At 68.5% G+C, this 107,922-nt stretch carries 116 protein-coding genes and 1 pseudogene (2 of these 117 only partly in view); 61 read left to right on the forward strand and 56 right to left on the reverse strand.

The genetic code is table 11. The features are described 5' to 3' along the window. Window positions 1-173: the 5' portion of a DUF7111 family protein gene (locus LPA44_RS00295; RefSeq protein ID WP_230887606.1), read on the reverse strand. Its footprint begins 103 nt before the window's first position; the window shows 173 of its 276 coding nt (coding positions 1-173); it begins with the start codon at window positions 171-173; its stop codon lies off the left edge, out of view. Between the two features lie 148 nt (window positions 174-321). Here LPA44_RS00295 and LPA44_RS00300 point away from each other — a divergent pair, with 148 nt between their 5' ends. The 3 genes from LPA44_RS00300 to LPA44_RS00310 all read left to right on the forward strand — a co-directional run bounded on the left by LPA44_RS00300 (window position 322) and on the right by LPA44_RS00310 (window position 2,679). Next, window positions 322-1,056 carry an AzlC family ABC transporter permease gene (locus LPA44_RS00300; RefSeq protein WP_230887607.1) on the forward strand — a complete coding sequence of 245 codons (735 nt, stop codon included), beginning with the start codon at window positions 322-324 and terminating at the stop codon, window positions 1,054-1,056. Further along, entirely contained in the window at window positions 1,049-1,363 is a 315-nt protein-coding gene (locus tag LPA44_RS00305) for an AzlD family protein (protein ID WP_230887608.1), read from the forward strand. Before LPA44_RS00300 ends, LPA44_RS00305 begins: the two co-directional genes overlap by 8 nt. A gap of 113 nt (window positions 1,364-1,476) precedes the next feature. Further along, a complete protein-coding gene (locus LPA44_RS00310; RefSeq protein ID WP_230887609.1) occupies window positions 1,477-2,679 on the forward strand; it encodes a DUF418 domain-containing protein in 1,203 nt (400 codons plus the stop codon). Here the strand turns inward: LPA44_RS00310 and LPA44_RS00315 are convergent, their stop codons facing one another. Then, window positions 2,680-3,834, reverse strand: a complete 1,155-nt coding sequence (locus LPA44_RS00315) for an acyl-CoA dehydrogenase (RefSeq protein ID WP_230887610.1) — start codon at window positions 3,832-3,834, stop codon at window positions 2,680-2,682. It abuts the gene before it with no gap. Between the two features lie 215 nt (window positions 3,835-4,049). On the opposite strand from LPA44_RS00315, the gene LPA44_RS00320 reads away from it, so the two are divergent. From LPA44_RS00320 to LPA44_RS00345, 6 genes are all read left to right on the forward strand, one after another. Continuing rightward, window positions 4,050-5,099 carry a squalene/phytoene synthase family protein gene (locus LPA44_RS00320; protein ID WP_230887611.1) on the forward strand — a complete coding sequence of 350 codons (1,050 nt, stop codon included), beginning with the start codon at window positions 4,050-4,052 and terminating at the stop codon, window positions 5,097-5,099. Window positions 5,100-5,139: 40 nt separating this feature from the next. After that, complete coding sequence (locus LPA44_RS00325) at window positions 5,140-5,823, forward strand: hypothetical protein (RefSeq protein ID WP_230887612.1); 684 nt, start codon at window positions 5,140-5,142, stop codon at window positions 5,821-5,823. Between the two features lie 67 nt (window positions 5,824-5,890). Beyond that, window positions 5,891-6,055 (forward strand): hypothetical protein, encoded by a 165-nt coding sequence (locus LPA44_RS00330; RefSeq protein ID WP_230887613.1) that lies wholly within the window; start codon window positions 5,891-5,893, stop codon window positions 6,053-6,055. Further along, entirely contained in the window at window positions 6,055-6,621 is a 567-nt protein-coding gene (locus LPA44_RS00335; RefSeq protein ID WP_230887614.1) for a GNAT family N-acetyltransferase, read from the forward strand. Before LPA44_RS00330 ends, LPA44_RS00335 begins: the two co-directional genes overlap by 1 nt. Then, window positions 6,621-7,187: a GNAT family N-acetyltransferase gene (locus LPA44_RS00340; protein WP_230887615.1), complete on the forward strand. Its 567-nt coding sequence runs from the start codon at window positions 6,621-6,623 to the stop codon at window positions 7,185-7,187. The genes LPA44_RS00335 and LPA44_RS00340 overlap by 1 nt, the downstream gene beginning before the upstream one ends. Before the next feature lie 33 nt (window positions 7,188-7,220). Beyond that, window positions 7,221-7,601 carry a hypothetical protein gene (locus LPA44_RS00345; protein ID WP_230887616.1) on the forward strand — a complete coding sequence of 127 codons (381 nt, stop codon included), beginning with the start codon at window positions 7,221-7,223 and terminating at the stop codon, window positions 7,599-7,601. Here LPA44_RS00345 and LPA44_RS00350 read toward each other — a convergent pair whose 3' ends face one another. After that, window positions 7,602-9,566, reverse strand: a complete 1,965-nt coding sequence (locus LPA44_RS00350; protein ID WP_230887617.1) for an AMP-binding protein — start codon at window positions 9,564-9,566, stop codon at window positions 7,602-7,604. 136 nt (window positions 9,567-9,702) lie between these two features. On the opposite strand from LPA44_RS00350, the gene LPA44_RS00355 reads away from it, so the two are divergent. From LPA44_RS00355 to mce, 6 genes are all read left to right on the forward strand, one after another. Next, a complete protein-coding gene (locus LPA44_RS00355; protein ID WP_230887618.1) occupies window positions 9,703-10,896 on the forward strand; it encodes a LolA family protein in 1,194 nt (397 codons plus the stop codon). A gap of 32 nt (window positions 10,897-10,928) precedes the next feature. Continuing rightward, the gene (locus LPA44_RS00360) at window positions 10,929-11,591 is read left to right on the forward strand and encodes a PGF-CTERM sorting domain-containing protein (RefSeq protein WP_230887619.1); all 663 of its coding nucleotides are present in this window, start codon (window positions 10,929-10,931) and stop codon (window positions 11,589-11,591) included. A 265-nt stretch (window positions 11,592-11,856) separates the two neighbouring features. Continuing rightward, window positions 11,857-12,432 carry a GNAT family N-acetyltransferase gene (locus tag LPA44_RS00365; RefSeq protein WP_230887620.1) on the forward strand — a complete coding sequence of 192 codons (576 nt, stop codon included), beginning with the start codon at window positions 11,857-11,859 and terminating at the stop codon, window positions 12,430-12,432. Between the two features lie 54 nt (window positions 12,433-12,486). Then, window positions 12,487-14,172 (forward strand): acyl-CoA mutase large subunit family protein, encoded by a 1,686-nt coding sequence (locus LPA44_RS00370; protein ID WP_230887621.1) that lies wholly within the window; start codon window positions 12,487-12,489, stop codon window positions 14,170-14,172. A gap of 59 nt (window positions 14,173-14,231) precedes the next feature. Continuing rightward, window positions 14,232-15,188: an oxidoreductase gene (locus tag LPA44_RS00375; protein WP_230887622.1), complete on the forward strand. Its 957-nt coding sequence runs from the start codon at window positions 14,232-14,234 to the stop codon at window positions 15,186-15,188. 54 nt (window positions 15,189-15,242) lie between these two features. Further along, complete coding sequence (gene mce / locus LPA44_RS00380; RefSeq protein ID WP_230887623.1) at window positions 15,243-15,632, forward strand: methylmalonyl-CoA epimerase; 390 nt, start codon at window positions 15,243-15,245, stop codon at window positions 15,630-15,632. Here mce and LPA44_RS00385 read toward each other — a convergent pair. Both LPA44_RS00385 and LPA44_RS00390 read right to left on the reverse strand, forming a co-directional pair. Beyond that, on the reverse strand, window positions 15,629-16,147 hold the full coding sequence (locus tag LPA44_RS00385) for an NUDIX hydrolase (protein WP_230887624.1): 519 nt from the start codon (window positions 16,145-16,147) through the stop codon (window positions 15,629-15,631). The genes mce and LPA44_RS00385 overlap by 4 nt on opposite strands. Before the next feature lie 86 nt (window positions 16,148-16,233). Further along, the gene (locus LPA44_RS00390) at window positions 16,234-16,875 is read right to left on the reverse strand and encodes an FAD-dependent oxidoreductase (RefSeq protein WP_230887625.1); all 642 of its coding nucleotides are present in this window, start codon (window positions 16,873-16,875) and stop codon (window positions 16,234-16,236) included. 274 nt (window positions 16,876-17,149) lie between these two features. On the opposite strand from LPA44_RS00390, the gene LPA44_RS00395 reads away from it, so the two are divergent. From LPA44_RS00395 to LPA44_RS00415, 5 genes are all read left to right on the forward strand, one after another. Next, window positions 17,150-18,892 (forward strand): 2-oxoacid:acceptor oxidoreductase subunit alpha, encoded by a 1,743-nt coding sequence (locus tag LPA44_RS00395; protein ID WP_230887626.1) that lies wholly within the window; start codon window positions 17,150-17,152, stop codon window positions 18,890-18,892. A gap of 3 nt (window positions 18,893-18,895) precedes the next feature. Continuing rightward, entirely contained in the window at window positions 18,896-19,765 is an 870-nt protein-coding gene (locus tag LPA44_RS00400) for a 2-oxoacid:ferredoxin oxidoreductase subunit beta (protein ID WP_230887627.1), read from the forward strand. Window positions 19,766-19,979: 214 nt separating this feature from the next. Next, the gene (locus LPA44_RS00405) at window positions 19,980-21,053 is read left to right on the forward strand and encodes a succinylglutamate desuccinylase/aspartoacylase family protein (RefSeq protein WP_230887628.1); all 1,074 of its coding nucleotides are present in this window, start codon (window positions 19,980-19,982) and stop codon (window positions 21,051-21,053) included. Window positions 21,054-21,258: 205 nt separating this feature from the next. Continuing rightward, a complete protein-coding gene (locus LPA44_RS00410) occupies window positions 21,259-22,497 on the forward strand; it encodes a digeranylgeranylglycerophospholipid reductase (RefSeq protein ID WP_230887629.1) in 1,239 nt (412 codons plus the stop codon). Window positions 22,498-22,554: 57 nt separating this feature from the next. Next, window positions 22,555-23,382 (forward strand): aldo/keto reductase, encoded by an 828-nt coding sequence (locus LPA44_RS00415; RefSeq protein WP_230887630.1) that lies wholly within the window; start codon window positions 22,555-22,557, stop codon window positions 23,380-23,382. A 195-nt stretch (window positions 23,383-23,577) separates the two neighbouring features. On the opposite strand, the gene LPA44_RS00420 is transcribed toward LPA44_RS00415, so the two are convergent. Together LPA44_RS00420 and LPA44_RS00425 are read right to left on the reverse strand one after the other, a co-directional pair. After that, window positions 23,578-24,549 carry a phosphoadenosine phosphosulfate reductase family protein gene (locus tag LPA44_RS00420; RefSeq protein WP_230887631.1) on the reverse strand — a complete coding sequence of 324 codons (972 nt, stop codon included), beginning with the start codon at window positions 24,547-24,549 and terminating at the stop codon, window positions 23,578-23,580. A 79-nt stretch (window positions 24,550-24,628) separates the two neighbouring features. Beyond that, window positions 24,629-25,633: a phosphate signaling complex PhoU family protein gene (locus LPA44_RS00425; RefSeq protein ID WP_230887632.1), complete on the reverse strand. Its 1,005-nt coding sequence runs from the start codon at window positions 25,631-25,633 to the stop codon at window positions 24,629-24,631. A gap of 225 nt (window positions 25,634-25,858) precedes the next feature. Between LPA44_RS00425 and LPA44_RS00430 the strand changes: the two genes are divergently transcribed. Genes LPA44_RS00430 through LPA44_RS00455 form a run of 6 tightly spaced genes read left to right on the forward strand, consistent with a single transcriptional unit; the run spans window position 25,859 to window position 31,823 of the window. Further along, on the forward strand, window positions 25,859-26,854 hold the full coding sequence (locus LPA44_RS00430; protein ID WP_230887633.1) for a PstS family phosphate ABC transporter substrate-binding protein: 996 nt from the start codon (window positions 25,859-25,861) through the stop codon (window positions 26,852-26,854). Between the two features lie 55 nt (window positions 26,855-26,909). Next, window positions 26,910-27,869 carry a phosphate ABC transporter permease subunit PstC gene (gene pstC, locus LPA44_RS00435; protein WP_230887634.1) on the forward strand — a complete coding sequence of 320 codons (960 nt, stop codon included), beginning with the start codon at window positions 26,910-26,912 and terminating at the stop codon, window positions 27,867-27,869. 1 nt (window position 27,870) lies between these two features. After that, entirely contained in the window at window positions 27,871-29,517 is a 1,647-nt protein-coding gene (gene pstA / locus LPA44_RS00440) for a phosphate ABC transporter permease PstA (RefSeq protein ID WP_230887635.1), read from the forward strand. Between the two features lie 6 nt (window positions 29,518-29,523). After that, a complete protein-coding gene (gene pstB / locus LPA44_RS00445; protein WP_230887636.1) occupies window positions 29,524-30,405 on the forward strand; it encodes a phosphate ABC transporter ATP-binding protein PstB in 882 nt (293 codons plus the stop codon). Window positions 30,406-30,410: 5 nt separating this feature from the next. Next, the gene (phoU, locus tag LPA44_RS00450; RefSeq protein ID WP_230887637.1) at window positions 30,411-31,091 is read left to right on the forward strand and encodes a phosphate signaling complex protein PhoU; all 681 of its coding nucleotides are present in this window, start codon (window positions 30,411-30,413) and stop codon (window positions 31,089-31,091) included. 42 nt (window positions 31,092-31,133) lie between these two features. Further along, window positions 31,134-31,823, forward strand: coding sequence for a TOBE domain-containing protein (locus tag LPA44_RS00455; protein ID WP_230887638.1), 690 nt, complete (start codon window positions 31,134-31,136; stop codon window positions 31,821-31,823). Window positions 31,824-31,874: 51 nt separating this feature from the next. Here LPA44_RS00455 and LPA44_RS00460 read toward each other — a convergent pair whose 3' ends face one another. From LPA44_RS00460 to LPA44_RS00470, 3 genes are all read right to left on the reverse strand, one after another. Next, window positions 31,875-32,285 (reverse strand): glutaredoxin family protein, encoded by a 411-nt coding sequence (locus tag LPA44_RS00460; protein WP_230887639.1) that lies wholly within the window; start codon window positions 32,283-32,285, stop codon window positions 31,875-31,877. 194 nt (window positions 32,286-32,479) lie between these two features. Beyond that, on the reverse strand, window positions 32,480-33,115 hold the full coding sequence (gene gfcR, locus LPA44_RS00465) for a transcriptional regulator GfcR (RefSeq protein WP_230887640.1): 636 nt from the start codon (window positions 33,113-33,115) through the stop codon (window positions 32,480-32,482). Beyond that, the gene (locus LPA44_RS00470; RefSeq protein ID WP_230887641.1) at window positions 33,112-34,179 is read right to left on the reverse strand and encodes a glucose 1-dehydrogenase; all 1,068 of its coding nucleotides are present in this window, start codon (window positions 34,177-34,179) and stop codon (window positions 33,112-33,114) included. The genes gfcR and LPA44_RS00470 overlap by 4 nt, the downstream gene beginning before the upstream one ends. 123 nt (window positions 34,180-34,302) lie before the next feature. Here LPA44_RS00470 and LPA44_RS00475 point away from each other — a divergent pair, with 123 nt between their 5' ends. After that, window positions 34,303-35,517 (forward strand): HAD family hydrolase, encoded by a 1,215-nt coding sequence (locus LPA44_RS00475; RefSeq protein ID WP_230887642.1) that lies wholly within the window; start codon window positions 34,303-34,305, stop codon window positions 35,515-35,517. A gap of 1 nt (window position 35,518) precedes the next feature. On the opposite strand, the gene LPA44_RS00480 is transcribed toward LPA44_RS00475, so the two are convergent. After that, entirely contained in the window at window positions 35,519-35,788 is a 270-nt protein-coding gene (locus LPA44_RS00480) for a MoaD/ThiS family protein (protein ID WP_230887643.1), read from the reverse strand. Window positions 35,789-35,889: 101 nt separating this feature from the next. Between LPA44_RS00480 and LPA44_RS00485 the strand changes: the two genes are divergently transcribed. Beyond that, on the forward strand, window positions 35,890-36,831 hold the full coding sequence (locus LPA44_RS00485; RefSeq protein ID WP_230887644.1) for a dihydrodipicolinate synthase family protein: 942 nt from the start codon (window positions 35,890-35,892) through the stop codon (window positions 36,829-36,831). Window positions 36,832-36,841: 10 nt separating this feature from the next. Continuing rightward, complete coding sequence (locus LPA44_RS00490; protein WP_230887645.1) at window positions 36,842-38,080, forward strand: mandelate racemase/muconate lactonizing enzyme family protein; 1,239 nt, start codon at window positions 36,842-36,844, stop codon at window positions 38,078-38,080. Window positions 38,081-38,234: 154 nt separating this feature from the next. Here LPA44_RS00490 and LPA44_RS00495 read toward each other — a convergent pair whose 3' ends face one another. From LPA44_RS00495 to LPA44_RS00520, 6 genes are all read right to left on the reverse strand, one after another. After that, window positions 38,235-39,011, reverse strand: coding sequence for a universal stress protein (locus tag LPA44_RS00495; protein ID WP_230887646.1), 777 nt, complete (start codon window positions 39,009-39,011; stop codon window positions 38,235-38,237). Continuing rightward, entirely contained in the window at window positions 39,011-40,438 is a 1,428-nt protein-coding gene (locus LPA44_RS00500) for an APC family permease (RefSeq protein ID WP_230887647.1), read from the reverse strand. Before LPA44_RS00500 ends, LPA44_RS00495 begins: the two co-directional genes overlap by 1 nt. Window positions 40,439-40,486: 48 nt before the next feature. After that, window positions 40,487-41,209 (reverse strand): diphthine--ammonia ligase, encoded by a 723-nt coding sequence (locus LPA44_RS00505; RefSeq protein ID WP_230887648.1) that lies wholly within the window; start codon window positions 41,207-41,209, stop codon window positions 40,487-40,489. A 36-nt stretch (window positions 41,210-41,245) separates the two neighbouring features. Further along, complete coding sequence (locus LPA44_RS00510; protein ID WP_230887649.1) at window positions 41,246-42,403, reverse strand: DUF373 family protein; 1,158 nt, start codon at window positions 42,401-42,403, stop codon at window positions 41,246-41,248. Between the two features lie 48 nt (window positions 42,404-42,451). Continuing rightward, complete coding sequence (gene sppA / locus LPA44_RS00515) at window positions 42,452-43,450, reverse strand: signal peptide peptidase SppA (protein ID WP_230887650.1); 999 nt, start codon at window positions 43,448-43,450, stop codon at window positions 42,452-42,454. 116 nt (window positions 43,451-43,566) lie between these two features. Next, entirely contained in the window at window positions 43,567-44,469 is a 903-nt protein-coding gene (locus LPA44_RS00520) for a coiled-coil protein (protein WP_230887651.1), read from the reverse strand. A 302-nt stretch (window positions 44,470-44,771) separates the two neighbouring features. Between LPA44_RS00520 and LPA44_RS00525 the strand changes: the two genes are divergently transcribed. Further along, window positions 44,772-45,185, forward strand: a complete 414-nt coding sequence (locus LPA44_RS00525; RefSeq protein WP_230887939.1) for a DUF371 domain-containing protein — start codon at window positions 44,772-44,774, stop codon at window positions 45,183-45,185. Window positions 45,186-45,241: 56 nt separating this feature from the next. Further along, entirely contained in the window at window positions 45,242-46,045 is an 804-nt protein-coding gene (locus LPA44_RS00530) for an endonuclease III domain-containing protein (RefSeq protein WP_230887652.1), read from the forward strand. Here the strand turns inward: LPA44_RS00530 and LPA44_RS00535 are convergent. The 3 genes from LPA44_RS00535 to LPA44_RS00545 form a co-directional block, all read right to left on the reverse strand. Further along, complete coding sequence (locus LPA44_RS00535; RefSeq protein ID WP_230887653.1) at window positions 46,042-46,401, reverse strand: hypothetical protein; 360 nt, start codon at window positions 46,399-46,401, stop codon at window positions 46,042-46,044. The two genes, LPA44_RS00530 and LPA44_RS00535, sit on opposite strands and share 4 nt — an antisense overlap. 44 nt (window positions 46,402-46,445) lie before the next feature. Continuing rightward, a complete protein-coding gene (locus LPA44_RS00540; RefSeq protein WP_230887654.1) occupies window positions 46,446-46,904 on the reverse strand; it encodes a DUF7332 family protein in 459 nt (152 codons plus the stop codon). 85 nt (window positions 46,905-46,989) lie between these two features. Then, a complete protein-coding gene (locus LPA44_RS00545; RefSeq protein ID WP_230887655.1) occupies window positions 46,990-48,915 on the reverse strand; it encodes a beta-CASP ribonuclease aCPSF1 in 1,926 nt (641 codons plus the stop codon). Between the two features lie 253 nt (window positions 48,916-49,168). Between LPA44_RS00545 and LPA44_RS00550 the strand changes: the two genes are divergently transcribed. After that, window positions 49,169-49,657 carry a hypothetical protein gene (locus tag LPA44_RS00550; protein ID WP_230887656.1) on the forward strand — a complete coding sequence of 163 codons (489 nt, stop codon included), beginning with the start codon at window positions 49,169-49,171 and terminating at the stop codon, window positions 49,655-49,657. A gap of 50 nt (window positions 49,658-49,707) precedes the next feature. Here LPA44_RS00550 and LPA44_RS00555 read toward each other — a convergent pair whose 3' ends face one another. Next, complete coding sequence (locus LPA44_RS00555) at window positions 49,708-49,848, reverse strand: hypothetical protein (RefSeq protein WP_197407710.1); 141 nt, start codon at window positions 49,846-49,848, stop codon at window positions 49,708-49,710. A gap of 78 nt (window positions 49,849-49,926) precedes the next feature. After that, entirely contained in the window at window positions 49,927-50,649 is a 723-nt protein-coding gene (locus tag LPA44_RS00560; RefSeq protein ID WP_230887657.1) for a helix-turn-helix domain-containing protein, read from the reverse strand. Between the two features lie 208 nt (window positions 50,650-50,857). Here LPA44_RS00560 and proS point away from each other — a divergent pair, with 208 nt between their 5' ends. From proS to LPA44_RS00585, 5 genes are all read left to right on the forward strand, one after another. Continuing rightward, window positions 50,858-52,360 carry a proline--tRNA ligase gene (gene proS / locus LPA44_RS00565; protein ID WP_230887658.1) on the forward strand — a complete coding sequence of 501 codons (1,503 nt, stop codon included), beginning with the start codon at window positions 50,858-50,860 and terminating at the stop codon, window positions 52,358-52,360. A 228-nt stretch (window positions 52,361-52,588) separates the two neighbouring features. After that, on the forward strand, window positions 52,589-57,043 hold the full coding sequence (gene gltB / locus LPA44_RS00570; protein ID WP_230887659.1) for a glutamate synthase large subunit: 4,455 nt from the start codon (window positions 52,589-52,591) through the stop codon (window positions 57,041-57,043). 87 nt (window positions 57,044-57,130) lie between these two features. After that, a complete protein-coding gene (locus tag LPA44_RS00575; RefSeq protein WP_230887660.1) occupies window positions 57,131-58,120 on the forward strand; it encodes an SDR family oxidoreductase in 990 nt (329 codons plus the stop codon). 158 nt (window positions 58,121-58,278) lie between these two features. Continuing rightward, window positions 58,279-58,749: a GNAT family N-acetyltransferase gene (locus tag LPA44_RS00580; RefSeq protein WP_230887661.1), complete on the forward strand. Its 471-nt coding sequence runs from the start codon at window positions 58,279-58,281 to the stop codon at window positions 58,747-58,749. Between the two features lie 31 nt (window positions 58,750-58,780). Next, window positions 58,781-59,839, forward strand: coding sequence for an NAD(P)-dependent glycerol-1-phosphate dehydrogenase (locus LPA44_RS00585; RefSeq protein WP_230887662.1), 1,059 nt, complete (start codon window positions 58,781-58,783; stop codon window positions 59,837-59,839). Here LPA44_RS00585 and LPA44_RS00590 read toward each other — a convergent pair. From LPA44_RS00590 to LPA44_RS00605, 4 genes are all read right to left on the reverse strand, one after another. Continuing rightward, complete coding sequence (locus LPA44_RS00590; protein ID WP_230887663.1) at window positions 59,836-60,870, reverse strand: lysylphosphatidylglycerol synthase domain-containing protein; 1,035 nt, start codon at window positions 60,868-60,870, stop codon at window positions 59,836-59,838. The genes LPA44_RS00585 and LPA44_RS00590 overlap by 4 nt on opposite strands. A 37-nt stretch (window positions 60,871-60,907) precedes the next feature. Continuing rightward, window positions 60,908-61,960, reverse strand: coding sequence for a M48 family metallopeptidase (locus LPA44_RS00595; protein WP_230887664.1), 1,053 nt, complete (start codon window positions 61,958-61,960; stop codon window positions 60,908-60,910). A gap of 160 nt (window positions 61,961-62,120) precedes the next feature. Continuing rightward, entirely contained in the window at window positions 62,121-62,300 is a 180-nt protein-coding gene (locus tag LPA44_RS00600) for a hypothetical protein (protein ID WP_230887665.1), read from the reverse strand. A gap of 30 nt (window positions 62,301-62,330) precedes the next feature. Further along, on the reverse strand, window positions 62,331-64,124 hold the full coding sequence (locus tag LPA44_RS00605) for a S9 family peptidase (RefSeq protein ID WP_230887666.1): 1,794 nt from the start codon (window positions 64,122-64,124) through the stop codon (window positions 62,331-62,333). Window positions 64,125-64,223: 99 nt separating this feature from the next. Here LPA44_RS00605 and LPA44_RS00610 point away from each other — a divergent pair, with 99 nt between their 5' ends. Next, on the forward strand, window positions 64,224-65,291 hold the full coding sequence (locus LPA44_RS00610; protein WP_230887667.1) for a glycosyltransferase family 4 protein: 1,068 nt from the start codon (window positions 64,224-64,226) through the stop codon (window positions 65,289-65,291). Here LPA44_RS00610 and folP read toward each other — a convergent pair whose 3' ends face one another. Continuing rightward, complete coding sequence (folP, locus tag LPA44_RS00615) at window positions 65,292-67,721, reverse strand: dihydropteroate synthase (RefSeq protein WP_230887668.1); 2,430 nt, start codon at window positions 67,719-67,721, stop codon at window positions 65,292-65,294. 208 nt (window positions 67,722-67,929) lie between these two features. Further along, window positions 67,930-69,540 carry a formyltransferase family protein gene (locus LPA44_RS00620; RefSeq protein ID WP_230887669.1) on the reverse strand — a complete coding sequence of 537 codons (1,611 nt, stop codon included), beginning with the start codon at window positions 69,538-69,540 and terminating at the stop codon, window positions 67,930-67,932. A 168-nt stretch (window positions 69,541-69,708) separates the two neighbouring features. Here LPA44_RS00620 and purB point away from each other — a divergent pair, with 168 nt between their 5' ends. Further along, complete coding sequence (purB, locus tag LPA44_RS00625) at window positions 69,709-71,085, forward strand: adenylosuccinate lyase (RefSeq protein ID WP_230887670.1); 1,377 nt, start codon at window positions 69,709-69,711, stop codon at window positions 71,083-71,085. Here the strand turns inward: purB and LPA44_RS00630 are convergent, their stop codons facing one another. Continuing rightward, entirely contained in the window at window positions 71,086-71,298 is a 213-nt protein-coding gene (locus LPA44_RS00630; protein WP_230887671.1) for a hypothetical protein, read from the reverse strand. A 79-nt stretch (window positions 71,299-71,377) separates the two neighbouring features. Here LPA44_RS00630 and LPA44_RS00635 point away from each other — a divergent pair, with 79 nt between their 5' ends. Beyond that, on the forward strand, window positions 71,378-71,590 hold the full coding sequence (locus LPA44_RS00635) for a zinc ribbon domain-containing protein (RefSeq protein WP_230887672.1): 213 nt from the start codon (window positions 71,378-71,380) through the stop codon (window positions 71,588-71,590). Here the strand turns inward: LPA44_RS00635 and LPA44_RS00640 are convergent. Genes LPA44_RS00640 through dapA form a run of 6 tightly spaced genes read right to left on the reverse strand, consistent with a single transcriptional unit; the run spans window position 71,587 to window position 77,207 of the window. Beyond that, on the reverse strand, window positions 71,587-72,657 hold the full coding sequence (locus LPA44_RS00640) for a M20/M25/M40 family metallo-hydrolase (RefSeq protein ID WP_230887673.1): 1,071 nt from the start codon (window positions 72,655-72,657) through the stop codon (window positions 71,587-71,589). The genes LPA44_RS00635 and LPA44_RS00640 overlap by 4 nt on opposite strands. Continuing rightward, window positions 72,650-73,468, reverse strand: a complete 819-nt coding sequence (gene dapF, locus LPA44_RS00645) for a diaminopimelate epimerase (protein ID WP_230887674.1) — start codon at window positions 73,466-73,468, stop codon at window positions 72,650-72,652. Before dapF ends, LPA44_RS00640 begins: the two co-directional genes overlap by 8 nt. Before the next feature lie 34 nt (window positions 73,469-73,502). Then, complete coding sequence (gene lysA / locus LPA44_RS00650) at window positions 73,503-74,735, reverse strand: diaminopimelate decarboxylase (RefSeq protein WP_230887675.1); 1,233 nt, start codon at window positions 74,733-74,735, stop codon at window positions 73,503-73,505. Then, the gene (locus LPA44_RS00655) at window positions 74,732-75,565 is read right to left on the reverse strand and encodes a 2,3,4,5-tetrahydropyridine-2,6-dicarboxylate N-succinyltransferase (protein ID WP_230887676.1); all 834 of its coding nucleotides are present in this window, start codon (window positions 75,563-75,565) and stop codon (window positions 74,732-74,734) included. Before LPA44_RS00655 ends, lysA begins: the two co-directional genes overlap by 4 nt. Then, window positions 75,562-76,305: a 4-hydroxy-tetrahydrodipicolinate reductase gene (dapB, locus tag LPA44_RS00660; protein WP_230887677.1), complete on the reverse strand. Its 744-nt coding sequence runs from the start codon at window positions 76,303-76,305 to the stop codon at window positions 75,562-75,564. The genes LPA44_RS00655 and dapB overlap by 4 nt, the downstream gene beginning before the upstream one ends. Next, window positions 76,302-77,207, reverse strand: coding sequence for a 4-hydroxy-tetrahydrodipicolinate synthase (gene dapA / locus LPA44_RS00665; protein ID WP_230887678.1), 906 nt, complete (start codon window positions 77,205-77,207; stop codon window positions 76,302-76,304). Before dapA ends, dapB begins: the two co-directional genes overlap by 4 nt. Window positions 77,208-77,497: 290 nt before the next feature. Between dapA and LPA44_RS00670 the strand changes: the two genes are divergently transcribed. Then, complete coding sequence (locus LPA44_RS00670; RefSeq protein WP_230887679.1) at window positions 77,498-78,139, forward strand: metallophosphoesterase family protein; 642 nt, start codon at window positions 77,498-77,500, stop codon at window positions 78,137-78,139. 48 nt (window positions 78,140-78,187) lie between these two features. After that, a complete protein-coding gene (locus LPA44_RS00675) occupies window positions 78,188-78,685 on the forward strand; it encodes a LabA-like NYN domain-containing protein (protein WP_230887680.1) in 498 nt (165 codons plus the stop codon). Here LPA44_RS00675 and LPA44_RS00680 read toward each other — a convergent pair. Beyond that, a complete protein-coding gene (locus LPA44_RS00680) occupies window positions 78,682-78,870 on the reverse strand; it encodes a hypothetical protein (protein ID WP_230887681.1) in 189 nt (62 codons plus the stop codon). The two genes, LPA44_RS00675 and LPA44_RS00680, sit on opposite strands and share 4 nt — an antisense overlap. A gap of 101 nt (window positions 78,871-78,971) precedes the next feature. Between LPA44_RS00680 and LPA44_RS00685 the strand changes: the two genes are divergently transcribed. The 3 genes from LPA44_RS00685 (at window position 78,972) to LPA44_RS00695 (ending at window position 80,621) form a co-directional block, all read left to right on the forward strand. Next, entirely contained in the window at window positions 78,972-79,442 is a 471-nt protein-coding gene (locus LPA44_RS00685) for a PUA domain-containing protein (protein WP_230887682.1), read from the forward strand. A gap of 79 nt (window positions 79,443-79,521) precedes the next feature. Next, window positions 79,522-79,905, forward strand: a complete 384-nt coding sequence (locus LPA44_RS00690) for a nascent polypeptide-associated complex protein (protein WP_230887683.1) — start codon at window positions 79,522-79,524, stop codon at window positions 79,903-79,905. After that, window positions 79,902-80,621: a methyltransferase domain-containing protein gene (locus LPA44_RS00695; RefSeq protein WP_442903353.1), complete on the forward strand. Its 720-nt coding sequence runs from the start codon at window positions 79,902-79,904 to the stop codon at window positions 80,619-80,621. Before LPA44_RS00690 ends, LPA44_RS00695 begins: the two co-directional genes overlap by 4 nt. Before the next feature lie 327 nt (window positions 80,622-80,948). On the opposite strand, the gene LPA44_RS00700 is transcribed toward LPA44_RS00695, so the two are convergent. Genes LPA44_RS00700 through LPA44_RS00710 form a run of 3 tightly spaced genes read right to left on the reverse strand, consistent with a single transcriptional unit; the run spans window position 80,949 to window position 82,379 of the window. Then, on the reverse strand, window positions 80,949-81,263 hold the full coding sequence (locus LPA44_RS00700; RefSeq protein WP_230887684.1) for a transcription factor S: 315 nt from the start codon (window positions 81,261-81,263) through the stop codon (window positions 80,949-80,951). Between the two features lie 38 nt (window positions 81,264-81,301). Continuing rightward, window positions 81,302-81,559: a DUF5789 family protein gene (locus tag LPA44_RS00705; RefSeq protein ID WP_230887685.1), complete on the reverse strand. Its 258-nt coding sequence runs from the start codon at window positions 81,557-81,559 to the stop codon at window positions 81,302-81,304. A gap of 49 nt (window positions 81,560-81,608) precedes the next feature. Continuing rightward, entirely contained in the window at window positions 81,609-82,379 is a 771-nt protein-coding gene (locus tag LPA44_RS00710) for an enoyl-CoA hydratase/isomerase family protein (protein WP_230887686.1), read from the reverse strand. A gap of 79 nt (window positions 82,380-82,458) precedes the next feature. Here LPA44_RS00710 and LPA44_RS00715 point away from each other — a divergent pair, with 79 nt between their 5' ends. Further along, a complete protein-coding gene (locus LPA44_RS00715) occupies window positions 82,459-82,971 on the forward strand; it encodes a DUF5797 family protein (protein WP_230887687.1) in 513 nt (170 codons plus the stop codon). A gap of 97 nt (window positions 82,972-83,068) precedes the next feature. After that, the gene (locus tag LPA44_RS00720) at window positions 83,069-83,206 is read left to right on the forward strand and encodes a hypothetical protein (RefSeq protein ID WP_230887688.1); all 138 of its coding nucleotides are present in this window, start codon (window positions 83,069-83,071) and stop codon (window positions 83,204-83,206) included. Window positions 83,207-83,239: 33 nt separating this feature from the next. On the opposite strand, the gene LPA44_RS00725 is transcribed toward LPA44_RS00720, so the two are convergent. Then, complete coding sequence (locus tag LPA44_RS00725; protein WP_230887689.1) at window positions 83,240-84,256, reverse strand: DUF5787 family protein; 1,017 nt, start codon at window positions 84,254-84,256, stop codon at window positions 83,240-83,242. 109 nt (window positions 84,257-84,365) lie between these two features. Here LPA44_RS00725 and LPA44_RS18310 point away from each other — a divergent pair. Continuing rightward, window positions 84,366-85,381 (forward strand): annotated as a pseudogene (locus LPA44_RS18310) (zinc-dependent alcohol dehydrogenase family protein). A 54-nt stretch (window positions 85,382-85,435) separates the two neighbouring features. Here the strand turns inward: LPA44_RS18310 and LPA44_RS00740 are convergent. Further along, on the reverse strand, window positions 85,436-85,867 hold the full coding sequence (locus tag LPA44_RS00740; protein ID WP_230887691.1) for a bis(5'-nucleosyl)-tetraphosphatase: 432 nt from the start codon (window positions 85,865-85,867) through the stop codon (window positions 85,436-85,438). A 125-nt stretch (window positions 85,868-85,992) separates the two neighbouring features. On the opposite strand from LPA44_RS00740, the gene LPA44_RS00745 reads away from it, so the two are divergent. Continuing rightward, the gene (locus LPA44_RS00745) at window positions 85,993-86,325 is read left to right on the forward strand and encodes an uS10/mL48 family ribosomal protein (protein WP_230887692.1); all 333 of its coding nucleotides are present in this window, start codon (window positions 85,993-85,995) and stop codon (window positions 86,323-86,325) included. Window positions 86,326-86,380: 55 nt separating this feature from the next. Here LPA44_RS00745 and LPA44_RS00750 read toward each other — a convergent pair whose 3' ends face one another. Together LPA44_RS00750 and LPA44_RS00755 are read right to left on the reverse strand one after the other, a co-directional pair. Continuing rightward, window positions 86,381-86,644 (reverse strand): DUF7513 family protein, encoded by a 264-nt coding sequence (locus tag LPA44_RS00750; protein WP_230887693.1) that lies wholly within the window; start codon window positions 86,642-86,644, stop codon window positions 86,381-86,383. Then, window positions 86,641-88,197 (reverse strand): Na+/H+ antiporter NhaC family protein, encoded by a 1,557-nt coding sequence (locus tag LPA44_RS00755; RefSeq protein WP_230887694.1) that lies wholly within the window; start codon window positions 88,195-88,197, stop codon window positions 86,641-86,643. The genes LPA44_RS00750 and LPA44_RS00755 overlap by 4 nt, the downstream gene beginning before the upstream one ends. Before the next feature lie 87 nt (window positions 88,198-88,284). Between LPA44_RS00755 and LPA44_RS00760 the strand changes: the two genes are divergently transcribed. Next, a complete protein-coding gene (locus tag LPA44_RS00760; RefSeq protein ID WP_230887695.1) occupies window positions 88,285-89,565 on the forward strand; it encodes an amidohydrolase in 1,281 nt (426 codons plus the stop codon). Here the strand turns inward: LPA44_RS00760 and LPA44_RS00765 are convergent, their stop codons facing one another. Next, a complete protein-coding gene (locus LPA44_RS00765; protein ID WP_230887696.1) occupies window positions 89,566-90,936 on the reverse strand; it encodes a geranylgeranyl reductase family protein in 1,371 nt (456 codons plus the stop codon). Between the two features lie 108 nt (window positions 90,937-91,044). Between LPA44_RS00765 and LPA44_RS00770 the strand changes: the two genes are divergently transcribed. Continuing rightward, window positions 91,045-91,371: a 2Fe-2S iron-sulfur cluster-binding protein gene (locus tag LPA44_RS00770; protein WP_058981537.1), complete on the forward strand. Its 327-nt coding sequence runs from the start codon at window positions 91,045-91,047 to the stop codon at window positions 91,369-91,371. A gap of 1 nt (window position 91,372) precedes the next feature. Here the strand turns inward: LPA44_RS00770 and LPA44_RS00775 are convergent, their stop codons facing one another. Next, the gene (locus LPA44_RS00775; RefSeq protein ID WP_230887697.1) at window positions 91,373-92,494 is read right to left on the reverse strand and encodes an MBL fold metallo-hydrolase; all 1,122 of its coding nucleotides are present in this window, start codon (window positions 92,492-92,494) and stop codon (window positions 91,373-91,375) included. Window positions 92,495-92,554: 60 nt separating this feature from the next. Here LPA44_RS00775 and LPA44_RS00780 point away from each other — a divergent pair, with 60 nt between their 5' ends. After that, window positions 92,555-93,178 (forward strand): rubrerythrin family protein, encoded by a 624-nt coding sequence (locus LPA44_RS00780; RefSeq protein WP_230887698.1) that lies wholly within the window; start codon window positions 92,555-92,557, stop codon window positions 93,176-93,178. Here the strand turns inward: LPA44_RS00780 and LPA44_RS00785 are convergent, their stop codons facing one another. After that, window positions 93,179-94,147: a sugar phosphate nucleotidyltransferase gene (locus tag LPA44_RS00785; RefSeq protein WP_230887699.1), complete on the reverse strand. Its 969-nt coding sequence runs from the start codon at window positions 94,145-94,147 to the stop codon at window positions 93,179-93,181. It lies immediately after the preceding gene. Between the two features lie 58 nt (window positions 94,148-94,205). Between LPA44_RS00785 and LPA44_RS00790 the strand changes: the two genes are divergently transcribed. Next, window positions 94,206-94,496 (forward strand): transcriptional regulator, encoded by a 291-nt coding sequence (locus tag LPA44_RS00790; protein ID WP_230887700.1) that lies wholly within the window; start codon window positions 94,206-94,208, stop codon window positions 94,494-94,496. On the opposite strand, the gene LPA44_RS00795 is transcribed toward LPA44_RS00790, so the two are convergent. From LPA44_RS00795 to LPA44_RS00810, 4 genes are read right to left on the reverse strand one after another with little or no spacing between them, the layout of a single operon-like run. Further along, window positions 94,493-94,912, reverse strand: a complete 420-nt coding sequence (locus LPA44_RS00795) for a Rieske (2Fe-2S) protein (protein ID WP_230887701.1) — start codon at window positions 94,910-94,912, stop codon at window positions 94,493-94,495. The genes LPA44_RS00790 and LPA44_RS00795 overlap by 4 nt on opposite strands. Before the next feature lie 46 nt (window positions 94,913-94,958). Next, entirely contained in the window at window positions 94,959-95,813 is an 855-nt protein-coding gene (locus tag LPA44_RS00800) for an aminotransferase class IV (RefSeq protein WP_230887702.1), read from the reverse strand. A gap of 31 nt (window positions 95,814-95,844) precedes the next feature. Continuing rightward, window positions 95,845-96,348 (reverse strand): helix-hairpin-helix domain-containing protein, encoded by a 504-nt coding sequence (locus tag LPA44_RS00805; RefSeq protein WP_230887703.1) that lies wholly within the window; start codon window positions 96,346-96,348, stop codon window positions 95,845-95,847. A 45-nt stretch (window positions 96,349-96,393) separates the two neighbouring features. Further along, the gene (locus tag LPA44_RS00810) at window positions 96,394-97,197 is read right to left on the reverse strand and encodes a shikimate dehydrogenase (RefSeq protein ID WP_230887704.1); all 804 of its coding nucleotides are present in this window, start codon (window positions 97,195-97,197) and stop codon (window positions 96,394-96,396) included. A 78-nt stretch (window positions 97,198-97,275) separates the two neighbouring features. Here LPA44_RS00810 and LPA44_RS00815 point away from each other — a divergent pair, with 78 nt between their 5' ends. The 4 genes from LPA44_RS00815 (at window position 97,276) to ftsZ (ending at window position 102,217) form a co-directional block, all read left to right on the forward strand. Beyond that, on the forward strand, window positions 97,276-98,232 hold the full coding sequence (locus LPA44_RS00815; protein WP_230887705.1) for a calcium/sodium antiporter: 957 nt from the start codon (window positions 97,276-97,278) through the stop codon (window positions 98,230-98,232). 57 nt (window positions 98,233-98,289) lie between these two features. Beyond that, window positions 98,290-99,609, forward strand: coding sequence for a sodium:calcium antiporter (locus LPA44_RS00820; protein WP_230887706.1), 1,320 nt, complete (start codon window positions 98,290-98,292; stop codon window positions 99,607-99,609). A gap of 68 nt (window positions 99,610-99,677) precedes the next feature. Further along, a complete protein-coding gene (locus LPA44_RS00825) occupies window positions 99,678-101,033 on the forward strand; it encodes a D-aminoacyl-tRNA deacylase (protein ID WP_230887707.1) in 1,356 nt (451 codons plus the stop codon). Between the two features lie 26 nt (window positions 101,034-101,059). Beyond that, window positions 101,060-102,217 (forward strand): cell division protein FtsZ, encoded by a 1,158-nt coding sequence (gene ftsZ / locus LPA44_RS00830; RefSeq protein WP_230887708.1) that lies wholly within the window; start codon window positions 101,060-101,062, stop codon window positions 102,215-102,217. Window positions 102,218-102,391: 174 nt separating this feature from the next. Here the strand turns inward: ftsZ and LPA44_RS00835 are convergent, their stop codons facing one another. Further along, complete coding sequence (locus LPA44_RS00835) at window positions 102,392-102,676, reverse strand: amphi-Trp domain-containing protein (protein ID WP_230887709.1); 285 nt, start codon at window positions 102,674-102,676, stop codon at window positions 102,392-102,394. Window positions 102,677-102,774: 98 nt separating this feature from the next. On the opposite strand from LPA44_RS00835, the gene LPA44_RS00840 reads away from it, so the two are divergent. The 3 genes from LPA44_RS00840 (at window position 102,775) to LPA44_RS00850 (ending at window position 103,819) form a co-directional block, all read left to right on the forward strand. Continuing rightward, window positions 102,775-102,948, forward strand: coding sequence for a protein translocase SEC61 complex subunit gamma (locus tag LPA44_RS00840; protein WP_230887710.1), 174 nt, complete (start codon window positions 102,775-102,777; stop codon window positions 102,946-102,948). A gap of 1 nt (window position 102,949) precedes the next feature. Beyond that, entirely contained in the window at window positions 102,950-103,387 is a 438-nt protein-coding gene (locus LPA44_RS00845) for a transcription elongation factor Spt5 (RefSeq protein WP_058981570.1), read from the forward strand. A 255-nt stretch (window positions 103,388-103,642) separates the two neighbouring features. After that, the gene (locus LPA44_RS00850) at window positions 103,643-103,819 is read left to right on the forward strand and encodes a hypothetical protein (RefSeq protein ID WP_230887711.1); all 177 of its coding nucleotides are present in this window, start codon (window positions 103,643-103,645) and stop codon (window positions 103,817-103,819) included. Window positions 103,820-103,849: 30 nt separating this feature from the next. On the opposite strand, the gene LPA44_RS00855 is transcribed toward LPA44_RS00850, so the two are convergent. The 3 genes from LPA44_RS00855 to LPA44_RS00865 all read right to left on the reverse strand — a co-directional run bounded on the left by LPA44_RS00855 (window position 103,850) and on the right by LPA44_RS00865 (window position 106,386). After that, the gene (locus tag LPA44_RS00855) at window positions 103,850-104,578 is read right to left on the reverse strand and encodes a fumarylacetoacetate hydrolase family protein (RefSeq protein WP_230887712.1); all 729 of its coding nucleotides are present in this window, start codon (window positions 104,576-104,578) and stop codon (window positions 103,850-103,852) included. Window positions 104,579-104,630: 52 nt separating this feature from the next. Then, window positions 104,631-104,972 (reverse strand): DUF7565 family protein, encoded by a 342-nt coding sequence (locus LPA44_RS00860; protein ID WP_230887713.1) that lies wholly within the window; start codon window positions 104,970-104,972, stop codon window positions 104,631-104,633. A 253-nt stretch (window positions 104,973-105,225) separates the two neighbouring features. Continuing rightward, the gene (locus LPA44_RS00865) at window positions 105,226-106,386 is read right to left on the reverse strand and encodes an acyl-CoA dehydrogenase family protein (RefSeq protein WP_442903354.1); all 1,161 of its coding nucleotides are present in this window, start codon (window positions 106,384-106,386) and stop codon (window positions 105,226-105,228) included. A 112-nt stretch (window positions 106,387-106,498) separates the two neighbouring features. Between LPA44_RS00865 and LPA44_RS00870 the strand changes: the two genes are divergently transcribed. Next, the gene (locus LPA44_RS00870; protein WP_230887714.1) at window positions 106,499-107,254 is read left to right on the forward strand and encodes a PHP-associated domain-containing protein; all 756 of its coding nucleotides are present in this window, start codon (window positions 106,499-106,501) and stop codon (window positions 107,252-107,254) included. Here the strand turns inward: LPA44_RS00870 and LPA44_RS00875 are convergent. Beyond that, window positions 107,251-107,733, reverse strand: a complete 483-nt coding sequence (locus tag LPA44_RS00875; RefSeq protein ID WP_230887942.1) for a metal-dependent hydrolase — start codon at window positions 107,731-107,733, stop codon at window positions 107,251-107,253. The genes LPA44_RS00870 and LPA44_RS00875 overlap by 4 nt on opposite strands. Before the next feature lie 49 nt (window positions 107,734-107,782). Next, window positions 107,783-107,922, reverse strand: partial view of a CinA family protein gene (locus LPA44_RS00880; RefSeq protein ID WP_230887715.1) — the final stretch only. The gene runs 379 nt beyond the window's last position; 140 of the gene's 519 nt are visible here — the last part of the coding sequence; its start codon lies beyond the right edge, outside the window — the gene reads right to left on this strand; it ends in the stop codon at window positions 107,783-107,785.

Genomic DNA, 107,922 nt, shown 5'->3' on the forward strand with positions numbered 1-107,922 from the left:
CGCTCTAGTTCGTCGCCGTCCGCGGTCGGGCGCACCTTCAACATCGCGTACCCCTCGACGTTCTGCGCGACGGCGGCGGTCCGGCCGTCGCGCTCGAACGCCAGCACGCGCTCGGTGTCGGTCTCGTAGTAGCGGGCGGTGACGTCGCCGGCTTCGGCGGTCTCCTCGATCATCGTCGGCGATTCGGCCGGCCGGGGGAAAAACACGACGGGTCCGCGCTCGCCGCGGGCGAGCCGGGCGACGGCACCGCCGTCCCCGAATCGTTTTCAGCGCGGCGGGCCTGCGTCGAACTGATGCGAGTCGCCACGCGGAGGGGTAGCGTTGGCTGAAGGCGAACCGACGACCGAGCACAGCGACAGCGACAGCGTGCAGTCCGTGGACTTCACCGCGGCGGGCGTCCGCGAGGGGTTCGTCGCGGGGTTCCCGGTGGCGGTCGGCGTCGCGGGCTACGGCGTCGTCTTCGGCGTGGTCGCGCGCCGCGCGGGATTGAGCGTCGCCGAAGCCGGACTGATGAGCGCGACCGTGCTCGCGGGCGCCGCGCAGTTGGTCGCCGTCGAACTGTGGGCGGACCCGATTCCCGTGGTCGCGGTGGTCGCGACGACCGCGCTCGTGAACCTCCGGTACGTGCTGATGGGCGCGGCGCTGCGGCCGTGGCTCCAGCAGCTCACGGTCCCCAGAGCCTACACGAGCGTGTTCTTCTTCGCGGACGAGAACTGGGCGCTGTCCATCGGGACGCTGCGCTCCGGGAGCCACAACGGCGCGTTCCTGTTCGGGAGCGGCGTCGTGCTCTGGCTGCTGTGGATTGTCTCCACCGTCGTCGGCGCGACCGCCGGCGACCTCGTCGGCGACCCCGCAACGTACGGTCTGGACTTCGTCGCGACGGCGCTGTTCCTCACGCTCGCCGCCGGCTTCTGGGAGGGCAAGGAGTCGCTGCGACCGTGGGTCGTCGCAGCGACCGCCGCGCTCGCCGTGCACGCCGTCGTCCCCGGCGAGTGGTACATCCTCGCGGGCGCGCTCGCCGGCGCCGCGACCGAGGTGGTGACCTACGATGATTGATGCGCTCAGCCTCGACCCGACCGTCGTCGCCGTGATTCTCGCGATGGCCGCCGTGACGTACGCCACGAAGGCGGGCGGGTTCTGGCTGCTCGGGCGCGTCGACCTCACCGAGCGCGCGGAAGCCGGCATCGACGTGCTCCCGGGCGCGGTCGTCGTCGCGTTCGTCGCGCCCGCGCTCGCCGAGGGCGGGGTTCCCGAGTGGGTCGCCGCCGTCGCGACCGTCGCCGTCGCGCGCAAGACCGGGAACCTGCTGGTGTCGCTGGCGGTCGGCGTCGCCGTGGTGCTCGCGGTCCGGAACGTGCTGTAGCCGCGGGCCGGCGCCTGCACCACACCTTTTGTGTCGGCTCCCTAACGAACCAGTCGAGTGATGGGCGACCACCCGGCGGACCGGCACGGGAGACGCGAGTTGGAGCACGACCGATGAGCGGCGATGGCGGGCCAACGCCGCCGTCGGAACGCGTCGTCGGCCTCGACGCGCTCCGCGGGTTCGCGCTGCTGGGGATTCTGGTCGTCAACGTCCGACTGTTCTCGATGCCCGAAGTCGTGCTGTTGAATCCGACGGCGTACGGCGACTTCGCGGGCGCGAACTACTGGGCGTGGTTCGCCGGCCACGTGCTCGTCGAGCAGAAGTTCATCACGCTGTTCACGCTGCTGTTCGGCGCCGGCATCGCGCTGTTCACCCGCAACCGCGAGCGCCGCGGCGACCCGGTGCTCGGCCTCCACCTCCGGCGGTCAGTGTTGCTCGTCGCGTTCGGCCTCCTGCACGCCTACCTGCTGTGGTACGGCGACGTGCTCGTCGCGTACGGCGTCACCGCACTCTGGGTCGTCTCCGCGCGCCACGAGACGGTGCGCCGGCAGGCAGTGCTCGGGCTCGGGCTGCTCCTCGTGCCGTCCGCGACAGAAGTGCTGTCCGCGCTGTTCTCGGACCTCTCGGCGTTCGCGCAGACGTGGCGGCCGGCCGAGACAGAGCTCCGCGCGGAAGTCGAAACGTACCGGAGCGGCTGGCTCGCACAGATGGCCCACCGCGTGCCGACCTCGTTCGAGCGCCAGACGGCGGGTTACCTCGCGTCGACGGGCTGGCGCGTGAGCGGGTCGATGCTGCTCGGAATGGCGCTGTTCGAGTGGGGCGTCCTGACGAACGACCGCTCGCAGCGGTTCTACCGGCGGCTCGCCGCTGTCGGCGGCGCCACCGGGCTCGCAATCGCGCTCGCCGGCGTCTGGTACGTCGAAGCCAGCAACTGGACCCCGGCCGCGGGCCTGCTCTGGCGGCAGTTCAACTACTGGGGGAGCCTCCCGCTCGCCGGTGCGTACGTCGCACTCGTCATGCTGTACGCGCGCCGGCGACCCGACGGCGTCCTGACACGCACGCTGGCGGGCATCGGCCGCACCGCCTTCAGCAACTACCTCCTCCAGAGCCTGCTCGCGACGTGGATTTTCTACGGGCACGGCCTCGGGCTGTTCGGCCGCGTGACGCGATTCGAAGCGCTCGGCGTCGTCGCCGCAATCTGGGTCGTGCAGGCCGCCCTCTCGATGCTCTGGCTGCGACGGTTCCGCTTCGGGCCGATGGAGTGGCTCTGGCGCACGCTCACGTACAGCGAGCGCCAGCCGCTCAGAAGTGACTGACTACTTCAACAGCCGCTGCGCGATGGTGTTTCGGAGCACTTCGCTGGTGCCCTCGTAGATTTCGTTGAGTTTCGCGTCCCGGTAGTAGCGCTCCACGGCGAAGTCCTTCGTGTAGCCGTAGCCGCCGTGGATCTGGATGCCCTCGTTGGTGACCTCCCGAGAGATTTCGGAGGCGTACAGTTTGGCCTGCGCGGCGTCCTTGATGAAGTCCTCGCCGCGCATCTTCTTGTCCGCGGCGCGGTGCATCAGCAGTTTCGCGGACTGAATCTTCGTGTCCATGTCCGCGAGTTTGTGCTGAATCGCCTGGAAGTCGCTGATGGGCTGGTCGAACTGTTCGCGAGCCTGCGCGTACGTCAGGCTGTCGTCGAGGGCTGCGCGAGCCAGCCCGATGGAGCGCGCGGCGATAGTGATGCGGCCGCCGTTGAGCGTTTCGAGCGCCTGCTGGAAGCCCTCGCCCTCTTCGCCGAGAAGGCGGTCTGCAGGGATTCGCATGTCGTCGAAGCGCAGTTCCGCGGTCGGACAGCCCTTGTCGCCGAGTTTGTCCTCCGTGCCTTCGACGTGGAAGCCGTCGTCCTCGTCCGGGCGCACGACGAACGACGAGATGCCGCGGTGGCCGGCGTCGGGATCGGTCTTCGCGAACAGCACAATCGTGTCGGCGACGCTCCCGTTCGAAATCCAGAGCTTCTCGCCGTCGATGACGTACTCGTCGCCTGCGTGCCCGCTGGCACGTTCGGCGGTGGTCTCCATCGAGGGGACGTCCGAGCCCGCGCCCGCCTCCGAGAGCGCGAACGCGCCGATGTCGTCGCCGCGGTTCATCGCCGCGAGGTACTCGGACTTCTGGTCGTCGTCGCCGTACTGGTAGAGCATGTTCCCCGCGAGGCTCGTGTGCGCCGCGACGACCGTGCCGAGTCCGCCACTGCCCCGGGAGAGTTCTTCGAGCGCGATGGCGTACGAGTGGTAGTCCAGGCCCGCGCCGTCGTACTCCTCGAGGAACGGCATCCCCATCAGGCCGAGGTCGCTCATCTCGTCGATGAGGTCCCGCGGGAACTCGTCGTCGTGGTCGATGTCGTCCGCACGCGGAATCACTTCCTCGTCGACGAAGTCAGAGACCATCTCCTTGATTTGGCGCTGTTCGTCGCTGAGGCTGAAGTCCATGCGTGGAACGTCCGAGTGGTGGGTCTTTACTTTTCTCCCCGGCGTGCCCGAGCAACGCGAGGGCACGGAACGTCGAGCGGTGAACATCGTGAGTCGCGAGCGGCGTGGCCGAGAGTCCCTGACCATTCCACGAGCATCGCGGCTGGGAATCCGTCGGTTCGCCGAACCGTCCCCCGTCCCTTTTTGCGCGTGGTCCCCGTAACGGGGGTATAGCGATGGTCGGAGGCCACCCACAGTCCCCCCAGCCCGCGGCCGACGAGCGCGCGTGGTGCCACGACGCCGTGCAGAACGTCTCCCGCACGTTCGCGTTGACTATCGACGCGCTCGAGGAGCCGATGGCGACGCGCATCTGCGTCGGCTACTTGTTGTGCCGCGTGGCGGACACCGTCGAGGACGCCACGTCGATACCGCCCGCCGAGCAGGCCGCGCTCCTGCGGACGTACGACCGCGTGCTCGACCCCGGCGACGAGACGGACGTCGCGGCGTTCCTGGCGGACGTGGAGCCACACCTGCCGGCCGAACTGGACGCCGACTGGACGGTCGTCGCGGAGGCGGACCGAGTCCTGCGGGCGTTCGAGAGCCTCGACGCCGACGCGCAGACGGCGATTCGGCCGACCGTCCGCGAGATGACGACCGGGATGGCGTCGTTCGTGGAGCGGTACGCCGAGGACGGCGGTCTCCGCATCCAGTCCGTGGAGGAACTCGAAGAGTACTGCTGGTACGTGGCGGGGACGGTGGGGGAACTCGTCACGGAACTACTGGCCGCGGACGCGGCTCGCGAGGAGGCGGCGACAATGCGCGAACACGCGCGCTCGTTCGCGCTGCTCCTCCAGCTCGTGAACGTCGCGAAGGACGTCCGGCCGGACTACCACGAGGAGAACAACGTCTACCTGCCGGCGTCGTGGCTGGACGAGGCGGGCGTCGACCCGGACGCGGTGGCGGACCCGTCGAACGCGGACGGCGTTGGGAGCGTCGTCGAGCGCGTCGTCGACCGCGCACGGGGGTACGCGGACGGCGCACAGCGGTGGCTGGAGGCGATGCCGACGACCAGCGGGAACACGCTGGCGGCGTGGACGGTACCGTACCTGCTGGCGGTCGGGACGATGCGGGAGCTCCGCGACCGACCCGGAGACGTCGTCGTGGACGGCGACGTGAAGGTCTCGCGCGCGGAGGTGCACGCGGTGCTGACGCGCGTTACGGACGACTTCGACCGGGCGGCGCTGGACCGCCTGCGCGAGCGCATCGCGAGCCAGTCGCTGGCCTGAACCCGGAACGCGTTAGTCGCTGCCGACGCCACTGCTTCTCATGGAGACAGTCGCCGACGTCGTCGCGAGCCTCGACGACCCGGACCGACCAGTCGTGCGCGCCGACCGCGTCCACGACGCCCGCGAGTTCCGGTCGCAGACGTACAAGACCGGGAACGCGCTGCGGCACTGCGGCGTCCGCGAGGAAGCCGGCGTCGCGATTCTGGACGTGCCCGCGCCCGCCGCGCTGCAGACGTTCCTCGGCGCGGCGCTGCTGGGCGCGACCGTTGAGTTCGGCCCGGACCGCGTCGTCGAGGCGCGCGTGCTCGCGGGGCCGACTGCGGAACTCGGCGAGTACGACCTGCCGCCGGGCGGCCAGCGCGTCGGCTGGGGGGAGCCGCCCGCCGACCCGTCGTGGATGTACTTCGAGCGCGACGTGTGGAGCGAGAACCCGACGTTCCCGGAGCCGTCGGTCACGCCGGAGACCGAACTGCTCGCCGGCGTCACGCACGGCGAAGCGGTCGACGCGGCGCAGCGGGTCGCCGAGCAGTACGACGCGGACGACCGGGTCGCAGTGCGCGCGCCGTTCGCGGAGCCGGGGACGATTGTCGCGGGCGTGCTCGCGCCGTTGCTCGCGGGTGCGTCGATAGTGCTGCCGCCCGCCGGGGGCGCGGGGACGGTCGCGGTCGCGACGGGTGACGCGCCCGAGGACCGCGTGGTCGCGCCGGGCGACGCCGCGCCGTAGGCGACCGTCCGTGAATGAGTACCAATCTCGCGGAACCGCTATTACCCGGGGGTGAAATGGGGGACACATGCCAGATGCAGTAATCAGCTGGGGTGGCCGAGCCTCCACGGGCGCGGCCGAGTCCGAGCGCGCCGACGGCGCCCCCGAGGGCGACGGAGGCACCCAGTGCGGCACGCATCGAACAGCGGGAGCGAGCGGCAGCGAATCGAGCGGCGACGTGATGAGCGAGTGATGCCCGGGCCGATACTCGAAGTCGGCGACGACCTCGTCCTGCGGACCGTCGAGCGCGAGGACGCGGCGTTCCTCCAGCGGCTGTTCACGGACCCGTACGCGCGCCTCGGCCTCCACGCGGGCGGCCACAAGAGCGAGGCGGAGGTCGAGGAGTTCGTCGAGGAGGAAGTCGAGGACGACTCCAACGCGGCCTACCTCGCGTGCGTGGACGAGGACGACGCGCCCTACGACCACCCGGACGACGAGGAAACGACGCCGGTAGCGTTCGTGTTCGCGAGCCACGTCGACCGCGACCGTCCGGGCCTCGTGCTTTGGGTGCCCGAGGAGCACCGTGGCGAGGGCTACGGCGCTGCCGCAGTCGACCTCGCGCTGAAGGGGCTGTTCCGGACGTACGACGCCCACACGGTCGGCGCGGAAGTGCTCGAGGGTGACGACTACACGCGGGCCGCGTTCGAGACTGTCGGCTTCGCCGACGAGGGCCGCGGCCGCGAGGTGTGGTTTGCGGAGGGCGAGTACCAGGACGCCATCGAGTACGGCTTGCTCCGCGAGGAGTGGGAGGACCGATAATGCCCGGGCCAGTCGTTACCGAGGGCGAGCGCGTCACGTTCCGCACCGTCGAACGCGACGACGCGGCGTTCATCCAGCGCTCCTGCACGGACCCCCGCATTCGCTACTCGCTGGGCTCGATTCACCACCGCTCGCGCGCCCAGCAGGAGGAGGGCATGGAGGAGTGGATAGAGAGCGAGGGCACTGTGACGTTCGTCGCGTGCGACGATGAGGAAGACGCGCCTCGCGGCCACCCCGACGAGGAGGAGACCACGCCCATCGGGAGTTTCAACGCGCGCCACGTGGACGGCGACCGCGTGTGGCTGTCCTACTGGCTGCTCCCCGAGTACCACGGCGAGGGCTACGGCCGCGACGTGGCCGAGACGGGTATCGACTACGTCTTCGAGAACTACGACGTCCACGGCATCACCGCGGGCGCCTACGAGTTCAACGACGCCTCCCGCGGGCTGCTGGAGGCGATGGGGTTCACGCAGGTCGCGCGCCGCCGCGAGTCCCGGTACATCGACGGCGACTACTACGACGAGGTGCGCTACGACCTGCTGCGCCGCGAGTGGGCTGAACAGTAATTCTTTTTTGCGCGTGCTCGGTCGGTGCCGGCAGTGACCGAGACGACCGCGCGTTGTCTGATTCGGGAGCTCGACGAACTGTTCGTCGAGGAGGTCGTCGACCCCGACGAGGGTCGGGTCTACCGGCCGTTCGGCCGTGAGGTCGAACCAGACGAGTCCTCCGAGGAGGCCGTCCGTGTGGCGTTCCGGGAGACGCTCGGCGTGGACCTCTCGTGGGTGACCGAATTGGGCGAGTACGACGGCGTGCGCGTCTTCGAGGCGAGCGCCGACCAGAACTGGCTGTACGACGAGACCGGAATTACGGTCTACGACCCCGAGACCGGGGAGACGATGCGGCTGGCGTGGCTCCACCGCGAGGACTTCGAGAAGTACGGGGAGACGCTGCGCCCCGCGGGGCTGCTGGCCGACCTCTGACTACTGGGCGTTCTCGATTGCGTCGATGGCGTCGGGGTTCTCGATGCTGGAGCGGTCGCCGATGTCCTCGTCGGTGTACGCGCCCTCAATGGCGCGGCGGACGATTTTCCCGGACTGGGTCTTCGGGAACTCGTCGACGAACAGCACCTCGCGCGGGCGGAACGGCTTGCCCAATTCGGCGCCGACCTGCTCGCGGAGTTCCGCACGGAGGTCGTCGCTGGGTTCGACGTCGTCCTCCAGAATCACGTACGCGACGACGGCCTCGCCCGTGGTGTCGTCGGGGACGCCGACCGCGGCGGCCTGGTTGACGGCGTCGTGGTCGATGAGCGCGCCCTCCACTTCGGCGGGGCCGACCTTCCGGCCGGCGACGTTGATGGCGTCGTCCGCGCGGCCGTGCAGGAACCAGAAGCCGTCCTCGTCGACCTGCGCCCAGTCGCCGTGGTTCCAGACGTCCTCGAAGCGCGACCAGTACTCCTCAAGGTAGCGCTCGTCGCCGCTCCACAGGGACTTGGTCATCGCGGGGTTCGAGGAGCGCGCGACGAGGTAGCCACGCTCGTGGGCGTCCTTGATGGAGTTGCCGTCCTCGTCGACGACGTCGATGTCCATCCCGAGCCCGGGGCCGCCGAGCGTGCAGGGCTTGAGGGGTTGGATGGGCATCGGCATGAGGAAGCAGCCGAACACCTCGGTACCGCCGGAGATGTTGATGATGGGTGCTTCGCCGTTGCCGACGTGCTCGTAGAACCACTCCCAGCTCTCGGGGTCCCACGGCTCGCCCGTCGACCCCAGCAGGCGCAAACTCGAGAGGTCGTGGTCCTCCAGCCACTCGTCGCCGTATTTCCGGAGCGCGCGAATCGCGGTCGGCGAGATGCCGAATTGGGTGACGCCATGGCGGTCTATCATCTCCCAGAAGCGGTCGGGCTCGGGGTGGTCGGGCGCGCCCTCGTACATCACGATGGTGCCGCCGAACGCGTGGTTGCCGACGAGCGTCCAGGGGCCCATCATCCAGCCGATGTCGCTGACCCAGAAGAAGCGGTCGCCGGGCTGCTGGTCGAAGCCGAAGTGAATCTCCTTGGCGGGCTGGACGAGCGTGCCCGCGTGCGTGTGGACGATACCCTTCGGCTTCCCCGTCGTCCCCGACGAGTACAGGAGCATGCAGGGGTCGCTGGCGTTCATCTCGCGCGTCTCGAAGTCGTCGAGCTGCGTCTCGACGGCCTCGCTCCACCACTCGTCGCGGTCGTCGTCCCACGGAATGTCCGCGCCTAGTCTATCGTAGACGATGGTGTGTTCGACGTGGCCGGCTTGTTTGATGGCCTCGTCGGCGGTCTCCTTGAGCGTGATTTCGTCGCCGCGGCGGTAGAAGCCGTCCCCGGTGAACAGCACCGAGCACTCCGCGTCCGAAATCCGGGTGGCGGTGGCGTCGACGCCGAACCCGGAGAAGATGGGAACGGCGATAGCGCCGACCTTGAAGATGCCGTAGAGGATGCTCTGGACCTCCGGCACCATCGGCATGTAGAGGCCGACCGTGTCGCCCTCGCCGACGCCGCGCTCGGTCAGCGCGTTCGCGACCTGATTGGCCTGCCGGTGGAGGTCGTGGTAGGTCTGCTGGCGGACCTCGCCGTCCTCGCCCTCCCAGATGCAGGCGACGTGGTTGCGGGTGCCCGAGTCGACGGCGGCGTGGCGGTCGACGGTGTTGTGCGCGACGTTGAGTTTCGCGCCCGGATACCATTCCGTGAATTGCGGGCCCTCGGAGTCGTCCCGGACCTCGTCGAAGCCCTCGTAGAACTCCAATCCGAGGTAGCCCGGGAGCTCCCCCCAGAACCAGTCGAGGTCCGAGGTGGTGCGCTCGACGAGTTCGTCGTAGTCCGCAATGGCGTACGTCTGCATGAACTGCCAGACGTTCGTGGACTCGACGAACTCGTCGTCGGGTCGGTGGACGATCTCGTCCACTTCGTCGAGGGTGTCCATACGTGGCAACTCTTGCGTTCCCGTCAAAGGTGTTTCGCAGTCCCCGGCGCGCGGGCTGACGCCGAGAGCGTCGGATGTGTGGCCGTAGACGCATCAAAAACGTTATTAAAATATCCACCGTTCGTTCGGTTAATAAATGATGCCGAGCGGTCCCTCCACCGACCGCGGGGGCGTCACCACGGTAGTGGTGGTCGCCGCCGTCGCCGCCGTGGTCGTCGCCGGCGCGCTGTGGTTGGTCGCCGCGCCCGAAGCCACCAGCCAGCCAATCGGCACGGACGCCAGCGAGCAGTACGCCAGCATCGACGGCGTCACCGCGACGGAGACGACGGTCGTCGAGCGCGGGAGCCGCACGAGCCGAACGATCGCCGAGGTGGCGCTCCGGCCCGGAACGGACCAACGCCGCGAGGTGGTCGTGAACGAGAGCAAGCGCTACGAGGTGACGGTGTCAAACGGGTCGACGATGTGGTTCTACGACGGCGACGCGAATCGTGCGAAGCGCGTGCCCTTCTCGCCGACGCCGAACGACGCAACCAGTCGCGCCGACCGCATCGAGCGGCTGTTCACTGCACTGAACGTCACGCAGAGCGACGAGTCCACGAGCGCGTCCGGGCCAGAAGTCGCGCCGCTGCCCGTCGTTCCGGACGCCGCAAGCGAGCCGAACGCGTCCACCGACACGGCGCTCGGCGTCGAGTACCGCGGCACGACGACAGTCGGCGACCGCGAGGTGTACGTCCTCCACGTCGCGCCGCAGACCGACGGCGCGGCCTACGAGCAGACGCTACTGGTGGACACGCAGCGGTTCTTCGTGCTGGAACAGCGCACCGAGTGGGTCGACGACGGGACACGCGTCTCCGTGCGCACGACGTACACGAACGTCTCCTTCGACCCCGGGCTGACCGCGGACGCGTTCGCGTTCGAGCCGCCGGCGAACGCGACTGTCGAGCACGTCGACACGCCGGAGACGACGACCTACGAGAGCGCGGCGGCGCTCCGTGAGGCGACGAACGTCTCCGTTCCCTCCCCGGAACTCCCGGCGTCGTTCCGCCCGACGTACACCTCCGAGACGACCGGCGACATGCACGGCGTCGGCCTCCGGTACGTCAACGAGACCGGACGCATCACGGTCGCGAAGTACAACCGGACGTTCCCCGCGGACGGCGACCGCACGGTCTCGGTCGGCGACACCGACGCCGCGGTGACGTACGGCCCCACGGCGTCGGTGTCGTGGAACTGCGAGGAGTACCGGTACACGGTTCGCGGGCAGGACGTGCCCGCGTCGGTGCTCGTGGAGGTCGCGCGCTCGGTCGCCTGCGAAGGGTCGTCGGCGTGATATTTTAGTCGAGTGGCTGCGAACGTCCGCGAGTGACCCGAGCCCTCCTCACAGCCCTGGTCCTCGCCAGCATCGTCACCGGCGTCGTCGCCGGTAGCGGCGCGGCTGCGGACGCCGACGCCAGCCTGGTCGCGCGCTATCCGGCGGAGAACGGTTCGATGACCGAAACGCCGGTCGTGACCGCCGAGGACGTCGCCTCGGCCGAACCGACGACGACCCAGCACGGACAGCCGGGAGTTACGGTCACGCTGACCGACGCGGGCGTGCAGTCGTTCACCGACACACTCGTCGACGCCGGATTCACGTCCGACGACGCCACCGGGAACTGTCCGGCCGACGGCGCGGAGCGGAACGACGAGGGGTACTGCCTGCTCACCGTCCTCGACGGCGACGTCGTCTACGCGGCGGCGCTCTCGCCGTCGCTGGCGGACGCCATCGAGGGTGGCGCGCTCACGGACGGCCCGCAGCTGTTGCTCGCCACCGCCACCGAGCCGAACGCGACCCGGCTCGCGGAGGCGTTCGGCGCGTCGGTCTCCGAGAACACGACCACAGCGCGCACACAGACGCCGACGACCAGCGACTCGGCCGAGAATGGGACAACGACAACCACGACGGAGACGAGCGTTCCCGGGTTCGGTGTCGTCGTGGCGCTGCTCGCAGTCACGCTCGCCGCCGGCGTGCTGTCGCGTCGGTGACCGACAGCGGCCATGTTTAGTCGAGCGAAAGCCGGCCGGGGAACCGCTATCGGGTGGGAATCGAAAGGGGCCGACCGCTCGCGGAGCGAGCCGACGTAAGCACCGCAGGCCGAAGGCCGAGGAGCACAGCGAGGCGCAGCCCGCGAGCGGGAGGGGGCTTTCGAAGAAGACGTTGTAACCATTCTCCCGTCCTGTCCCCTCCGTAACTAAACAGTATCCCGACGGCCCCGCAAACGCTTTTCCGAGGGGCGTCCAAGGGAGGAGTATGTACGCCCGCGACGCGAAGAAACACGAGGAGGTGTGGTTGCTCGACCGCCTCGACGAGTTCGGGTTCGAGGACCCGGCGTTCCGCTCGCGGGACTACGTGCTCGCCATCGACGAGCAGACCAACGAGCGCGCGGGGTTCGCGCGCCTCCGCGTGCACTCCGTCGACGACGAGCAGGTCTGCGAATTCACGAACATCGGCGTGCTCGAGGACTGGCGCAGCCGCGGCGTCGGCGCACACCTCCTCGAGCACCTCGTGGAGGACGCCCGCGACCAGGGCTTTGAGACGGCGTACGCGCTCACGGACGAGCCCGAGTACCTCGCGCAGTTCGGCTTCCAGCGCGTGCCCGCGGACTCCCTGCCCGAGCCGCTCCCGGACCGGCTGGACGCCACCCGCGAGTACCAGCCCGACGCGGTGCCGGTCCGCCTGGACTTCGCGGACTTCGAGATTCCCGAGCGCCTCCGGAAGCGCTTCACCGAGCGCGAGAGCGACGAGGAGTCCGAACCCGAGGAGTCCGCCGAGGACTTCGGCATCGACTCGGACTCGGCGACGTACAAGTACGACACGGGCGGGTGACGGAGGGCTTCGGGGAGCGCACGAACTAAGGCACAGTCCCGCCTCGCTCCAATCATGTTCGACGACGAGGACCTCGCAGCGATTCGCGAGTCCCGCGAGGAGTGGGAGGAAGACTCCCTTTCGCCGACGCTCGACCGGTTCGGGGAGCGCAAGGACGAGTTCCAAACCGACACCGGCGGGCAGTCCGTCGACCCGCTCTACACGCCCGACGACGTCGCGGACCTCGACTACGAGGAAGACCTTGGCTTCCCCGGCGAGGACCCGTACACGCGCGGCGTCTATCCGACGATGTACCGGGGGCGGCTGTGGACGATGCGCCAGTACGCCGGCTTCGGCACGCCCGAGGAGACCAACGAGCGCTTCCACTACCTCCTCGACCAGGGCCAGACCGGCCTCTCGATGGCATTCGACCTCCCCACCCAGATGGGCTACGACTCCGACGCCACCATGGCCCAAGGCGAAGTCGGCAAGTCCGGCGTCGCCATCGACACGCTCCGCGACTTCGAGAAGGTCTTCGACGGCATCCCGCTGGACGAGGTGTCGACCTCGATGACCATCAACGCCCCCGCCAGCGTCCTCTTGGCGATGTACATCGCGGTCGGCGACCAGCAGGGCGTCGACCGCTCCGAATTGCGCGGCACCATCCAGAACGACATTCTCAAAGAGTACATCGCGCGCAACACCTACATCTTCCCGCCGGAACCCTCGATGCGCATCATCACGGACATCTTCGAGTACTGCGCAGCGGAGACGCCGAAGTTCAACACCATCTCGATTTCGGGCTACCACATCCGGGAGGCGGGTGCGACCGCGGCCCAGGAGATTGCGTTCACGCTCGGTGACGGCATCGAATACGTCCAAACAGCCCTTGATGCTGGCTTGGATGTCGACGAGTTCGCGCCCCAACTCTCGTTTTTCTTCAACGCCCACAACAACATCTTCGAGGAGGTGGCGAAGTTCCGCGCCGCGCGCCGCATGTGGGCGTCGATTATGGAGGAGCGCTTCGACGCCACCGACCCCAAGAGCAAGCAGTTGAAGTTCCACACGCAGACCGCGGGGTCGATGCTGACCGCCCAGCAAATCGACAACAACATCGTGCGCGTCGGCTACCAGGCGCTCGCCGCGGTGCTCGGCGGCACGCAGAGCCTCCACACGAACGGGAAAGACGAGGCGCTCTCGATTCCCACCGAGGAGTCTGTCCGGACGGCGCTCCGGACCCAGCAGATTCTCGCCCACGAGTCCGGCGCCGCAGACACCATCGACCCGCTCGCGGGGAGTTACTACGTCGAGAACCTCACCGACGAGGTCGAGGCCGAAGCCCGCGAGATTCTCGACGACGTGGACGACCGCGGCGGGATGCGCCAGGCTGTCGAGGACCAGTGGGTGCAGCGCCAGATTCAGGACGTGGCGTTCGAGCGCCAGCAGGAGATCGAGGACGGCGAGCGCATCATCGTCGGCGTCAACGAGTTCGAGGTCGAGGAGGACGAACCCGAGGTCGACATCGAGGAGGTCACCGCCGAGGATGAGCGGCAGAAAGTCGAGCAAGTCGAGTCCGTCAAAGCCGACCGCGACGAGGAGGCCGTCGAGGCGGCGCTCGCCGACCTGAAGGACGCCGCGGCGGGCGAGGAGAACGTGATGCCGTACATCGTGGACGCAGTGAAGGCGTACGCCAGCGTCGGCGAAATCTGTAACGCGCTCCGGGGCGTCTTCGGCGAGCACCAGCCCGGCGCCGCGCTGTAGACGCGGCCGGCGTCGCCGCGACGCCCCGTATTATGGGGCTCCCGGCCGGAGTTGAACACATGTTCAACGACAGCGGCTGGACCGCCGACGAGCTGCCCGACCAGTCCGGGCGGAACGTCGTCGTGACGGGCGCGAACAGCGGCATCGGTTACGAGGCCACGAAGGCGTTCGCGGCGCACGGCGCGCACGTCGTGCTGGCCGTCCGGAGCGTCGAACGCGGCGAGGACGCCAAACGGGAAATCGAGGCCGAGTATCCGGGCGCGTCGCTGACCGTCCACGAAGTCGACCTCGCGGACCTCGACTCCGTGGCGGCGTTCGCCGACTGGTACGAGACGACCTACGACTCGCTCTCCGTGCTCGCGAACAACGCGGGCGTGATGGCGATTCCGCGCTCGGAGACCGCGGACGGCTTCGAGACGCAGTTCGGCGTCAACCACCTCGGGCACTTCGCGCTCACTGGCCACCTCCTCGACGTCCTGCGGCGGACAAGCGGCCAGGCGCGCGTCGTCACGCAGTCCAGCATGGCCCACGAGAGCGGCGAAATCGACTTCGAGGACCTCCAGCACGAACAGGAGTACGACAAGTGGGAAGCCTACGGCCAGTCGAAACTCGCGAACGTGCTGTTCGCGTACGAACTCGACCGCCGGCTACGCGCTGCGAATGCGAGCGTCACCAGCGTCGCCTGCCACCCCGGGTTCGCGGCGACGAACCTCCAACTGCGCGGCCCCGAAGCCGAGGGGTCGCGGCTGCGCCTGCTCGCGATGAAGGCCGCCAACGCCGTGCTCGCGCAGAGCGCCGAAGCGGGCGCGTGGCCGCTGCTGTACGCCGCCACGCACCCGTCCATCGACGGCGGGGAGTACGTCGGCCCCGGTGGTTTGTTGAATATGCGCGGCCACCCCGAGGAGCAGCAGTCCAGCGAGCGCTCGCAGGACGAGGCGACCGCGCGCCGGCTCTGGTCGGTCTCCGAGGACCTCACCGGCGTCTCCTTCGACCTGCCCGCGCCGAGCGACGACTGACGCGGCCGGGCGCGCGCCGGAGCCTTGATAGTGGGCCGCCGGCCACCTCTCCGCATGCACGTCGACCACATCGGTGTCGCCACCGACGACGCCGACGGTCTCGCGGCGCTGTACGAGACGCTCTTCGACGCGCCCGCGGTCCACGAAGAGATGCTCGACGGCCTCCGGGTCGTCTTCCTCGAACTCGACGAGAACAGCTACTTCGAACTACTCGAACCGGTCGATGCAGACACCGACATCGGCGCGTACCTCGACCGCGAGGGACCGGGCATCCACCACGTCGCGCTCGCGACTGAGGACATCCAGGCCGCGCTCGCCACGGCACGCGAGACGGGCGTCGACCTCATCGACGAGGAACCCCGAGAAGGTGCGTGGGGCCACGAAATCGCGTTCTTGCATCCGAGCGACACCGGCGGCGCGCTCGTGGAGTTCGTCCAGCACTAGTCGGAGAGAATCGCGCTGACGTGCGGGCCGACGGCGTCCGGTGGGTCCGCGGCGTCGAACCACCGCGCCTCCAGAATCTCCTCGGACAGCGAGAGCTCCGCGTCGCTGGTTTCGCCCTCGAAGAACACCCACAGGCCGGTGACGCCGTCCCCGCCCTCCACGAGCGCGAACGACTGCTCGATGACGCGCGCGACGCCCGTCAGCGTGCACGTCGAACCGACGTCGTCGTGCACGCGAAACTTCGCCGTGTCCGCGTGGGACTCGCCGCGCTCCGTCGACCCCCCGGGGAAGTCCCACGCTTCGGGGTGGTCGTGGTAGCGCACGAGCAACACCTCGTCGTCGTGGCGGAGGACGACCCGCGCGCCGCCGAGCGACCCCGCTTCGGCCGCTTGCAGGCAGTCAGTGTAGACGGCGCGCGGGACGACCGTCTCCTCCTCGACGACGTCGAACGCCCCGTAGTCTCGTTCGAGGCCGGCGAGCCGTTGCCGAACCCCGTCCCAACCACTAGACGACACGGGACGACCAAAGGAATCCTCGGGTTTAGTTCGTTTGGCTTCGAGAGACGCGCACGGTCCCGTCCACGGGACTATCCGCGACTGCGCTACGGCGCGGGCCCGAAGCTCTCGACTTTCGCGGCGTCCACGTCGAACCCGGCAGCTTCGAGCGCCTCGACGGCTTCCTCGCAGAAGCCCGCGAACCCGTAGACGAACGGCACGGCGTCCGCGGGCCCGGTGAGTGACTGGACTGCGGCCGCGACGCCGTCGGAGACGAAGACGACGCGCGCGCCGGCGTTCGCGAGCGCCGCGAGGCGGTCCTCGTGGACGGGTTCGTCGTCCTGGTAGACGACGGTGACGTCCGCGCCGTCGGCGAGCGCGCGCTCGCCCACCGCGACCGCCGGCCCGACGCCCGGCCCGCCCGCGAGCACGACGACGCTGGCCTCGCCCTCGTAGTAGTCGTCGCCGAACGGCCCCGAGACGACGACCTCGTCGCCGGGGTCGCGTGAGGCCAGCCACGGCCCGAGCGTCCCCTCCGGGTCCACTTCGACCGTAATCTCGAACGTCTCCTCGACGTCCGGCGAGGAGAGCGTGTAGAAACGGCCCTCGCGCTCGCCCTCGAACTCGCCGAACACCTGTACGAACTGGCCGGGCTCGGCCTCGAACCCCTCGGGGCTCTCGAACACCACGGCGACGGTGTCGGGGCCCGCGTCGCGGACCGCCCGAACCGAAACTGCTGTCTCGTCCATACGACGGGTTCGCGCCCGCGACCCAAATGGATTCGCTTCCCGGCCAGCCGACCTCGAGTGAGCTGTCATCACGGCACAACGACAACTCGGGAATCGGAATTTTCCGGTAGACACGCGGGCGTAACGCGCGCGTGTAACGGCCGTCCATCACGACCCCCTAGTCTATCATGGACGAATGCCCAATTATTTCGCCCTATTGCCGAGAATCACCCGTTTCGGAGGGACGTACGGGTTCAGAAGGCTTTTTGCAAGGGGCACGGCTACCCCCACTCACATGCACGACGACCTGAACTGGGCCATCGGCGGCGAAGCCGGCGATGGAATCGCGTCCACCGGGAAAATTTTCGCGCAGGCGCTGTCCCGCGCGGGTCGCCACGTCTTCACCTCGAAGGACTTCGCGTCCCGAATCCGCGGCGGCTACACCGCCTACAAGATTCGAACGTCCGTCGACGAGGTGCAGAGCGTCGTCGACCGACTCGACGTCCTCATCGCGCTCACCGAGCGCACCGTCGACGAGAACCTCGACGAACTCCACGAGGAGTCGGTCATCATCTTCGACGGTGACCGCACGGAGTTCTCGGACTTCGAGGCCCCCGCCGACACCGTCGGCCTCGACATCCCCCTGAAGTCGCTGGCCGAGGACGCCGGCGGCGCCATCATGCGCAACATCGTCGCGCTGGGCGCCGTCTGCGCGGTCACGGACTTCCCCATCGAGAACCTCGACGAGTCCCTGGAGAAGCGCTTCGGGAGCAAAGGCGAGAGCATCGTCGAGAACAACAAACAGGCCGCCCGACTCGGCTACGAGTACGTCAACGACGAGTACGCCGACGTCGAGAACCCCTACGAGCTGGAGACCACCGACAACGACTACGTCCTGCTGAACGGCGACGAAGCCATCGGCATGGGCGCCATCGCCGCCGGCTGCCGGTTCTACGCCGGCTACCCCATCACGCCCGCGACGGACGTCATGGAGTACCTCACCGGCCGCATCGAGCAGTTCGGCGGCCACGTCGTCCAGGCCGAGGACGAACTCTCCGCCATCAACATGGCACTCGGCGCCGCCCGCGCCGGCGCTCGCGCGATGACCGCGACCTCCGGTCCCGGCATCGACCTGATGAGCGAGACGTTCGGCCTCGTCGCCACCAGCGAGACGCCGCTGGTCATCACGAACGTCATGCGCTCGGGTCCCTCCACGGGGATGCCCACGAAGCAAGAGCAGGGCGACCTCAACATGATGCTGTACGGCGGCCACGGCGAAGTGCCGCGGTTCGTCCTCGCGCCCACGTCGGTCGCGGAGTGCTTCCACAAGACCGTCGAGGCGTTCAACCTCGCCGAGAAGTACCAGCTCCCCGTCTACCTCACGGCCGACCTCTCGATGGCCGTCACCGAGCGCACCTACGAACCGGACGAGTTCGACATGGACGAGGTCGAAATCGACCGCGGGAAGCTCGTCGACGAGGACGAGATTTCCGCGTGGCAGAACGAGAAAGACCAATTCAAGGCCCACGCCGTCACCGCCGACGGCATCAGCCCGCGTGCCGTCCCCGGCACCGAGGGTGGCGTCCACATGTCCACCGGCCTCGAACACGACGAGCTCGGCCGCCGAACCGAGGACACGGACGTGCGCGTCGAACAGGTCGACAAGCGCAACCGCAAAGTCGAGACCGCCGAGGAACGCGAGGACTTCGACTACCGCGAATTCGGCGACGCCGACGCGGACAGCCTCGTCATCTCGTGGGGCTCCAACGAGGGGACCATTGTCGAAGCGCTCGACTACCTCGACGACCTCGACGTGCGCGTGCTCTCCGTCCCGTACATCTTCCCGCGGCCCGACCTCACCGACGACGTGCAGGCCGCCGACGACGTCGTCGTCATCGAAGCCAACGCTACCGGCCAATTCGCGAACGTCGTCGAACACGACACCCTCGAACGCGTCGACCGAATCAACAAGTACGACGGCGTCGACTTCAAGGCTGACGAACTCGCCGACGAAATCAAGCAGACCCTGGAGGCCTAACTCATGAGCTCAGAGAACGTCCGATTCACCGACTTCAAGTCCGACAAACAGCCGACGTGGTGCCCGGGTTGCGGCGACTTCGGCACCATGAACGGCATGATGAAAGCGCTCGCGGAGACCGGCAACACGCCCGACGACACGTTCGTCGTCGCGGGCATCGGCTGCTCCGGCAAAATCGGGACGTACATGCGCTCGTACGCGCTCCACGGCGTCCACGGCCGCGCGCTCCCGGTCGGCACCGGCGCGAAGCTCGCCAACCCCGACCTCGAAGTGATGGTCGCGGGCGGCGACGGCGACGGCTACTCCATCGGCGTCGGCCACTTCATCCACGCCGTCCGCCGGAACGTCGACATCACGTACGTCGTAATGGACAACCGCATCTACGGCCTCACCAAGGGCCAGGCGTCCCCGACCAGCCGGCCCGACTTCGAGACCTCCACCACGCCGGAGGGCCCGAAGCAGCCGCCGGTCAACCCGCTCGCGCTCGCGATGTCCGCCGGCGCGTCGTTCATCGCCCAGAGTTTCTCCTCTGACGCGCTACGTCACACGGAGATTGTCAAGGAAGCCATCGAACACGACGGCTTCAGCCTCGTCAACACGTTCAGTCCGTGTGTCACGTTCAACGACGTCGACACCTACGACTACTTCCGCGACAGTCTGGTGGACCTCTCGGAGGAAGACGACTACGACCGCCACAACTACGACCAGGCCAAGGACGCCATCCTCGACGCCGACAAGGAGTACATGGGCGTCCTCTACCAGGACGAGAACTCCACGCCGTACCACGAAGCCCACGGCGTCCACGAGAACATGGCCGAGATTCCCGACGGCGCCCCCGACGGCGCGACCGACCTCGTTCGGGAGTTCTACTAGTACCTTTTTGCTGCGGTCGCGCGCCTTCGGCGCGCTCCCTGGCAAAAATCTACGCTAAAAAGCCGTCCTCACCCCCTCCGGGGGTTCGTCGGCCTCGCGGCGAAGCCGCGAGTGACCCGCTCGCGCCTCACGGCGCTCGCGGATGCTCGCTATATTCTGTCTTTTTTGCTGTCGCGCCCCCGTGTTTATCGTCGGTGCCCACGAGCGTACGGGCATGTCAGACGTTCCGCCGGAGCCATTCCGGTACGACGGCGAGGTGCCGCCCGGGGAGAAGCGCCACTTGCGCTACGAAATCGGGGAGACGTACCTCGGCGACCCCGTGGAGATGCCAGTCACCGTCGTGAACGGCGAGGCCGGCGGGCCGACCGTCTGCCTAATCGCGGGTATCCACGGCGACGAACTGAACGGCGTGAAAGTACTCCAGGAGGTCGCCGCCGAGTACGACCCCAGCGACCTCCACGGAACGCTGGTCTGCCTGCACGTCGTCAACGTCCCGGGCTACCTCGCCCAGCAGCGCGACATCCCCATCTACGACCAGGACCTCAACCGCTCGTTCCCGGGCCGGGAGCGCGCGAACACCGCCGAGCGAATGGCACACGAGGTTTACCGGCGGTTCGTCAGTAAGTGCGACGTGGCCGTTGACTTCCACACCTCGACGCGGAACCGCACGACGATGTACCACGTGCGCGCGGACACCACCAACCCGGACGTCGAGCACCTCGCGGAGGCGTTCGGCGCGAACGTGATTCTCGCGGGCGCGGGCGACGACGGGTCCCTTCGGGGGACGGCGACCCGCGACGGCATCCCGACCATCACCGTGGAGATGGGGAAGGCCCACCGCTTCCAGCGCCCGCTCGTCGAGAAAGCGCTGGAGGGTGTGGAGAGCGTGCTCGCGGCGTACGACGTGCTCCCGGACGGCGAGGTCGTGCGCCCGAAGTGGCAGGAAGTGCTCGGCGGCAACCAAGAGAAGCGGTGGCTGCGCGCGGACGCCGGCGGCCTCGTGGACATGCAGTGGGGGCCGACGCCGCTGGTTCACGAGGGCGAGACCATCTGCACCATCAGCGACCACTTCAGTAGCGAGGAGTACGTCGTCGAAGCGCCGTTCACGGGGATTCTCGTCGGCATCCTGGAGAATCCGGTGGCAGCGCCCGGCCACCCGCTCTGTCACCTCGCGCGCATCGACGCCGACACCCACGCCGAAATCGAGCGCGAAATCGAGGCCGGCGAGTTCGACGGCTACCGGCTGCTCGGCCTGCGGTGGATGGGCGACGGCGAGGAAGCCGAGTAACTCAATTCCGCCCTCTCGCGGGCGTCAAGAACGTTCCCGCGTGTTTTTTACCTGCGACGCGACTTACGTCGAGTAACAGTGACTGCGGACGCCGACACGGCCGGCTACGGGGACGGGCACTCGCCCGCGCGCCGACGCCCACAGCCCGGCGCCCGCACAACTATCGCGGCCCGAGCGCCGCACCCACACACCGACCCTCTACGCCATGTCTGAGCACTACGACGTCGTCGTCGCCGGCGCCGGTCCGGCAGGAGCACAGTGCGCGCGAGACCTCGCCCAGCGGGACTACGACGTCCTCGTGCTGGAAGCCGAACCCGAGGACGGGTTCCCGCGCCAGTCGAACAAGTCCACGGCGGGCACGTTCGCGTCGATGACGGGCGCGTTCGGGATTCCCGACGACGTCGTGATGCAGTACACCGACGAGGTCGTCCTCGAGTCCCCGAACGAGCACTTCGTGCAGATCCAGCCCGGCGCAGTGCTAGAGTTCGCGGAGTTCAAGCAGTGGCTCGTCGCGGAGGGCCGCGAGCACGGCGCGGAGTACCGCTTCGACGCGCGCGTGAACAACCCCATCATGGAGGACGGGGACATCGTCGGCGTACAGTACGCCGGCGACGAGGAAGCCTACGCCGAGATTGTCGTCGACGCGACGGGGCCGGCGGCGCCGCTCGCGAAGAAACTCGGTGTCTGCGACCTCCAGCGCCAACATCAGGCGGTCGGCATCGAGTGGGAGATGGAGGGCGTCGACGTCGACCACCCCGACTTCGCGGACCTCTCGAACGCGATGATGCTGCGCCTCGACCACGACATCGTCCCCGGCGGCTACTCGTGGATTTTCCACACGGGCGAGGACACGGCGAAGGTCGGCCTCTGTTACATCCAGAGCGAGCGCTACCAGCAGCACGGCGACACGACGCGGAGCATCGACGAGCACCTCGAAGCGTGGCTCGACGAGGACCCCCGCTTCGAGAACGCCGAACGAATCACGGACAAACAGCAGCACCGCGGCTCCGCGCACATCCAGATGCCCGACAGCTTCAGCACGGACAACTTCATGGCCATCGGCGACACCGTCCCCACCATCGACCCGCTGTGGGGGGAGGGCATCCACAAGGGCATGGAGTCCGCGCGCGCCGCGGCCATCACCGCCGACCGCTGTCTGATGGGGACGGAGACGGACACGTCCGCCGACGCGATGTCGATTTACGACGACCTCTGGCGGAGCCGGGTCGCCCCCGACATGCGCCGCCGGCTCACGATGACCCAACTCCTGTACCTCGCGCCGAACGAGCGCTACGACCGCCTGATGGACGACCTCAACGCGATGGACGTGGAGACCCTCGGCGAAGCCAACGAGGGCGGGCTGCGCGGCATCTCGAAACTCGTCCACCTCGACGACCTGCCGCTGCTCGCGCGGTTCGCGAAACAGCGCCTCGCCGAGCGGTAGGCCGCGGACACCGCCGCCTTCCCAAGCACTAACCACGCGGCGCCCCTCGATTCGACCATGTCTCAGAACGAGCAGCGACGCGCACCGCTGGCGAACGGGATGCCGATGCTGGGCCTCGGCACGTGGCAGAACGACGATGCAGCACAGTGCGCCGAGAGCGTCCGCGCCGCCCTCGAAGCCGGCTACCGGCACATCGACACGGCGCAGGCGTACGGCAACGAGGAAGCCGTCGGGCGCGGCATCGAGGAAGCCGACATCCCTCGCGAGGATGTCTTCCTGGCGACGAAAGTCTGGATCGAGAACCTCGCTCACGACGACGTGATTTCGACCACCGAGAAGAGCCTCGAGAAGCTCGGTGTCGACTCCGTGGACCTGCTGTACGTCCACTGGCCGGCCCGCGAGTACGACGCCGAGGAGACGCTGTCGGCGCTCCAGCAGCTCCGCGAGGACGGGCTCACCGACCGCATCGGCGTGAGCAACTTCGAACCCCGGCACCTCGACGAGGCTCGCGACGTCCTCAACGAAGACCCGTTCGCGAATCAGGTCGAATTCCATCCGTTGCTCCCCCAGGAGGAACTCCGGGAGTACGCCGAAGGACGCGACCTCGAAATCGTGGGGTACTCGCCGCTCGCGCGCGGCGAGGTGTTCGACGTCCCCGAGATTCAGGCCGTCGCGGAGAAACACGGCGTCAGCGAAGCGCAGGTCAGCCTCGCGTGGGTTCGCGAGAAGGGCGTCACCGCTATCCCGAAGGCCACCAGCGAGTCCCACATCGTGGACAACTTCGAGAGCCTCGCGGTCGACCTCGACGACGAGGACGTCGCGAAAATCGACTCCATCGACGCCCGCGAGCGGCAAGTCGACCCCGGCTTCGCGCCGTGGAACTGACGTCGTAGCCGCATCGCTATCCGGTTCGTTCTTCCACCGAAACTGCGAGAAGTGCAGCGACTAGCATTCGCGCGAGTGAGTGAAGCGAACGAGCGCGGGCGCGGAGGACCCCCGGTAGCGGGGTCCGACGGCGCTTTTGCCGCAAGTTTTTGCCAGCGAGCGGCCGGAGGCCGCCGAGCGCAGCAAAAAGTGCGTTTACATGTACCCGAGGTCGCGCAGGCGCTCCATGAGGTCTTCTTTGTCCTGGGCGCGGCCTGCGCGCTCGGTGGTGTTCTCGAGGTCCTGGAGCCAGGCGGGCTCGTCGGCGGACTTGTCGGTGGAGATTTCGCTGCCGAGCGAGCGGAAGCCCTTGAAGTACTTCGGGGAGACGGGGATGTCCTCGTGGGTGAGGCCGTTCGGGAGGTCGTCGTAGTCCTGGGGGACGTAGCCGTCGTCCGGGAACTCCTCGACGGTCTCGGGGACGACGTAGAACCAGAAGGCGTCCCAGACGGCGGCTTCGTCGAATTGGAGAATCGGCTGGATGCGGTCGTGTGGCGGGTAGACGTCGGGGTCGTGGCGCGGGCTGAAGAAGGTCTCGTCGGCGCGGGCTTCCTGTTCGTCCCAGCGGATGCCGGAGAGGATGCCGTCGACGTCGTGCTCTTCGAGGGCGTTGTTGAGCGCGACGGTCTTCAGGAGGTGGTTGCCGACGTAGGTGTCCAGCAGGAACGGGAACGACTCGTCCTCGTACTCGAGGAGGTCGCGGACGTGGTGCTGGTTCTGTTCGTTGAGCGCGTCGATGGGGATGTCGTCGCCGGGTTCGAGGTCGTGTTCGTCGACGTAGTCGCCGATGTCCTCGTTGCGGGCGTAGACGACGTCGAGGTCCCACTCGTCTGCCCAGTGGTCGACGAAGTCGTGGAGTTCGTCGAAGTGCTGGAAGTGGTCGATGAAGATGGTCGGCGGCACTTCGAGGTCGAACTGCTCGGCGACCTCCTTGACGAAGTACAGCGTGAGCGTGGAGTCCTTCCCGCCGGTCCACATGATGGCGGGGTTCTCGTACTCTTCGAGGCCCTTGCGCGTGACTTCGATCGCCTTCTCGATTTTGTCTTCGAGCGTCGGGTAGTCCTCGGGGGACTCGCCTTCACCGTCCGTGTAGTCGACGTCGAGGTAGTCGGGGAATTCCTCGCTCATACGCTCGGAATCGACGCTGTCACGTATAGGTTTGTGGATATCGAGTGCCGGTGTCAGTAGTCGCGGACGCCGGCAGAACTTACGGGTCGGGCGTGGGCGCGGACTTCTGGAGTGCGGTTTCGGCGATGTTGCCGCCGTAGTCCGCGCTCCGCGAGAGCGAGTCGACGACGAGCCCGAGGTGCTGGGCGTGGTGGGGGTCGAGGTCGTGGAGGAGGTCGTCGATAGCGCGGGTGTGTTCGTCGATTGCGCGGACGTCCGCGCGGGCTTCGTTGGCGAGTTTGGTCGCTTCCTCCGGGTCGTCGGTAAACAGTGCCTCCATCGCGGTGCCGACGATGTCGGTGGCGTCGGCTTCGAGGTCGGCGAGCGCGTCGGCCACGTCGTCGGGGACGTCGGCGTCGAGTTCGTGGGTGACGTTAGCGATTTTCGCGGCGTGGTCGGCGACCCGTTCGAGCTGGCGGGCGCTGGAGTGGTAGTCGAAAGCGGTCTCCCGTCCGAGCCCGATTTCCTGGGCGACCTTCGGGGAGCGCAGTGCGCCGCGGAAAATCCGGGAGACGACGTACCAGAGGCGGTCGACGTCGTCGTCGCGCTCGATGACGTCGGTGGCGACGTCGAGGTCGCGATTGCCGAGCGCGTCGACAGCGTCGCCGAGCATCGACGTGGAGATGAGGTGCATGCGGCGGACGGCGTTGTGAATCGAGAGTTCCGAGGAGTCCAGGAGGTCCTGAATGACGACGCGGTTGCCGGTCTCTTCGAGCACTTCGAGGCCGACGAGACCCTGCGTGGCGTTGCGGATGACGCGGCGCTGGTCGGAGGTGATGCGGTCGGCTTCGAGCGCGAGCACGTCGAAGCCGCTGACGTACATCGTCATCACCGCGCGCATGAGTTCGTCACCCTCCATCCCGGAGATGTCCAGCGTCCCCTCTTCGGTGTCGGCCGGCGTCACCGGGGTCAACAGCAGCGAACCGCTGTCGGGGTGGAAGCCGACCTCGTCGCCGGCTTCGACGTCGTGGTCTCGCGCCCAGTCTTTCGGAATCGAGACAGTGAACGTCGACCCGCCCGTGACTTGGACCTTCCTGCGTTCCATACTTCGACGTTGAGAGTGTACCAATATAAATTCTTCCACCCATATATATCTCGCGCCCGTAGACAGGAGTTGTCCAGAACAGGCGTTATAACAACTTGTATATGGGTTCTAGGCGTATTCCGCATTCCACCCGAGCCACAGAATACCCGTGGTAACGTCTGCATAGGTATATCTATATAGATAACATAGTAGGGTATTTATCTACATCTCCCTCACCAACAGTTGATGACTCGCAACGAGTCGGCTGTTCGTACGCGTCGCCAGTTCTTGACCGGTGTCGGTGTCGTCGGGACCACAGCGCTCGCCGGCTGTCAGAGCACCGGCGACAGCGGTTCGGGCGACGGACTCTCGGGCTCCATCGACATCGCCGGGAGTTCGACCGTCTTCCCGCTCGCGACGGCGATGTCCGAGGAGTTCCGCACCGAACACGACGGCGTCGACTTCAACCTCCAGTCGACGGGCACCGGTGGCGGCTTCGCGAACCACTTCTGTCCGGGCAACACCGACTTCAACAACGCCTCCCGCCAGATTCGGGAGCAGGAACGCCAGCAGTGCGCCGACAACGACGTCGAACCCGTCGAACTGACGGTTGCGACGGACGCGCTCACCGTCATCGTCAACAACGACCTCGACATCGACAGCATCACCGTCGAGGAGCTGGCGACCATCTGGTCCGCCGAGGAGCAGCCCGAACTGTGGAGCGACGTCAACTCCGACTGGCCGGACGAACCCCTCGAACTGTACGGCCCCTCTGACGCCTCCGGTACCTACGACTACTTCATCGAGTCCGTCCTCCACAGCGGCGACGAGGAACTCAGCCACCGCCAGGACTACTCCGGCACCGAACAGGACCGGACCATCATCCAGGGCGTCGAAGGCTCCCAGTACGCGATGGGGTACATGGGCTTCGCGTACTACTCCACGAACAAGGACCGCGTGAAGGCCCTCGCCATCGACAACGGCGACGGCGAGCCTGTCGAGCCGAGCCTCGAAACCGCTCGCTCCGGCGAGTACCAGCCGCTGTCGCGGCCGCTGTTCACGTACCCCGCGAAGTCCTCGCTGGCCGAGGAGCACATCGCGGAGTTCGCGCGCTTCTGGGTGGAGCACTCCACCAGCGAGGAAATCGTCGCCAACGACGTCGGCTACGTTCCCCTCAGCGAGGAAGCCAAGCAAGAACAGCTCGACGTCCTCGAGACGGCCATCGAGGAAGCGCAGAGTTAACCGCCCACACGGCCGAACAAAGAGCTTATAGGTTCAGCATGACCGGAACAAATTAATGAGCGGCGACAGCCTGGCGGACGACCTCACTCGTCGGACCCAGAACGCGCCACCGGAGTTACTCTCGCGGACGTTCTTCTTCGTGTGTGCCGCGCTCTCGATAGCCACGACCATCGGTCTCATCGTCCTCCTGACGACGGAGGCCGCGAAGTTCTTCACGTTCTCCGCGCCGCTGGTCGGCGTGGAGGGCGAGACCGCGACTGTCGTCGAGTTCCTCACCGGTACCGAGTGGCAACCAACCAGCGGTCGCTTCGGTGTACTCGCGCTCGTGACGGCGACGCTGATGGTGATGATCGGTTCCTCCATCATCGCGTTGCCGCTGGGCGTCGGCACCGCCATCTACCTCAGCGAGTACGCCAGCCCGCGCGTGCGGTCGATTCTCAAGCCCGGCCTGGAGATTCTGGCGGGCATCCCGACGGTCGTCTACGGCTTCTTCGCCATCATCTACATCACGCCGATGCTCCAGCCGTTCGTCCCCGGACTGGGGACGTTCAACATGCTGTCGGCGTGTATCGTCGTCGGCATCATGATCATCCCGATGGTCGCGTCCATCAGTGAGGACGCGATGTCCGCTGTCCCCGAAGAACTCCGGCAGGCGGGCTACGGGATGGGCGCGACAAAATTCGAGGTCTCGACGGACATCGTCGTCCCGTCGGCGCTCTCGGGCATCTTCTCGTCGTTCATCCTCGCGCTCTCGCGGGCCATCGGCGAGACGATGGCGGTCACCATCGCGGCCGGCTCGACCGCGCAGTTCCTCAACCCGTTCAACCCCGCCACGTACACGGAGCGTGCGCTCCCGATGACCGCCGCGATGATCAAACTCATCGGCGGAGACGTGACGGGCGGCGGCCTCGCGTACCGGAGCGTGTTCGCCATCGGCATCACCCTCTTCGTCATCACGCTCGCCATGAACGTCATCAGCGACTACGTCGCACAGCGCTACCGGGAGGAGTACTGAGATGGCCACGAACAACGAAATCGAGGGGTTCGGACGCGTCAGCCGGACGGCAGGGACGCTGTTCCGCTACCTGCTGTTGGCGGCGACGCTGTTCGGCCTCGTCTTCGTCACGATACTGCTGGTCTACGTCGCCAACGACGCCATCCGGCCGCTGACCGCCGACCCCGGCTGGCACCTGACGTTCTTCCTCACGCTCGTGATACCGACGCTGGCGGCGGGCGCGTACGCCAACCGACGGGACATCGCTGCGCTCCGCACGGGCGTGTTCACCATCGGCTTCGTCGTCGTCGCGCTGATGTTCAGCGGCGGCGCGGCGATGATATTCGTGGACATCGTCGAGCCGCTGACGTGGCTGGCGTTCCTGCTCGCGCTCGCCGTCCCTACCGCGGTCACGATGGCGGTCGTCAGCTACGACCACCGCGTCTCGTTCGTCGCGCAGTTCGTCGTCACCGTCGCCGCGTTCTACCTCTCGCTGTTCGGCGTACCCGGCCCGCTGGGCTCGCTCGCGGGCGTGTCGACGATGGTCCCAAGCCTCTTCGGCTTCGTCGCGGGCCTGCCGTTCGCGCCGGCACCGTGGCTGATGATGGCCATGACGTTCGGGCCGCCCGTGGCGTACGTCGGGAGCCGGTACGTCGCCGGCGACCGCGACCGACGAACCCACGTGCTGGTCGGTGCGGGCGTCCTCGCGGTCGTGCTCGCCGGCGGCGCGCTCGCCCCGTTCGCGGGCGTTGACCCCGTTCCCGGCGTCGTCGTCGCGGCGGTCGGCATCGCGCCGCCGCTCGTCTACGCGGCCGGCACTGCCGTGAACCGCCCGACCGAACGCGTCGGCCTGCTCGTCCCGGCGACCGTCGTCGTCGGGTCGCTCGTCGGGGCCGTAGCCGTAGACGTCGTCGGGTTCGCCGGCCCGCAGTCGTGGGTCGACTGGGCGTTCCTCACGAGTTCGCACAGCAGCACCGCCGCAGAAGCGGGCTTCTACCCCGCCATCGGTGGCTCGATTCTGCTGATGTTGACCGTCGCCGTGCTCGCGTTCCCCGTGGGCATCGGCGCTGCCGTCTACCTCGAAGAGTACGCGCCGAACAACCGGTTCACGCGCATCATCGACGTGAACATCTCGAACCTCGCGGGCGTGCCGTCGGTCGTCTACGGGCTGCTCGGCCTCGGGCTGTTCGTCACGTACCTGAACCAGCCCCCGGGCACGGTGTTGCTCGGCGGCGCGACCCTCGGCCTGCTCATCCTCCCCATCGTCATCATCTCCGCGCGGGAAGCCATCCGCGCGGTGCCCGAGGAGACGCGGGCGGCGTCGTACGGGATGGGCGCGACGAAGTGGCAGACCGTCAAGAACGTCGTGCTGCCGCGGTCGTTCTCGGGCATCCTCACCGGGACGATTCTCGCGCTCGGCCGCGCCATCGGCGAGACCGCGCCGCTCATCATGATCGGCGCGCCGAACGTCAAGTACTCGCTGCCGGCCGGCCTCTCGGAGGCCGCCAGCGCGATGCCGCTGCAGGTGTACGCGTGGTCGAGTCTCTACGCCGGCGACGACTTCTACCAGAAGGCCGTCCCGGCTGGCGTCGTGGTGCTCGTCGCCATCCTGCTGGCGATGAACTCCATCGCCATCGTCCTGCGGAACAAGTACCAGTCCACGGAGTGATTCACTATGAGCGACAACACATCAGAGTTCAGCGCCGACGCGGGCGACGGAGAGACCGCCGACCCGACGGCCGACGACATGGTCATCGAGACCGACGTCGCGAGCGCGACGTCCAGCAGCGAGACGACGACCACCCCCGACCCCATCATCCGCTCGCGGGACCTCGACGTGTTCTACGGCGAGGAACAGGCCCTCGACAGCATCGACATCGACATCCCGGAGAACCGCGTCACCGCCATCATCGGGCCCTCCGGCTGCGGGAAGTCGACGTTCCTGCGCTGCATCAACCGGATGAACGACCGCATCGAGGCCTGCCGGGTGGAGGGCGAGCTCTCCCTGCGCGGGAAGAACGTCTACGACCCCGACGTCGACCCGGTGGCGCTGCGCCGCCGCGTCGGCATGGTGTTCCAGGAGCCCAACCCGTTCCCGAAGAGCATCTACGACAACGTCGCCTACGGCCTCGAAATCCAGGACGTGGAGGGCGACCACGACGAAATCGTCGAGCAGTCCCTCAAGCGCGCGGCGCTGTGGGACGAGGTCAGCCACCAGCTCGACAGCTCCGGCCTGGAACTGTCGGGCGGGCAGCAACAGCGGCTCTGCATCGCGCGCGCCATCGCGCCGGACCCCGAGGTCCTGCTGATGGACGAGCCGGCCTCGGCGCTCGACCCGGTGGCGACCAGCCAGGTCGAGGACCTCATCGAGGAGCTCGCCGAGGACTACACCGTCGTCATCGTCACCCACAACATGCAGCAGGCCGCCCGCATCTCCGACAAGACGGCCGTATTCCTTACGGGCGGGGAGCTCGTCGAATTCGGTGACACCGACCAAATCTTCGAGAACCCCGAGCACGACAGGGTCGAAGATTACATTACGGGCAAGTTCGGGTAACAACCATGCCACGAGAGAGCTACCAAGAGAAACTCGAGGCGCTCCGCAGCGACGTCCTCTACATGAGCGAAGTGGTCGTCGACCGCCTGCGGCTGGCGCTCGAAGCCATGGAACAGAAAGACGAGGAGGCCGCCTGGGACGTCATCGAGGGCGACGACGAGGTCAACCAACTCTACCTCGACCTCGAGGAGGAGTGCATCGACCTGCTCGCGCTCCAGCAGCCCGTCGCCGGCGACCTCCGGCTCATCGCGTCGTCGTTCAAAATCACGACCGACCTCGAACGCATCGGCGACCTCGCGACGAACCTCGCGGAGTACACCCTCGACGCGGACCGCGACATGTTCCCCGAGGTCGACATCCAGGCCATCGGCACCACCACCATCGAGATGGTCGAGGACGCGATGAACGCCTACGCCGACGAGGACGTCGACGCCTGCTACGAAATCGCCGAGCGCGACGACGACCTCGACGAGGCCTGCCGGCAGGCCTCGGAGACCGTGATGCGGGACCTCATCGAGACCGAAATCGACGCCGAGTCCAGCGAGGCGGAGATCGAGGCCCTGATGAACGACGTCTCCCGGATGCTGCTGACGGTGCGGGACCTCGAGCGCGTCGGCGACCACGCGGTCAACGTCGCCGCGCGCACCGTCTACATGGTCGAGAAGGACGACGAGCTCATCTACTGACGCGACCCAATCCTTTTGCGCGTGCTCGGGGTACAGCGACGCATGGACACCCACCCCGAGTTCGACGCCTACGTCGGCAGCGACGGGGTAACTCTGGACACGCGGGACGTCGCGCTGTTGCGCGCCATCGACGACGAGGGCTCGCTGAGCAGCGCGGCGGCGTCGCTAGGTCGCTCGTACGCGCACGCCCAGCGCCGCGTCGTCGAACTCGAAGACGCGTTCGGGTCGCTCGTCGAGCGCCAGCGCGGCGGCTCCGGCGGCGGCGGTAGCGAACTCACGGACACCGCGACCGAACTGCTCGCGACGTTCGAGCGCCTGCAGACGAGCTTCGAGGGGGTCACGAAGGTCGCGGAGACGGTGCTCTCGGGGACGGTCGTCGAGCGCGACGGCGAACTCGCGACGGTCGAGACGGCTGCGGGCCGCGTGCGCGCGCTCGTCCCGGAGGGCGACGGCGACGTCCACCTCACGCTACGCGCGGACGCCGTCACGCTGACCGACCCCGCGGACACGCCGACGCCCGAGCACACGAGCGCCCGGAATCGCTTCTCCGGCACCGTCACGAGCGTCGAGACCGGGGAGCGCATCGCGCGCGTCGCCGTCGACGTCGGCGCCGACGACCCCGTGCTCGCACTCGTCACCGAGGACAGCCGCGAGCGACTCGCGCTGGCGGCCGGCCGCGACGTCGTCGTCTCCTTCAAAGCTACCGCGACGCGCGGCGTCCCCGTCGAATAGCGATACCCGCCGCTACGCGGCGAGCGTCGAAGAAAAGTGCCTCGGTGCGGCTCAGAACGGGGACTCGACGCCGTCGTCGGCGCTCGTCGCTGCGGCGTCCTCGTCGACGTCGGCGTCGTCGGCGTTCAGTTCGTCCGCGAGCTCGCCGCGCTCTTCGAGTTCGGCGAGAATGTCGCTGCCGCCCACGAATTCTCCGTCGACGAACGTCTGCGGGATGGTCTCCCAGCCGCTGCGCTCCTCGAGCGCGACGCGGAACTCGTCGAGGCTCTGGAGCGCGTCCACCGTGTGCACGTCCGGTCGGTACTGCGAAATCAGGTTGACCGCACGCTTCGAGAACCCACACTGGGGCATCCGCGCGTCCCCCTTCATGAACAGCACCACGTCGTTGTTCTCGATTGCCTCGGCGACGATTTCGTCGACCGCTTCCTGCTCCATCGCGGAGTCCATCGGGTCGAAAGCCATACCCGTCCTACGGCGAGGACAGAGAAATGCCTTGGGACGCGTGGCGCGCCGGCGGCGCGCCACGGAACGAGCGAACGGCGACCAGCGGGAGCCGTGAGCCGCATGGCCGACCGCAGGGAGGCCACGTTAGAGCGACCCGCGAGCCGCGTGCTCGACCGCAGGATGGTTTTCGAGACTACCTCGAGAGCCGAGGGTCAGTCGTCGTTGCCGACGCGGATGACCTGGAACAGCGATTCGAGGGGGACGTCGTCGACGTCGGCGATGCCCTGTTTGTCCACGAGCACGCCGCAGGCGACGGGTTTGCCGCCGGCGTCGCGGATGGCGTCGACGGTCTCGGAGATGGTGGTGCCCGAGGTGATGGTGTCGTCGACGACGAAACACTCGCGGTCCTCGACGCTGGCGAAGTTCCGGCTGAAACTCCCGCCGAGGTTCTCGATGTCGCCTTCCTCCCACTGGTGCTTGCGGGGAGTGTAGGTCGCGAGGTCGGTCTTCAGTTCGTTCGAGACGGCGGTCGCCAGCGGCACGCCGGCCTTCTCGACGCCGACGATGAGGTCGACGTCGTGGCTGTGCTCGCGGAGCGCGTCCGCCAGCGCCATGCCGATGGCGTTGAGGCGCGCGCCGGCTTCGCCGATGTTGCTCCAGTCCACGTGGACGTCCTGGGGGCCACCGGACGGTTCCTCGTCGACGGGAGACGCGGTGCCGCCCGCGCGCTCGACGAGCCAGCTCGCAGTCTCCCGGGAGACGTTCAGTTCGTCCGCGATTTCGCCACGCGACAGCCCGCGGGCCGCCAATTCCGAGGCGCTGTCGATGAGGTCGTCGACGTTCTTCATCTACTGTCGAATTGAACCGCCGTCTTGATGGTCGTTTCGTCGTCGACGAATGCTCGGTCGAAGTCGTCGAGGTCGTACACGCCGGTGACGAGGTCGTCGAACAGCCACTCCGGGAGCGCCTGTAGCGTGTCGACGGCGGCTTCGAAGTGCTCGACGCCGGAGTTGACGCTGCCGACCAGCGCCTTGTTCTGGAGGACGAACTCGCGGTGGAGGCGGCCGCCGTCGAGCGAGAACTCCCAGCTCTCGGGCACGCCGAGGAGCGCGCCGACGCCGTTTGGTGCGAGCGCCTCTATCGTCTCGAAGGCGTGTTTCGGGTAGCCGGTGGCCTCGTAGACGAAGTCAATCGGTTCGTGGGCGGCTGGGATGTCGGGCACAGCGGTCTCCCGAGAGTCGACGTACGTCGCGCCGAGGTCCTCGATGACGTCGATTGTGGGGTCGGGGCGGTCGCGTCGGCCGAGGCAGTACGTCCGCTCGAAGCGCTCGTCGGTTTCGAGCATCGCGAGCGTGAGCAGGCCGAGTGAGCCGTTCCCGAGCACGAGCGCGGTCTCGGGCTGCCAGTCGAAGGCCGACCGCGAGGCGAACGCGTGCTCGAAGGCCTTCTCGGAGATGCTGACGGGTTCGACGAGGAAGCCGCGGGCCGCGAGGTCGGCGGGAATCTCGACGAGGAACTCCGCGGGGCTGGTGAAGTACTCGGCCATGAAGCCGTGCGCGCCCTCGATGCCGCGCTCGTGGTACTCGCCGCCGGGTGCCATGTCGGGCTCGCCGCGCTCGAAGTAGTCGTTGGCACCGTTCGGCCGGCGGCGGACCGTCGGCACGACGACGTCGCCGGCGTCGAGGTCGGTGCCGTTCGAGTCCTCGACGACGCCGACGGCCTCGTGGCCGAGCACGAGGTGGTCGTCGCCCTCGGGGAAGCCGCCGTGGCTACCCGCGATGACTTCGTGGTCCGTGCCGTCGACGCCGACGCGGAGCGTGCGCACGAGCGCTTCCCCGTGCGCCGGGTCGGGCCGCGGCAGGTCGACGACGCGCGGCGTCCGGTCGTCGCGGGTGACGGCGATTGCGTCCATGTCTACCTCTCACACCCACACCGACTAAATATTTATTATGTATCGAGTAAGTTATCGTGGACGGACCCCACCCGCGCGCCGGCTCCCACCCACACCTAAACCGGTGCCGTCCGTCCAGCCGGTATGGAACGGTACGACCGACTGTACGCACTCTACGACGAGTTCGACGCGGAGACGATACGCGCCTACCAGGACCTCGTGGACCTGTTCCCGCCCGTCGACTCCCGGGTCGCCCTGGAGTACTGGGAGTCCGCCAGCGACGAACTCGCCGCCCGGAAGGACGACGTCCGCGCAGCGTTCGACGACGGCGACACGTACGCCGAATTGGTCGCGCGCGCGTCCCGCGAGCAGGCGTTCGCGGCGCTGGACCTCCACGCGAAGTACGACCGCGGCGTCAACGTGCTCGTGCTCGACGTCGACGAGACGCTGCGCTCGGCGGGCCACACGGACAACGAGATTCCCCGCGAGACGCTGCACTTGCTCACGGAGTTCCACGAGGCCGGCGTCCCCATCGTCATCTGCACCGGACAGACCCTGGAGAACGTCAAGGGCTTCCTGATTCAGGGGCTCGGGAACGAGCTCGTCCACTCGGGGAACGTCTCCATCGTCTACGAGGCGGGGACGGGCGTGTTCACACCCGGCCACGGCCCCGACACGAAACAACTGCTCTACGAGGGGCTCGCGGACGACGTGCGCACGGTGTTCGACGACGTGCGCGCCCGCGTGCTCTCCGAGGCTCCGGAGGGTATCCGGCAGGGCTGTCATCTCCAGGGCAACGAGTTCAACGTCACGCTCAAGCCGAACTTCGAGACGGGCAGCGACCGCGCCCGCGGCCTCATCGACGACGCGCTCCGGTACGAACTCGAACTGCTGGCGGACTGCGTGGCGGGCGCGACCGCCGACCACGTGCGCGCGTTCTACGCCGACCAGGACCCCGAAATCGCGGGCGTCCTCGCCGACGCCGACCAGCAGCCCGAGGACGTCACCGTCCCCGAGGACGTGCGAGCAGTGCTCGAACGAATCGACGTGGCGTACTACGAGGCCGACGCCGCCGAAATCGCGTCCCGCGAATTGAACAAGGTCGTGGGCGTGCAGGGAGCCTTCGACGTGCTCGACGTCGACGACCCGTTCGCGCTCGTGATGGGGGACAGCAAGAGCGACCTGCGCGTGATGGAGTGGGTCGCCGAAGAGGACGCGGGTATCGCGGCGGCGCCCGACCACGCCTCCAAGCGCGTCTTAGAGCACGTCTGGGAGACCGACGACCTCGTCTTCGACGAGGGCGCAGCCGACGAGGTGCTCAGGACCGCGTGGGCGCTGAATCGGCTCGCAGAACAGTAGGTTAGCTGGCGAGGCTGAAGCGGACGGTGTCGCCCTCGTGGAGGCGACTGCCGGCGGAGAGCGGCTCGCTGTCCGTGGAGTCCCGGACGACTACCGTGTCCGTGCGGAGCCGCGACCCTTCGAGGACACCCGCGCGGACGTGGGACCCGAGTTCGTCGGCGAGCGCGTCCACGACGTCGGCGACGGTGGCGTCGGCGGCGACGCCGACGCGGGCGCTGTGCGTGCCGGTACGAGCGGCGAGCGTTCCCGTGAGCTTCACCTCGACGTCCATGTGAGTACGTACCGACCGCGGCGGCAAAAAGTTTACTCACGTGTGGAAAAGTCGTCGTCGGAACCACGGCGCTTATGCTGGCGGCGGGCGACCCGCCGCACGTGCCAGACCACGCACCAGCCCCCGGCGCGGACGACCCCCTCGACCACCACGGGGTCGTCCCGCCGATCGTGACAGCGTTCCACGACGACGAAACGGTCGACTTCGAGCGCACCGCCGAGCACGCCCGGTTCGTCGTCGACCGCGGCGTCGACGGCGTCTTCCCGCTCGGGACGAACGGCGAATTCCCCCTGCTGACGGGCGGCGAGCGACAGCGCGTCGTCGAAGCCGTCGTCGACGAAGTCGGCGGCGAGGTTCCGGTCATCGCCGGCGTCGGCGCGCCGAGCACCCGGCAGACGGTCGCGCACGCCGAACACGCCGAGGAAGCCGGCGTCGACGGCGTCGTCGTCGTCACGCCGTACTACTACCCGCTGGACGACGAGGCCACGGTCGCGCACTACGAGCGCGTCGCCGCCGCCGTCGACCTCCCGGTGTACGTCTACCACATCCCCTCGAAGACGGGGAACTCGCTGTCCCTGGACGTGCTCGACGACCTCTCGGCCATCGACAACCTCGCGGGCATCAAGGACTCCTCGAAGGACGTCCCGTGGCTCGGGCAGGCCATCGACGACCACCCCGAGCTCACCTTCGTCGCGGGCTCGGACTCGCTGCTCGTGCCCGGCCTCGACCTCGGCTGCACGGGCATGGTGTCGGCGGTCGCGAACGCGTTCCCGGAACTCGTCGTAGACCTCTACGAGGCCTACGACGAGGGCAACACCGAGCACGCGCGCAACCTCCAGAGCACGGTTTACGACGTCCGCACGGCGCTCAAGCAGGGGCCGTACATGGCGGGCGTGAAGACCGCGCTCCAGTTGCGCGGGTTCGACGCCGGCCCGCTACGCTCGCCGCTGCGCACGATGGACGACGACCAGCGGGAGGCCCTCGAAGTCCGGCTGGACGAACTCGGCCTCCTCGAAACCATAGATTTACACCGAAACGAGTGAACCTTCGACTATGGGGATAGATTACAGCGACCTCCACGACCCGAACGCGGAGTACACGATGCGCGAGCTCTCGGCGGAGACGATGGGCGCCGACCGGGAGCGGCCCGCACCCCGCGACCTCGAAATCACGGACGTACAGACGACGATGGTCGACGGGAACTTCCCGTGGACGCTCGTCCGCGTCTACACCGACGCGGGCGTCGTCGGCACTGGCGAAGCCTACTGGGGCGCCGGCGTCCCCGAACTCATCGAGCGGATGAAGCCGTTCGTCATCGGGGAGAACCCCCTCGACATCGACCGCCTCTTCGAGCACCTCGTCCAGAAGATGAGCGGCGAGGGCTCCGTCGAGGGCGTCACTGTGACGGCCATCTCCGGCATCGAGGTCGCGCTCCACGACCTCGCCGGGAAAGTGCTGGACGTGCCCGCCTACCAGCTGCTCGGCGGGAAGTACCGCGACGACGTGCGCGTCTACTGTGACTGCCACACCGAGGAGGAAGCCGACCCCGAGGCGTGCGCCGACGAAGCCGAACGCGTCGTCGAGGAACTCGGTTACGACGCCCTCAAATTCGACCTCGACGTGCCCAGCGGGCTAGAGAAGGACCGCGCGAACCGCCACCTCCGCCCAGGCGAGATTCGCCACAAGGCCGAAATCGTCGAGCAGGTCACCGAGCGCGTGAAAGACCGCGCGGACGTCGCCTTCGACTGCCACTGGACGTTCTCCGGTGGCTCGGCGAAGCGCCTCGCCAGCGAGCTCGAGGAGTACGACGTCTGGTGGCTCGAAGACCCCGTCCCACCGGAGAACCTCGACGTGCAGGAGGAGGTCACGAAGTCCACGACGACGCCAATCGCGGTCGGCGAGAACCGCTACCGCGTCACCGAGGAGCGCCGCCTCATCGAGAACCAGGCCGTCGACATCGTCGCGCCCGACCTCCCGAAGGTCGGCGGCATGCGCGAGACGCAGAAAATTGCGGACGTCGCCAACCAGTACTACGTGCCGGTGGCGATGCACAACGTCTCCTCGCCCATCGCGACGATGGCGAGCGCCCAGGTCGGCGCCGCCATCCCGAACAGCCTCGCCGTGGAGTTCCACTCCTACGAGCTCGGCTGGTGGAGCGACCTCGTCGAAGAAGACGTCATCGAGGACGGCTCCATCACCGTCCCCGAGAAGCCCGGCCTCGGCCTCACGCTCGACATGGATGTCGTCGAGGAACACATGGTCGAAGGCGAGACCCTGTTCGACGAGGCGTAAGCCTCGTCGTGCTGGACAGACGAGCGCAGCGAGTCTGTCGGCGTTCGACCCCGCATAGCAGGGTCGAGCGAGTGAGTCGCAGCGCGAACGCAGTGAGTGACCGTCTCACTACGTTCGACGAGGCGTAAGTCGACCCGCCGGTACCGAATCGCCGCTATTCTTCGACTTCGCGGTCCCGCACGACCAGTACGGGTGCGACCGCGCCTTCCGCGACGCGCTCGGTCTCGTCGCCGAACAGCGTCGCGAACAGCGACTCGCCGCCCGCGCCCATGACGATGACGTCGAATTCGCCGGAGCGGTCGACGATGCTGCGGATGGGGTACTCCGACTCGGTGGTCTCGGTGGCAATCTGGTCGGCGGGGAGCCCGCGCTCGGCGAGCGTCTCGCGGACGTACTCGACGGCGTCGTCGGCGTCGAAGTCGACACCGCTCTCCTCGATGCCCCAGAGCGTGACGGTGCCCTCGCCGCCCGCGAGCAGCGTGCCGACGAGGTCCGCGAGGCGGTCGGCGTCGACGGTGCCCCGAATCGGGACGACGACGTCGTGGATGTCACCGACGGGGTTCGGGAGGAGCACGGCGGTCGCGCCGACCTCCTCGGCGACGCGTTCGACGGTCTGGTCGCGGTCGTGCGTGAACGCGACCCGGGTCTCGACCTCGCGGCCGGCGGCGCGGAACGTCTCCGCGAGGTCCTCGACGGCCTCCTGCGCGCGGTCCTCGAACTGCATGCTCGCCTGCTCGGTCGGCGTCTGCTCGGGGAGGACGTGGTAGCCCAGAACGACGACGTTGGCGGGCGCGAGGAACGCGGCCAGCGACTCCGAGATGGACTCGCCCTCCAGCACTTCCACGGGTACGAGCACGCGTGGCGGCTCGCGGATGTGTAGCGATTCGTCGGCTGGCGCGAACTCGGCCGGCGTGGATTCGTCGGCTGTCATCAGAGGACCCCCTTGAGCTGCACGTCGCTCGCGTAATACTTGTACCACCCGGCGGCCGCGGCCATGATGGCGAGCCCGATTATCTGGGAGGCGCGCTGCATGAACCCGATGAGCGCGAAACTGGCGACTGCGCCGACGCCCGCGACCAGCCAGTAGGCGGGCACGCGGAAGTCGGGGTCGTACCACTCGGGTTCGTCGCGACGCATCGAAATCAGCGCGACGCACATCAGCCCGTACATCACGAGGTGGAGGAACGACGCGACCTCCGCGAGCACTTCGACCTCGCCGAGCGCGACGAGCACGAGCACCGGGCCGCCGGCCATCGCGAGCGCGACGTGCGGCGTGCCGTACTTGAGGTTGAGGCGGCTCGCGTACTGCGGGACGAGCGCGTCCTTGCTCACCGCGAACACCGCTCGCGAGGTGGAGAGAATCGACGCGTTCGCGCTGGAAACCGTCGCCAAGAGGCCGGCAACGAGAATAGCGAGTGCGCCCGCGTCACCGAAGTACGCCCGCGCGACCTCGACGATGGCGGTCTCGCCGAACCGCGACAGCGGGTCGCTGCCGAACGCGCTCGTCGCCACGAAAATCGTCGAGACGTAGAGGATGCCGACGATGACGACCGAGCCGACCATCGCCAGCGGGAGGTTCCGTCCGGGGTTCTTGATGTCGCCGGCGACGGTCGCGACCTGCGCGAATCCGAGATACGAGGTGAACACGAGCGCCGCGGTCGTGAACATCGGCATCGGGCCGAACGGCATGAACGTCTCGGGCGTGCTCGCGGTCCCGAACACGCCGACGGCGTCGAGGCCGCCGTAGCCGAGGAAGAGCACGAGAATCGTCAACAGCAGGCCGACGACGTAGTTCTGGAGTTTCGCGGCGTTCTCCGTCCCGAAGAGGTTCAGCGCCGTGAGCGCCACGCCGAACACCAGCGCCAGCGGCACGACCACCGGGATGTTCCCGACTGGGACGCCGGCTTCGAGCAGCAGGGCGGCGGCGTAGTTCCCGAAGCCGACGAGGTAGAACGCGGTCGCGAACACGAGCCCGAGCCAGATGCTGATGCCGACGACCGCGCCGGGGAGCGCGCCGAGCGCCCGCGAGATGAAGTAGTAGCCGCCGCCGGATTTGGGCATCGCCGTCGCCAACTCCGAAGCCGGGAGCGCGACGAGCAACGCGATGACCGCGCCGATGGCGAACGACCCCGCGGCCGCAGGCCCGGCGTTACCGGCCGCCAGCCCCGGGAACACGAAGATGCCCGCGCCAATCATCGTCCCGACGCCGATGGCGACGCCGCCCTTCAGGCCGATGGAGCGTTCGAGTTCCGTCCCCTCCTCGGTGACGGTCGTCTCGCCGTCCGCCGCCGTGGGCGGCGCGACCGGTTCCGGCGTCTCGCCCGCCACGTTCGTGCCGTTCTCGCCAGCCGTTCCCATACCGGAATCCCGACACGAACCCGGAATAAGGTACTGGCCACTCGTCCCCTACTCACCGAGACTGGCTGACGTAATCTCGACGTGGCCGCGGTCGCCGTTCCAGACGGTGTCGTACTCCAACTCGATGGGACGAGACATGTGCGGGCCGTCGGTGACGAAGGTCTCGAACTCCCCGCCCTCGCCGAGCACGTGGACGCCGTACTCGTCGTTGAGGACTTCGAGGTCGTCCAGCGCGTCGCGGTCGAGCGTGCGGCCGAGCCACGACTCGTCGAGGCCGTACGCCGCCACCTGGACGATGGTAATCTCGAAGCCGGCGGCGAGCATCTCGTCGGCGAGGTCGCGGGGGTCGCGCTGCCACAGCGGCGCGAACACCTCGCAGCCGAGTCGCTCGGCCATCGCCTCGATGCGGGAGGTCTGGTACTCGCTCTCGACGGCGCCCGCGGTGACGCCCGCGAGCCCGCCGTCAAGGTCGGCGGCGAGGTCGGCGAGCGCGGCCTCCAGCGGTTCGAGTTCGGTGTCGCCCTGTTCGCCGGACTCGGTTGCGGCCGCCGCCTCGAAGTCGTCGGGTTCGACGTCCACGAGCGGGATGCCGATGCTCTCGGCAGCGAGGCTGGCGAGGTGCGTCGCGGGCACGTGGTACATGTACGAGTCGCCCTCGGGGTGGACGGTGACGAGGCGCGCGACGTCCAGGCCCTCTTCGAGCGCGCGGTAGAGCGCCCACGAGGAGTCCTTGCCGCCGGAGAACAGGCTCACCCACTGGCCGTCAGTCATACGCGTGCTTGCGGCGCGGCGTTGAAATACCCCACTCTATGGCTCCACTGGCTCCTCGCCGTCCTCCACGTCGACTTCGTCGACGTCGCTGAACCGGGTCGCGACGCGGAGGCCGACGACGCTGACGAGCACGCCGGCGACGACGAACGCCGCGAGGCGCTGCTCGGGGGAGAGCACGAACCCCTCGATGGAGAGCGCGCCGACCTCGGCAGCGGGCACCGCGACGGCGTCGAGTTCGCCGGCCAGTTCCATGAAGTACGCCGAGAACCCGCGGACGACGAGTCCCACCGCGAGCACGCCGAACGGGAGGTTGAGGAACGACGTGCGGACCTCCTCGTGGCGGATGAACTCGTCGAACAGCCGGCCGGCGCTGGCCGCCAGGCCGCCCAGCGTTATCCACGGTACGCTGTAGTACGTGAACGCCATCGCGGTCAACAACAGCGGCGTCTCCGAGGGCAGGTCGGAGATGCCGAGCGCGCCAGCGAACACGCCGACGAGCGCGAGCCCGCCCGCAACGACGTACGTGACGATGGAGACGCGGCCGGAGTACAGCGCGTCCCGCGCCTGCGCGGGGACCTCCGCGAGGTAGTTCTCGATGCTCAGGCCCTTGTAGAGGACGAACAGGCCGATGACGGCGGTGATGGAGGCGACCGCGACCGCGAGGCTGCCGGTCACCATCAGCAGCGCCGGGAACACCAGGAGGACGATGCCCAGCGGCACGAGCACGGTCTGTCGGAGTTCCTCGTCGGCGAGGAACTGCTTGAGGAGGTAGTACGTGGATTCGAGGTCGCGGGCCTGCCGGACGACCACGCGGTCGACGGCGTCCACCTGGAGGCGGCTCTCCACGATGGGGACGACGCGCTCGTCCTCGGCGCTGTCGATGACGACGACCGCCGAGTCGGGGTCGTAGCGCTCGATGAGGTCGTCCAGTTGGTCGGCGACCGAGAGGTCCGCGGAGACGGTGTCGCCGCTCCCGGAGATGGCGGCGACGACGGCGTCGTCCTCGCCGTCCCGGAGGTCGCGGGTGACCCGGAGCGCCTCCAGCAGGGTGTTCACGGCGGAGTCCTCGGGGTCGGCGATGCCCATCTCCACGACCATCGACTGCACCGCCTCCCACCCGGCGACCGGCGTCTGCAACCCGGTCTGTCGGGGGATGTCCCCGGTCCGGTCCACACAGACGACCAGCGTGCGCATCTATCGTCCACAGCGTCGCGCTGCCGTGGTAAAAACCCCGCGCTCGGGTCACCGGAGGTCGACGTTCGTCCCGTCGCCGTCACCGACTGCGTCGGCCAGTCCCGCGCCGAACGCGTACGCCGCGCCGACGGCGGTCCGCCGCATCCGCACGAACATCCCGCGCGGCGGCTCGAACTCTCTAATTTCGACCTCGTGGCCGACTTCGGCTTCGAGGTACGCTTCGGCGTCGTCGCGCGTCCCGACTTCGTCCACGAGGTCGCGCTCGTGGGCGTCCCGGCCGACGTAGACGCGGGCCTCCGTGTCCCGAATCTGCTCGGGGGAGAGGTCGCGGCCCTCGGCGACGCGCTCGACGAACGACTCGTAGAAGTCGTCGACCAGCCCCTGGAGGTAGCGGCGGTCGTCCTCGCGCATCTCCCGCAGCGGGTTGCCGGCGTCCTTGTACTCGCCGGCGACGAAGCGCTCGTAGTCGACGCCGAGGTCGTCCGCGAGCGCCGAGGCGTTCAGCGTCGACCCGCGCACGCCGATGCTGCCGACGAGGCTGTTTTCGCGGGCGACCACGTGGTCGCAGGCGCTGGCAATCCAGTAGCCGCCGCTCGCGCAGACGTCGGTGACGAACGCGACTGTCGGCCCGTCGAAGTCCAGCACTGCGCGCCGGATGTCGTCGCTCGGGACGACCTCGCCGCCGGGCGTGTTCAGGCGGACCGCGAGCGCGTTCGTGTTGCTGTCCTCGGCCGCGCGCTCGATTTGGTCGACCACGGCGTCCGCGGGAATCTGGCGCGGGTCGGTCGGCAGCGACTGCCCGCCGTCCCGTGCTATCGGGCCCTCCACGCGGACTTCGGCGGTGTCGTACGCGCCGAACACGGTGTCCGCGGCGTTCCCGCCTAACTGGAGGAACACTACGCCGGTGAGGAGCGTCAACAGCACGCCGAGAATCGTGGGGCCGCCGGCCGGCGTCCGCACGAACAACACCCAGCCGACGACGACGCCGACGACCACGCCGAGTGCCAGCACGGTCAGTCGGCCGACTCGTTTGGGGAGCGTGTCCATGGCTACGGCGTCGGCGGCCGGCCCCGTAATTCACGCGGCCGACCCAGCGCGAGCCACGGTCGGGACGGTGCCGCCGCTACGCGCGGGAAAATACGGAGAAATCAGCAGTAGACAGCTTAGAGGTGACCGGACTTCTGGAGCTTGCGAAGGTCCTCGGTGTCGAGGGTCTCTCCCTCCTTGAACCGCTCGTAGATTTCCTCGGCTTCTTCGCGGGCTTCGGCCTGCTCGGCGGCGCGCTCGTCCTCGCGCTCTTCTTCTTCCTGCTTGTCGAGTTCGCGGAGGCGCTTCTGGACCTGCACGAACGCCTCGTGGTGGGCGTCGGCGGCTTCCTGGGCCTCGACGAACTTCTCGTGCATCTCGTCGGCCTCGTCACGGATGTCGTCGGCCTCGCGGTAGGCCTCGATCATCTCGTTGTGGTGCTCCTGGGCCTTGTCCGCGAGCTCCGTCACCTTCTCGTGGTGCTCGGAGGCTTCCGCGCGGACTTCCTCGGCCTCGTCGACGAGCTCTTCGAGGTCGCCGGACGCGTCGAGTTTCTCCTTTCGGTCCTGGTACTCCTCGCGCTTGTCCTCGATTTTCTCGATGAGTTCGCGCTCGTCCTCCGTCGAGAGAACCTCGGTCTGCTGCTTGAACTCGAGCTGCTCGATTTCCTCCTTGAGCTCTTCGAGGTCTTTGCCCTCGTCGAGTTCGAGGTCCTCTTTGCGCTGCTCGACCTCGTCGAAGAGCTCGTTCGCCTCGGCGTTGAGCTCGTTGCGGACTTCCTTGTGTTCCTGGACGCGCTCGTTGAGCTCGTCGCGCTTCTCGCGGTGTTCCTGGGCCTCGTCGACCTTCTCGCGGGTCTTCGCGTTGAGTTCGTCGCGGTCGGAGGCGCGGGAACTGGCGAGCTGGTTCAGCTCGTTCCGGCGGTCACGGAACTGGCCGGCGTTCTTGATGAGCTGACCCTTGGACTTCTCTTGAAGTTCTTCGTCAGTAATGAGTTCGTCTGCGCTCGATACTTCGATAGTTTGTTCTTCCTCAGCCATTGTTCAAACCTCGATGCCATACCCGCTGGGTGTTCGAGACAGCCGTCGCTCGGAGCGTGTTACTTCCCGGTCGGAAGGAGAACGTCCTGTCATTCTCTCGGGCTGTGCACGAACGCACGCAGCGTTCTGGTAACGGGTAATACGCCTCCACGCCACTTAAAATTTCCGACGGGGCGTCGCGTGCAAGCAGTTGTCAGACCCCGTTCAGCGAGTGCGAACGGCTCCCACGGGGACGGGTGGCTGCACTTAAAGAGCGGGCGTGGAACGCCGCACCCAAGTGCGGCTACCGGCAACCCCAGCGCATGGAAGAAGTCGTGCGGGCGACCGGCCACGAACACGTCACGGCCGAACACGCGTCCACGCTGGAAGTGACGACCGACGACTACCTCACGCCCGCCGGCGACTGCATCGTCGGCATCGACGCCGACCGCGCGCCCGCGGACTTCGACCGCGACTTCGTCGCCGCCTGCCAGGACGAGGACGCCACGATTACGCTCGTGCTCGAAGCCGACGGCCACCGCGAGGAAGTGACCGGCTCGGGCCACCCGGACCTTGAGTACACGAACGAGCGCAGCATGGTCGGGCGCACGAGCACGTACGTCGACGACCGCACCATCTTCGTGGACGCCGACGAGGCCGCTACGGACCTCGACCGCGACCTCGTCGCCGCGCTCGCGGACGGCGCGGACCTCACGGCGACGCTGCGCGTCGAGTAGCCCGCCGTCTGGGAGCCGTCACGGCGTTTTTTGCGCTCGCCGACACACCTCCGAACATGGACGACGAGCCAGCGGAGAACATCTCGGGTGGCGACGCCGCGGCCGGCCGCTTCACCGAGTTCGAGCCCGGCGACGACACGAGCCGCGCGGAAGCCGTCGTCGACCGGCTCGGCGACATGTACTGGCAGAAGGCCTACGGTGGCCGCGACGCCTTCGAGTGTCTCGTCCGCACGATTCTCAGTCAGAACACCAGCGACGTCGCCAGCCAGCCGGCGCACGACGCGCTGATGGAGAAATATAACTCGAGAGGGGACCTCGCGGAATCGCTCGCGGACGCCCACCAGGACGAACTCGCCGAAACCATCTCTTCGGCCGGACTCTATAATCAGAAATCGGAGACGCTGATTCGCATCGCCGGCCGCATTTGCGAGGAGTACGGCGGCGAGACGGAGTTCGACGAGTTCGTGCGCACGGGCGACCCCGACGAGGTGCGCGACGCGCTCCTGGACATGAAGGGCGTCGGCCCGAAGACCGCCGACTGCGTGCTGTTGTTCGCGGGCGGGCGCGACGGCGTCTTCCCCGTAGACACGCACGTCCACCGTATTGCGCGCCGGCTCGGGCTCGCCGCCCCGGACGCCGACCACGAGGCCGTCCGCGAGGCCCTAGAGGACAAAGTACCGGGTGAGAAGTGCGGGTTCGGGCACACGGCGATGATTCAGTTCGGCCGCGAGTACTGTTCGGCGCGCAAGCCCGCGTGCCTCGACGGCCCCGAAGCCTGCCCGCTGTACGACCTCTGCGACAGGGTGGGCGTGGACGAACTCGCCGAAGAAGTCGTCGACCCCGCCGAAGCCGCCGACTAGAGGCTCCGCCAGCAGGTGTCCGCGAACGACGCCAGCGGCAGGTCGACGTCGGACTCGACGCTGACGAACAGCCCCGTGTACTCCTCCTCGGCGAAGTGGAACGCAGTCATCTCGTCGAAGCGGTGCATCGAGCAGTGGAGGTCGCCCGCGCCGAAGAGGTCTTCAAGGTGCTCGCGGCTGATGCCCTCGAGCACGAGGTTCCGGTGGATGGCGTCCGCGCGCTCGTCCAGGCGCGCGCCGACATCCTCGCGAACGTAGTGTACGTCGTAGCCCTCCCTGTCGTACTCGGCGACGACACGCAGTGCGTCTCCGGCCTGCTGCTGGAGCTCCGCGACGAGTTCGTCGCCCTCTGGCATGGGTTGCCATAACAATCCCGCAGGTTTGAAACTTCGGCTCCGCGCTACGGGCTGCTCCCGTTTATCGTCTCGTTGCCCTCGTAGCTGAAGTCGTCGCCCGAAGCCGGCCCCGCCGAGAGGAACGGCAGGTCGAGTTCCCACTCCGCGACGACGGAGAACCGCGAGAAGGGGTTCGAGAGGAAGGTACTCAGGTCGCCGACGCCGTCGAAGCGCAGCTGCACGTCGATGGCGATGACCTGCGTGTCCATCGCGTGGCCGACCGCGCTGAACCCGAAGTCGCCGGCCGCGCCGAGGTTCGTGAACAGGTCCATGTGGAGCCAGAACGTGATGTTGGTCTCGTTACCGCCGACGTCGAACCGGTAGCCGCCGTCGCCTTCGACCGGCTGGCCGGGCTGCGCGACCTGCGCGACCTGCGCGGCTTGCGCGGCGACAGCGGGGCCGACGAACGCCGTCGACACCAGCAGCGCCACGACGAACAGGCTCACCCCTCGTGTGTGCCTCACACCGCACAGTACCGCGACGCGGAGTATAGTGCTGTCGGCTTCTGCAACTACACGGCGAAAGACGGCTAGAATCAGTCCGAGACGGCTAGACGAACCGGAACGTCTCGAGGTTCTTCGGCGCGAACGTCCGCATGTTGTAGTCGTGGTAGAGCGCGCTGGAGAGGTCCTGCGTGGAGGACTCGTCGCCGTGCACGCACAGCACCTTCTCGGGGCGCGGGTTCATCGTGCGCACGAAGTCTTCGAGGCCCTGTCGGTCGGCGTGCCCGGAGAAGCCGTCGACGGTCTCCGTGTCCATCTCGAGCTGGAGGCGCTCCGTGCGGCCGCTGCCGCGGGAGTCGGGCATCGGAATCTCGTCCCAGCCCGACTGGATGCGGCGGCCGAGCGTTCCCTGGGCCTGGTAGCCGACGAACGTCATCGTCGAGTCCGGGTCCGGACCGATGTGCTGAATCCAGGACATGATGGGGCCGCCGGTGACCATCCCGGACGTGGAGAGGATGATACACTGGTCGCCGTCGGCGACCTCCTGGCGTTCCTCCTCGCCGCCGTCGATGTGGTTGAATTGGGGCGCGAGGAACGGGTTCTCGTCCTCGTGGAAGATGCGGTCGCGGAGGTCGTCGCGGAGGTACTCGGGGTAGGTGGTGTGGATGGCGGTCGCCTCCCAAATCATGCCGTCGAGGTGGATGGGCATCTCCGGGATGTCGCCCTCCCGCATCGCCTCCTCGAGGACGAGCATCATCTCCTGGGAGCGCCCGACCGCGAACGCCGGAATCAGGACCTTCCCGCCGCGGTCGTACGTCTCGTTGATGACGCGCTTGAGTTTCGCCTCGGAGTCCTCCTGGTCGGTCTGGTAGTCGTTGCGGCCGCCGTACGTGGACTCGAGGACGAGCGTCTCCACGCGCGGGAAGTCGTTGACCGCGCCGTTGAACAGCCGCGTGTCCTCGTAGTGGATGTCGCCGGAGAACGCGACGTTGTAGAGACCGTCGCCGATGTGGAAGTGCGAGACCGCGCTCCCGAGGATGTGGCCGGCGTTGTGGAACGTGAGCTTCACGTCCGGCGCGATGTCCGTGACGTCGCCGTACTCCAGCGGGATGCAGTGCTTAATTGCTTCGCGCACCATCTCGGAGTCGTACGGGGGCGTGCGGCCCTCCTTGGCGGCGACGTCGAGGTAGTCCAGCGTCAGCAGGCCCATGAGGTCACGAGTCGGCTCCGTGGTGTAGATGGGGCCGTCGTAGCCGTACTTGAACAGCAGCGGGATGAACGCGGAGTGGTCGAGGTGGGCGTGCGTGAGCACGACCGCGTCGATAGAATTCGCGCCCGCGCCGAGTGCTTCCTGGACCTGGAGGTAGGGGACTTCGTCCTCGCTGCCGGGCTTGTCGCCGCAGTCGACGAGGATGCGCGTCTCGGGCGTCGAGAGGATGAAGCTCGCGCGGCCGACCTCACGGCAGCAGCCCAGCGTGGTGATGCGGACGTACTCGTCGTCGCTCATCTCCTCGCGGTGAATCTGGCGGCCGACCTTCTCGAGGATGTCGCGACGGTCGTCGCGCTCGGACTTCAGGAAGTTCCGGACGTTCGAGACGGTGGAGGACTCGATGGGCGGCGTGCGCACGACTTCGGGCGTCCAGCCCGCGGCTTCCGTGATTTCGCGGAGCGTGGAGCCGTGGCGGCCGATGACCATCCCGGGCTTCTCGGCCTCGATGACGACCTCGCCGGTGTCCTCGTGGAAGTCGAGGTCGGTGACGCCGGCGTCGTCGGGGATGACGTTCAGAATCTTCTCGCGGGCGGTCTCCGGGCGGGAGAGCACCGCGGGGTCGGGGCGGACCGTGATGCGCTTGCGGAGTTTGCTCGCGAGCCGCCGAACGAGGTCGCCGTCCTGGGCGAACTGCTTGGGGTCCCGGGTGTAGACGACGAGCTCGGGGCCCTCGTACTTCACGTCGGTCACCGAGATGTCCGGCGGAATCTCGTTCGTAATCTGGTCCTGTAACTCTTCGAGTTGCTGGTCTACAGTGCTCATAGTCAGTGAATGAGGCCTCCTGTGTTCGCGTCTCCGTTAGGACCACTCACAGCCCGCCGTAGGCGTGGGGAGTGGACCGTAGAACGTGGTGAGTAGACACACTCTGTCGTCATTCCAGTATGGAGACCGGTGTTCCGGCCGAAGACGGCCGGGCCGCGGGGATACTACAGGAGAACCCGCTTACTCGGCAGTATGCGGTTCCGGTTATAAAAGCCTTCGCAAAGTTGGTAGTCGTTGACGCACGACGGTGTGCATGGAACTGACAGCAGACGCGGTCGCGCGGGAGCGCGAGTGGGTGCTCGAACGGGCCGACGTCGTCGTCCCGCTAATCAACGACGTCCGGGACGCACTCGGCGTCGCCTTCGACACCGACGTCGCCCCCGTGACCGACGCGCAGTACCGGGACGCGGTCGAGGACGTGTTCGCGGACGGCGACCGCGCGGTGAACGTGGCGGCGCTCGTGGCGCTACTCCGCGACCTCGACGTCACCGACGACTACCCGGGGTTCGTCGTGGACGAACTGCTCGGCCGCGAGCTCGCCGCGATGATTGCGGGCGAACAGCCGCTCCGGCTGCTCGCGGAGTCGACGTTCCACTACGCGGACGTCCACACCAGCGGCGACGGCGACGACGCTGCCGGCGCGGACGACCTGGACGCGGCGCTGGCGGCCGGCGTCCAGACGCGGCTCCCGGGCTGGGCGTGGACGGAGACCGAGAGCCCGTTCGACGTCGCGCGACGATAGCCGCGGCTACGTGGTTCGGTCGCCAGAGAAGGGTCGACGGCCGCGGGTCGCTACTCTTCGAACTCGATTTCGTCTTCCTGCGGGTCCGGCGGGTCGTCGGCGGCTGTCAGCGTGCGCTCGACTTCCTGCTCGCGGAGCTGTTCGCGCTTCTTCTGGCCCTGCCGTTCGCGGCCGCGTTTCGTGTCGCCCATACAGTGGGGGACGTTCCCATACCACTTAGTTCTCTCGCCGAGCACGAGCGACGCGGGACGACCCCGAATTTTCGCGGTTCACGACAGCGCGTCGTCGACGAATTGGGAGACGACGAGGTCCTCGGCGCTGCGCAGCCGGTACTGGACCGTCGACCGCGGGATGCCGAGTTCGTCGCTGAGGTCGCTGACGGTGACCTCCCGCGGCCGCGAGTAGTAGCCGTGCTCGACGGCGGCTTCCAGCACCGCGCGGTTCTCGGGCGTCAGCTCGGCGGCGACCCGGGACTCGGCGTTCCAATTCCCGGCGCTGGAGAGCCGGGACAGCGACAGCGAGAGCCCGTCGCGCAGCTGGGCTTCGATGGCGTCGTAGACGCCGCCGACCGGCTGCTCGTCGGGGTGGAGCACGCGCCACCGGTACTCGTTGTCGCTCCGTCGCGCCTCGAAGACGACGCCGTCGCCGACGTGCTCGTGGACGTAGTGGGGAACCGAGTGGCAGCCGTGTACCTCCTCGCGGAACGTGTAGACGGTCCGAGAATTCGTGGACTCGTCGAGGACGTGGTACTCGCGGTACGTGTCACAGTCCGGGAGGTCCAGGCACTCGTTGCACCGCGATTCGTCGAGGAAGACGTCGTCGAAAGCATCCAAGGCTTCCTCCGTGCCGGTGGCGTGGTCGATGCGCCACATCCGCTCGCGGGTCGTGAAACAGACCGAGGTCCACGCCGTGAGACTGTCGTACTCGATGAAGCAGTCCATGAGGGCGTCGCTCCCCGGTTCGAACGTCACGGTGAACTCGAACTCGCGCACGCCCACTCGTACGCGCCCGACCACTAATTAGTTACTGCTAACTCCTCAGTATCTCGTGGTTCTGACGAATTGGGCGTGCCACGAGGACTGTGCGTATTTCCGTCGTATCGCTCCTCCGGGAGTTAGCGATTACCAATCCTCTCGGGGTTCGAGGCGCGCCCGCACACCTTCACGGGTTTTAAGAGCGAGTCAGGCCACAGTTGGGGTAATGAGCGACGAACAGGAGCTCGGCATCACCGAGTCCAAAGAGCACAGTCCCGGCGACTGGTACGCGGAAGTCGTCCAGAAGGCGGAGCTGGCCGACTACGCGCCGATGGGCGGGTTCATCGTCACCCGACCCCGCGGGTACGCCCTCTGGGAGGCGATTCAGGACAACCTCGACGGCTGGTTCAAGCAGACCGGCGTCGACAACGCCTACTTCCCGATGTTCATCCCCGAGTCGTACCTCGAACGGGAGAAGGACATCGTAGAAGGGTTCGACCCCGAGGTCGCGTGGGTCACGCAGGGCGGCCACGAGGAGCTCGAAGAGCGCCTCGCCGTCCGGCCGACCTCCGAGTCCATCGTCGCGCCGTACATGGCTCAGTGGGTGCGCTCGCACCGCGACCTCCCGCTGCGCCTGAACCAGTGGAACTCCGTCGTGCGCTGGGAGGCCACGGAGACGAAGCCGTTCTTCCGCACGAAGGAGTTCCTCTGGCAGGAGGGCCACACCGCCCACGAGAGCGACGAGGAGGCGTGGGCGGAGACGACGCTGCGCCTCGACCAGTACCAGCGGCTCTACGAGGACGTCCTCGGGATGCCCGTGCTGCGCGGGCGGAAGCCCGACCACGACAAGTTCCCGGGCGCGGACACGACGACGACCGTCGAGGCGCTGATGCCCGACGGGAAGTCCGTGCAGGGCGGCACGAGCCACCACCTCGGGCAGTCGTTCGCGGAAGCGTTCGACATCACGTTCTCGGACGTCGACGAGGCCGAGCGCACCGCGTACACGACCTCGTGGGGGCTGTCGTGGCGCGCCATCGGCGCGCTCGTCATGTCCCACAGCGACGACCAGGGGCTCGTGCTCCCGCCGACGGTCGCGCCCAAGCAGGTCGTCATCGTCCCCATCTGGCAGGAGGACACCAAGGAGGACGTGCTCCAGTACTCCTCGGAAATCGCCGCGGAACTGGAGGCGCAGGGCGTGCGCGTCCACCTCGACGACCGCGACGAGCGCAACCCCGGCTTCAAATTCAACGAGTGGGAGTTGAAGGGCGTCCCCGTGCGGTTCGAAATCGGCCCGAACGAGGTCGAGGACGAGGAAGTCACGGTCGTCCACCGGCCCGACGGCGAGGACGCCGTCGAGGACCGCGCGGACATCACGGCCACCGTCCACGACCACCTCGAGGACGTCTACGAGAAGCTCTACGACGCGGCCGCCGAGCGCCTCGACGAGAACGTGCGGGAGGCCGAGAGCCGCGAGGAGATTCTGGGCACCATCGGCCAGCACGGCGGCTACGTGAAGGCGCCGTGGTGCGGCGACGAGGCCTGCGAGGGCGAAATCAAGGACCAGATTCACGCCGAAATCGTGCTCGTGCCGCTGGCCGAGGACAGCGCCGCGCGCGCCGCCTCGGAGTTCGAGGACGAACACCTCCCGACCCCCGACCACGAGGGCAAAGACTGCGCGGTCTGTGGGGAGCCCGCCGAGGAGACGGCGTTCTTCGCGAAGTCGTACTGAGCCGGCGACTATTTGTCACGGTCGATTATTTAATGGTGGATGCGGTCGAAGACAGAAGCAACCACAGCCACGGGACTAACCCCAATATGGTGCCGACAGGCACCGAGGATGCGGTTCGCGGGCGGAACGGACGCTGCGTTCGGGCACCTTAGTTTTCCTTATACGCATCTATATTACCCTTAGTGATTCAGGAGTAGGGTTTTACTCGGTCGTGCCACAGACTGGCACATGCACCAGTCCGACAGCACGAACAACCTCCTCCTCGCAGACCCGACCGACGAACGGTCGAACTGCGGGGTCGGGGTCGTCGTCGACCTCGACGGTGGCCAGTCCCACCGCGTTCTCTCTGACGCACTCGACGTACTGGAGAATCTCCAACACCGCGGCACCACCGGTGCCGAGGAGAATACCGGCGACGGCGCCGGCGCGCTCATCCAGACGCCCGACGAGTTCTTCGCCGACGTCTTCGGCGGCCTCCCCGAGACCTACGCCGTCGGCTCGTTCTTTCTCCCGCAGGACGCCGACGAACGCGCCGCCGTGGTCGAAACCGTCGAAGCCGCGCTCGCCGAGCACGGCCTCGCCGTCGACGCGTGGCGCGACGTCCCCACGGACAACAGCGACCTCGGCGCGACTGCGGTCGACTCCGAACCCTACGTCGCGCAGGCCGTAGTACGTCCAGAAGAGGCCGACGACTTCCAGAAGGCGCTGTACGTCGGCCGGCAGGCCGTCGAAGCAGCCGTCGACCACGAGCGCTTCTACGTCTGCTCGCTCGACGAGGACACCGTCGTCTACAAGGGCCTCCTGAAGGGCGACCAGGTCGCTGCCTACTACCCCGACCTCACCGACGAGCGCGTCGAGACCGGGTTCGCGCTCGTGCACGCTCGCTTCTCCACGAACACGCTCGGCGCGTGGCACCTCGCGCACCCCTACCGGAACATCATCCACAACGGCGAGTTCAACACCATCCGCGGGAACGTCAACTGGATGCGCGCCCGCGAGTCGGACCTTGACGCCGCGGGATTCACCGACGACGAACTCGAGACGGTGCTCCCGGTCATCGACGACCCCGAGCAGTCCGACACCGCCAGCGTCGACAACGCGCTCGAACTGCTGATGCAGACGGGGCGCTCGCTCCCGCACGCGCTCCGCATGCTCGTCCCCGAGGCGTGGCAGGGCGACGACGAGATGAGCGACGCGCGCAAGGAGTTCTACGACTACCACGCCAGCCTCGTGGAGCCGTGGGACGGCCCCGCGCTGGTCATCGGCACCGACGGCGACCGCATCGGCGGCGTCCTCGACCGGAACGGCCTGCGGCCGTGCCGCTACGAGAAGCGCTCGGACGGCACGCTCGTGATGGCGTCCGAGCAGGGCGCCTTAGAGGGCGACGTCAGCGAGGTCGAGGAGCGCGGCCGCCTCCGCCCCGGCCAGTTGTTCCTCGCGGAGCCCGGCGAGGGCGTCGTCGACGACGAGGACGTCTTCGAGGAACTCACCGACGAGCAGTACGGCGAGTGGGTCGAACAGAACCAGCTCCGCCCGGAGACCGGCGAGGACGTGCTGCCCAGCGACCCGACCGAGAACCTGCGCTCCGAGCAGGCGATGTTCGGGTACACGCGCGACGAACTCGACGAACTGGTCGCGCCGATGGTCCAGGACGGCAAGGACCCCGTCGGCTCGATGGGCGACGACGCGCCGCTCCCGGGCATCTCGGAGTTCAACCACCCGCTGGCGTCGTACTTCCGCCAGCTGTTCGCGCAGGTCACGAACCCGCCAATCGACTACATCCGCGAGGACCTCGTGACGAGCATGGAGACGCGACTCGGCCGGCAGAACAACCTCCTCGGCGAGTCCCCGGAGCACGCCGAGCAGGTCGTCCTCGACAGCCCCGTCCTGGCCGACAGTGACCTGAACGAAGTCGTGAACGCGGGCCTGTCGTCGGCGACTATCGACCTCTCGTTCGGTCCCGAGGAGTCCCTCGAAGCCGCCGTCGAGCGCGTCCAGCGCGAGGCCGCCGACGCGGTCGACGACGGCGTCGAACTGCTCGTCCTCTCCCAGCGCGAGGCCGGCGAGGACGCGATTCCGGTGCCGAGCCTGCTGGCGACCGGTGCCGTCCACCACCACCTCACCCGCGAGGGGCTGCGGGCGCGCGCCGGCCTCGTCGTCGAAGCCGGCGACGTCCGCACCGTCCACCAGCTCGCGGCGACGGTCGGCTACGGCGCGGGCGCGGTCAACCCCTACCTCGCCATCGAGTCCGCCCGCGACATCGTCGCCGGGCCGGACGGCCCCGACCCAGCGGACGCCGTGTCGTCGTACCTGAAGGCCCTCGAAGACGGCCTGCTGAAGGTGATGGCGAAGATGGGCATCTCGACGGTCGAGTCCTACCAAGGCGCCCAAATCTTCGAGGTCGTCGGTCTCGACTCGTCGGTCGTCGACCGGTTCTTCTCCGGGACGCCGAACCGCACGGAGGGCGTCGGCCTCGACGAGCTCGAAGCCGACATCCGCGCGCGCCACGCCGCGGGCTTCGACGACGAACCGGACGTCGAGCGCATCGGCGAATTCGAGAACCGCACCTCCGGGCGGTTCCACCAGTGGAACCCCCAGACAGTCCACAGCCTCCAGGAGGGCGTGGACAACGGCGACTACGAGGCGTTCGAGGACTACGCCGATCAGGTCAACGACCAGGCCGAACAGCTCCAGACGCTGCGCGGCCTCCTCGACATCGACACCGACGAGCGCGAGAGCGTCCCCGTCGAGGACGTCGAGTCGGCCGCGGACATCGTCGAGCGGTTCTCGACGGCCGCGATGAGCCTCGGGAGCCTCAGTCCGGAGGCCCACGAGACCAACGCCGAGGCCGCCAACGGACTCGGCGCGAAGGCGAACACGGGTGAAGGCGGGGAGCCGCCCGAGCGCTTCGGCACCGACAAGGAGTGCGCCATCAAGCAGGTGGCCTCCGGCCGGTTCGGCGTCACGAGCACGTACCTCTCGGCCGCCGACGACCTCCAGATCAAGATGGCGCAGGGCTCCAAGCCCGGCGAGGGCGGCCACCTCCCCGGGAAGAAGGTCAACGAGATGATTGCGGACGTGCGGTGTTCGACGCCGGGTGTCGGCCTCATCAGCCCGCCGCCCCAGCACGACATCTACAGCATCGAGGACCTCAAGCAGCTCATCTCCGACCTCCGCGCGGGCAACCCGGACGCCCGCGTCCACGTGAAACTCGTCTCCGAGGCGGGCATCGGCACGGTCGCGGCGGGCTGCGCGAAGGCGGGCGCGGACTGCATCCACATCTCCGGCCACGACGGCGGGACGGGCGCGTCCCCGAAGACGAGCATCAAGCACGCCGGCCTCCCGTGGGAGCTCGGGCTCGCGGAAGCGAACCAGCTGCTCGTGGAGACCGGCCTCCGCTCGCGCGTGACGCTGCGCGTGGACGGCGGCCTGAAGACCGGCCGCGACGTCGCGGTCGGCGCGCTGCTGGGCGCCGAGGAGTTCGCGTTCGGCACCGCGTCGCTGGTGTCGGCGGGCTGCGTGATGGCGCGCATCTGCCACACGAACAACTGCCCGACCGGCGTCGCGACGCAGGACGACGAACTCCGCGAGCGCTTCCGTGGCACGCCGGAGAAGGTCGCGAACTACCTCACGTTCGTCGCCCGCGAACTCCGCGAACTGCTCGCGGAACTGGGCTACACGAGCGTCGAGGACGCCGTCGGCCGCGTCGAACACCTCTCCCAGCCGGAGAGCACCCACCCGAAGGGCAAGCACATCGACCTCTCGCGCGTGCTCGCCGAGCCCGAGGGCGACGGCCGCACGCACACCGTCGAGCAGGACCAGCCCGACATGGAACTCGACGAGGGCATCGTCGCGGACGCGCAGGCGGCCATCGCGGGCGACGAGTCCGTCTCGCTGACCCGCGAGATTACGACCCGCGACCGCACCGTCGGTGCACGCGTCTCCCACGCCGTCAGCAGCGAACACGGCGTCGAGGGACTGGCCGACGACACGCTCAACGTCACGCTCGAAGGGAACGCCGGCCAGTCGTTCGGCGCGTTCCTCGCGTCCGGCGTCACGATGTCGCTGACCGGGGCCGCCAACGACTACGTCGGGAAGGGGCTCTCGGGCGGCACGCTCGCCGTCGAGACGCCGCCGGAAGCGGGCTTCGAGCCCGCGGAGAACACGCTCGTCGGGAACGTCGCGCTGTACGGCGCGACCGACGGCGAGTGCTACGTCAACGGCGTCGCCGGCGAGCGCTTCGCCGTCCGGAACTCCGGCGCGCACGCCGTCGTGGAGGGCGTCGGCGACCACGGCTGCGAGTACATGACCGGCGGCATCGTCGTCGTGCTCGGCGACGTCGGCCGGAACTTCGCCGCGGGGATGTCCGGCGGCGTCGCGTACGTCCACGACCCCGACGGCGACTTCGAGGACCGCTGCAACACCGGGATGGTCGCGGTCTCCCGTGACCTCTCGGAGCGCGACGAGTCCGCGATTTGCCGCCTCGTGGAGAACCACGCCGCGCGCACGGACAGCGACCGCGCGGCCGAACTGCTCGGGAACTGGGAGGAGGCAGTCTCGGACTTCGCGGTCGTCATGCCGGACGCCTACCAGGAGGCCATCGACGAGCGGCCCGAAGCGGACGCGCGCCGCTCGCTGCCCGCTAGCGCCATCGAGGGCTCGCTCGCCGGCAGCGCCGACTGACGCCGTAGCCCCGAATTCTTCGGTATCTCTCGCGCCGCTGGCGTCTGAATAGCCACCGCTTTTGTGGCGGCCAGCCAACCCTCCGGTATGGATTCCGCGCTCGTGGTCGGCGGCACGCGCTTCATCGGCCGCCACCTCGTGGAGGAACTGCTCGCCCACGACTACCGCGTCACGACGTTCAACCGCGGGAAGCACGACGACCCGTTCGCCGAGGACGACCGCGTCCACCACGTGCAGGGCGACCGCACCGACCGGAAGGCGCTGCTGACCGCGAAGCGAGAGGTCGAACCCGACGTTGTCTTCGACTGCGTGGCGTACAAGCCCCGCGAGGTCGAGCACGCCATCGACATCTTCGGCGGCGTGGACGCCTACGTCTACGTCTCCAGCGGCGCCGCGTACGCCGACGAGGACGTCCCGAAGCGCGAGGACGAAACCGCACTAGAGAGCTGCACCGCCGAGCAGGCGACCGACGACTCGATGGAGACGTACGGCCCGCGGAAGGCCGCCGGCGACCGCATCGTCTTCCAGGCGGCCGAGCGCGGCGTGAACGCGATGAGCGTGCGGCCGCCGGTCGTCTACGGCCCCCACGACTACACCGAGCGCCTCGCGTACTGGGTCCACCGTGTCGCCGAGCACGACGAGGTCGTCGTCCCCGGGGACGGCACGAACCTCTGGCAGCGCGTCTACGTCGAGGACGTCGCCCGCGGCCTCCGCCTCGTCGCCGAGGAGGGCGAGCCGGGCGAGGCGTACAACGTCGGCGACCGGAACGCCGTCAGCCTCGACCGCATGCTCGACCTGATTGCGGACGCACTCGGGACGGACGTCGAGCGCGTGTACACGAGCCCCCGCGAAGTCGACATCGTGGACCTCGACCTCGAGGACTTCCCGCTGTACCGCGACTACCCCCACCTGCTGGACACGTCGAAAGTCGAAGAACTCGGCTACGAGTCGACGCCCGTCGAGGAGGCGATGGCGGAGACCGTGGAAGCCCACCGCGAGCACGACCGCACCGGCGAGGAGGAAGGCCCCGACCGCGAGGACGAGGCACGCCTCCTCAACGTGCTCGGCACGGTCTGAGACGAGAACAGTTCGCACACCTGCCGAACGCTTATTTCGTGGCGTGCCGAACCACAGCGTAACGCGATGACCCGGCTTCTCGTCACGTGACGACCCTCCGCTCGTGGGGGCTGTCGCCGCTCGAACCGCGTTCTGACTGCCGACAGCCACGAAATTCCATGCGAATACGAGAAGCCACATCAGAGGACGCACAGACCGTCAAAGACGAACTGCTCGTGCCGGGCTACCGCGAGACGGCCGCGGTCGCGCCCGCGTACAGCGAACTCGACGAGGAGGGCGTCGCGGCGTCGAGTGTGGACCGCTGGCTCGACGACGACGAGCGCGTGCTGTTCGTCGCCGAAACCGACGGCGACCTCGCGGGCTACGTCTCCGGCGGCTGCCACGACAGCCCGCCAATCTACGCTCGCGGGCCGTACACGAACGTCGACGGGCTCTACGTGAAACCGGCGTACCGCCGCGACGCACTCGCCAGCCGCCTGCTCGACCGCATCGAGGCGTGGGCGGCCGACCGGGGCTGTGAGTACGTCGGCGTCTCCGCGCACGTCGCCAACGACCCCGCGGTCGAGCTGTACGACGACCGCTTCGAGCGGACGTACGTGAGCTATCGCGGGCGAATCGACGACGAGTAGACTTTTACTCGTCCCCGGGCGAGGCTTGGACATGTTCGAGAAGTCGAAGTGGATTCGCCTCCCGCGGAGCGTCGTGCTCGGCCACGACGTACTCTCGCAGACCCGGGAGGTCGTCGTCGAGACCCACTTGACGGGGCGGCCGCTGGTCGTCACCAGCGAGACGCCCCGGGAGGTGGCCGCCGACCGCATCGTCGCGCAGTTCGAGGCCGCGGGCGACGACCCCGAAATCGTCGTCGTGGAGGAGGCGACCTTCGAGGCCGTCGAGGACGTGCTCGACGTCGCGCGCGGGATGGAGGTCGGCTACCTCGTCGGCGTCGGCGGTGGGAAGCCAATCGATATCGCGAAGATGGCGAGCGACCACCTCAACGTCGGGTTCGTGAGCGTGCCGACGGCGGCGAGCCACGACGGCATCGTCTCCGGGCGCGGGTCGGTACCGGAGGGCGACACCCGCCACTCGGTCGCCGCGGCGCCGCCGGTCGCGGTCGTCGCGGACACGGGCGTCATCGCGGACGCGCCGTGGGAGTTGACGACCGCGGGCTGCGCGGACATCATCTCCAACTACACCGCGGTGAAGGACTGGCGGCTGGCGAACCGCCTCCAGAACGTGCCGTACAGCGAGTACGCGGGCGCGCTCAGTCAGATGACCGCAGAGATGCTCGTCGACAGCGCGGACTCCATCAAACCCGAACTGGAGGAGTCCGCGTGGATGGTGATGAAGGCGCTGGTCTCCTCGGGGGTCGCGATGTCCATCGCGGGCTCCTCGCGGCCCGCGTCGGGGAGCGAGCACCTGTTCAGCCACCAGCTCGACCGCATCGCGCCCGGGAAGGCCCTCCACGGCCACCAGGTGGGCGTCGGCTCGATTCTCGCGGAGTACCTCCACTCGGGCGAGCAGGGCGAGTGGCGGTCGGTCCGGGACGCGCTGGCGTCCCTCGACGCGCCGACGACCGCGGACGGGCTCGGCGTCACCGACGAGGAAGTGCTGGAGGCGCTGACGTCCGCCCACGAGATTCGGGACCGCTACACGATTCTGGGGTCGGGCATCAGCGAGGACGCCGCCGTCGAAGCCGCGACGAGGACGGGCGTCATCTAGTCGGCGAGTTCGCCGGTCGCCGCGACGTCCAGCGTCCACAGGGAGAGCCCGCCCGCCATCACCTGCACGAGCACCATGCTCGACCGGTAGAGCACGAGTGCGGACGCGAGTTCGCCCAGCGAGTGCGGCGTGAGGGTGACGAGCACGCCGCCGAGCGCGACGTCCACTGGGCCGATGCCGGCGGGCAGCGGGACGGCGCGCGCGAATCCGGAGACCGTCACCGCGACCATCACGACCGCGGGCGACACCACCACGCCGACCGCGAGCAGGCTGACGAACAGCGGAATTATCCAGCAGAGCCACGCGGCGTGGGCCGCGGCGAGCACGGTCACGAACCGCGAGCGGTCCGCGGTGAGCCGACTCAGCGTCGCGAAGAACTCGTCGAGACCGCGGCGCACACGTCCGGCGTCGAGGCGCACGTCGTGGCCGGGAACGACGCGCGCCAACACGGGCTCGAACGCGAGTGCGAGCCGAGTGACGACGGCAGCGACGGCCTCGCGGTAGGCTTCGAGGACGACGCCGGCCGTGGCGATGGCTGCCAGCACCGCACCGAACGCGACGAACAGGCCGACCGTTCCCGCCGGGTCCTGCCCGGCGGCGACGACGCCGAGTACGCCGACGCCGCCGACGACGGACGACGCGACCATCATCACGAACTCCCAGCCGGTGACGCCAGCGACGGCCTCGCTGACGGTGACGTCGCCGTGGCGGCTCACCGTGTACGCGACGAACCCGCCGCCGCCGACGTTCCCGGCCGGGAGGAAGTTCCGGACGATGGCAGCGCCGTAGAACGCCCGCCGCGCGAGCGCGCCGCGCACGCTCCACACCGGGAAGCCGAGCGCGACGCGCGTCCCCTCGCCGCCGGCGAGCAGCGCGAGCGCGGCCCCCAGCGGCGCGAACGCGTAGATAGCGAGGTTGGCGTCGCGGAGGTTCCGGAGCACGCGGTCCCAGCCGACCCCGGTGACCAGCAGGGCGGCGATGGCGACGGCGACGACGACCCGGAACGCGACGCGTCGGCGGTCGAAGTCCACGGTGGCACCTCGCGGGGAGTCAGGAAAAACGGTTGGGTCACCGGAGCCGGCTGCGGCGCCGGCCGACCGCGGGGTGGAACGAGACCAGGCGCGCGAACCGCGAGTGCTCCGTGGGGACGAGGCCGCGGTCGGCGAGCGTGGCGAGTGCGCGCTCCATCGCAGCGTCGCCGACGTGGGCGGCGGCGTAGGCGTCCGCGTCGAACTCCGTCCACCGCACCAGCGGACCGACCGCGAGCAGCAACACGAACGAGAGCACGACTGCCGGCACGAACGCGTCCACGACGCCGTTCGCGACGAGGAAGACGGGTGCGAGCGCGAACCCAGTAGCGAGGAACCGCGCGACGACGTGGCCGCGGCGGTGGTGGCCGACCTCGTGGGCGATGACGGCGGTCGTGGCGCCGGCGTCCAGCGTGCGGAACAGCGCGTCCGTCACGAACACGTACCGGGAACCGGGCAGCACGCCCGCGGCGACGGCGTTCGCGACCGGGTGGCTGCCAGTCTCGACGACGCGCACGCGGAGACCGTCGGCGCACGCGGGAACGACGGCGGCTTCGGCGTCGGTCGGCGCTCGCACGGGGCCGAAGCGCGCGGCGAGCGGCGGGAGCGCGACGGCGACGAGTGCAGCGGCACTGACGACGGCGACGAGGCTCGTGGTCCCGCTCGGAGCGGCCAGCCACACGCCGACGACGAACAGCGCGGGCGCGACGAGCACGGCCGCGAGTCCGAGAAACCGCCGGACGGTCGCCGCGTAGTCGGTCGCGTCCCCGGTGACGCTCGCCCACGCGGGCCGCGTGCCGAGGTGGACGGCGAGCGCCGGGACGACGCCACCGACGAGTACGGTCACGGCGAGCGCGCCGAACGCGCCGACGGCGTCGGGCACGGGGAGCGCGGCCGCGAACGCGTCGTCGAGCGGTGAATCAGTGACCGTGAATAGGCCGAAGAGTGCGGCACCCGCTTGCAGGAGACGGTTCGCGCGCCGCAGTCGCGACGCGGCCGTCACGCGGTCCGCCGCACGGACGGCAGCGACGCCGGCGAGTCGGCTCGCTGCGTACGCGACGACGGGGAGGGCGAGGACCACGGCAGCGTGCATCACGTGGCGGTAACTCGGGCTCCCACTAACAGTTGTCGCGGACTGGAGAGGGAGTCTGCAAGGACCGCAGTGAGCCGAGGAGAGAGCACGACCAGAAAGCCCCCGTTCGATCCCACCCGCTACCGGGTGCGGCACCGAATACCGGGCGCTCAACGTGGGCTCACTCTCGCTGAATGTACGCGTACACGATGGCGAACGCGAGCCCGCCGGCGACCCCGCGGACGACCGCGCCGGCGACGTCGCCGTCGAGGACGAGCAGTTCGGCTGCCACGAACATCGCCACCCACAGCGCGACGACGAGCGCGCCGAACAGCCACGGGTTCGTCAGGTCGACTTCCATGGCGGACGGTGGCGCCCGCGCCGTAAGTAGTTAGACGTGTTCGTCGAGGAAGTCCACGACCGCGCGGTAGGCGGTGAGCTTGTTCTCCAGTTTGGTGAAGCCGTGGCCCTCGTCCTCGAAAATCAGTTGCTCCGTGGGGACGTGCTCGCTGGCCTGTTCGACGATTTGCTCGGCTTCTTCGACGGGGACGCGGGGGTCGTTGGCGCCGTGGAGCACGAGCAGCGGCGCGCGGATGCGGTCGGCGTTGTTGACGGGACTGATGGCTTCGAGGAACTCGCGGTCCTCGGCGAGGCTGCCGTACTCGGCCTCGCGGTGTTCGCGCCGCCAGTCGCCCGTGTTTTCGAGGAACGTCACGAAATTCGCGATGCCGACGACGTCGACGCCCGCCGCCCACAACTCGGGGTACTCGGTGAGCGACGCAAGCACCATGAACCCGCCGTAGGAGCCGCCGTAGGCGACGACGCGGTCCTCGTCGACGTCGTCGCGGCCGGCGAGCCACTCGACGCCCGCCTTGCCGTCCTTCACGGAGTCCATCCGATTGCGGACGTTGTCGAGGTTCATGTACTCGGTGCCGTACCCGGAGGAACCGCGGACGTTCGGCTCGAAGACGGCGTAGCCGTTGTCCACGAAGTACTGGCGCAGCGACGAGAAGAACGGCCGGCGCTGTGCTTCGGGGCCGCCGTGGAAGTCCACGACGACGGGGTGGGGACCGTCGCCTTCGGGGAGCGTGAGGAACGCCGGAATTTCCAGGCCGTCGAAGCTCTCGTAGTGGATTAGTTCGGGCTCGCGGAACGTCTCCTTCGGGATGCCCGCGGTGGCGGCGTCGGTCCAGCGGCGGCTGTCGCCGCTGGCGACGTCCACGACGTAGACGTTCCCGTTCTCCGTCGGCGAGGAGGCCGACACGGCGACGCACTCGGCGTCGTTGTCGAAGCTCAGCCCGAACACCACGCCGTCGATGATGTCGGGTTCGGGGTGCTCGTCGAGGCTGGACCCCTCAGCATCCGCGAGCGTGAGTTCGCTGTAGCCGTCGACGTTCTGGACGTACGCCAGCCGCCCGGAGTCGTGGTCGACGGCGACGGACTCCAGCGGCCAGTCGCCGCCGCTGGCGACCTCCTCGACGTCGCCGGTCTCGGGGTCGAGCAGGCCGAGGTGGTGGGTGTCCGCGCCGTAGTTCGTGCAGACGTAGATGCCGTCGCCGTCCGGCGTCCACGAGACCGAGGAGAACTGCACGTCCTCGTCGAAGGGCGTCGCGTGCGTGACCTCGCCGGAGGCGACGTCGACCACGTAGAGGTCGGCGTCGAAGTTCGAGTGACTCTCGTGGAGCAACAGCCGGTCGTCGCTGGGGCTCCAGCCCGCCGCCGCGAGCATGTCGTAGTCCTCGCCTTCCACGAGCAGGTCGGCGTCCGCGCCCGTCTCGTCGCGGCCCTGCACGTAGACGTCGAACACACCCTGGTCGCGGCGGTTCGCGGCGTACGCGACGCGGTCACCGTCGTGGCTCCAGCCGCCGAATTGGTGTTTCGCGTCCGGGTCGTCGGTGAGTGCGACGTCCTCGCTGCCGTCCGCGGCGAGCCGGTGGAGCTGCCAGAACTCGTCGCCGCCGGCGTCCTTCGCGTAGACGAGTTCGTCGCGGGTCGGCGAGAACGACGCGTACGCCACGCGCTCGTCGTGGAACGTCAACTGCGAGGGCCACGCCTCGGGGGCGTCCACGCGCCACACCTGATTCGACCCCGTGACGTCCAGCGTGAACGCGAGTTCGCCCGCGGGCCCGAACGTCGGCCCGCCCGCGCTCCGGATGTTCAGGTACCGCTCGATGTCGTAGGCCATGCCGGAACCACCCCCGCAGCGCCGATAGCGCTTCTGGTCGCGGAACCAGGAGCCACGAGAACAGAACCGTTTTTACCGGCGTACTGCGTCCCGGCGAGTATGCGCGTGGCGTTCGTCTCGGAGACGACCGCCCACCACGTCGACGCCGACGACGTCGACCGCCTGCGCCTGCTGGGGGACTTGCTCGCAGCGCGCGGCCACGACGTCCACGTCTGCTGTGCGCAGTGGTGGGAGGGACAACCGGACACGTTCGAGCACGAGGACCTGACGTACCACGCCGTCACTGCCGAGCGCGGCCAGCGCTGGTTCTCGCCGAAGGTCGCCGCCGCCCTCCGGAACCTCGACCCGGACGTCGTCCACGGGACGAGTCGGACGCCCGGCCACGTCTACGGCGCTCGCTGGGGCGCGCTCCTCGCGGGCGCACCGCTGATTCTGGACTGGTACGACCCACACGACACAACCGAGGGCCTGCGCGGTCGCGCGTACCGCTACGCCGCGCGGAAGCCCAGCGCCGTCGTCACGCCGTCCCGCACCGTGAAGACGAGCGCCCGGGAGTGCGGCGCGAACGGCGACGAGGTCCGCGTTGTCCCCACCGGCATCGACATGAAGGGGATTCGAACCGTCGAACCCGCCGACGCCGGCGACATCGTGTTCAGCCGCCGCCTCGACGAGGACGCCAACCTCGAATCCCTGTTCCTGGCGCTGGCGGAGTTCCGCGAGTACGGCTGGAACTGCACTGTCGTGGGCGACGGCCCGGCTCGTGAGGGCTACGAGCGCCAGGCGCGGGACCTCCGCATCGACGACCGCGTGGAGTTCGTCGGCGAGAAGAGCGTCGAGGAGCGCGTCCGCCTGTTCAAGGACGCTCACGTCTACGTCCACACCGCCGAACGCACCTCCTTCGGCCTCGATCTGTTGCGCGCGCTCGCTTGCGGCTGCGTCGGCATCGTCGAGTACCACGCCGAGTCCAGCGCCCACGAACTCGTCGAGACGTACGACCGGGGGTTCCGCGCGACCAACGACGAGGAGATTACGGAGTGCCTGGTCGCGGCCGGCAACCTCGAACGCATGGCCGTCGACGAGACGTTCGCCGACTACGACCACGAGCACTTCCTCGAAGCGTACCTCGACGTCTACCGCGAAGCGCAAGAACAGGCCGGCCTGCTCTGATTACTCGTCGTCCGTGCCGCGTCGCGTCCGCTCGGCGACCCGGACTGCCGCAACGTTCTCCTCGACGTCGTGGACGCGCACGATGTCCGCGCCGCGTTCGGCCGCCAGCGCCGTGCCCGCGACCGTCGCGTAGCCGCCCTCTTCGGGGTAGCGGTCGACCGCACCGAACATCGACTTGTGGCTGTGGCCAATCAGCACAGGGCAGCCAAGCGCGTGGAATTCGTCGGTGCGGTCCAGCACTTCGAAGTTCTCCGCCGTCGACTTCCCGAAGCCGAGGCCGGGGTCGACGACGATTTTCTCCCGCGGGAGGCCGGCCTTCTCCGCGAGCAGCACGCGCTCGGTGAGTTCGTCGACGACGTCGTCGACGACGTCGTCGTAGTGGACCTCGTCGCCGGGTTCGACGGGCGCGTTGATGGAGTGCATCACCACGAGCGGCGCGTCGTACTCGGCGGCGACGAACCGCATCTCGGGGTCCTCTAAGCCGGTCACGTCGTTCAGGATGTCCGCGCCCGCTTCGAGGGCCTGCCGGCCGACTTCGGCCTTGCGCGTGTCCACGGAAATCATGGCGTCGAGGTCACTGATGCGCTCGACGACGGGGACGACGCGGTCCAGTTCTTCTTCGAGCGGGACGGGGTCGGCGCCCGGCCGCGTGGACTCGCCGCCCACGTCGATGACGTCCGCGCCCGCGTCGACCATCGCCTCGGCGCGCGCGACGGCGTCCTCGACGGCCTCGTACTCGCCGCCGTCGTGGAAGCTGTCCGGCGTCACGTTCAGGATGCCCATGACAGCGGTGCCGTCCTCCCAGGGGTAGCCGTGGGTCGCGGGCTCGGTCTGGATGCCCAGCGTCTCCCGGACTTCGTCGGCGTACACGGAGAGGCCGTAGGGCTGGCCGTCGAGTTTCTCGGCGAGGCGCTTGAACTGCGCGAGCGTCCCCATCAGCACGGCGTCGAGGTAGCCCCGCGGCTGGGCGTTCAGCCCCGAGAGCGAGCACTCGCCGCCGAGACTCAGCATCTCCTCCTTGAGGTACTGGGCCTGGCGCTTCTGGACGCGGGTCTCCACGACGCGGTGGACGCCCTTCGCGCGCATCCGCCAGACGCCCGGCGGCGTGACGTGCGCGCCCTCCAGCACGTCCCGCGAGTCGTCGAGACTGTCCACGTCCTTCTGGACGTTCGTGCGCGTCCAGCGCTTGCGGGCCTCGGCGACCGCGAACAGCGACCCCGTGACGAGCACGAGGTCGTCCTCGCCCGCGGCGTCGAGCGCGTCGTCGAGCGCCGCCTCGACCGAGCGCGTGACTGTCACGTCCGCGCCTGCCTCGTCGAAGACGGTCGCGAGCACGTCCGCGTCTTCGGCGCGCTCGGAGTCGGGCTCGCACGCCCACACGCGGTCGGGCGTCGGCAGCGCGTCGGCCATCCCGCGGTGGTCCTTGTCGTGCATCGCGCCGAACACGCAGTGAAGGTTCTCGTAGTCGAACTCCGCGAGCGTCCCGGCGAGCGCCTCGCAGGCCGCCGGATTGTGCGCGCCGTCGAGCACGGTCACCGGGGCCGCGCTCATCACCTCGAAGCGCCCCGGCCAGTACGCCTTCCGCAGGCCGCGTTCGAGGGTGTCCTCGTCCACGTCCGCGACCTGTCGCGCGAGCGTCGCGGCGACGCCCGCGTTCGCTGCTTGGAACGAGCCGAGCAGCGGGATTTGGGCGTCCACCGACCAGCCATCTCCCGACAGCGAGACCGCCGCCTCCGTGTGGTTCGTGCGGCCTTCGTAGGTCGCGCGCACGTCGCCGTCGTCGCCGACGGTTACCACGTCGCCCGCGTGGTCGCGGACTGCGGCGAGGGCGTCGCCGGTCGTCGCCGTGACAAGCGGGTTCGGTTCGGGCGCGACGTGGGCCTTGTCGCGGGCGATTTCCTCGACGGTGTCTCCGAGCACACTCGTGTGTTCGAGGCTCACCGACGTCACCGCGCTCGCCACCGGGTCGACGACGCTGGTCGCGTCGAAGCGCCCGCCGATGCCGACTTCGAGGACGGCGACGTCGACGTCCTCGCGGCCGAACTGCCACAGCGCCATCGCGGTCACTACCTCGAAGAACGTCGGCGCGTTCCCGTTCGCGGCGCGCTCGTTCACGCGCGGCCGAATCGCCTCGACGAACTCCGTCAGCGCCGCCTCGGACATGCGGCGGCCGTCGACGGTGACGCGCTCGCGCACGTCGTCGAGGTGCGGGGACGTGTAGAGGCCGACGCCGAGGCCGGCCTCCCGGAGCACGGATTCGAGCAGCCGCGCCGTCGACCCCTTCCCGTTCGACCCCGCGACCTGCACGTACTGCGGGCCCTCGTGGGGGTCGTCGAGCGCGGCCAGCAGGTCCGCCGTCGAGTCCGTCCCGGGCTTGGGCCGGTAGCGGCGGAGGTCCAGCAGGAAGTTCGCCGCCTCGTCGTATCGCATACCCGTTTCGAGCGCGGCGGCCCGCTTTAGGCTGTCGGACCCGGGACTGGGGCGTCTCTCAAAGAGCCGTTTGACTCTCCAGAAAGGACTTGATACCGGCGGGCGACGACGCAACCGGAGCGTCACCGGCCCCCAATCCCCACCCCAACTGCCCCCTTCACCTGTGTCAGTCCGCTGGCGCTCCACTCTCCTCCGAAAACGAGGCTACTCAGTCGTGTCTGAAGGTGCGGTGGCCGGTGAACACCATCGCCATCCCGTGCTCGTTCGCTTCCTCGACGACGTCCTCGTCGTTGACGGAGCCGCCGGGCTGGATGACGGCTTCGACGCCCGCGTCGGCGGCGGCCTCGATGCCGTCCGGGAACGGGAAGAACGCGTCGGAGGCCATCACGGCGCCCTCCGCATTCTTGCCGTCGGCGTCCCGTTCGGCCTTCTTCGCGGCGAGTTCGACGGCGTCCACGCGAGAGACCTGCCCGACGCCGAGGCCGACGGTCTCGGTGCCGTCCGCGAAGAGGATGCCGTTGGACTTGACGTGCTTGAGCACGCGCCACGCGAACAGCATCGTCTCGAATTCGTCCTCGGTGGGCTCGCGCTCCGTGACGACTTCGAGGTCGTCGCGTTCGGGGACCCAGAGTTCCCGCTCCTGCACGAGGCGGCCGCCGACCAGCGGCTTCTCCGTGATGGTCTCGGTGACCTCGCCGAGCGGGCCGGTTTCGAGCACGCGGAGGTTGTCCTTGGCGGTGAGCACGTCGAGCGCGGCGTCGGTGTAGCCGGGCGCGACGACGACCTCCTTGAAGGAGTCGACGACGAGTTCCGCGGTCGCCTCGTCGCACTCGCGGTTGAGTGCGACGATGCCGCCGAACGCGCTCTTGGCGTCCGTGGCGAGCGCGTCGGCGTAGGCCTCGGCGAGCGTGTCAGCGACCGCGGCGCCCGCGGGGTTGGTGTGCTTGATGACGGCGGCGGCGGGCTCGTCGAACTCCTTGATGAGGTTGAGCGCGCCGTCGGCGTCGTTGTAGTTGTTGTACGAGAGCGCCTTCGCGCCCTCGTTGAGCTGGTCGGCGTGGACGACGCTGGCCTCCTCGCAGGTGTCGTCGCGGTAGAGCGCGGCGTCCTGGTGGGGGTTCTCGCCGTAGCGCAGGTCGCTATCGCGGTCGTTGCTCACGAGCCGGCGCACCGGGAAGTCGCCGCCCGTGTCAGCGTCGACGGTGACGCCCTCAGAGGTGACGTCGAGGTCGCCGTTCGCGGCCCAGCGCACGGCGCGCGGGTACGCCTCGAACTCGGCGTCGTAGAGCACGCGCTCCTTGAGGTCGCTCTCGTCGTCGTCCGCGTAGACGGGGACCGGCTCCTGCGTGATGACGGGGCCGGCGTCGACGTCTTCGGTGCGGACGCTGCCGTCGTCGGCGACGGCGTTCGTCACGACGTGGACCGTGCAGCCCGTCACGGAGACCTCCGCGTCGAGTACTTGCTCGTGGGCGTCCGCGCCGGGGAACGACGGCAGGAGGCTCGGGTGGACGTTCAGCGTGAGCGGCGTCGCCTTCAGGAACACCTCCGAGAGCACGCGCATGTAGCCGTCGAGGCAGACGAGGTCGACGTCGTACTCGTCGAGGGCGTCGACGACGCGCTGCTCGTGGTCGCGCCGGAACTCGTCGTCGCGGTGCTCGACGACTTCCGTGGGGATGCCCCGAGCGTCGGCCGCGTCGAGGACGGGCGCGTCCGGATCGTCCGCGAGCACGACGGCGAGGTCGGCGCCGCCGGGCCGCAGGTCGTCGATGTGCAGGAGGTTTCGGCCGCGGTTGCTGGCCAGACCGGCTACGTTCGTCATGTCCCACCGACCGGCGTCCGCGGGCAAAGTGGTTGCGGTTCGCGCCCGGGAAGTATGCACGAACTGGCATAGAAACGCGCGACTGTCGCCAGTATTACCGTGAGTGTATGCACGCTCGTGGTTCGCTCGACCGGCAGGCTTTTGCCGCGAGCGCGGCCACTCCGAGGCATGACCGACACCCACGCCCTCCACGCCGTGACGCCGCTGGACGGCCGCTACGCGGGCCGCACCGAACCGCTCCGAAAGTACGCCAGCGAGGCGGCGCTGATGCGCGCTCGCGTCCGCGTCGAAGTCGAGTACCTGCTCGCGCTCGCCGACCTCGATGCGGTCGACCTCGAACTCACCGACGAGGAGCGCGAGGTGCTCCGCGAAGCCTACGAGGCGTTCGACGACGAGGACGCGGCGCTCGTGAAGACAATCGAGACCGAGGGCGCGCGGGGCTACGACGCCACCAACCACGACGTGAAGGCTGTCGAGTACTTCGTCCGCGAGCATGCGCCGGAGCGCGCGCATCCGTGGATTCACTTCGCGCTCACCAGCGAGGACGTCAACAACCCCGCGCACCGCCTGCTCGTCAAGCCCGCCGTCGAGGACGTGCTCGTGCCGGAACTCCGCGAGGTACGGGACGCGCTCGTCGACTTCGCACACGACTACGCCGACCTTCCGATGCTCGCGCGCACCCACGGCCAGCCCGCGACACCGACGACGTTCGGCAAGGAGATGGCCGTCTATGCCGCCCGCCTCGGCCGCGCAATCGCGCGCGTCGAAGCGGCCAGCGGCGGCCTCGCGGGGAAACTCGCGGGCGCGTCCGGCACGTGGGCCGCCCACCACGCCGCGTTCCCCGAGGTCGACTGGCGCGCGTTCTCCCGCGACTTCGTGGAAGGCCTCGGCCTGTCGTACGTCGAACCCACGACGCAAGTGAACCCGAGCGACGACTTCGGCGCCCTGTTCGACGCGCTCACGGGCGTCAACGGCGTGCTTCTGGACCTCTCGCGCGACGTCTGGCTGTACGTCTCCCAGCGCTACCTCGGGCAGGAAGCAGCGAAGTCCGAGACCGGGTCCTCGACGATGCCGCACAAGGTCAACCCCATCGACTTCGAGAACGCCGAGGGCAACCTCTCGAAGGCCGACAGCGACCTCGACTTCCTCTCGGAGTACCTCGCGACGAGCCGCCTCCAGCGCGACCTCTCGGACTCGACGGTGAAGCGCAATATCGGCGCGTCGCTTTCGTACTGCCTGCTCGCGTACACGAAACTCCAGAACGGGCTCGCGAAGGTCACGCCCAACGAGCGAGTCATGCGCGAGGACCTCGAAGCCAACCCCGAGGTCATCGGGGAGGCCGTCCAGACGATTCTCCGCCGCGAGGGCCACGGCGACGCCTACGAGCGCGTGAAGGAACTCACGCGCGGCGAGCGCGTCACCATCGAGGACTTCCACGACCTGTTCGCGGAGCTGGACGTCGAGGAGTCGGTCCGCGAGGAACTGCTCGCGCTCACGCCCGCGTCGTACACCGGCGTCGCCGGCGACATCGCGCGCGACGCCTGACTACGCGAACACGAGGAGGAACATGCCGGCGGCGACGAGTGCTGCGCCCGCGGCCCGCCGCCAGCGCGCCGCTCTCTCCGACAGTTCCCGAGGCTCGACGTCGAACACGCGCGCCACTACGTCCCGTAGCACGCTCGGCTCGACGAGGAGTGCCGTGCCGTAGGCGACGCCGGCGACGCCGAGGAAGAACCGCGAGAGCGCGAGCGGTGTCACGGTGGCAGCCGAGTGCTCGCCGACCGAAGTGTGTTGTGGCCCTGAAAACTTATGCCGCGGCGCCGCGCACCGGCCACGCGTGTCCCCGAACGAACACGACGGCTGCCCGAAGTGCGGTCATGACGAAGTCGACGTCGGCTCCATCTCGGCGACCGGCTCCGGGCTCTCCAAACTCTTCGACATCCAGACGAACAACTTCCAGACCGTGACCTGCACGTCCTGCGGGTACACCGAACTGTACGCGGACGTCGCCTCGCGCGGCACCGACCTCGCGGACGTCTTCTTCGGTTAGACCAGCGCGTCCAGCGCGTCCGTGACGATTTCGGCGGCGCGCTCGACGTCCGACCGGTGGACGTACTCGCGCTGGGCGTGTGCGACCGGTCCCTCGTCGTCGGCGAGCACGCCCGGCCCGAAGACGACCGTTGGTGCGTCCGCGGCGAAGTAGGAGGCTTCCGTCGCAGCGCCGAACGGCCGCGGACTCCCGGCGCCCGCGTCGACGAGCGCTTCGACGACGGCGCTGTCGTCGGGCGTGTCGAACGCTTCGAGGAACGGTGTCTCTCGCTCGGCTGGTTCGACCGCGACGCCGACGTGCTCCGGGACCTCTTCCCGGACGTGCGCCGCGAAGCCGTCGAAGAACTCCGTCTGCGTCTCCGGCGGGACGGTCCGCCGGTCGAAGACGATGGTGCAGTCGTCGGGCACGCGGTTCGCGGCGTCCCCGCCCACGATGCGCGTGGGCGTGAGCGTCGGCGGCCCGAGTTCGGGGTGCTCGGCAGCGCCCCGAGCAGCGTCGTACGTCCGGACCGCTTCGAGCGCCTGCTCGGCCGCGGCGACCGCGTTCGCGCCCGTCTCGGGCTCGGCGGCGTGTGCGCCCTCGCCCGCGAGTTCGACGGTGCCCTGGAAGCGCCCGCGGGCGCTGGTACACGCATCGAGGTTCGTCGGCTCGCCCACGATGAACCCGTCGGCGTCGAGGTCGAGCGCGGCTGCGCCCATGGAGTCCGTCTCCTCGTCGGGCGTAATCGCGAGCGTTACCTTCCCCTCGTCGGCGTCGACGGCGAAGAATGCGGCGAGCAGCGCGGCCAGCGGCCCCTTCGCGTCGCAGGAACCCCGGCCCTCGACAACGTCGCCGTCCCGCGCGAAGTCGACGTGCGGCGGCACGGTGTCGATGTGCGTGTTCAGGACGACGTGGGGCTCCCCAGTTCCCTTCGACGCGAGGACGTTCCCGGCGTCGTCGACCGCGGGGTCGTCGCCGTGCTCGCGCAGCGTCGCGACGAGCAACTCGCGCATCTCCGTGACGTCCTCGTGGGAGGGCGTGCGGACGGCGCGCTCGTGGAAGTCCAGAACGGAGAACGAGTCAGGCATCGAGCTGGCGCGCGGAGACGACCTCGGCTTCCCCGTCGACTTCGTGCTCGGTCGGGCCGCGCAGCGTCGCCGTGGTGCCCGAGAGGTCGACGTGGAGTTCGCCGCCCGGTGGTCGGACCGCGACCCGGTCCCCGCAGCGGCCCTCGCGGCGCGCGACGGCAGCGACCGCGACTGCGCCCGTGCCACAGGAGTCGGTCTCGCCTTCGACGCCGCGCTCGAACGTGCGCTGGCGGAACGCGTCCTCGCCGTCCGGGGACGCGAACGTGACGTTCGCGCCGTCCGGGAACGCCTCGTGGTGGCGGATGTCGGGCGCGGCCGCCTCGATGTCCACGTCGTCGACGTCGTCCACGAACACGACGGCGTGGGGGACGCCCGTGTTCACGGCGGTGACCTCGTAGCCCGCGAGTTCCTCGCGCTCCATCGGCTCGTCGCGGAACGCCGGCACGTCGCGGGGCGCGAACGACGGCTCGCCCATCTCGACGGTGACCTCCGCGCCGTCGAGGTCCGCGCGCCGCGTCCCCGCCTGCGTGTCCAGCATCACGGCGTCCGCGCCCGTCTGCTCGGCGACCCAGCGGGCCGCACAGCGCGCGCCGTTCCCACACATGTCGGCGGTGGAGCCGTCGGGCTGGCGCAGCGTCATCACCGCACGCGGCGGCGTGTAGCGGTCCTCCAGCGCGAGGAACAGCACGCCGTCGATGCCGAGGTCGGCGCAGAGCCGCTCGGCGAACGCCCCGCGGTCGGGGACGTAGTTCGACGCGTCGACGATTGCGAAGTCGTTGCCGGTGCCGTGGTATCGTTCGTAGGGAATCATCGTTGTTGGGCCGGGTGTGGGCTGTGTACGGGGATCATCGTTCTGGGGTGGTGAGGTCGGACAGCGAGTCGCGTTCGCGGGCGAGCCGGTGGTCGCCGCCCTCCACGGCGACGACGGCGGGTCGCGGTCGGGAGTTGTACTGGGACGCCATCTCGACGCCGTACGCACCTGCGTTCCCGACCGCGAGCAGGTCGCCGCGCTCCGGTCGTGGGAGCCGTCGGCGCTCCGCGAGTACGTCTGTGCTCTCACAGATGGGCCCGACGACCGTAACTGTACGGTCTGGGCGGTCGTGGCTGTCGCGGGTCAGCGTGCGCACTTCGTGGTGGGCGTCGTAGAGCGCGGGCCGGAGCAGCGTCGTCATGCCGGCGTCGACGCCCGCGAGCGTCGGGCCGTCGGTGCGCTTGACGGTGTTCACTTCCGCGAGCAGGACGCCGGCGTCCGCGACGAGGAAGCGACCGGGTTCGACGACAAGTTCGGCGTCCACGGCCGCGAGCGCGTCTCGGGTCGCGTCCGCCACCGAATCGAGGTCCAGCGGCTCCTCCTCTGGGCGGTACGGGACGCCGAAGCCGCCGCCGACGTCCACGAATTCGAGGTCCACGGGCGCGTCGCGTTCGACCGCGGCGAGGCGTTCGACGACCTCGCGGTGGGCGTCGACATCCGATTCCGAGAGCATTCCACTGCCCACGTGGGCGTGAATCCCGACCACGTCGAAGCCGCGGGCGTCGGCCTCGCGGAGCACGTCCGCCGCGCGGTCGTGGGGGATACCGAATTTGGCGTCCGCGCCGGTCGCCACCTCGTCGCTGTGGCCGGCACCGACACCGGGGTGGACGCGGACCGCGAGTCGGCCGTCGAAGCCGCGCTCTTCGAGGCGGTCGATTGTGTCGCGGGCGCCCACGACGAACGTCGCCGCGGGCGCCGCTTCCAATACGTAGTCGAGGTCGCGGGCGGGCGGGTTGACGGCGGTGTAGTGAATCTCGGTGGGCTCGTAGCCGGCGTCGAGCGCGCGGTACACCTCGCCGGCGGACGCGCACTCCGCGCCGGCGTCCGCGTCCCGGAGCGTTTCGAGGACCGCGCGGCCGGCGTTGGCCTTCACGGCGTAGTGGACGTCGGCGTCCGGGAACGCGGCCGCGAGCCGGTCGTAGTTCTCCGCGACGCGGTCGAGGTCCTGCACGTACAGCGGCGTCTCGTACTCGGCTGCGAGGTCGCGGAGGTCGGCCGCCGACCAGTCCGCGAGCCGCCGCACGGCGGGGGCCTCGACGCGCGTCACGACCGGAGGACCTCCTCGCGCTGGGTCGCGTCGAGCGTCTCGGCTTCGAGGTCCATCGCGACGACGGCGGGCTTGAACGCGCCGCCGTCGAAGAGGTCGTGGTCGCCGACGCTGGACTCGACGTAGCGCGTGAACGCACGCCGCTCGGGCGGCAGTTCGCCGTACAGAATCTCCTCCTCGACGAGGTCGTAGACGGGGATGCGCGGCGTCAGCAGCGTGTTCTCGCCGACGACGGAGTCCTCGCCGACGACGAATCCGGAAGTGACCCGGCAGCCCGCGCCCAGCGAGACGCCGTCCTCGACGACGACGGGCGCGCTCTCGACGGGTTCGAGCACGCCGCCGATGAGCGTGTTCGCGCCTAGCTTCACGTCCTCACCGATTTGCGCGCAGGAGCCAACCGTGTCACAGGAGTCGACGAGCGTGCCGTCGCCGACGTGCGCGCCGATGTTCACGAACGCCGGGGACATCACGATGCAGTCCGAGCCGAGGTGCGCGCCGCGACGGAGCACCGTGCCGTCGGGCGTGTTCCGCGTGCCGCACTCGTAGAGGTCGTCGGTGTCGCGCAGCGGGAGCACGTCGTGGTAGGTGACGTCGCCGTACTCGCGGGGCTCGGTCTCGCGGAGCGCGAAGTTCAGGAGGACGCCGCGCTTGACCCACTCGACGGCCTCCCACTCGCCGCCGGACTGCTCGGCGGCGCGCACGTCCCCGGCTTCGAGCGCGTCGAGGAACGCTTCGAGCGTGTCCGCGTCGTCCGCGCTCGCGGTCTCGGCTGTCAGGTCGCCGTCTTCGTGTCGGTGCCACAGGTCTCGTACGTCAGATTCCAGACTCATAGTTCGGAAGCAACCTCCTCGAATCGGTAAAAGTCCGCGGGCTGGTCGGCAAGCCACGCGGCGGCGTCGAGCGCGCCCGCCGCGAACACCGACCGGTCGCCCGCGCGGTGTGTGAGTTCTAGCACTTCGCCGTTCCCCGCGAGCAACGCCTCGTGCTCGCCGGTGACGTCACCGGCGCGGCGCGCGTGCACGCCGATTTCGCCGTCTTCGCGGGGCTGGTCGCCCACGCGACCGTGGACGCGCTCGGACTCGCCCCGTTCGTCTTCGATGCGGTCGAGTAAGACGTTCGCGGTGCCGCTGGGCGCGTCGCGCTTCCCGTTGTGGTGGGTCTCGGTGACCTCGACGTCGTACTCGGGGAGCGACCCGACTGCCTGCTCGACCACGTCCAGGAGGGCCTGGATGCCACGCGAGAAGTTCGCGCCGATCAGCACGGGCGCGTCGCTGCCCGCGTCCCGGAGCGCGTCCAGTTGGTCGTCGTCGAAACCGGTGGTGCCGACGACGATGGGGACGCCGGCGGCCGCGCAGGCGGTCACGTACTCCACGCTCGCCTCCGGCACGGTAAAGTCCACGACCGCGTCAGGATTCTCGGCTTCGACGAGCGACGCGAACTCGCTGTCGGGGTCGAGGTCGCTGCCGGGGTCGCGGGTCGTCGCAAACGCCACTTCGACGCCGCGCTCGGCGGCTTCCTCGCGGACCTCGCGGCCCATGCGTCCGGTCGCGCCAGTGACCCCGATTCTCATGCGGGTACCTCCGCGTCGTCGAGCGCGTCCAGCGCCGCGCGGAGCTGTTCGCGCGTCTCCTCGGAGGCGTCGGTGAGCGGCGAGCGGTAGTTCGCGGGACCGTGGCCCAGAATCGCCTGGGCGGCCTTCACGGGAATCGGGTTCGTCTCCGCGAACAGCGCGCGGTTCAGCGGTTCGAGTTCCTGGTGGCGCTGGCGCGCGGTCTCGTAGTCGCCGTCGTGGGCCGACCAGACGAGGTCGCTGAGGCGCTCGGGTTCGACGTTCGCGGTGACGCTGATGGTCCCGGTGCCGCCGACCGAGAGGACGGGCAGCGTCAGGCCGTCGTCGCCGGAGAGCACGCCGAAGTCCTCCTCGCGCGTGCGCTCGACGACCTCGCTGATGCGGCCGACGTCGCCGCTGGCGGCCTTGTAGCCGACGATGTTCTCGTGGCTCGCGAGCGCCTCCGCGGTTTCGATGGCGATGTTGCGGCCTGTCCGTGAGGGCACGTTGTAGATAATCTGGGGGGCGTCCACGCGGTCGGCTATTTCCCGGTAGTGAGCCTCCATTCCCTCGGGTTCGGGCTTGTTGTAGTACGGGGAGATGAGCAGCAGGGCGTCCGCGCCCGCGTCCACGGAGCGCTGGGAGAGCCCCAGCGCCTCGTGCGTGGAGTTGCTGCCCGCGCCCGCGATAATCGGGACTTCGTCGCCGGCTTCGGCGACGACGGCCTCCACGACCTCGACGTGCTCGTCGTGGGTGAGCGTCGCGCTCTCGCCGGTCGAACCCACGGGCACGAGGCCGTCAACGCCGCTGTCGACGAGGCGTCGCGCGTGTGCTCGGAGTCGGTCGAAATCGATGCTACCGTCGGCCGTAAACGGCGTCGTCATCGCCGGGAAGACGCCGTTCACGAATGTTGTGTGGTCCATCTGGGTTTGGGTGTCGCGTCGGAGTCGGTGTGCGGGCCGTGCGTCCGTCGGCGGCCCGGCACGGGAGTGCTACGCCCGCAGCGAGCCGTACGTGTCGGCTGTGCTGCGTTTGCGTTTACCCGAGAAGGAGACGGCACTCTCGACGGCGCTGAACCGTGTCCCGAGAGCACCACTCATACGCTCAAGTGTGGGCAGCGGGGGACAAAGAGTTGTCGCCGCGCGCAAGGACTGCCGACCCGCCGAGCGCGCACCGGGAGGTTTTTGCCGCGTCTAGTCGCAGGTCCGTGTAGATGCTAGTCCTCGGGGACGCACACGCGAGCACGACCGACCGACGGCAGTCGCTGTTCGCCGCGTACCGCGCGGCCGACGCCGACGTCGCGCTCCAGGCCGGGGACCTCATGTACTACGACCTCCCGATTCCGACCTACTTCATCGGCGGCAACAACGAGGACTTCGACGTCGTCGAGGCGCTGCGCCACGGCCGCATCGAGAGCGACGACGTCTCGAACGCCTACCTCCTCCACAGCACCGCCGAGACCGTCGACGGCCTGCGCGTCGCCGGGCTCTCCGGGAACTACGCGCCCACGCAGTTCGAGAAGTCCCGCGAGCAGCTCTACGACGACCGCCGCCGCCACTTCGTCCGTGAGGACGTCGAGCGAGCCAAGCAGCTCGACGACGTGGACGTCTTCCTCGCGCACGAAGCCCCGCACGGGCTCCCGGTCACGGAGGAGTACGACGTCGGCTGCAAGCACATCGACGACATCCTCGAGACCCTCGAACCCGACCTCTGTCTGGTCGGCCACCACCACGAGCACGCCGAGACCCAGTTCGGCCCCACGCACGTGGTCTCGCTGGCGCCCGCGTGGGAGTCGTACTACGAACTCGACCCCGACTCGCTGTCGCTGACGCGCCACGACACGCCGCCCGCCTGACTGGACGGGTCGCGTACCTTCTTTACGGCGCCGGCGCGTACGGTCAGTATGGCTCCAATCCAACCGGGGCAGCGAGTCGCCGTGCTGGCCGACTCGCAGAACCTCTATCACTCCGCGCAGAGCGTCTACTCTCGGAACATCGACTACTCCTCGCTCCTCGAGAAGGCCGTTCAGGAACGCGAACTGACGCGCGCCATCGCGTACGTCATCCGCGCCCAGTCCGAGGACGAGGACAGCTTCTTCGACGCGCTGCGGGACATCGGCTTCGAGACGAAAATCAAGGACATCAAGACGTTCGGCGACGGCTCCAAGAAGGCCGACTGGGACGTCGGCATGAGCCTCGACGCAGTGACGCTCGCGGACCACGTCGACACCGTCGTGCTCTGTACGGGCGACGGCGACTTCTCGCGGCTCTGCAACCACCTCCGCCACGAGGGCGTCCGCGTGGAAGTGATGGCCTTCGAGGAGTCCACTGCGGAGGAACTCGTGGACGTCGCGGACGCGTTCGTCGACCTCAGCGAGCGAGAAGAGACGTTCCTGCTCTAAACCATCCGACCGTCGGTGCCGGTCGACCCCATCAACAGCGACCCGGCGGCCAGCAGCGTCGTCGCGACGGCCGCCACGACCAGCAGCAGCGTCGTCCCCGAGGGGTCGAAGCTCGCCCACACCAACATCGCGGCGCCGACAGCGAGCAGCACCGCCGCAATCCCGATTTTCGCGGTCTCGTTCATGCCTCCGGGTTGCGGCCCACACCACATAAACGCATCCACTTTCCGGACGCCCGCGCCAGCGACCCGAAGTGGCTTTACGCCCGCCAGCCGACCCTCGACGCATGCAGGACGCGGACGTGCACTCGCTTCGCACCGTCGCCGACTACCAGTTCGGAGCCGGCGCGGGCGCGGCGCTGTTCCCGCCGGAGGAACGCTTCGAGGTGCAGCGCTCGACCACCGGCCGCCCCCAGCAGGTCGCCCGCGACGACGGCGCGCGCCTCGTCTCCGTGGGGATGGACGGCCGCTTCACGCTCGGCGCGGCGGGCGGCCGCCGGCTCGTCGACGACCTCGCACACCCCGCGGCGCGGGTAGTCGTCGGCGACGACAGCGAGCCGTTCGTCCGCGAGGGGAAGAACGTCTTCGCGAAGTTCGTCCAGACGGTCGACCCGGACGTCCGCGCCGGCGACGAGGTCGCCGTCGTCCACGAGCGCGGCGCGCTGCTCGCGGTCGGCCGTGCGGAACTCGACGCCGGGTCGATGCTCGACTTCGACACCGGGATGGCGGTGATGGTTCGGGACAGCGTCGAGAAGTAGCGACCGGACGAGCGAAGCGAGTCCCCGTCGCAACCGGTCGTTCGTCATCCTTTTCACGCCGCGACGCGACGCTTCGGGCATGTTTGGCGGAGGCGGCATGAACCCCCAGAAGATGCAGCAGATGATGAAACAGATGGGCATCGACGTCGACGAAATCGATGCCACCGAGGTCGTCATCAAGCGGGCCGACGGCGACCAGCTCGTCTTCGACAACCCGGACGTCACGAAGATGGACGCCCGCGGGCAGGAGACCTACCAGATTATCGGCGAGCCCGAGACCGTCGAGAGCGCGGGCGAGATCGAAGCCGAGGCCGAGGTCGAGGCACCGGGCGAAAGCGGCGGCATTCCCGAAGACGACATCGAGCTGGTCGTCCAGCGGACCGGCGCCACCGAGGCCGACGCGCGCGCTGCGCTGGAGGCGACCGACGGCGACCTCGCCGCGGCCATCTCCCGGCTGGAGTGATTCTGCTCGTTCGGGAGGACCGCGAGTTCCTCGCTGCACCGGGCGACGAGGTCCACACCGACCTCGGTGTCATCGACGTCCCCGAGAGTGTTGAACCCGGTGAGACGGTGGAGACGCATCTCGGCGAGCCGTTCACGGTCCGGGAGCTACGCGGCCCGGACCTGTTCAACCACCTCGACCGGACGGGCGCGCCGATGATGCCCAAGGACATCGGGCTGGTCGTCGGCCACACGGGTGCGTCGCGAGGCGACCGCGTGCTCGACGCGGGCACGGGAACCGGAGTGCTCGCCGCCTACCTCGGCCGGCTGGGTGCGGACGTCGTGACCTACGAGCGTGACCCGGACTTCGCGGAGGTCGCACGCGAGAACATGGAACTCGCGGAAGTCGCGGACACGGTCGACGTTCGCACGGGCGACGTGACCGACCACCTCGACGACCTCGCGGAGTTCGACCTGCTGACCTTGGACACTGCGAACGCGCCGACGGTCGTCGAGCGCGCGGACGACCTGCTGGTCTCGGGCGGCTACGCCGCCGTCTACTCGCCGTTCGTGGAGGACGCACGCGAGGTCAACCTCGCCGCGGAGGACGCGGGCCTGGCGAACGTGGAGACTGTCGAGACGATTCAGCGGGAGATGGATCTCGACGAGCGCGGTTCGCGGCCGTCGACAGCGGGCGTCGGCCACACCGGCTACTTGACGTTCGCGCGGAACCCGTAGCTGTCCGGCGGCTCGTTCTCGGGGACGGCTCGCCGCCTCGCTGCATCCACCGTCCCGCATTCGATTACTGCATAGCCGTCGCTGGTCGCGTTCTCGTATTTAGACGTTCGCGAGCGGGTCCAGAAGCACCAGCATACGCGCGGCTTCGCCGCGCGTTTCACTGCCGGAGCGGGGCGGAGCCCCGCGGAGGCAGGTCTTTTTAGCGTCCTTCCGAGCAGAGCGAGGAAGTGCTCGGGAGAGCTTTGCTCTCCCGGCGTAGATTTTTGCGCCGAGTGGTGCCCGCAGCGACCAGCGGGAGCGAGGACACCCGAGGCGGAAAAGGTCCTTCTAGTTGTCGTCTTCGCGCCAGCGCTGCTCGCACTCCGTGCAGATGAAGAAGCGCGTCTCGGATTCGTCGGCGGACCGAATCTGTTGCATGTACCAGTGAGCCCGGTCGTTCTCACAGTTCGGGCAGACCACTTCCGTCGTCGGGAGCCCACGGTCTTGGGCGTCGCTGACGTCGACGATTTCGGTCTCTTCCTGCCCTTCGGTGACGACGAAGGAGGCGTCAGGGTCTTTGGGCTGTTTGTTCCCGCAGCCACCGCAGACCCAGAGGCCGTCCTCCGCTTTCATCATCGAGCCGCACTCGTCGCAGAACTCCATACAACGTGAAGGCCGTCGTGTAAGTTAAGCCCCCTGTTTCACCCGTCGCCCTCCGATTGGCCGGGTTCGCCGACGGCTTCCGTCGGGAGGTTGTTGTAGAGGGCGGCTTCGAGGTCGTCGGGGCTGACGAACACGTCCTCGGTGACGCGGCCGACGACGTCGCCGAGGCGTTCTTCGCCGTCCGCGTACCGCAACACGACGTCGTCGAACTCCGCGAGGACGTCCTCGCGGGTCGCGGGGTAGGTGAGCGAGTCGAGTTCGGCCCGGAGTTCGTTGAGTTTCACGTTGGGTGCCATGCTCGAACGTACCAGGCGTACGTCCCTAACTGTTGCCCCTCTAATCGGACTACTCGAAGTCCGGCTCGCGGTCGTCGAGGAACGCTTGCATACCCTCGCGCTGGTCGTGGCTCCCGAACAGGCTCGCCCACGTCCGGCGTTCGTACTCCAGCCCGGCGTCGAGTGGCGTCTCGTGGCTCTGGTTGATGGCGTCCTTGGCGGCGCCGAGCGCAGTCTTCGATTTCTCCGCGAGGTCGGCCGCGAGGTCGGCGACGTGGTCGTCCAGTTCGTCGTGCGCGACGACCTCCCCGACGAGGCCTTCCTCGTAGGCGTCGGTCGCGTCGAGGCGGTCGCCGAAGTAGACGAGGCGGCGCGCAGTCTCGTCGCCGACCAGTTGGGGGAGCCGCTGGGTCGCGCCCCAGCCCGGGATGATGCCGAGGTCGATTTCGGTCTGGCCCATCACCGCGGTCTCGCTGGCGACGCGGAGGTCGCAGGCGAGCGCGAGCTCCATCCCGCCGCCGAACGCGTAGCCGTTGATGGCGGCGACGACCGGCGCGGGGAACGACTCTATGGCGTCCGCGAGGTCGTGGCCCAGTTCGGCGTACTCGTGGGCTTCCTGGGAGTTCATCTCGGCCATGTAGGAGATGTCCGCGCCCGCGACGAACGCGTCGTCGCCAGCGCCCGTGAGCACGAGCACGCGGGCGTCCCGCTGTTCGGCCTCGTCGACAGCGTCGTGGAGCGCGTGCAGCGTCTCGACGTTGAGCGCGTTCAGGCGCTCGGGGCGGTCGACAGTGACGGTCGCGACGCCGTCCTCGAAGTCGGAGCGGACTGTGTCTGCCATGCGCGTGTGGACGTAGACGGCGCAAATAATGGCCGGGGTCTTCGCAAGCCCGAAATACTGGCGCTGAGTACCGACTCCCATGACCCTCTCCGAGGAGGACCGCGAGCGGCTGGCGGACATCGTGGAACTCCAGCCGACGAAAAACGGCGTGCTCCAGGACCGCTGGGACATGGAAAGCGGCAGCGACGTCCACCAGTACCTCGAGTCGGAGCTGCGGGACTACTACTACCGCGACGAGAACAGCCTGATTCGCGCGACCGCGGAAGCCGCCGAAATCGTCGGGAAGGCGCCCGAGAGCGGCGAGGCACCCGCCGTCCACATGTCCGAGAACGAGCGCCGCGTGTTCGCGGTCATCGCCGGCCCGGACGAGCGCGCCGAGAGCGTCGTCTCGGTGCTGCACGCGGTCCGCGACGAGTTCGACGTGCCGGAGCTCGAATCCGCGGACGTCCGTCGCGCGCTCCAGACGCTCAAGCGCAAGGGCATCGTGACCGTCGAACACCGCACCGTCCCGACGTACAAGCTCGCGGTCCCGCGCGAGGACGTGAACATCGCGGAGCGGGACGACGAGCAGTCCGCCGCCTCGGAAGCCTGACCCTGCCGGCCGCTCGCGCCGACTGTCGCTGTTGATTATGTGGGTGAACGTGGGACACTATCCATCTGGAGGCCGTATCTTCGAGTAGTGGTTTTCCATGCCCTACACGGTGACCTGCACACTGTGTAGTTTCACGCGCGAGATGGAGGGGTTAGACGACGTCTTCGAATTCCGCGACGAACACCAGGCGACGTACGGCGACGAACACGTCATCGAGTTCGAACTCGTCCAGTAGCGCGCCGCCGACGTCCGAGACGAACCCGACCAGCTACCGCTCTCGCTGCCGACGTTCGTCGAGGACGCGGCGAACCGTCGCGCCCGGTCCGCCCTCGACTGGCCACCCGCCCTGCCGCCACGTCGGCGGTTCGGGCTCGTACTCGGGACACGACCCCAAGCACTCCGCGGCCGTCTGCTCGCGTCCCTTCGCCGCGCAGTACGGGACGTAGCCGTGTGCATCCCGCTGGACCGCGAAGTGCCGGCAGTCCGGCTGCATCGTGTCGAGGTAGGAGCGCCAGCCCCGTTCGTACGCGCGTTCGGCGATAGCGAGGCGTTTCTCTGCTTTCCAGTCGGCGTCGACGTACTCGAAGCTCGCGGGCGACTGGTCGAACTCGCTGCCGGACGGCCGCTCGGTAATTCTGGTGCCGACCGACTCGGGGGAGAGCGACCGCGGGTGCCACGCGACCGACGCCTCGCCGTCCGCGAACGTGAGGACCCCGGCTTCGACCGGCATCTCCGCGAACAGCGCGCGCTCGGCGCCGCGCTCGTCGCTGGACTCGGTCGCCAGCCACACCTCGTCGGCGAGTCCGAGCGCCACGTCGCGCTCCAGTTGGTCGGCGAGCGCGTCCGCCGCGGAGGCGTCGAGGTCGGGCTTGTTCTCGATGGCGACGATTCGCTCGACCCAGTCGGGGTACGGCCACTTCCGCCTGAGTTCTATCCTGTTCCCGTTCCGCCGCGTCTCCACCACGCCGCGGTCGGCGGCCTCGTGAATCGCCTCGCGGACGTAGCGCCACGGGTAGCCGGGGTGTGGGAGCGCGTCCCGGTAGAACGCCCAGTCCTCGGGCGCGTTTCTGACGACGTGCAGGAGGTCCGAGTCCAGCCGGTCGGTGCCGAACTTCGCGCGCGCCGCCAGCGCCTCCGGGTCGACCTCTACGACGACGGTGTCCCAGCGCCGCCGCTTCGTGCCGAGCTGGCGCGCGACGATGCAGGAGCGCTCGCCGTCGGGATGCCAGTGCTGCTCGGCCCACGCGCAGACGCGGAGTTCGAACGCGAACTCGGAGTCGACCACGCCGAACGTGGGGCCGCCGACCCACCTACGTCTTTCGCTGGCGCCGGAGAAGCGGCGGGTCCCGCGACGAGCAGGGGACCGAAGTGCCGCATGGGACCGAGTCACGGGTATGCGAGCATACGAAGTGCAGGAGGGCGACCCGGAGTACGAGGGCGTCGTCGAGGTCGAACGCGAGCGCCCCGAACCGGCCAGCGACGAGGCGCTCGTCCGCGTGCGAGCGGCGTCGCTGAACTACCGCGACCTCGCCATCGCGAACAGCGACCTGACCTACCCCGGCACGAGCCTCCCCGTCGTGCCGCTTTCGGACGGCGCGGGCGACGTCGTGGCGGTCGGCGAGGACGTCGACCGACTCTCGGAGGGCGACCGCGTGGCGACGCCGTTCGCCCCCGACTGGGTGGACGGCCCCGCGGAGCCCGAGAAAATCCAGCGGACCACGGGCGGGAACGTCGACGGCGCGCTCGCCGAGTACGCCACGTTCCCCGCCGACAGCCTCCCCGTGCTCCCCGACTACCTCTCCTACGAGCAGGGCGCGGCGCCGTCGTGTGCGGGGCTACGGCGTGGCGCGAACTCGTGGAGAAGGGAGACCTCACCGCCGACGAGACGGTGCTGGCGCTCGGCACGGGCGGCGTCTCCACGTTCGCGACGCAGTTCGCGTCCGCCCGCGGCGCGGACGTCGTCGTCACGTCCTCCAGCGACGAGAAACTCGGCCGCGCCCGCGAACTCGGCGCGGACGTCACCATCAACTACGAGGAGACGCCGGAGTGGGGCGACGTCGTCGCCGAGCAGACGGGTGGCGTTGACCACGTCGTCGAAGTCGGCGGTGCCGGCACGCTTGAACAGTCCCTACAGGTGGCCGGGTTCGGCGGCCACGTCCACGTCATCGGCGTACTCGCCGACCAGGAAGCAGTCGTCCACCCTGGCCCGATTCTCGGGAAGGCGTTGCGTGTCGAGGGGTCGATGGGCGTCGGCAGCCGCGCGATGTTCGACCGCATGCTCGCCGCGATGGCCGGCGACGAAGTCGAACCCGAAATCGACCGCGTCTTCGACTTCGACGAAGTACGGGAGGCCTACCGCTACTTCGAGGCTGGCGACCACCAGGGGAAGGTCGTCGTCTCCGTCGAGTAGCGCTGGCGTCGCCGCCGCTACGTGGCGGTAAAATAGCGACCGGTGGGAGACCGGTCAGGCTTCTTCGAGCTGCTGGTCGATGAAGTCGTGGGCGTCCCGGAGGATGTCCCGCGGGCCGTCCTGCGTAATCGTGTTGATGGCCTGTTCGTAGTCGCGCCACTGCAGGTCCGAGTGTTCGTTCGACAGTTCGGCGCTCGCCTCGAAGGACTTGGCGACGAACAGGTGGACCGTCTTGTGGATGCGAGTACCGTTCGCCTCGAACACGTAGTCGTAGTCGTCTCGGAAGCCGTCCAAGAGCCGGAAGTCCTCGATGCCGGCTTCCTCCTGTACCTCTCTGATAGCCGTCTGCTGGAGCTCTTCGTCCCCCTCCACGCCGCCCTTCGGGAACTCCCAGTCCCCGGGCCGGCTCTTCAGGAGGAGGTATTCGCGCCGGTCCCGCGTGTCGCGGAACAAGATGGCTCCGGCGCTGGTCGCTTCGACCGTCATTAACACGAAGTAGTGGACGACCAGTTAAGAGAATGTCGGAGTGGGTGGGTGACTGACACGCACCGTCCGGCTAAACACACGCTTTTTCACGGTGGAGCGCGTGGATTCGTACAGCACCCCCAGCCATGACCTTCGTCACAAAACTCTCTCTGAAGAGCGGCGACCGAGCCGCCCTCGACGGCGTCGTCTCCGACATCAAGGCGACGTGCCGCCGGAAGGGCGCGGAAATGAAAGGGCCCCACTCGGACAGCCCGGACGAGCAGTCCGTCCCGCTGTACAGCGGTCTCGGCGGCCGCGACGACGGGAAGACCGGCGCGTGGCACTACACGGTCTACCGCCGCCGCATCGAACTGTACGGCCACGACGACCTCGCCCGCGACATCATGGAGCGGGACTTCCCGGACAGCGTCCACGTCGAAGCCGAACTGGAGCAAGTGAAGCCGCTGGGTTCCTCGTAGCTGGGTCTTCTCTCTGCGACCGACGTCGAAACGCGACAGCGACGGCGCCGGCGAGTTAGAACGAGCTCTCGCCGACGGTTTCGAGGTATTCCGCCTGCCCGACGTGGGTGTCTTCGTTGAACCCCTCGACGCGCAGGCGCACGAGCGTGTCGACGGCATCGGCGGGCGCGTTCGAGATGCGGAGTTTCGAGTCGCCGACGCGCGCGACGGCCGTCCCGTCCTCGACGCCGGTGACGAACGCCGTAATCTCGTCGCCGGCCTCGAACGACGGCGTGTTCGTGCGGAAGCCGACGCCCGCGAGGAACGAGCCGAGCGTCATGCGCGACTCACCTCCTCGGACTCGCGGTCGCTAACGTACTCCAGGCCGTACCCCGTGACGGCGGCCGCTAGGAAGACGAAGAACAGGAGCCAGCCGTGGAAGACGAACGGCCAGACGTCGATGGGGTTGACAACGGGGATGTTCTCGCCGAGCCCGCGCATCGTCTCGTAGCCGACGAGCACGCCGCCCGCCCACGGGAAGATGTAGCCGAGCGCGCTGGTGTTGGCGTCGAGGATGTTCGCGCGCCGGTAGCCGTTGATGTTGAAGCGCTCGCCGATGCGCGCGATGTACGGCGCGATGGCGATTTCGGCGGCGGTGTTGATGGTAATCATCGCGTTGACGGTCGCGGTGCCGAGCACCATCGTGGTCTCGGCGCGGCGGACGTTGGTCGCGACGCGGTTCAGGAGGAACGCCTGAATCGCCTCGAAGCCGCCGCCCTGAATCATGATGCGGGCGCCGGCGACGATGAGCAGCGTGAGCACGATGAGCGGGAAGAAGCCGGACGCGCCGCCGTAGAGGCTGCCCGCGACGCCCGTGCCTTCCTCGACGGTGACCACGAACGGCAGCCAGTCCAGCGACTGCGCCAGCCCGGAACTGGCGGGTGCACGGAACAGCAGCGCGGGCGCGGTCTGGAGCCCGCTCTCGATGACGCCCCACGTCGCGAGGAGCGTAGAGCCGACGTTGAACACGAGCGCGACGATGATGCCCCACGAGATGGCTTCGATGATGTGGCGGCCGGCGACCGCGAGGCCGATGACCGTCAGCATCGAGAGCACGTGGACGAGGCCGAGCGGCTGGCCATCAAGGGACGCGGTCGCGCCCGCTGCGACGTCCGATCCCGGCATCACCTGACCGGCGACGACGTAGCCGGCAAACGCTAGCACCGCGGCCAGGATGGCGTACTTGAACCGCGACGCGACCACGCCGCCGATGTCGGCGTTCTGCGTGACCGCGGAGACGATCGTGGTGTCGCTGACCGGGGCGAGGTTGTCGCCGAAGACGGCACCGGAGAGGATGGCACCGAACAGTAGCACGGGGTTCGCGCCGAGCAGCACGCCCGCGGGGTAGAACAGCCCCGTGAACGCGATGGTGCCCCCGTACCCGGTGCCGATACCGGTGGTGAACAGTGCGGCGAGTAGGAACGTGACCGCGGGGAACAGCGGCCCGGAGACGCTGGCCACGTCCGCGGCCCAGACGAGACCCTGCACGAACCCGCCGTCTTGGAGCAGTTGTGCGAACATGCCGGCCCACAGCCACGCGACGATGGCGGTGGCCGCGACCCGCTGGGTCATCCCCTCGAAGATGGTGTTTGCGTACGACGCCCACGACCCCTTCGTGAAGAACATGCCCACGACGAGCGCCGCGAGCATGCCGATGACGAGGCCGGTGGTGTCGCTGACTTGCAGGACGCCGCTCTGGAAGATGGCCCACGCGACGAAGAGCGCGAGCGGTATCGCGCTCGCGATGCGGCCACCGTAGAACTCGATGTCGTGGCCGCCGCCCTCGCCGGGCTCGTGTAATTCGTCCGCTACGTCGCTGTCTTCGGTTGCCATACGTGTTTCCCTCACTTCGCCGCACGTATTAAAAACCTACACCGTGGGACGTGACGGTTTATGTGGCAGCCGCGCTTTCGCAGCAGTATGAGTGCTGACACGGCCGAGCGGCTGGTGGACCTGCGCCGGGACCTCCACCGTCACCCGGAGCCGGCGTGGTGTGAGTTCTACACGACCGCGCGCATCGTCGAGGAGTGCCGCCGAATCGGAGTGGACGAGCTCCACGTCGGCCGCGACGCAATCGACCCGGAGGCACGGATGGCGGTACCCGAGGAAGACGAACTCGCGGACTGGTTCGAGCGCGCCCGCGACGAGGGTGCGGACCCAGCGATTCTCGAACAACTGGAGGGTGGCCACACGGGTGCCGTCGCGGTGCTCGAACGCGGCGAGGGGCCGACCGTCGCGCTGCGCGTGGACATCGACGCGCTCCACATCACCGAATCCGAGAATGGCGACCACCACCCCGCGAGCGAGGGGTTCCGCTCCGAGCACGAGGGACAGATGCACGCCTGCGGGCACGACGGCCACGCCGCCATCGGCGTCGGTGTGCTCGAAGCAATCGCGGACAGCGACTTCGCGGGCACGTTCAAGGTCGTCTTCCAGCCCGCGGAGGAGCGCGTCGGCGGCGGGAAGGCGGTCGCGGAGAGCGGCCACCTCGACGACGTCGACTACCTCTACGCGGTCCACCTCGGCCTCGACCACCCCACGGGCGAGGTGGTCGCGGGCATCGACGGCTTCCTCGCGGTCAGCCACCTGCTCGCGGAGTTCGAGGGCGAACCCGCGCACGCCGGGGCTCACCCCGAGCAGGGCCGGAACGCGGTGCAAGCGGTGGCGACGGCCATCCAGAACCTCTACGCGATTCCGCGCCACGACGGCGGCGCGACGCGCGTGAACGCCGGGCGCGCGGGCGGCGGCACCGCGACGAACATCGTCCCCGAGGACGCCTTCGTCGAGGGCGAGGTCCGTGGCGAGACCACCGAACTGATGCGCTACATGAAGGAGAAGGCCGACCGCGTGCTGCACTCGGCCGCGGAGATGCACGAGTGCGAGGTCGAACTCTCCACGGAGGGCGAGGCGCCGAGCGCCACCAGCGACGACGAACTCCGCGACGTCTTCGGTGCGGAAGCCGCGGACGTAGCGGGCGTCGATTCGGTCATGGACCGCGACGACCTCGGCGGCAGCGAGGACGCCACGTTCCTCATGAAACGCGTGCAAGAACAGGGTGGCTTGGCGTGTTACGTCTGCGTCGGCACCGACCACCCCGGCGGCCACCACACGTCCACGTTCGACGTGGACGAGCGCTCGATTAACATCGGCGTGGAGAGCCTCACAGAAGCGATTCTGCGTGTCGCCCGCGAGCAGCCGTAGTCAGTACTTCGGGTCCGCGCCGGTGACCTCGTAGACGTCGTCCATGATGTCGTCTCGCTGGGCCTGCCAGTCGGCGAGCGCGTCCGGGCTGGTGGGGTAATCCTCGTAGTGCTCGAGGAGGCGGTCGGCCTGCTGTTTGGTCTTGTAGAACTCCCAGATGTTCGACCAGTAGCCGAACGACTTCAGCGCGGTGACGACCTTCAGCTGGAGGCTGAACTCCGTGCTCCCGCCGTAGAGCGCTTCCGCGAGTTTCTCGCCGGGGAGCGACGCGAGCAGCCCCATCAGGTCGTCGACCTCGACGGCCGTCGAGAGGATGTTGTAGACGTCGAGCGCGGCGTAGCGCGCGCCGTAGTGGTCCATCACGCGCTCGTTGTACTCCCAGAGCATCGACTCGGAGACGTCGCCGGCGTCGATGGCGTCGATGGCTGCCTCGGCGGCGTACTTGCCGGCGTACGCCGCGCCCGCGATGCCGCCGCCCGTGGTCGGGTTGACGTGCGCCGCGGCGTCGCCGACAGCCATGTAGCCGGGCGCAGTCGCGGAGTCGTACGGCCGCCGCGTCGGCAGCGCCGCGCCGAGTTTGTCCGTGACCTCGCCGCCCTCGAACTCCTCGCGCTGGCGGAGGTCCTGCTTCAGGTCGTCGACGAGTTCCATGGGCTCCTCGTTCATCTGGAAGCCCAGCCCCGCGTTGATTTCGGTGCTCGTCCGCGGGAAGTACCAGAGGTAGCCAGCGGCGCGCTCGGTGGGCTTGAACACGAGCGCGTCGTCCCACTCGACCTCCTCGGGAACTTCGACGATTTCGCGGTACGCCGAGCAGAACTGCGAGTAAGAGACGTTCGTGTCGAAGGTCGCCTCGGAGAAGTCGGTCTTGTCCTGGAGGATGGAGAGCGCGCCGGCCGCGTCGACGACGACGTCGGCGTCGAATTCGTGGACCCCGCCGCGACGCGTGCCCTTCACGCCGGTGACGGTGCCGTCGTCGTCCTGGAGCACGTCCTGCACGACGACGTCGTAGTAGAAGTCCGCGCCCGCGTCCTCGGTCGCCTCGATGATGCGGCGGCCGTACTCCCAGCGGTCGATGACCGCGAGTTCGCCGGGGACGGGGATTTCGAGGACGGTGTCCTCCTGGGGAATCTCGAAGCGGCCGTGGTCGACGCCCGTGTTCGTGAACGCGGGCTCGAGGCGCTCCTTCGGAATGGCTTCGGGGAACGCGTCCGCGCCCTTCAGGGCGTCGCCGCAGGCGATGTGTCCGGCTTCCTCCGCGGACTTTCGCTCGACGACGGCGATGTCGTAGCCGGCGTTGGCCACGGTCGCGGCCGTGTAACAGCCCGCGGTGCCGGCCCCGACGACGGCTACATCGTACTCGTGGGTGGTCATACGCTTCGGATTCGCGCCCGCGAGGAAAACTCTTTACGTACAATCTGTCCTCTCGGCGCGGACACGGGCGAAGGAAGAGTTTTACCCGTTCTCCTGCAACCGCCAGCCATGACCGAGTACACCGTCGAGTTCGTCGGGACCGGCGAGGAGATTCAGGTCTCCGACAAGGAGACCGTGCTGTCGGCCTGCCTGGAAGCGGGCATCGCCCAGGAGTACTCCTGCCGCGTCGGGATGTGTCTGGCGTGCTCCGCGAAAATCGAGGCGGGCGAAGTCACCCAGCCCGCCGCGCGCGGGCTCACCGAGGAGGAGGCCGAGAACTACGCGCTGACGTGCATGGCGCGCCCGCAGTCGGACCTGAAACTCGACCGCGGGAAGTACCCGCCGAGCATCGAGGAGGACGCCGCCGCGGGGGCGGCCGCGGCGGACGACGACTGAGTCACGTCGAGGACACCGCGCAGTTGTTCGGCCCACGCTCCAGTTCTAGCGTCTCCGCGTCGAGTTCTCGCTGGCCGAGGTTCGTCGCGACGATTCCCTCGTAGTTCGCCGGTCGCGGCGGCAGGTCCGTCGTGAGCGCGTCCACGAACGCCTCACGCGACAGGTCCGCGACGTCCAGCGACTCCCGAACTGCGCCGAGACTCCGAGTGAAACCGTCGTCCGCCAGCGGCGTCGTCGCCTCGACGTGTCCGGGGAGCACGCGCGTCTCGTCCGGGTACGCGAAAATCAGGTCGTGGAGCGTGTCGTACTGCTGGCCAGCGAGTTCGCGGGCGCGGTCGGCGTCCTCGAGGTCGGGACGACCCACGCCGTCGAGGAACAGGCAGTCCGCGGTGAGCAACGCGTCACCCCACTCCAGCACGACGAGTTCGGTAGTGTGGCCGGGCGCGTGCCGCGCCACGAGTTCACGGTCGCCGACTTGGAGCGAATCCCCGGCCGCGAGCAGCGTCGCGTCGTAGTCGAGACCGCGCTCCGTCGCACCCGCGGGCAGCACGCGCTCGGCGTCCGTCTCCGCGGCGAGCGCGCGAACTCCGGAGAAGTGGTCCGCGTGGACGTGCGTGTCGACGGCCCACCGGAGGTCGAGGCCGCGGTCGGCCACGTCGTCGGCGTACCGCTCGCTCACGGCCGCCAGCGGGTCGACGACGGCGGCTTCGTCGCCGTCGTGGAGGAGGTAGGAGAGACAGCCCGACGACGGTCGCTCGTACTGTACGACCCCCTCCCCGAGGTCGTGGGCGACCACGAGGTCCGCCCACGCCTCCATTCCGCCGTCGAGGTTCACGGCGTCGACGCCCTCCTCGCGGAGGGCCGCCGCGACCTCGTCGCTTGCCCCGCCGACCCCACACACGGCGACGATTGGCTCGTCCAGTTCGTCCGGGACGAGGTCGGCCGCGTCGCCCGACACCTGCGCCGAGACGAACTGCATGTAGGGGACGTGGGCAGCGGTCACGTCGGGGCCGTCGACGTGCCACGCCTCGAACTCGTCGCGGTCGCGGACGTCGAGCACGGAGACCGAGCCGCTCCGAATGCGGTCGTAGAGGTCGCGCGGCGTGATGGCTGGCGAAGTCACACCCGGACGTAGGGCTGGAAGTGCCAAAAGCTCACGTGCACCGCGCGCGAATCGGGAATTATGAACGTCGACGACTTCCGCGACGACGTCGCGGCCGCCGTGGAGACCGAACTCGACCGGCTCGGCTCCTCGAAGCGTCTCGTCGCGCTCACGGACGCGAGCCTCGACGACGAGACGGTGTTGCGCGCGGCTGCCACCAGTGAGGCCGCCGCAGCCGACGTGTTCGCGGCGTGGGCGGCTGACGCGACCGGTGACGCCGCCGAGACGTTCGCCGCGTTCGCGGAGCGCGAGCGCGACCACTACGAGCGCGTCGCCGCGGAACTCGGCGAAGACCCGGACGCCGACCCCGGCGCCGTCCACGACTACCTCCGCGACCTCGACGACACCGTCGAGCGCGCGGGCGGCGTCGTCGGCCGCGGCCTCGTTGCGGAGCGCACGCTCGCGCAGTTCGTGAGTTACTTCGTGAACAGCGCCGACGAGGCGCGCGCGGACCTGTTCCGGGAACTACGCACCGACACCGACGCGGACACCGAGGCTGCGCTCTCCCTGCTCGCGGACGCAGCAGCCGACGAAGCGGACGTCGAGCGCGCGAGAGCCGCTGCTATCGAGGTCGTGAACGTCGCCTACGAAGAGTACGTCGAGGCGCTCGAATCGATGGGCGTGAACGCCAAGTCCGTCTGTTGATTATTCGCCGTTGGAAATCGTGGTGTGCGCGCCGATGAGCGCGCCCGCGAAGTCGATGTTCTCGAGGTGAGTCTGCTCGTCGATGATGGAGTCGCGGACGTCGCAGTCGTGCAGCGTCGCGTCCGGGAAGATGACGGAGTTGTCGACGCTGGAGTTGCGGAGTTCGGCGTCGGCCATCACGTGGACGTTCTCGCCGATGGTGGTGTTCTCCACGACGGCGTCGTCGCTGACGAGGTTGTCGCCGTCGAGCTTCCAGCGCACGGCGTCGAGGTACGACTCCGGCGTACCGATGTCGAACCACGCGCCCTCGAAGGTGAACGCGTGGACCGACTGGCGGGCCTGCAGCCACTGGAGGAACCAGCCGGGCTCGTCGGGGTTCTCGCCCTCTTCGAGGTACGTCTGGAGGTCGGGCAGCGTCTCTCGTGGGAACGCGTAGCACGCGATGGAGACGAGCGTGCTCTTGGGGTGTTCGGGTTTCTCCTGGAAGTCGACGACCTCGTCGCCGTCGAGGTCCACGAGCCCGTAGGACTTCGCGCGTTCGAGGCTACCGACGTCGTAGGCGGCCAGCGCGGGCGTCCCCTTCGCCTCAAAGAAGTCCACGAATTCGGCGATGTCGAAGCTGATGAGGTTGTCCCCGGCGACCACGACGAGGTCGTCGTCAACGTTCTCGCGGTCGACGAGCTGGGCGAGCGCACCGACGACGCCGAACTTCTCGTCCTCCTCGGAGGTGTCTTCGACCGTGAGCGTCGGCTTCTCGAAGTCGCTGTCCGCGAGGTACTCGCGGAAGTCCTCCGCGAAGCGCTCGTTCGTGGAGACGAACACCTCCTCGATGCGGTCGTCGGCTTCGAGGTCCGCGAAAATCTCGTCGATGACTGTCGAGTCGCCGACCGGGAGGAACATCTTCGGCCGATGTTTCGTGATGGGCCACAGCCGGGTCGCGTACCCGCCGGCGAGGACGACGGCTTTCATACCCCGACGGTACTCCGCGTCCGATAAGGCCTTTTTCATCCAGTCTCCCTGTTCGAGCATGGACGACCAGACCACCCGCGAACGCATCCTCGACACGCTCCGCGAGCGCCCCGACACGCCGAGCGGGCTCGCCGAGGAGTTCGGCGTCTCGCGCGGCACGGTGCTGACGCACGTCCGTCACCTCTCGAAGACGCTGGAGGGGACCGACGAGGAACTGCTCGTGAAGCCGCCGGAGTGCCAGGATTGCGGGTTCAACGACTTCGACGACCCCGTGAACGTGCCGTCGCGGTGCCCCGAGTGCAAGAGCGAGAGCATCGAGGAGCCCGCGTTCGTCGTCGAGGACGTCTAGAAGCCGAGGCGTGCGCCCGGGGACGTCGAGAGGTCCGCGGGGTCGTCGTCCTCGACGCCCGCCCGCACGAATTCGTAGTCGTCGTCCGCGAGGAAGACCTCGCCGTCCCGCGTCTCGACCGAAACGGGGTCGAGTTGTGCGCCCTCGCAGGGGCCGTGCGTGCAGACGCCCGAATCCTTCTCGAAGGTCGCGGCGTGCTTGCGGCAGACCACGTCGCCGTTCCGCACGGGCGCGCCGTCGCCCGTGTCGAGTTTCACGTCCGTCCAGTGCATGCAGTAGTTCAGAAACGACGTGACCGTGCCGTCCGAGAGTTTCAGCAGGATGGCCTCGCGCTCGTCGCCGTCGTCGGCGAGCGTGTACAGCAGCGTTCCCTCGGCCGGCACCTCGTCGACCGCAGCGATGCGCTCATCTCCCATCGACTCCGGGTATTCGGTGCGTGGATTTGAGCGTGCCGGAACCCGCCTAATAGTGCCTTTGCTCGATTTCCTCGGCGAACGCGCGGGCGAGGCGCGCGCCGACCTTGCACGTGGTGTAGGTGGTGTCGTCGTAGCTGGCGACGGGCCGGACTTCCCACGTGGTGTTCGTGAGGAACAGTTCGTCGGCGGCGCGCAAGTCGCGGGGCGTGTAGTGCCCCGTCTCGACGGGGACGCCGAGTTCGTCGGCGAGTTCGAGGACTGCCCAGCGCGTGATGCCGGGCAGGACCGGGAGGTCGAGGCTGGGCGTGTGAAGAGTGCCGTCGTCGACGAAGAAGACGTTGCTCGTGGCGCCGCCGGTGACGCGGCCGTCGGCGTCGAGGAGGATGGCTTCGTCGGCGTCCCCGGCGTCGATGCGCGCGAGGACGCCGTTGAGGTAGTTGTGGGTCTTCGCGACCGCGGGGAGCGCGTCGTCGGAGACGCGTTCGACCGCGGCGGTCGCGACCGTCGCGGGTTCGCTCCAGACGCGTTCGCCGTCGACGCCGCCGCGCGGGAGTTCCTTCGCGACGACCACCACGGTCGGGTCGACGTCGTCGGCGGGCGCGAACGCGCCGTCCTGTACGCCCCGGGAAATTGTCAGTCGGATAGTCGCGTTCGCGAGGTCGTTGGCAGCGAGCGTGGCGTGGACGCGGCCGCGAAGGTCGCGGTCCGAGAGTCCGTGCTCGATGCCGAGCGCGTCGCAGGTCGCCTGGAGGCGGGTGGCGTGGGCGTCCCACGCGAACACCTGCCCGCCGTAGGCGCGCAGCGTCTCGAAGGCCGCGTCGCCGTACTGGAAGCCGCGGTCGCGGACGCTCACCGTGGCGTCCTCGGCGGCGACGACCTCGCCGTCTACGTGGTAGTACACGTGTCGGGGGCGGACAGGCTGTGTGCGGCCATCAGGCGTGGTCTTGGGCGGTGTCCACCCAGCGGCCGACGCGCTTCGCGGAGAGGTCGACGCGCTCGGCGAGCTCCTCGGGGTCGGCCGCGGCGAGGTCCGCCACAGTTTCGATGCCCGCGTCTTCGAGGCGGTCGGCGTACGCCGGCCCGATGCCCTTCAGGACGGTGACGGGGTCGCCGTCGACCGACGTCGGCGTCTCCTCCTCGCCGGGGCTGGCGGCCTCGGCGGGTTCGGCGGCGCGCGTCGGGTCGTCGGTGTGCTCCTCGTCGACCAGCGACTCCGTGGAGGCGGCAGCGTCGGTCTCCGTCGCGACCGGCTCGTCGACGCCTTCCGCCTCGTCCTCGGTTTCAGTTTCGGCTTCGTGCTCCGCCTCCGATTCCTTCACCGCTCGCTCGGATTCCGCCGACGCTTCGTGTTCGACGGTCACGTCGACGCCGCTCCCGGCGGAGCGGCCCTCTTCCTCCATCCCGAGCAGCGATTTGAGTGTCGAGAGCAGTCCCATTAGCTGGCTATATCCCCCGACTGCACTTAAAGCCGTGCCCGACGGTCAGAGTTTCGCGCGCAGCGCGTCGTTCATCGCGGCTATCGGCGCGTCTCGACCCGTCCACAGTTCGAACGCCGCGACGCCCTGGAAGAGGAGCATCCACGCGCCGTCGATGGTCGTCGCACCCGCGGCGTCGGCGTCCCGGAGCAGCCGCGTCTCCAGCGGCGCGTACACAGCGTCCAGCACCGCGAGGTCGGCGTGGAGCGCGGCCGCCGGAACGGGCGACTCGTCCTCCTCCATCCCGACGCTCGTCGCGTTCACGAGCACGTCGGCGTCCGCGAGCAGTTCCGGGAGTGTGTCGAGACCGTGGGCAGACGCGGCGCTTCCGACGTCGTCGGCCAGCAGTTCCGCGGTTTCGACGGTTCGGTTGGCGATGCTGACAGACGCGCCCGCGTCGGCGAGCACGAACGCCGCCGCGCGGCCCGCACCGCCCGCACCCACGACGACCGCATCGCGGCCGTCCAATTCGACGTCGTGGTGGGCGAACGAGCGGCGCACGCCCTCCGCGTCCGTGTTGTGGCCGGTGATGGTGTCCCCGGAGAAGTCGACGGTGTTGACCGCGCCGATGCGGGCCGCGAGGTCGTCCGGCTCGACGACGTCGAGGACCGCCTGCTTGAACGGGATGGTGACGTTCAAGCCGGCGATGCCGAGCGCGTCCGCGCCCTCGATTGCGGCCGCGATTTCGTCGCGCGCCGGCTCGAAGGTGACGTAGCGGGCGTCCAGCCCGACTTCGTCGTAGGCGGCCTCGTGCATCGGCGGCGACAGCGAGTGTTCGACCGGGTTCCCGACGAGTCCGAATACCTGCACGCCTCGACCCACTCGCCGCCCGTTTATAACTGATACTCACTCCGAACGGTTTTTGCCCGCGAGCCAGTTTCCCGGCGTATGGCCGGCACACTCCTCGCCGACAGCGCGATACTGCTCGTCGGCATCCTGCTGCTCTACGTCGGTGCCGAGTTCCTCGTCGCCGCGGCGTCCGCGCTCGCTCTCTCCCACGGCGTGAAGGCGGCGACGGTCGGCGTCACCATCGTCGCGTTCGCCACCACCGCGCCCGAACTGTTCGTCAGCGCCACCGGCGCCCTGACCGCCTCCGACAGCATCGCGCTCGGCAACATCGTCGGGTCGAACATCGCCAACATCGGGCTCGTGCTCGGCGCGTCCGCGCTCGTTCGCCCGATGGAGGTCGACGACAAGACGCTCTACCAGCACGGCCCCTTCATGTTCACGGCCGCCGTCGCACTCGTCGTCCTCGGGCTCGACGGCAGCATCGGCACGTTCGACGGCGTCGTCCTCCTCGCGCTACTGGCCGGCTTCACCGGCTACCTCTACTACAAGTCTCGACAGGAGGACGACGTCGCGCTCCCCGAAGAGGTCGAGATGGACGAAGACGCCACGACCGCCGGCGTCCGCGAGTACGTCACGCTCGTCGGCGCAATCGTTCTCCTGCTGGCTGGCTCCCGCGCGCTCATCGACGGCGGCCGCGGCGTCCTCATGGCGTGGGGCTTCGACGACCTCTTCATCGGCCTCACCATCATCGCCTTCGGCACCTCCGTCCCCGAATTGGCGACGTCGCTCGTGAGCGCGATTCGCGGGGAAGCCGAGTTCTCCATCGGGAACGTCGTCGGGTCGAACATCTACAACGTGCTCGCGGTCATCGGCGTCGTCGCCGTCGCCGTCCCCATCTCGGTGTCCGGGTCGACGATCGGCTACGAGTTCCCCGTCATGCTGGCGTTCACCGTCGCTGCGCTCGCCATCATGGCGTTCGGCGACCGCATCACGCGCGTCGAGGGCGCCGGCTTGGTCGTCGGCTACGTCGGCTTCGTCTACTTCCTGCTGCCGTAACCCGGAATCCGTCGCCCAACCACAAGCGTTAGGGAGCGCTTCGCGGACAGTGTCGGTATGTTACGAGAGCGGCTACAGCACCCACTGACGGCGCTGGCGCTCGCGACGCTGCTGACCGCGCCGTGGGTCGGCGTCTTCCTCACCGGCGGCCCCGACGCGTACGGGTTCGGCGAAGTCACGACCGTCGCGGTCAGCGGCATCGCCGTCCTCGGCGCGGCGTTCCTGCTGGCGTGGGGTGCCGAGACCGCCGAGAAGGACGTACCACCCGCGTTCGCCATCGCCGTGCTCGCGGTGCTCGCAGTTGCCCCCGAGTACGCCGTCGACGCCCTGTACGCGTGGACCGCCGGCGCGAACGCCGGGACCGCACGCGGCATCGAGGCCGCGAACCTCGCGGTCGCGAACATGACCGGTGCGAACCGCATCCTCATCGGGCTCGGGTGGTCCGGCGTCGCGCTGTTCACCGTCTACAAGGCCCGCTCCTCGAAGGACCCCGCGGTCGAGCAGCGCGGCGGCCTCCGTAGCGTCGTCAACCTCGACCCCGCCATCGCCACCGAAATCACGTTCCTGCTCGCGGCGACCGCCTACGCCTTCCTCGTGCCGCTCCGGGGCGGCATCGACATCGTCGACACGGTCGTGCTCGTCGGGCTGTTCGCGGCCTACATCGCCATCATCATCCGCGGCGACGTCTCCCACGACACCGAACACGTCGGCGTCCCCGCGTACCTCCAGGAACTCCGGCAGCCCGCCCGCGTCGCCACCGTCCTCTTCCTGTTCGCGTTCTCCGGCGCAGTCATCTACACCGCCGTCCACCCGTTCGCGCACGGCCTCGAAGTGCTCGGCGAGGGCGCCGGCATCCCGCCGTTCTTCATGATTCAGTGGATTGCGCCGCTGGCCTCCGAGGCACCCGAACTCATCGTCGTCGTCTACCTCGTGAACAAGGCGCGCTCGACGGCCGGGTTCAACGCGCTCATCTCCTCGAAGCTCAACCAGTGGACGCTGCTCATCGGGACGCTCGCGGTCGTCTACAGCATCGCGTACGGGGGTGTCGCCACGCTCCCGTTCGACGAGAAGCAGGCCGCCGAAATCTGGATTACCGCCGCCCAGAGCCTCTTCGCCATCGCCATCCTCGCGAACTTCAACATCGCCGTCTGGGAGGGGCTCACGCTGCTGGTGCTGTTCCTCACGCAGGTGTTCGTGGAGTTCGGCATCATCCGGCTGGTCGCGGAGCCCCGAGCGACCGAACTCAGCATCCTCGTGCTCTACGCCTACACCGTCGTCTACCTCGCGCTCGCCGTGGTGTTGCTCGTGCGTCGCCGCGAGTCCGTCGCCCGGCTGCTCCGAGTCACCGCACGGGGCGCTCGGTCGGCGTTCGAGTAGCGCCGCGGGACGCGGACAGTTCGTCGGGGAACGGCAGTCGTTTTACGGCCCACTGCGTACCGCAGGCCGTGATTGGAATCGTCGTGAGCCGGGCCGACAGCGCGTCCGAACACATCGGCGAGCAGCTGTTGGCGCTCGGCGGCTTCGAGCAGACCGGCGAGGGCGTCTATCGTAGGGAGGGGTTCGAGCTCCGGGAGTTCGACGACCTCCACATCGACCTCGAGGACCCCGCGACGGCGTTCGACGACCCCGACTACGTGGTGGTCGTCTCCCGGCACGCCGGCGACACCGGCGCGCTGCTGACCGCCCACCACACCGGGAACTTCGGCGATGCGGAGTACGGCGGCGAGGACCGCGCGCTCGCGGAAGCCTGCCCGAATGCCCACCGCGAGGTCGTCGATGCGCTCCGCGAGCACGCTCCCGACGGCTACGAGGTCGGCATGGAGTGCACGCACCACGGCCCGACCGAGGTGAGCGCGCCGTCGATGTTCGTGGAACTCGGCAGCGACGAGGCGCAGTGGGACGACCCAGAGGGAGCGCGAGCGGTCGCGCAGGCTGTCCTCGACCTCCGCGGCGTCGACGCGCGCTCGGACCGCGCGCTCGTCGCGTTCGGCGGCGGCCACTACGCCCCCCGTCCCACGCGCATCGTCAGGGAGACCGACTGGGGCGTCGGCCACGTCGCCGCCGACTGGTGTCTCGACGACCTCGGCGACCCTGAGGACCACCAAGACGTCATCGAGCGGATGTTCGAGGCGAGCGGCGCGGAACACGCTGTCGTGGACGGCGACAAGCGCGCAGTCGAGCGCGTCGTCTCGGAGTTGGGCTACCGCGTCGTCAGCGAGACGTGGGTCCGGGAGACCGACGACGTTCCCCTCGAACTCGTGGACAGCATCGAAGAACGCGTCGGCACAGTCGACGACGGCCTCCGCTTCGGCGCGCCTGCGACGGCCCACGAAGACGGCTACGCGGTCGTCGACCTGCCCGCCGACTTGCTCGACGTCGTCCACGCGACCGACCCCGAGGCGGCCGTCGACGCCGCCGCCGAGACCGCGCTCGCCTACGCCACCGACGAGAACGGCAACCGGCTCGCCGGCCCCGCCGCGTTCGCGGACGAAGAGGCCTACGACGCGTTCCTCGCTCGCGTTGCGAACATTCTCGAACGCGACTACGACGTGACCCGCGAGGACGGCGCGTTGACCGCGACGCGGGACGCGTTCGACCCCGCCGCCGCCAGCGAACTCGGCGTTCCCGAAGGCCCCAAATTCGGGAAACTCGCCGCCGGCGAACCCGTGGCCGTCGACGACGCGGAAATCCGGCCGGCCGACGTCACCCGCACCGAGACGACCACCGTTTCGGTCGGGTTCCGCGAGCGGACGCGTGAGCGCGTGCGACGCCCGTCCGACGCGGAGGGGAAAGGTAATTAAGCCTCACACGCTACCCGTTACGCAACATGGACTCGATTGTGCAGGACGCCATCGACGAAGCCGAGGAGGACTCGGCTTCGGAGGCAGGTGACGTCCCAGCGGAGGGGACGAGCGCCAGCGTCCCCACCGGCGAGATGACTGACGACGAACTCGAGGACGTCCTCCAGGAGCTCCAGACGAGCATCACCGTCGTGGGCTGTGGCGGGGCGGGCTCGAACACTATCGACCGAATGTTCGAGGAGGGCATCCACGGCGCATCGCTGGTCGCCGCCAACACCGACGTCCAGCACCTCGTCGAAATCGAGGCCGACACCAAGATTCTCATGGGCCAGCAGAAGACCCAGGGCCGAGGTGCCGGCTCGCTCCCGCAGGTCGGCGAGGAAGCCGCCCTCGAATCACAGGACGAAATCCGGGACTCCATCGAGGGCTCGGACATGGTGTTCGTCACCGCCGGCCTCGGTGGTGGCACTGGCACTGGCTCCGCGCCCGTCGTCGCGAAGGCCGCCCGCGAAGCCGGCGCGCTCACCATCGCCATCGTCACCACGCCGTTCACGGCCGAGGGCGAGGTCCGCCGCACGAACGCCGAAGCCGGCCTCGAACGCCTCCGCGACGTCGCCGACACCGTCATCGTCGTCCCCAACGACCGCCTCCTCGACTCGGTCGGCAAGCTCCCCGTCCGGGAAGCGTTCAAAGTGTCGGACGAAGTCCTCATGCGCTCCGTGAAGGGCATCACGGAACTCATCACCAAGCCCGGCCTCGTCAACCTCGACTTCGCCGACGTTCGCACCGTCATGGAGAAGGGTGGCGTCGCCATGATTGGCCTCGGCGAAGCCGACTCCGACGCCAAAGCCGCCGACTCCGTCAAGAGCGCGCTGCGCTCCCCGCTGCTCGACGTCGACATCTCCTCTGCGAACTCCGCGCTCGTCAACGTGACTGGTGGCCCGGACATGAGCATCGAAGAGGCTGAAGGCGTCGTCGAGCAGCTCTACGACCGCATCGACCCCGACGCCCGCATCATCTGGGGGACCAGCATCGACGAGGACCTCGACGGCGAAATGCGCACCATGGTCGTCGTCACCGGCGTCGCCTCCCCGCAGATTTACGGCCGCAACGACGCCCCCGAGCCAGAGCCCGAGCCCGACGGCGGCGACAGCGAAATCGACGACATCGACTACGTCGAATAGTACCTTTTTCCGCCTCGGGTGTCCTCGCTCCCGCTGGTCGCTGCGGGCACCACTCGGCGCAAAAATCTACGCTAAAAAGGCCTGCCTCCGCGGGGCGGAGCCCCGCTCCGGCAGTGAACCGCTCGCTTCGCTCGCGGATGCTCTCGCTCCGTACAGCCAGTCCGCACCGCTACGCTATTCGATTTCGAGCTCGCCAGTCTCGCCGGCTGCCTCGCCGTCTTCGGGCCACTCGAGTTCGAACTCGACGCTCAGTTCTTTCGCGCCGTCGGCCGGCCCCTCGCGTTCGGCTTTGACCTCGAACGTCGGGCGGCTCGGCGGGTCGAGCGTGACCTCGTCGCCACCCGCTTTCAGCGTGATTGCGCTGCCGGATTCGAGGTTGTCGGCAATCGTGCGGAGGTACGTGGCGATTTCCTCGCGGCTGCGGTCGCTCTCGGACTCGAAGAGGAGTTCTTCTGGCATACGAGTGGGCGATACGTCGCCCGCACCGATAAACGAGCGGGCCGTTGCCCTCGCACGGCATCAATAGATAAAAGAGCGCTCGCCGACTCTACACGTGTATGGACGTTCCCCTAGAGCTTTCCGCGTATACGCGCGTGCTCCGACTGGCGAGCACGCCGTCGTGGGAGGAGTTCTCCCAGATTTCGAAAATCGCCGGTGCCGGCATCCTGCTGGTCGGCCTGCTCGGCTTCGTCATCTTCCTGGTGATGGAAGCAGTCACGTCGGTGATATAAGATGGGCGTATACGCCGTCAAGACCACCGCGAGCCAGGAGCAGACCGTCGCCAGCATGATTGCCAACCGCGAAGCCGACGAGATTCACGCGGTGCTGGCACCCGACGCGCTCACCAGCTACGTGATGGTCGAAGCAGACGACCACAACATCATCGAGCGCGTGATGGAGGAGATTCCCCACGCGCGCAGCCTCGTCCCCGGCGAGTCCGGCATCAGCGAGGTCGAGCACTTCCTCTCCCCGAAGCCCGACGTCGAGGGCATCGCGGAGGGCGACATCGTCGAACTCATCGCCGGCCCGTTCAAGGGCGAGAAGGCCCAGGTCCAGCGCATCGACGAGAGCAAAGACCAGGTCACCGTCGAACTGTACGAGGCGACCGTCCCGATTCCGGTGACGGTCCGCGGCGACCAGATTCGCGTGCTCGACTCCGAAGAACGATAGCGAACGCGACCAGCGAGGAACGTTCCTCGGACGACCCACACTCTCCCCTCAATTTTCGACGTTCAGCGCCTCGCGGCCCAAATCCTTACCTTCGAGGCAGCCGCAGCCACCACCGGAAGGAAGAGTCACACGCTCCTTCCACCCCCGCTTTTCGGCCACGAACACGCCGACGGTGGCCGGCTGTTGTTCGTATCTTCGTGAAAATATTAGCGAACGGCAATAGTACTCATCACCTAGTGACGAGTCGTGTTATCTATGCCCAAACACCTGTTCGCGGAGTGCCCGGCATGTGGTTGGGACCCGAGGTGCGCGTACCTGCGTGAGGACCGGGAGCTCTCCGACGAGTCCGCCCACGACCGAATCGTTGAGCACGTCCAGCTGACCGACGACAAATTCCACAATCGAATCGAGAGCGAGCTCCAGCGGGCGTGACGAGCCGGTGCTCGCCGGTCGTTATTTGACTCAGTCCTCGGCGGTCGGTTCGACGATGGTGTTTTCGAGCGTGCCGACGCCCTCGTAGGTGATTTCGACGGTGTCGCCGGGTTCGACGAGCCCCGGATTCGCGGGGCTGCCGAACGCGACGACGTCCCCGGGCTGGAACGTGAACCGCTCGGAGAGGAACGAGACGACCTCGTAGGGGTCGAACAGCATGAGTTCGGTGTTGGCTTCCTGGCGGCGCTCGCCCGCGACGTCGGTGTGCATGTCGATACCGCGCGGGTCGACGTCGGTCTCTATCCACGGACCGAGCGGCCCGGAGCCGTCGAAGGCCTTGCGCGCGGTGCGCCCGGGCTGGTCGAGCGCGTCGAGGTCGTTCATGACCGTGAACCCGCGGAGCACGTCCGGCACGTCGCGCTCGTCGACGCGGTGGCAGCGCTCGCCGACGACGGCCGCGAGTTCGCCCGCGTACGTCAATTCGTCCGTGAACGTCGGGTACGGCACGTCGTCGCCGTGGCCGACCACGGAGACCGGCGGCTTGATGAAGAAGTCGGGCTGCTCGGGACGCTCGTAGTCCATCTGGGCGAGCGTCTCGGCGTAGTTGCGTCCGACGCAGTACAGCGCCGACGGGTCGCAGGGCGGCGCGAGCGTGCCGTCCTCGCCGACGACGTACTCGGCGTCCTCGGTGGCGACGCGTCCGTCGCGGTACTCGCCCTCGACGAGGCCGTCGTCGGTCCGGAGTCGTGCGAGTCGCATGGCTGGACGTCACGGAGGCGCGGCAAATCGCTTACGAACGCGGCGAAAGGAACTAGCTCGTGGTGGCGTGCGCGGCGTCGGTGGCCTCGGCGACGTCGATGGGTTCGTCGCTCAGGAGGTCTTCGAGCACCGACGGGTCGAGTTCCTCGGCGACGTCGTCGAGCACGCGCTCGCGCTCGCGGATGGCTTCGGCGTCGCCGTCGTAGAACCGGACGTACTCGGCGCGCGTGTGCTCGCGGAGCCCGTGCTTGATGGCGAAGAAGCCCTCGGGGACCGTCTCCCCGCAGATTTCGCACTCGTGGGCGTCGTGGTCCGCGACCTGATGGGCCAACAGCGCCTCGACGCTCCCGAACGTCGACCCACAACCGACAATCGCGCACTCCCACGCAGACATACGCCTCTGTAACCTTAGCGCGCAAATAAACCTTGTGTCGCTTTTTCGACCACTGAACCCGCTCCGTCCGCCGTTCGTCTGTCTTCCGTCAGACAAATTATCGCCAATGAAACGCCGTTTAGGCGGGTGTTAACGCCCAGCAATCGAGGCCTGATACGAGCACTTCGAGAGTTCTCCCGTCCGTTTCTCGATTCGGACGAGTGGAAAGCATCGAATTTATTGGCGGTCGGGAGACAGGCCGGCGTCTGCCTCGCTACTGCTCCCCGCTCTGCCGATAGATGAGGTTCCGCTGAATCTCGTTGGCGCCCTCGTAGATGACCGGGATGCGGGCGTCGCGGTAGACGCGGGCGATGCGGCGGTCGGTGAGAATCGAGCGGCCGCCGTGGAACTGCATCCCCTGTTCGGCGTTGTCGACGGCGACCTCGGTGGACTTCGTCTTCGCCATCGCCGCCCAGAGGCCGGGGTTCTCGTAGGCCTCGACTTTGCGGGCGGCGCGGTAGTTCAGCGCGCGGGCGGCCTCGAATTCGAGGCGCATGTCCGCGAGGCCGTGCTGGACGGCCTGGAAGTCCGCGACGTGGCGGCCGAACTCCTCGCGCTCGTGCACGAAGTCCCACGCCTCCTCGAGCGCGGCGGCGGCGAGGCCGAGGCCGTGCCCGCCGACGACGACGCGGCCGTGGTTGAAGAAGTCCGCGAGCATCATGAACCCGGCCCCCTCGCTCCCGATGAGGTTCTCCGCGGGAATCCGGCAGTCGTCGAAGACGATGTGGGCCTGCTTGGACGCGCGCATCCCCATCTTCTCGGGGATGTGCTCGGCAACGTATCCCTCGGTGTCCGTGGGCACGACGAACAGCGAGTAGTTCATGTAGCGGTCGTCGGTGTCGCCGGTCTTGGCGTACACCGTCACCCAGTCGGCTTCGACGCCGTTGCCAATCCAGTACTTCTCACCGTTCAGCACGTACTCGTCCTCGTCCTTCTCCGCAGTGGTTTGCATGCCGGCGAGGTCGGAGCCGATTTCGGGCTCGGAGACCGCCAGGCCGGTAATCTGGTCGTTCTCTGCGACCGGGCGGAGCCACTGTTCTTTCTGTTCGTCGGTGCCGTACTGTTCGAGCATCTCCGCGCCGAAGCTCGCGAGCTGGAGCGTCAGCGCGATGCCGGCGTCCGCACGGTAGAACTCCTCGGCGATAGCGAGAACCTGTTCGAGGTCGAGGCCGCGGCCGCCGTACTCCTCGCTGATATCCTGGGCGACGAGGCCGGCGTCCATCCCGGCTTCCAGAACCTCCCAGGGGTAGTCGCCGGTCCGGTAGTACTCCTCGGCGTTCGGCGCGATGTGCTCGGTGGCAAAGTCGCGGGCCTCGCGCTTGACGTCGAGCGCGTGCTCGGGCACGAGGTCCTCGGAGAGCAGATTCAGACTCATACCGGCAGTTGGGTCGCCACGGGCATAAACGGCCGCGAACGCCCAACAGCGGGCGCGGAGTTTATCGGCCGGAACCGTAAGCCGCTAATCCTCGGCTGACGAATCCGGGTACGTGCCGACGACACGGGTCGACCTCCACGCGAAGGTGCTCGACGACGAGGCGGTCCGCCGCGCGAAGGCCGCCGGCATCGACGTGCTGGTGTACGCCCCGCACTTCACGCGGCTGCCGGACGCCCGCGAGCGCGCGGCCGAGTACTCGGACGAGGAGCTACTGGTGGTGCCCGGCCGCGAGGTGTTCACGGGTTCGTGGCGCGACCGCAAGCACGTGCTCGCGGTCGGTCTCGACGACCCAATCCCGGACTTCGTGACGCTAGACGGCGCGTTCGCGGCGTTCCGCGAGCAAGACGCCGCCGTGCTCGCTCCCCACCCCGAGTACCTCACGGTGAGCCTGACGGCCGCGGAAATCGAGCGGTTCCGCGAGGACGTCGACGCCGTCGAGACGTACAACCCGAAGCACTTCCCCTGGGACAACAACCGCGCGCGGGCGCTCGCCGACGGTTACGACATCCCCGGGTTCGCGTCATCATACGCCCACCGCGCGGCGACCGTGGGCGGCGTCTGGACGGAGTTCGACGCCGACATCCAGTCGGAGGCGGACCTCGTGGACGCACTCCAATCGGGTGTGCCGCGCCGTACCTACCACCAGCGGAATCCGCGGTTCCGGGCGCGCGAACTGGTGGAGAAGGCCCACCTTGCGTACGAGAACACGTGGGAGAAAGTCGACCGCCTCCTCCTCTCGGGCATGGAGCCCACCCACCCCCGTCACATCGCGTACGGCGGCGAGTTCGACGACGTCGCCGTCTACTAGAGGAGGCTGCTGACGGCGTCGGTCGGAACGTACTGCGGGGCGACGTGGACGACGACCGCGATGGCCGCGAGTTCGACGAGCGTGATGACGACGGTGACCGTGCTGGCGTACTTCGAGACCGTGGTGACGCCGATGGGCAGCCCGTACTCCTGGTCGGAGAGCGGGTAGAACAGCGCGATACCGCGCTTGCTCCCGACGACGTCGAGCACGTAGTGGGTGGCGACGCCGATCCAGACGTACTGGAGGTTCCCGAAGTACATCGGGAAGACGTACAACAGCGCCAGCACCGGGATGTTGTGGAGGGTCTTGCGGTGTTTCCCGAAGTCGGTGTCGACATCGGGGAACAGCGCGCCCAGCACGACGGGGATGAGCACGGCGGCGATGGTGCGCAGCGTCTCGACGCCACCGGAAGGGTAGAGCACGTAGCCCAGCCCGATGGCGAGCAGGATGCCGTTGAGGATGTGGTCGCCCTTGTTCATTATCGGGGCCGAGAGCACGCGGCCACGTGACCGTTTCGGCACACGGCCGCTACGTCCGGACCGACTCGACTTCCTCGCGGAGTTTGCGGAGCGCGCGCCGCGCAATCTGTTCTTTGATTTCGGTGCGCGTGCCGTCGAACTCCCGGCGCTCGACGGTCGTGTAGCTGGACTGCGTGCCCCACTCGCCGG

The organism is Halobacterium sp. KA-4 (genome assembly GCF_021028995.1).
Taxonomy (GTDB): Archaea; Halobacteriota; Halobacteria; order Halobacteriales; family Halobacteriaceae; genus Halobacterium.

What these genes read in the sequence shown, in the direction of transcription:
- LPA44_RS00855 (WP_230887712.1), bottom strand. Translation starts at nt 104,578, where the DNA reads ATGCGACTCGCACGACTCCGGACCGACGACGGCCTCGTCGAGGGCGAG.
- LPA44_RS00785 (WP_230887699.1), bottom strand. Translation starts at nt 94,147, where the DNA reads ATGAAAGCCGTCGTCCTCGCCGGCGGGTACGCGACCCGGCTGTGGCCC.
- LPA44_RS00715 (WP_230887687.1), top strand. Translation starts at nt 82,459, where the DNA reads ATGACCCTCTCCGAGGAGGACCGCGAGCGGCTGGCGGACATCGTGGAA.
- LPA44_RS00550 (WP_230887656.1), top strand. Translation starts at nt 49,169, where the DNA reads ATGGAACTGACAGCAGACGCGGTCGCGCGGGAGCGCGAGTGGGTGCTC.
- LPA44_RS00325 (WP_230887612.1), top strand. Translation starts at nt 5,140, where the DNA reads ATGGAGACAGTCGCCGACGTCGTCGCGAGCCTCGACGACCCGGACCGA.
- mce (WP_230887623.1), top strand. Translation starts at nt 15,243, where the DNA reads ATGCACGTCGACCACATCGGTGTCGCCACCGACGACGCCGACGGTCTC.
- dapA (WP_230887678.1), bottom strand. Translation starts at nt 77,207, where the DNA reads ATGGACCACACAACATTCGTGAACGGCGTCTTCCCGGCGATGACGACG.
- LPA44_RS00820 (WP_230887706.1), top strand. Translation starts at nt 98,290, where the DNA reads ATGTTACGAGAGCGGCTACAGCACCCACTGACGGCGCTGGCGCTCGCG.
- LPA44_RS00330 (WP_230887613.1), top strand. Translation starts at nt 5,891, where the DNA reads ATGCCAGATGCAGTAATCAGCTGGGGTGGCCGAGCCTCCACGGGCGCG.
- LPA44_RS00365 (WP_230887620.1), top strand. Translation starts at nt 11,857, where the DNA reads ATGTACGCCCGCGACGCGAAGAAACACGAGGAGGTGTGGTTGCTCGAC.
- gltB (WP_230887659.1), top strand. Translation starts at nt 52,589, where the DNA reads ATGCACCAGTCCGACAGCACGAACAACCTCCTCCTCGCAGACCCGACC.
- LPA44_RS00585 (WP_230887662.1), top strand. Translation starts at nt 58,781, where the DNA reads ATGTTCGAGAAGTCGAAGTGGATTCGCCTCCCGCGGAGCGTCGTGCTC.
- LPA44_RS00545 (WP_230887655.1), bottom strand. Translation starts at nt 48,915, where the DNA reads ATGAGCACTGTAGACCAGCAACTCGAAGAGTTACAGGACCAGATTACG.
- LPA44_RS00710 (WP_230887686.1), bottom strand. Translation starts at nt 82,379, where the DNA reads ATGGCAGACACAGTCCGCTCCGACTTCGAGGACGGCGTCGCGACCGTC.
- LPA44_RS00750 (WP_230887693.1), bottom strand. Translation starts at nt 86,644, where the DNA reads ATGACGCTCGGCTCGTTCCTCGCGGGCGTCGGCTTCCGCACGAACACG.
- pstB (WP_230887636.1), top strand. Translation starts at nt 29,524, where the DNA reads ATGAGCGACAACACATCAGAGTTCAGCGCCGACGCGGGCGACGGAGAG.
- LPA44_RS00605 (WP_230887666.1), bottom strand. Translation starts at nt 64,124, where the DNA reads ATGGCCTACGACATCGAGCGGTACCTGAACATCCGGAGCGCGGGCGGG.
- proS (WP_230887658.1), top strand. Translation starts at nt 50,858, where the DNA reads ATGAGCGACGAACAGGAGCTCGGCATCACCGAGTCCAAAGAGCACAGT.
- LPA44_RS00620 (WP_230887669.1), bottom strand. Translation starts at nt 69,540, where the DNA reads ATGACGAACGTAGCCGGTCTGGCCAGCAACCGCGGCCGAAACCTCCTG.
- LPA44_RS00780 (WP_230887698.1), top strand. Translation starts at nt 92,555, where the DNA reads ATGAACGTCGACGACTTCCGCGACGACGTCGCGGCCGCCGTGGAGACC.
- folP (WP_230887668.1), bottom strand. Translation starts at nt 67,721, where the DNA reads ATGCGATACGACGAGGCGGCGAACTTCCTGCTGGACCTCCGCCGCTAC.
- LPA44_RS00500 (WP_230887647.1), bottom strand. Translation starts at nt 40,438, where the DNA reads ATGGGAACGGCTGGCGAGAACGGCACGAACGTGGCGGGCGAGACGCCG.
- LPA44_RS00355 (WP_230887618.1), top strand. Translation starts at nt 9,703, where the DNA reads ATGATGCCGAGCGGTCCCTCCACCGACCGCGGGGGCGTCACCACGGTA.
- LPA44_RS00460 (WP_230887639.1), bottom strand. Translation starts at nt 32,285, where the DNA reads ATGGCTTTCGACCCGATGGACTCCGCGATGGAGCAGGAAGCGGTCGAC.
- LPA44_RS00520 (WP_230887651.1), bottom strand. Translation starts at nt 44,469, where the DNA reads ATGGCTGAGGAAGAACAAACTATCGAAGTATCGAGCGCAGACGAACTC.
- LPA44_RS00535 (WP_230887653.1), bottom strand. Translation starts at nt 46,401, where the DNA reads ATGCCAGAGGGCGACGAACTCGTCGCGGAGCTCCAGCAGCAGGCCGGA.
- LPA44_RS00835 (WP_230887709.1), bottom strand. Translation starts at nt 102,676, where the DNA reads ATGCCAGAAGAACTCCTCTTCGAGTCCGAGAGCGACCGCAGCCGCGAG.
- LPA44_RS00740 (WP_230887691.1), bottom strand. Translation starts at nt 85,867, where the DNA reads ATGACGGTCGAAGCGACCAGCGCCGGAGCCATCTTGTTCCGCGACACG.
- dapB (WP_230887677.1), bottom strand. Translation starts at nt 76,305, where the DNA reads ATGAGAATCGGGGTCACTGGCGCGACCGGACGCATGGGCCGCGAGGTC.
- dapF (WP_230887674.1), bottom strand. Translation starts at nt 73,468, where the DNA reads ATGATTCCCTACGAACGATACCACGGCACCGGCAACGACTTCGCAATC.
- LPA44_RS00600 (WP_230887665.1), bottom strand. Translation starts at nt 62,300, where the DNA reads ATGGAAGTCGACCTGACGAACCCGTGGCTGTTCGGCGCGCTCGTCGTC.
- LPA44_RS00350 (WP_230887617.1), bottom strand. Translation starts at nt 9,566, where the DNA reads ATGGACACCCTCGACGAAGTGGACGAGATCGTCCACCGACCCGACGAC.
- phoU (WP_230887637.1), top strand. Translation starts at nt 30,411, where the DNA reads ATGCCACGAGAGAGCTACCAAGAGAAACTCGAGGCGCTCCGCAGCGAC.
- LPA44_RS00335 (WP_230887614.1), top strand. Translation starts at nt 6,055, where the DNA reads ATGCCCGGGCCGATACTCGAAGTCGGCGACGACCTCGTCCTGCGGACC.
- purB (WP_230887670.1), top strand. Translation starts at nt 69,709, where the DNA reads ATGACCGACACCCACGCCCTCCACGCCGTGACGCCGCTGGACGGCCGC.
- LPA44_RS00670 (WP_230887679.1), top strand. Translation starts at nt 77,498, where the DNA reads ATGCTAGTCCTCGGGGACGCACACGCGAGCACGACCGACCGACGGCAG.
- LPA44_RS00690 (WP_230887683.1), top strand. Translation starts at nt 79,522, where the DNA reads ATGTTTGGCGGAGGCGGCATGAACCCCCAGAAGATGCAGCAGATGATG.
- LPA44_RS00815 (WP_230887705.1), top strand. Translation starts at nt 97,276, where the DNA reads ATGGCCGGCACACTCCTCGCCGACAGCGCGATACTGCTCGTCGGCATC.
- LPA44_RS00595 (WP_230887664.1), bottom strand. Translation starts at nt 61,960, where the DNA reads ATGCACGCTGCCGTGGTCCTCGCCCTCCCCGTCGTCGCGTACGCAGCG.
- LPA44_RS00850 (WP_230887711.1), top strand. Translation starts at nt 103,643, where the DNA reads ATGCCCAAACACCTGTTCGCGGAGTGCCCGGCATGTGGTTGGGACCCG.
- LPA44_RS00575 (WP_230887660.1), top strand. Translation starts at nt 57,131, where the DNA reads ATGGATTCCGCGCTCGTGGTCGGCGGCACGCGCTTCATCGGCCGCCAC.
- LPA44_RS00655 (WP_230887676.1), bottom strand. Translation starts at nt 75,565, where the DNA reads ATGAGTCTGGAATCTGACGTACGAGACCTGTGGCACCGACACGAAGAC.
- LPA44_RS00495 (WP_230887646.1), bottom strand. Translation starts at nt 39,011, where the DNA reads ATGACAGCCGACGAATCCACGCCGGCCGAGTTCGCGCCAGCCGACGAA.
- LPA44_RS00610 (WP_230887667.1), top strand. Translation starts at nt 64,224, where the DNA reads ATGCGCGTGGCGTTCGTCTCGGAGACGACCGCCCACCACGTCGACGCC.
- pstC (WP_230887634.1), top strand. Translation starts at nt 26,910, where the DNA reads ATGAGCGGCGACAGCCTGGCGGACGACCTCACTCGTCGGACCCAGAAC.
- LPA44_RS00315 (WP_230887610.1), bottom strand. Translation starts at nt 3,834, where the DNA reads ATGGACTTCAGCCTCAGCGACGAACAGCGCCAAATCAAGGAGATGGTC.
- LPA44_RS00490 (WP_230887645.1), top strand. Translation starts at nt 36,842, where the DNA reads ATGGGGATAGATTACAGCGACCTCCACGACCCGAACGCGGAGTACACG.
- LPA44_RS00370 (WP_230887621.1), top strand. Translation starts at nt 12,487, where the DNA reads ATGTTCGACGACGAGGACCTCGCAGCGATTCGCGAGTCCCGCGAGGAG.
- LPA44_RS00430 (WP_230887633.1), top strand. Translation starts at nt 25,859, where the DNA reads ATGACTCGCAACGAGTCGGCTGTTCGTACGCGTCGCCAGTTCTTGACC.
- LPA44_RS00760 (WP_230887695.1), top strand. Translation starts at nt 88,285, where the DNA reads ATGAGTGCTGACACGGCCGAGCGGCTGGTGGACCTGCGCCGGGACCTC.
- LPA44_RS00745 (WP_230887692.1), top strand. Translation starts at nt 85,993, where the DNA reads ATGACCTTCGTCACAAAACTCTCTCTGAAGAGCGGCGACCGAGCCGCC.
- LPA44_RS00845 (WP_058981570.1), top strand. Translation starts at nt 102,950, where the DNA reads ATGGGCGTATACGCCGTCAAGACCACCGCGAGCCAGGAGCAGACCGTC.
- LPA44_RS00390 (WP_230887625.1), bottom strand. Translation starts at nt 16,875, where the DNA reads ATGGACGAGACAGCAGTTTCGGTTCGGGCGGTCCGCGACGCGGGCCCC.
- LPA44_RS00640 (WP_230887673.1), bottom strand. Translation starts at nt 72,657, where the DNA reads ATGCCTGACTCGTTCTCCGTTCTGGACTTCCACGAGCGCGCCGTCCGC.
- LPA44_RS00680 (WP_230887681.1), bottom strand. Translation starts at nt 78,870, where the DNA reads ATGAACGAGACCGCGAAAATCGGGATTGCGGCGGTGCTGCTCGCTGTC.
- LPA44_RS00580 (WP_230887661.1), top strand. Translation starts at nt 58,279, where the DNA reads ATGCGAATACGAGAAGCCACATCAGAGGACGCACAGACCGTCAAAGAC.
- LPA44_RS00305 (WP_230887608.1), top strand. Translation starts at nt 1,049, where the DNA reads ATGATTGATGCGCTCAGCCTCGACCCGACCGTCGTCGCCGTGATTCTC.
- gfcR (WP_230887640.1), bottom strand. Translation starts at nt 33,115, where the DNA reads ATGAAGAACGTCGACGACCTCATCGACAGCGCCTCGGAATTGGCGGCC.
- LPA44_RS00475 (WP_230887642.1), top strand. Translation starts at nt 34,303, where the DNA reads ATGGAACGGTACGACCGACTGTACGCACTCTACGACGAGTTCGACGCG.
- LPA44_RS00415 (WP_230887630.1), top strand. Translation starts at nt 22,555, where the DNA reads ATGTCTCAGAACGAGCAGCGACGCGCACCGCTGGCGAACGGGATGCCG.
- LPA44_RS00675 (WP_230887680.1), top strand. Translation starts at nt 78,188, where the DNA reads ATGGCTCCAATCCAACCGGGGCAGCGAGTCGCCGTGCTGGCCGACTCG.
- LPA44_RS00375 (WP_230887622.1), top strand. Translation starts at nt 14,232, where the DNA reads ATGTTCAACGACAGCGGCTGGACCGCCGACGAGCTGCCCGACCAGTCC.
- LPA44_RS00400 (WP_230887627.1), top strand. Translation starts at nt 18,896, where the DNA reads ATGAGCTCAGAGAACGTCCGATTCACCGACTTCAAGTCCGACAAACAG.
- LPA44_RS00865 (WP_442903354.1), bottom strand. Translation starts at nt 106,386, where the DNA reads ATGAGTCTGAATCTGCTCTCCGAGGACCTCGTGCCCGAGCACGCGCTC.
- LPA44_RS00875 (WP_230887942.1), bottom strand. Translation starts at nt 107,733, where the DNA reads ATGAACAAGGGCGACCACATCCTCAACGGCATCCTGCTCGCCATCGGG.
- LPA44_RS00470 (WP_230887641.1), bottom strand. Translation starts at nt 34,179, where the DNA reads ATGGACGCAATCGCCGTCACCCGCGACGACCGGACGCCGCGCGTCGTC.
- LPA44_RS00395 (WP_230887626.1), top strand. Translation starts at nt 17,150, where the DNA reads ATGCACGACGACCTGAACTGGGCCATCGGCGGCGAAGCCGGCGATGGA.
- LPA44_RS00455 (WP_230887638.1), top strand. Translation starts at nt 31,134, where the DNA reads ATGGACACCCACCCCGAGTTCGACGCCTACGTCGGCAGCGACGGGGTA.
- LPA44_RS00705 (WP_230887685.1), bottom strand. Translation starts at nt 81,559, where the DNA reads ATGGCACCCAACGTGAAACTCAACGAACTCCGGGCCGAACTCGACTCG.
- pstA (WP_230887635.1), top strand. Translation starts at nt 27,871, where the DNA reads ATGGCCACGAACAACGAAATCGAGGGGTTCGGACGCGTCAGCCGGACG.
- LPA44_RS00685 (WP_230887682.1), top strand. Translation starts at nt 78,972, where the DNA reads ATGCAGGACGCGGACGTGCACTCGCTTCGCACCGTCGCCGACTACCAG.
- LPA44_RS00525 (WP_230887939.1), top strand. Translation starts at nt 44,772, where the DNA reads ATGGAAGAAGTCGTGCGGGCGACCGGCCACGAACACGTCACGGCCGAA.
- LPA44_RS00840 (WP_230887710.1), top strand. Translation starts at nt 102,775, where the DNA reads ATGGACGTTCCCCTAGAGCTTTCCGCGTATACGCGCGTGCTCCGACTG.
- sppA (WP_230887650.1), bottom strand. Translation starts at nt 43,450, where the DNA reads ATGGACACGCTCCCCAAACGAGTCGGCCGACTGACCGTGCTGGCACTC.
- LPA44_RS00420 (WP_230887631.1), bottom strand. Translation starts at nt 24,549, where the DNA reads ATGAGCGAGGAATTCCCCGACTACCTCGACGTCGACTACACGGACGGT.
- LPA44_RS00860 (WP_230887713.1), bottom strand. Translation starts at nt 104,972, where the DNA reads ATGTCTGCGTGGGAGTGCGCGATTGTCGGTTGTGGGTCGACGTTCGGG.
- ftsZ (WP_230887708.1), top strand. Translation starts at nt 101,060, where the DNA reads ATGGACTCGATTGTGCAGGACGCCATCGACGAAGCCGAGGAGGACTCG.
- LPA44_RS00795 (WP_230887701.1), bottom strand. Translation starts at nt 94,912, where the DNA reads ATGGGAGATGAGCGCATCGCTGCGGTCGACGAGGTGCCGGCCGAGGGA.
- LPA44_RS00555 (WP_197407710.1), bottom strand. Translation starts at nt 49,848, where the DNA reads ATGGGCGACACGAAACGCGGCCGCGAACGGCAGGGCCAGAAGAAGCGC.
- LPA44_RS00310 (WP_230887609.1), top strand. Translation starts at nt 1,477, where the DNA reads ATGAGCGGCGATGGCGGGCCAACGCCGCCGTCGGAACGCGTCGTCGGC.
- LPA44_RS00480 (WP_230887643.1), bottom strand. Translation starts at nt 35,788, where the DNA reads ATGGACGTCGAGGTGAAGCTCACGGGAACGCTCGCCGCTCGTACCGGC.
- LPA44_RS00410 (WP_230887629.1), top strand. Translation starts at nt 21,259, where the DNA reads ATGTCTGAGCACTACGACGTCGTCGTCGCCGGCGCCGGTCCGGCAGGA.
- LPA44_RS00805 (WP_230887703.1), bottom strand. Translation starts at nt 96,348, where the DNA reads ATGGGACTGCTCTCGACACTCAAATCGCTGCTCGGGATGGAGGAAGAG.
- LPA44_RS00530 (WP_230887652.1), top strand. Translation starts at nt 45,242, where the DNA reads ATGGACGACGAGCCAGCGGAGAACATCTCGGGTGGCGACGCCGCGGCC.
- LPA44_RS00720 (WP_230887688.1), top strand. Translation starts at nt 83,069, where the DNA reads ATGCCCTACACGGTGACCTGCACACTGTGTAGTTTCACGCGCGAGATG.
- LPA44_RS00320 (WP_230887611.1), top strand. Translation starts at nt 4,050, where the DNA reads ATGGTCGGAGGCCACCCACAGTCCCCCCAGCCCGCGGCCGACGAGCGC.
- LPA44_RS00340 (WP_230887615.1), top strand. Translation starts at nt 6,621, where the DNA reads ATGCCCGGGCCAGTCGTTACCGAGGGCGAGCGCGTCACGTTCCGCACC.
- LPA44_RS00765 (WP_230887696.1), bottom strand. Translation starts at nt 90,936, where the DNA reads ATGACCACCCACGAGTACGATGTAGCCGTCGTCGGGGCCGGCACCGCG.
- LPA44_RS00510 (WP_230887649.1), bottom strand. Translation starts at nt 42,403, where the DNA reads ATGCGCACGCTGGTCGTCTGTGTGGACCGGACCGGGGACATCCCCCGA.
- LPA44_RS00425 (WP_230887632.1), bottom strand. Translation starts at nt 25,633, where the DNA reads ATGGAACGCAGGAAGGTCCAAGTCACGGGCGGGTCGACGTTCACTGTC.
- LPA44_RS00700 (WP_230887684.1), bottom strand. Translation starts at nt 81,263, where the DNA reads ATGGAGTTCTGCGACGAGTGCGGCTCGATGATGAAAGCGGAGGACGGC.
- LPA44_RS00755 (WP_230887694.1), bottom strand. Translation starts at nt 88,197, where the DNA reads ATGGCAACCGAAGACAGCGACGTAGCGGACGAATTACACGAGCCCGGC.
- LPA44_RS00790 (WP_230887700.1), top strand. Translation starts at nt 94,206, where the DNA reads ATGGACGACCAGACCACCCGCGAACGCATCCTCGACACGCTCCGCGAG.
- LPA44_RS00505 (WP_230887648.1), bottom strand. Translation starts at nt 41,209, where the DNA reads ATGACTGACGGCCAGTGGGTGAGCCTGTTCTCCGGCGGCAAGGACTCC.
- LPA44_RS00405 (WP_230887628.1), top strand. Translation starts at nt 19,980, where the DNA reads ATGTCAGACGTTCCGCCGGAGCCATTCCGGTACGACGGCGAGGTGCCG.
- LPA44_RS00770 (WP_058981537.1), top strand. Translation starts at nt 91,045, where the DNA reads ATGACCGAGTACACCGTCGAGTTCGTCGGGACCGGCGAGGAGATTCAG.